Source organism: Nocardioides hwasunensis (assembly GCF_014779665.1).
GTDB classification, from domain to species: Bacteria; Actinomycetota; Actinomycetes; order Propionibacteriales; family Nocardioidaceae; genus Nocardioides; species Nocardioides hwasunensis.
The window spans coordinates 1-113855 of record NZ_JACXYY010000010.1 but is presented as its reverse complement, the minus strand read 5'-3'; the positions used below and the strand labels follow the sequence as shown (position 1 = coordinate 113855).

The following is a 113855-nucleotide window of genomic DNA, read 5'->3' as shown; positions in this document are numbered from 1 at the left end:
CCTCGCGTGGTTCGGCTCCTCGTTGGCGGGCATCGCCGAGGTGCCGATCAACACCGCGTACCGCGGCTCCTTCCTGGAGCACCAGGTCCGTACGGCGTCCCCGACAGCCGCGGTCATCACACCCGAGTTCGCCGAGCGGTTCGTCGAGAGTGCGGCCGAGTGCGGTGCCATCCGCCGCTTCTACCTCGTCGGTTCGCTCGACGAGGTCGCCGGCGCGATCGCCGTCCTCGAGCAGGCCGGCTTCGCGGCCGAGCCCTTCGAGGCGCTCCGGGCGACCGAGGACCTCGTCGAGCTGCCGACCGCCGACTACCGCGAGCTGGCCGGGATCTTCTTCACCTCGGGCACCACCGGGTTGTCCAAGGGCGTCGCGATGTCCCACTCCCAGCTCTACTTCTTCGCCGACCAGGGGGCCTCCCTCGTCCGGCTGACCGAGGACGACGTCTACCTCTCGGTGGGGCCGCTCTTCCACGGCAACGCGCAGTTCCTGGCGGCGTACCCCGCCCTCATCAAGGGTTCGCGGTTCGTGCTGCACGAGAAGTTCAGCGCCACCCGGTGGACGTCGTGGATCCGCGACAGCGGTGCCACGGTGACCAACCTCGTCGGCGTCATGTCGGACTTCCTCTGGAAGCAGCCGGTCGGTGCGAACGACGGCGACAACGTGCTGCGCTGCGTGTGGGCCGTGCCGAACCCGTCGCGGATCGCCGACGAGTTCAAGGCGCGCTTCGGCATCGCCGAGCTCGTCGAGAACTTCGGACTGACCGAGGTCTCGATGCCCATCCTGACGCCCTACGGTGTCCCGCGCCCGCCGGGTGCGGCCGGCCTCGAGGTGTCGGACTGGTTCGAGGTGCGGCTGGTGGATCCGTTCACCGACGTGGAGGTCCCGGTGGGCGAGGTCGGGGAGCTCGTCGTGCGGCCCAAGGTGCCGTGGACGATCTGCAGCGGCTACTACAACATGCCTGAGAAGTCGTTCGAGGCGCTGCGCAACGGCTGGTTCCACACCGGCGACGGCCTGCGCAAGGACGAGGACGGCTGGTACTACTTCGTCGACCGGCTCAAGGACGCGATCCGCCGGCGCGGCGAGAACATCAGCTCCTACGAGGTGGAGCAGGCGATCCTGGGCCACCCCGACGTCGCCGAGTGCGCGGTGATCGCGGTGCCCGCGGACGGCATGGGCGCAGAGGACGAGGTGATGGCCGTCGTCGTCGCGGCCGAGGGTGCCGCGGTCGTCGTGGAGGACCTGTGGTCGTTCTGCGACCAGCGGATCCCCGCGTTCGCCGTGCCGCGCTTCCTGAAGGTCGTCGACCGGCTGCCGGTCACCCCGTCCGGGAAGCTCCAGAAGGCGCCCCTGCGCGAGGCCGGCCGCGACGGCTCCGTCGACCGCACCGCGCTCCAGCCGACCACATGACCACACCTGTGACCCAGGAGGACTGACATGGACTTCTCGTTCTCCCCCGAGGAGCTGAAGATCCGCGAACGCGCGGCCGAGGTGGCGCGCCAGGTGAGGCCATACGCCCACCAGTGGGACGAGCAGAACCGACTCACCGACGAGCTGCGTGCCATCATGCGTGACAGCGGGCTGGCCCGCCTCATGGTGCCGGCCGCGTACGGCGGCGAGACCGAGCGGCTCGATCCGCTCGCGATCTCGCTGGTCCGCGAGCAGCTGATGTCGGCCAGCTCGGCCGCCGACGCGCTCTTCGCGCTGCAAGGCATCGGCAGCAACGCGATCACCACCGTCGGCACTGAGGCGCAGAAGGCCGAGTGGCTCCCGCGCATCGCCAGCATGCAGGCGCTGTCGGCGGTCGCGCTCACCGAGCCGCAGACCGGTAGCGACCTGCGCAGCATCACCACGACGATGACGCGCGACGGTGACGGCTACGTCATCAACGGCGCCAAGTCCTTCATCTCCAACGCGCCCTACGCCGACGTCTACGCCGTCCTCGTCCGCGAGGACGACGCGCTCTCGCTGGTGCTGGTGCCGAAGGCCACTCCGGGCGTCAGCTTCGGCGAGACGCCCGACCTGGTCGCGCCGCACGTGATCGGCGAGGTGTTCTTCGACGGCGTGCGGGTCACCGACGCCGACCGGCTCGGCGAGCCCGGCAAGGGGCTCGAGGCCGCGCTCGGCACGCTGGCGATCTTCCGCGTCTCCGTCGGCGCCGCTGCCGTCGGGCTCGCCGAGGGCGCCCTCGCACTCGCGGTGAGGCACACGCAGGAGCGCCAGAACAAGGGCAAGCCACTGGCGCGCGTGCCCGCCGTCGGGGCGCTGCTCGCCGACGCGAAGATCGACCTCGAGCAGGCCCGCTGGGTCACCTACTACGCCGCGTGGTCGGCACGGCAGGACCCGCTGAAGGCGATCTCGCTGACCTCGCTGGCGAAGGTCGCTGCGACGGAGGCGGCCGACCGGGTGACCGACCGCTGCGTGCAGGCGATGGGTCGCTTCGGCCTCATCGCCGGCTCCGACATCGAGAGGTACGCCCGTGAGGCGCGCCCCATGCGGATCTATGAGGGCGCCAACGAGGTGCTCCGGCTGACCATCGCGCGCGACCTGCCGGGGGAGTACCTCCCGTGATCATCGACGCCCACACCCACGTCTGGCCCGACAAAGTCGCGCACCGCGCGCTGTCCGGCAACGGCACGGGCTTCGACCACGTCGGCGACGGCACCCTCGCGGGACTTCGCGCGAGCATGGCCGCGTCGGGTGTCGACCGGTCGATCGTGCTGGGCGTGGCCAACACCGCCGATGCGGTCGAGAAGGTCTGCCGCTTCAGCGCCTCCGTCGCGGCGGCGGACGTGGTGCCGCTCGGCGCCGTCCACGTCGACCTGTCCGTCGAGGACAACCTGAGGCACCTGCGCGAGCACCGACTCGTCGGCATCAAGGTGCACCCTCTCTACCAGGGGTTCGGCCTCGACGACCCGCGCCTCGTGGAGCGGATGGACGCCCTCGACCCCGGGATGCTCGCAGTGGTGCACGTCGGCACCGGCGGCGACGGAAAGCCCGTTGCAGGGAGCACCCCTGCACTGCTGCGCGACCTCGCTCGGGCGGTGCCGCACGTCCACGTGATCGCCTGCCACTTCGGTGGCTACCACCACCTCGACGACGCGTTCGACGTCATCTGCGGATCGGGCATCCTCGTCGACACCTCGTGGCCGCCGACCCTGGGACGTGTGGACCCAGACCGGGTGCGCGACTTCGTGCGCCGCCACGGCGCGGACAAGGTGGTCTTCGCCTCGGACTGGCCCACGGCCGACCCCGCCCGCGAGATCGAGGTCATGCACGACCTCGGCCTCGGGACGGACGAGACCGAGCGCGTGCTCGGCCTGAACATGCACGAGCTGCTGGCACCGGTCGAGGCGCGCGTCTCCGCGCAGCCCGGCTGATCGTCGTCCGCACACGGATCACAGGAGGAACGGATGGAGAACGCCGTCATCGTCGAGGCGGTGCGCACCGGGACCGGCAAGGGCAAGCCCGGCGGCGGGCTGTCGGGCGTGCACGCGGTCGAGCTGCTGCGGCAGACGATCCAGGGACTCGTCGAGCGCTCGGGCATCGACCCGGGTCGCGTCGAGGACGTGATGATCGGCTGCGTCAGCCAAGGTGGCGAGCAGGCGGCCTGCCCCGGCCGGATCGCCTGGCTGGGCGCGGGCTACCCCGCGCACGTGCCGGCGACGACCATCGACCGCAGGTGCGGCTCGAGCCAGCAAGCGGTCCACTTCGCCGCGCAGTCGATCATGTCGGGCTGCCACGACGTCGTGCTCGCAGGTGGCGTGGAGAGCATGAGCCGGGTGCCGATGGGCTCCGCGCGCGGTGACGCCGACGTCTTCGGCCCGTCCGTCCAGGAGCGCTACGCACCGGGACTGACCTCGCAGGGCATCGCGGCCGAGCTGGTCGCGGCCCGGTGGGGGATCTCCCGCGACGAGATGGACGCCTACGCCGTGGAGTCCCACGCGCGCGCCGCCGCGGCCCGCGCCGACGGGCACTTCGCCGCCGAGATCGTGCCGATCGACGTGATGGACGGCACGGGCGCCACGTTCGCGACCGACGAGACCATCCGCGAGGGCACCGACGCCGAGCGGCTGGCCGGTCTGGCCACGATCTTCCGCAACGAGGCCGACGGCTCCCGGTTCCCCGAGATCACCTGGGGTGTCACCGCGGGCAACTCCTCGCAGCTGGCGGACGGCTCGTCCGCAGTGCTCGTCACCAGCGAGAGGGCGGCAGCCGAGCTCGGTCTGCGTCCCAGGGCGCGGATCGTCTCGATGACGGTCGTGGGCGACGATCCGGTCCTGATGCTGTCCGGACCGATCGCGGCGGCCCGGGCGGCGCTGGAGCGGGCGGGGCTGACCATCGACGACATCGACGCCGCCGAGGTCAACGAGGCGTTCGCCTCGGTGCCGCTGGCGTGGCAGCGCGAGCTCGGGATGCCGGGCGAGAAGCTCAACCCCCGCGGCGGGGCGATCGCCCTCGGTCACCCACTAGGCGCGTCCGGCACGCGCCTCCTCACGACACTGCTCCACCACCTCGAGGCGACGGGCGGCCGCTTCGGCCTCCAGGCCATGTGCGAGGGGTCGGGCATGGCCAACGCGACGATCATCGAAAGGCTCTGAACATGACCGACCTGCAGAGGGTCGCCGTCATCGGCGGCGGCGTGATGGGCAACGGCATCGCCCAGCTGAGCGCCATGAAGGGCCACGACGTCCGTCTCGTCGACGTCTCGCAGGAGCGCCTCGACAGCGCGCTGGCCTCGATCGGCACGAGCCTGGACCGCTTCGTGAAGTCCGGCAAGCTCGACGCCGGCGACCGCGCCGACGTGCTCGACCGTCTCCGTACGACGACCTCGGTCGCAGACGCGGTGTCCGACGTCGACCTGGTGGTCGAGGCCGTCCTGGAGCGTCTCGACGTCAAGCAGGCCGTCCTCGCCGAGGTCGTTGCGCATGCGCCCGTCGCTGCCGTGCTCGGCACCAACACCTCGCAGCTCTCCATCACCGCGATCGCGTCCGCGCTGGGCGACGAGGCCCACCGTGTGGTCGGCATGCACTTCTTCAACCCGGCGGTCCTGATGCGGCTCGTCGAGCTGGTCGTCGGGCTGGAGACCTCACCCGAGACCCTCGCCCGCGCCGAGGCGTACGCCGCCTCCCTGGGCAAGGAGACGGTGGTCTGCCGCAAGGACAGCCCCGGGTTCCTGACCTCCCGCTTCTCGGCGATCCTGCGCATGGAGGCACTCCACATGCTCGAGGAGGGGCTGGCGACGCCGGAAGACATCGACAAGGCCGTGAAGCTCGCGTTCAACCACCCGATGGGCCCGCTCGAGCTCGGCGACTTCAACGGCCTCGACACCTACCTCGACGCGCTGACCGGCCTCCACGCCGCTCACGGCGAGCGCTTCCGCCCGCCGGTCGAGCTGAAGAACATGGTGGCGGCCGGCCGCCTCGGCCGGAAGAGCGGTCGGGGGTTCTACGACCACTCGGGCTCGTAGGGACCGGGCCACCTGGGATTGCCGCAGTGGGCCCGGCGGGCGGTCGTGGCGCGCCTGCATCGCCGAAGGGCGCCCATCCGTGCCCATGATTGATAGGTTTGCCCCACTCTCGGAGCATGAAGAGGAGAACGGCGATGAGCGTGAGTTCGAGGCCCCAGAAGACTGCGCTGATCGTGGCCAAGCGCGTCGTCGACGACATCTATCGCGGCGGACAGACGGCCGGTGACCGACTGCCGCCTGAGCGGGTGATGCTCGAGCACTACGGCGTCGGGCGCGGCACCCTGCGCGAGGCGCTGCGCTTCCTGGAGCTCCAGGGCGTGCTCACCCTCAAGCCCGGTCCGGGCGGCGGTCCCGTCATCCAGAAGCCCGACGCGACCTACCTCGCCAACGGCCTGGTCCTGCTGCTGCAGTTCAGCGAGTCGCCGTTCTCGATGATCGTCGAGGCGCGCCGCGACCTCGAGCCGGTCATGGCGCGCCACGCGGCCAGCCGCATGAAGAAGGACTCGCTCGACCAGCTCGGCAACTCGGTCGAGCAGATGCGCGACAACCTCGAGAGCCGTGACATCTTCCTGGCCACCAACCGTGAGTTCCACGAGCTCATCGCGTGGGGCTCGGGCAACGCGATGTACGGCTTCCTGATCGACGCGCTCGTCGACATCGTCGACGGCACCCACATGGGCGTCGACTACCCCGAGCAGCGACGCAAGGCCATTCTCGGTGCCCACGAGCGGATCCTCTCCGCGCTGCAGACCCATGACGGCGACAGCTCATTCGCGGCGATGGAGGAACACATGGGTGAGTTCGTCCGCTACATGCAACGACGCTACTCCGAGGTGCTCCACCAGACCGTCACCTGGGACATCCTCTGACTCTCGCCTGACCGGCGCGGCAGGACGACCACCGTCCACCCGCCTTCGTACTTGTCGTCTAAATCCATTATCATCATTGCTATGGACGATGAACGAGGGATCCGGGACCTGGAGAAGGTCGGAGTGGTCGGGTGCGGGCTCATGGGGGCCGGTATCGCGGAGGTCAGTGCCCGTGCGGGCGCCGAGGTCGTGGTCGTGGAGTCCGACGCAGCCGCCGTCGAGGCCGGACGCGCGCGGCTGCGTCGCTCGCTCGCCCGTGCGGAGGCGAAGGGCAAGATCGACTCGGCCGACGACGCCATGGCGCGGATCCGGCTGGTGACCTCGCTCGACGAGCTCGCCGACCGCGAGCTGGTCATCGAGGCGATCGTCGAGGACGAGGCGGTCAAGGCCGACCTGTTCCAGATGCTCGACAAGGTCGTGGAGTCGCCCGACGCGATCCTGGCATCGAACACCTCCTCGATCCCGATCATGAAGCTCGGCGTGGTCACCTCGCGTCCGCAGCAGGTGGTGGGGATGCACTTCTTCAACCCGGTGCCGGTGCTCCAGCTGGTCGAGATCGCCCCCAGCCTGCTGACCTCGTCGGAGACCACGAGGCGCGCACGCGAGTTCGTCGAGGGCCTGCTCGGCAAACAGGCGATCGACTGCCAGGACCGGGCCGGCTTCGTCGTCAATGCGCTGCTCGTGCCCTTCATCCTCTCCGCGATCCGGATGCTCGAGTCGGGATTCGCGACCGCCGAGGACATCGACCGTGGCCTGGTCCTCGGTGCTGCGCACCCACAGGGCCCGCTCGCGCTCGCCGACCTGATCGGCCTCGACACCACCGCGGCCGTGGCCGACTCGCTCTACGCGGAGTTCAAGGAGCCGTTGTTCGCCGCCCCGCCGCTGCTGGCGCGGATGGTGGACGCCGGCCTGCTGGGCCGCAAGTCCGGTCGAGGCTTCTACACCTACGAGTGAGCGCCTCTCCAGAAGACGTCCGACGACCTGCTTCCAGACCCACCGAGGAGAACGCATGAACAACGACCGGATCGTCGTGCTCGACGGGGCCCGCACCCCCATCGGCAGCTTCGGCGGCGCCTTCAAGGACGTGCCGGGTTTCGAGCTCGGCGCGACCGCCGTCAGAGCCGCGCTCGAGCGCTCCGGCGTCAGCGGTGACGACGTCGAGGAGGTCGTGATGGGGTGCATCGGCCAGGTCGGGCCCGACGCCTACAACGCCCGCCGTGTCGCGGTCGCCGCCGGGCTTCCCGCCAACGTGCCGGCCTACACCGTCAACCGGTTGTGCGGATCGGGTCTCCAGGCCGTCTGGTCGGCCGCGATGGAGATGCGGTGGAACGACCTCGACCTCACCGTCGCAGGGGGCGACGAGTCGATGACGCGGATGCCGTTCTACGACTTCGGCGCCCGCACCGGCTACCGCCTCGGGGACCGCACGCTCGTCGACGGCACCGTGATGATGCTGACCGACCCCTTCCACGGCATCCACATGGGGGTGACCGCGGAGAACGTCGCCGAGAAGTACGGCGTCTCGCGCGCCGAGCAGGACGAGTTCGCCGTCGAGTCGCAGCGCAGGGCTGCGACGCCGGAGGCGAAGGCTGCCTTCGCCGAGGAGATCGTCGAGGTGACCGTCGGTGGCGGCACGCCCGTCGTCGTCACCGAGGACGAGCACCCCAAGCCCGGCACGACGCTGGAGAGGCTCAGCAGCCTCCGCCCGGCGTTCGCGGACGGCGGCACCGTCACCGCGGGCAACGCCTCGGGGATCAACGACGGCGCTGCGGCGCTGGTGCTTGCGCGTGAGACCGCGGTGGCCGAGCGCGGCCTGCAGGCACTGGTGTCGCTCGAGGCCGTGACGACCGCCGCGATGGAGCCGGAGCTGATGGGCTACGCGCCGACCCTCGCACTGCGCGCTCTCTTCGAGCGAACCGGCACCGCGCCGTCTGACATCGGCATCATCGAGCTCAACGAGGCGTTCGCGTCGCAGGCCGTGGCCGTGGTCCGAGACGCCGGGCTCGACCTGGAGAAGGTCAACCCCTACGGCGGTGCGATCGCGCTCGGGCACCCCGTCGGCGCGACCGGCGCCAACCTGACCTTGAGGGTCGCACGCGACATGGTCCGCCGCGACCTCGAGCTCGGGATCGTGACGATGTGCATCGGTGGCGGCCAGGCGCTGGCCGCCCTGTTCCGGAGGGCCTGAGGTGTCGGCGCCGCTCACCTGCTCCGTCGACGCGGGCGTCGCGCACATCGAGCTCAGTCGGCCGCAGGCGGCCAACGCGCTCGACCTGCCCCTCGCCCGTGCGCTGCGTGCGGCGGTGGCCCGGGTCGAGACAGACGACGCGGTGCGTGCCGTGCTGCTGACCGGCGCGGGCAAACGGTTCTGCGCCGGTGGTGACGTCGGATCCTTCGTCGCGGCGACCGACCCGGCGGCGTACCTCCACGAGCTCGCCTCCGAGGCCGACGCGGCCGTGCGGGCCCTCGAGGCCTTGGAGAAGCCCGTCGTCGCGGCCGTGCACGGCGCGGTCGCGGGCGCAGGGCTCGGGGTCATGCTGGCCTGCGACCTGGTGGTCGCCGCCGACGGGACGAAGCTCGCCTTCGCCTATCCCGGCGTCGGGCTCACCCCCGACTGCGGGGTGTCCTACCTCCTGCCGCGAGCGATCGGGTCGCACCGTGCGCTCGCGTTCGCGCTCGGTGGCCGGCCGATCGACGCGACGACCGCGTGTGAGTGGGGGATGGTCACCGAGGTCTCGGACGACGCGCCCGCGCGCGGGCTCGAGCTGGCGCGCGCGCTGGCCGCGGGACCAGCCCTCGCCCTCGGGCGCACGCGCCGTCTCCTACGCACGAGCTGGGACTTCGACCGCGCCACCGTCGGCGCGACCGAGGCCGACACGATCTCCGAGCTGGTCGCCGGACCGGAGGCCCGGACGCTGGTCGAGCGCTTCCTCGGCAGCTAGCAGGAGGCCCGTCGCGGTCAGCCGATCATGCCGGTGTTGTCCTTGGCGAGCGAGCGTGAGATCACCATCCGCTGGATCTGGTTGGTGCCCTCGAAGATCTGCATCACCTTGGCCTCGCGCATGTAGCGCTCGACGGGGAAGTCGCGGGTGTAGCCGTAGCCACCGAGGACCTGGACGGCGTCGGTGGTGACCTTCATGGCGTTGTCGGTGGCGACGAGCTTGGCGACCGACGCCTCGCGCGAGAACGGCAGTCCGGCGTCACGCAGGCGCGCGGCGTGGAGCATGGTCGCGCGGGCAGAGACGATGGCGGCCTCCATGTCGGCGAGCACGAACGCCAGGCCCTGGTGGTCGATGATCTTGGTCCCGAACGTCTCCCGCTCCCGGGCGTAGGCCACCGCCGCGTCGAGGGCGCCCTGGGCGAGCCCGGTCGCGACGGCCGCGATGCCGAGTCGGCCGGAGTCGAGCCCGGCGAGGGCGATCTTGAGGCCCTCGCCCTCGGCGCCGAGACGTCGCTCGACGGGCACCCGGACGTCGTCGAAGCGCATCGTCGCGGTCGCCGAGCCGGTGAGGCCCATCTTGCGCTCGGGCGGGTCGGCGGACAGGCCCTCGGTGTCGGCGGGCACCAGGAAGCAGGAGATGCCTGCCCCACGAGAAGCACCAGCGTCGTCGGAGGTCCGCGCCATCACCTTGTAGAAGTCGGCGTGGCCGCCGTGGGTGGTCCAGGCCTTCGCGCCGTTGATGACGTAGGAGTCGCCGTCGCGGCGCGCGGTCGTACGCATCGCGGCCGGGTCGGAGCCCGCGTGGGCCTCGGAGAGGCAGTAGGCGCCGAGGAGGTCGCCGGAGAGCATGTCGGGCAGCCACTCGGCGCGCTGCTCGTCGGTGCCGTAGGAGGCGAGGCCGAAGCAGGACAAGGCGTGCACGGAGACCCCGACCCCGACCGAGGACCACACGGCGCCGATCTCCTCGAGCACCTGGAGGTAGACCTCGTAGGGCTGCTCGCCGCCGCCGTGCTCCTCGGGATAGGGCAGCGACATCAGGCCGGCCTGGCCGAGCATCGCGAAGACCTCACGCGGGAAGGTCTCCGTCGACTCCGCCTCGGCCGCTCGCGGCGCGAGCTCCTTCGCGCAGATCTCGCGGGTGAGGGCCAGCAGGTCGCGGGCCTCGTCGGTGGGGAGCTGGCGGCGCGCAGTCATGTCGCGCACGTTACCCGCGGGCGCGACGGCCGCTGCCGCGGGGCGAGGTGGCGTCAGGCCGGGGGCCGGACCATCCCCGCCTCGTCCATCACGGCCAGGGCATCGGCGACCAACGTCGCGGCATCGGGGTGGGCGCCCCACAGGGCCTCGACCTCGGCGACCAGGTCCTCGAGTCCGGCGGGCGTGTCGAGCGCCAGCCACAGCACGACACCGAGCCCGGCGAGCACGTGCACGCGGTCGCCGATCATCAGCACCAGCTCGTCGTCGTACTCGACGGCGTCGTGCCAGGGGGCACGGCCCCAGGTGCCCGGGGCCGGGGCGACGACGTTCGCGACGCCGGGATGGTGGAGGCGGGCCGGCGGTGGCTGCCCCTCCTGGTCGAGCAGGTCGAGCAGCGTGGCCAGCCAGTCCTCGAACTCGCGGTAGCGCAGGCTCCAGACACCACCGCACGCGTCGATCGCGTCGGCCAGCCGCCGGATCGGGTGCTCGAGCTGCACCAGCGAGGAGGTCTGCTCCACGATCTCGGCGATCGCGTGGGCGGGCGCCAGCGGCACCAGTCCGTCGTCGTCCTCGCCGCGGTGGAGCATCACGATCCGGTGCAGGTAGGCCTCCTCGGGAGGCACGGCCAGGCCGAGGTCGTCGGGGGAGAGTGACGTCTTCGTGAGCGGCACCAGCGGGTCGGTGATGACCGACAGCGGCTTGGCGTGCGCGTGGACGCCGAGGCGCTCGTCGACCGAGGTCGTCTCGTCGGAGAGGTAGCCGAGCCGGGAGGCGAGCATCTTGATCGCGGTGGTCTTCCCCGAACCGGACGGCCCGATCACCGACAGCGTGCGTCCCTGGTCGTCTGCCACGGCACCGGCGTGCAGGTTGATCCGCCGGCCTGCGGTCGCGTCCAGCGCGGCCATCGTGACCCGCGTGGTGATCGCGTAGTCGCGCGCGACGTCGTCCGCGTCCTGCAGCTCGGCGAGGTCGAGGACGGTGACGGGCTTCTCGTCCGTGAGGGCGCGGCTCCACTGGCGTCGCAGCCGTGCCGCATCGCCCGCGGTGGCCGGGATGCCGACGGCCACGCCGAGGACTCTCACCACGACCTCGGTGGGCTCGTCCTCGTCAGTCACGCACCCACCCTATGGTGGCGGCGTGGGCTGGTGGCGCGATCGACGAGGTGTGGTCGCCCTCGCAGCGGCGTACGTCGTCGCGCTGGTCGTGCTCGTCGTCGGTCCGTGGGGCTGGGCGCTGAACCGGATGACGGTGTGGTTCTACGTGCAGCTGCGCTACCGGTGGCCGATCGCGCCGGACTGGGCGCTGCCCGAGCACTACGGCGTGCTGCTCAACGTGGTGCTCTTCGTGCCGATGGGCGCGCTGCTCGTGCTCGTGCTGCGCCGGCCGTGGTGGTGGGTGAGCGCCCTCGCCGCCTCGGCGTCCGCGGCCATCGAGCTGGTCCAGGGCATGTGGCTCGCGCGAGAGGGGACCTGGCTCGACGTCGTCGCCAACACCCTGGGCGCGCTGGTGGGCTCGGTGGGTGCGGCCGCGGTCAGCGGTCTTCTTCGTCGGCGAGCCGGATCACCACCAGCTGGTCCACCAGGTCGGCCACGTCGTCCCTGATCAGGTCCGCGTCGGTGTCGGACAGCTCCGCCGCCCGCACGGTGATGTCCTCCAGCGTCCCGCCCTCGGCCAGCGCCAGCCAGACGATGCACCCCGACCCCTCCAGCAGGATCGGCGGGCCGCCGGGCACCCGGGTCATGTAGGCCACGGGCACGTCGCCGCCGTCGAGGTCGTCCTGACTGACCCAGGCGACGTCGTCGGCGATGCGGAAGTGCATGGTCATGACCGCCTCACCCGTGCCTCCACCTCGCCGGCCGCCTTGCGCCAGCGCTCGCGCTGCTTGGCGCGGACCTCCTCGCGGGTGGGGGGACGCCCGAGCTCCATGCGGAGATGGTCCTGGTTGACCCGCATCGCGGCGGTGAGCAGGTGGGTCTTCGCTCGTGCGCCCCGCGCCGCGGCCCAGCGCGCGCGCCACTCGTCCATGCGGCTCCCGCCCTCGACGAAGTGTCGCCACAGGAGGTACGTCGGGTGGCCGCGGTGCTGCTCGAGCTCTCCGATGCCGGCGGCGAGCGCCACCTCGGCGCCGAGCTCTGCGGCCAAGGCCCGCACGTCGTCCTGCTCGGCGGTGTCGGCGGCACCCCACGCATGCTCGACGTCGGTCGTGCCGCCCGAGCGCGCGGAGTGCAGCACGAGGATCAGCCGCTGTGCGGTGGCGTTGGGCACCGGGCAGGGCCGATGGGCGATGTCGCGCTGGACGAGGTCGCGCGAGAACACCTCGAAGGCCAGCTCCGGCTCGATGGTGACACCGGGCCAGTGCAGGTGCACGTCCACCCAGCCCCAGTCGTCGTGCCACCAGTTGGCCGCGTGCGCGAACACCGAGCCCGTGGCGAAGGTCGTGCGCTGCTCCCACCCGATCGACTCGAGCGCGGTGACCAGCAGCGGCAGGTGGCTGGGTCGCACGAGCACGTCGACGTCGCTGGAGTGACGGCCGGGCTCACGGAGGCCGGGCAGCACGGCGGGGCCCTTCAGGTGCAGCACATCGATGCCGCCTCGGTCGGCGAGCTGCTGCACGACGGCGTGGGAGAGGTGGACGCGCGCGGCGACTGGGATGTGGCCGAGCTCGTCCTCGGCCAGCTCCTCGCTCGTCGGGTCCACGCCCACCTCCTCACCACGGTGCTGTGCTGCCACCATCGTGCCAGCAGGCGTGTCGTTCATTCCGCTGGCGGGCCGTCGCGGACGCCCTAGACTCGGGCGCATGACTTTCGGGGACTTCGTCCGGCTGAGCCGTGCCTACGTGTGGGTGCTGATCGGCTGCACGATCCTCGGTGCGTTGCTGATGATGGCCAAGACCACCCGCGAGCCGGTGCTCTACTCGGCGACGTCGTCGGGGCTGGTGCGGGTCGGCAACGCGACCACGGCGGGCGAGGAGCAGGGCAACGCCCAGCTCGCGGAGGACAAGGCCAACCTCTACGCCTTCCTCGTCTCGACGACTCCCGTCGCGCAGGAGGTCGTCGACGAGCTCAGCCTCGACGTCCCCCCCGAGGCGATCGCCGGCCGGTTCTCCGCGTCGGTCGACGCCAGCGTCAACGCGCTGACCGTCAGCGCCATCGGCAGCACGCCCGTCGAGGCTCGCGACCTGGCCAATGCGGTGGTCGACGCCGTGGTGGTCGTCGCCCAGCAGATCGAGACCGGCGAGGACAACCCCAAGACGCCCGCCCTGACCCGGATCGTCCCGCTCTCGCAGGCCCAGCTGCCGGGAGCGCCGTTCACCCCGGACTACCGCAGCGCGGCGATGAAGGGGGCCGCCGGCGGCCTGGGCCTGTGCTACGCGTTCCTCGTCGCACGCCGCCTCATCGACCGCCGGATCCGCTCGGCCAAGCACGTCGAGGAGGCCACCGGCGCCGCGGTGCTCGGCATCATCCCCAAGGAGGACGCCCTCGGGCGTGCCCACCGCGGGGTGCGCGGAGACCTGGGTCGCGCGGCGGAGTCCTTCCGTCAGCTGCGCACCAACCTGCGCTTCGTCGACGTCGACAACGAGCCACGTCGCATCGTGGTGACCTCCGCCCTCGCCGGCGAGGGCAAGTCGACCGTCTCGGCCAACGTCGCGCGCCTCATGGCCCAGGCCGGCACGCCGGTGCTGCTCGTCGACGCCGACCTGCGTCGACCGCAGATCGCCTCGACCTTCGAGATCGACGGCGCGCTCGGGCTCACCCAGGCGCTCGCAGGTGACGTCGACATCCGCGAGGTCATCCTCGAGTCCGGCATGGACAACCTGAGCCTGTTGCCGGCGGGCCGGATCCCGCCCAACCCGAGCGAGCTCCTCGGCTCCCTGCGGATGAAGCAGTTCGTCGAGGACCTGTCGCACGACTACTTCGTCATCCTCGATGCGCCGCCGCTGCTGCCGGTCACCGACGCCGGCCTGCTGTCGGCCTTCTGCGACGGTGCCCTGCTCGTGCAGGCGGCCGGCAAGACCCAGATCGAGCAGAGCGAGCACTGTCGCCGGATCCTCGACCAGGTCGGCAGCCGGCTGCTCGGCGTCGTGCTCAACAAGGCGCCCGTGAAGGGCGCGGCCGCCATCGCCTACGGCGGCGGTGGCTACGGCGGCTACGGCTACGGCGGCTACAAGTCGGAGTACACCTCCCGCGAGGCCTACTCGACGGCCGGCAAGGGCCGCCGTCGGCTGGCCAAGCTCGGCCGGTCCTGAGCGGCTCCCGAGGCTGCCGGTGGCCTCGGTCGCGACACGCTCGTTCCTCGCTGCTCGACCAGCGGCAGTCCGCTCGTTGCTCGACCAGCGGTGGGCGTGATCAGTAGGCGCCGCGGCTGGCCAGCACGGCGGTGACGGTGCGCGCCAGGATCAGCAGGTCCTGCACCATCGACCAGTTGTCGACGTAGTAGAGGTCCAGCCGGACGGTGTCCTCCCACGAGAGGTCGGAGCGGCCCGAGACCTGCCAGAGGCCGGTCATCCCGGGCAGGACGTTGAGCCGGCGCAGCATGTCGTCCTCGTACTGCTCGACCTCCGAGGCCAGCGGCGGGCGCGGACCGACGAGGCTCATCTCGCCGCGTACGACGTTCCAGAGCTGGGGCAGCTCGTCGAGCGAGAAGCGCCTGATGAACTTGCCCGGCTTGGTCACGCGAGGGTCGTCGGCAGCCTTGAAGAGCACGTGGTCGCGAGCCTCCAGCTCGGCGAGGCGCGCCTCGGCGTCGACGTGCATCGAGCGGAGCTTGAGGCAGGTGAACTCGACCCCCTCGCGGCCGACGCGGGTCTGCCGGAAGAGCGCGGGACCACCGTCGTACCTCTTGACCCACAGCATCACGGCGAGCAGGAGCGGCCAGACCAGGGCGAGGATCACCAGCGCGCCGACGAGGTCGAAGGCGCGCTTCGCGTCGTTGGTGGCCAGCTGGGAGCGCGAGCGACCCAGGTGCATCAGCGGCAGACCGGCGACCGGCCGGATCCGGACCCGCTCGCTGGACACGTCGGTGACGTTCGGCGCCACGATGATCTGCACGTGCTGGTGGTCCTCGAGGTCCCAGGCGAGCCGCCGCAGCTGGGTCGAGGAGCTCACTGCCCCGGCGGTGAAGAAGACGATGTCGGGGGCGTGCTCGTCGACGGCGGCCCGGACGTCGTCGATGACGCCGAGCACCGGGATGCCCGCAGACGTGCGCTCCAGGCCGGCGTAGTCGCTCGGCACCAGGCAGCCGATGACGGAGTAGCCGAGCCACGACTCGCGGGCGAGGACGGTGTGGATCTCGCCGATGTAGCCGGGTGTGCCGACGAGCAGCACCTTCTCGTTGAAGTGCCCGGCGCTGCGCAGTCGCTGGATGATCCGCCGCGAGACCAGCCTGCCGACCAGCAGGAGCAGCACGCCGATCGGGAAGTAGAGGATGAAGAAGCCGCGCGAGAGCGGGTACTGCATGAGGTAGGCCATGGTCGCGACGAGTGCGCCGGTGAAGAAGGAGGCGTTGACGACGAGCTTGAACTCCTCGGTGCCCGCGCCGAAGACGTGGCGCTCGTAGGTGCCGAAGAAGGCGAGCAGCACCAGCCAGGTCGCACCGAAGAAGACGCTCGCCAGCGCGGTGTTGTCGAGGACGTCGGTCGCGGTGTCGAAGACGGCGAGGGTCAGGCGGAAGTTGATCGCGAGCACCGTCGTGAGTGCGATCATCACGAGGTCGCCGGCGCCGATCAGCCACGGCAGCAGCCGGATGCCCTCGGGACGCACCTCAGCCCACCGTCCCTTCCTCGAACGCGATCGTGCGGATCCTGTCGATGAAGCGGGCCTCGCCGAACTCGTCGGCCCGCGCCAGCAGTCTGTCAGCGTCCCAGTCGTGCTGGTCGGAAATCGCCAGCGCGCTCGCGATCTGGTCAGGATCGGGACGGTCGAAGAAGACCCCGGTCTCGCCCTCGAGGACGGTCTCCAGGAAGCCGCCGCCGCGCAACGCGACCACCGGGACGGCGAAGGCGGCGGCCTCGAGAGGCGTCAGCCCGAAGTCCTCGTGGCTGGCGGCCACCAGCACGCCGGCATCGGCGTACGCCGCGCGGAGCTGGGCGTCGCTGAGGCCGCCCAGGAGCCGGACGTTGTCGGGCAGGGTGGCGCGCAACCGCGCCTCCTCCGGCCCGCGGCCGATCACGACGAGGCGGCGGTCGGTGCCGCGCACGGCCTCGATCACGGCGTCGACGTTCTTGTAGGGGAGCAGGCGCGAGACGACGAGGGCGTAGCCCGGCTCCCAGTCGGCGAGCTCGGGGACGGGCTCGCGCGGCGCTGATGCGTCCATGCCGTGCGGAGGCGGCAGCAGCTCGGCGTCGCGGGCGTAGGTCGACCTGATGCGCTGCTGCACGACGCGGCTGTTGGCGAGGTAGACGTCGACCCGGTCGGCGCGGCTGCGGTCCCACTTCTTGAGGAAGGGCCGCAGGGCCAGGAGCGGCGGCCCGATCGGCGAGCGCCAGGCGGTGCCGCCGAGGTACTCGTCCGTCTGGTAGAGCCAGCGGGCGGGGTTGTGGCAGTAGACGACCGTCCGGGTCCCCTCGCTGGTGTCGAAGCCGTGCGCCCAGCCGCTGCTCGAGGCGACCACGACGTCGGCGTCGATGCGCATCCGCGACGCGGCGGGTGCGAGCAGCGGCAGCGCCAGTCGGTGGTCGCGCCGGAGCGGCCCGATGTGGTTGAGCGGCGAGGTGTGGATGTCGGCGTCGCGGAACTCCGGGTAGGTGCCGTCGGCGTCGTACAGCGTGGTGTGGACACGCGCCTCGGGGAACGCCTTCATCAACGTCAGCACGACACGCTCGGCACCACCGCGCTGGGTGAGGTAGTCGTGCGCGATCGCCACCCTCGGCTGGGCGTCCAGTGGGGTGCTCATGTCACCCCCAGCTCGTCGAGGAGCCGCGCCACCCGCTGTCGCCCGGCCTCGGGGGAGTACATCGACTCCCACCGCCGGCGTGCCCGGTCGGTCGCGGCGCGCACGTCGTCCGCCGGCGTGGCGAGCGCCTCGGCGATCACCCGGGCGAGGTCGTCGACGTCACCGCTCCGGGCGACCCACGGGTGGTCGGGACCAGCGACCTCGGGCAGGGCGCCCGCGTCGGAGACGACGAAGGGAACGCCCGCGGCCATGGCCTCGGCGACGACGAGGCCGAAGGACTCCGCGACCCGGCTCGGGAACACCGCGAGGTCGACCTGCGCGAAGAATTCGTCAGGGACCACCCGGCCCAGCCGACGCACGCGGTCGCCGAGCGACTCCAGTGCCTCCGTCACGGGGACTCGCTGCTCGTCGAGCACCCACCGGTCGTCGCCAGCGACGACCAGCTCCAGGTCGGCGTGCGTCACGCTCGACGCGAGGGCGTGAGCGACCAGGTCGGTCCCCTTGTCCGTGGACAGCCGGCCGAGGAAGCCGACGCGGCCCCGGCGCTCGGGTCGGTTCGCGATGTCCACCGCGCCGGTCCAGTTGGCGAAGACCTCGGACCGGCGCACCTGCGAGGAGAGGTACGCCGACGGAGTGAGGACGCGCCCGGACCCCCGTCGAGCGACGGCGAGGGCGGCCCACTGGGATCGGCTGCGGGGCAGCTGGTGCAGGTGCACGATGCGCCGTGCGTGTCCGGACGTCGCGAGCGCCGGAACCAACCCGTGGCACCACAGCACGCCGGTGCGTTCGGCGCGATCCCATGCGCGGAGCCGCTGCAGGTAGTCGCGTCGACCGTCGGCGCGGATCGCGACGACATCGGCACCGATCGTCGTCGCCGCGTCGAGAACGTCGGAGGGGACGTCGGGAGCGACCACGGTCACCGGCCGCCCCCGCGCGACGATGGCCTCGGCGGTCCGGACGAGCATCTGCTCGCCGCCGCCGAGGTCGGGGTTGTTGGCGGCGAGGTACACGCGCTCAGCCATCGGGGGAGCTCTCGTTGCGATGCAGTCGCTGGCCCAGGGCGAAGCCGACCACGATCGCCATCGGGACATCGAGCAGGACCTCGCCGAGCGTGGTGGCCATGACGGCCACGGCGATGATCGAGGCCTGCACCCCTGCGGCCTTGATGTCACCGTTGCGAGCTTGCTTGGAGAGCAGCAGGAAGGCCACCACCATGAGCCCGAGCACCAGGAGGAGCGCTCCCCAGCCGCCCTCCTGCCGGGTCGCGAGGTAGCTGTTGTGGAAGAAGAACTCGAGGTCGCGGATGTTGACCTTCGCGGTGCCCGGACCGTGGCCGTACCACGGCATGTCGGAGATCTGGACCCGCTCCTGGGCGATGATCCGGTTGCGCAGGGCGTCGCTGCCCGATCGGTCGGAGAACGGACCGAAGGTGGTCAGGCTCTTGGGGATGTTGTCGACGATCCAGACCAGCCCGAAGGCCATGGCGGCACCCCCAGCGATACCGAGCCTGCGGCCCAGCAGCACCCAGACCACGGCGAACGCGCCGGCCAGGAGACCCGTCCGCGAGTAGGTGAGCACCAGACCGCCGAGGATGGGTGCGGCGACGGCGAGCCGCACCTTCCATCGGTCGTCGCAGAAGAAGACCGCGAGGATTCCGAGCACGGCGATGAAGTAGGCACCCGCGTTGGGGTCGCCGAGGAAGCCCGTCAGTCGTCCTGGGTAGTAGTCGCCGCCGATGCCGACAGTCGCCAACCCCATGACCACGACGAGGCTGGCAGCGAGGCCGAGACCGGCTGAGCGCAGCGAGATCCGGCCGGTGCCGAAGACCCAGATCAGGCCCGCCATGATCACCAGGTGCCCTATCCGGCGGGACCAGTCGACCTGGTTCGCAAGGCCGGAGTAGAGCAGGAGTGCCAGCAGGGCGCCGACGAACACCACGACGAGCGTCGGCAGCTTCGCGCCGCCACGGGCCGGGCGCATCGCAGCCAGCGCGACGAGCAGGCCCATGCAGACCTCGTTGAGCGGAAACGGCCCGGCCGTCTCGGTGCGGAGCACCAGAGTGGCCATCAGGACGAAGTCGGTGATCCGGATCTCCCGGTCCGCCTCGTCGGCGCGGTCGACCGTCTTGTCAGGGAGGTTCCACGGTGAGTCGATGCGCCGGCTCACGAGCGACCTCCGCTCTGGTCGTAGACGGCGGCGATCCGGTCGCACATGTCGGCCACGCTCGGCCAGGCATCGAGCCCGGGCCGGGCGTCGAGATCGAGCCCCTGCGTCTCCAAGGCCCTCGCCACGGCTGTCGCGTCGTCGGCCTCGACGAGCGCTGCCGGCGGCAGGATCTCCGGGTTGCCGCCGACGTCGCTGGCGACGACGCCCATCCCCCGGGAGGCGGCGTCCAGCAGGGCGTAGGAGCAGTTCTCCCAGACCGAGAGCATCGCCAGCACGTCGTGCTCGGCCATCGCTGCGTCGGGGTCGACGAAGCCGGGCAACCGGACCACCTCGTCGAGCCCCAGCCGGGCGACCTGCGACCGGAGCGCGGCCTCCTCCGGCCCGACCCCGGCCAGCGTCAGTCGCGCCCCCGGGTGGCTGCGGTGCAGCTCGGCGAAGCCGTCGAGGAGCAGTGGGAGACGCTTCTCCGGCGAGAGTCGGGCCAGCGACAGGATCCGCAGCCCGGTCGTGCACCCGTTCGCCGGTTGAGGCGCGAGCGGAGCGAGCCTGGAAACCCGGTCGACGCCGTTGTGGATCACGGCGACCGACATCGGGGGACGCCACTTCTCCACCATCGCCTCGGCCGTGGCCCGGCTGACGGCGATCGCAGCGTCGAAGCGCCGCAGTCGAGCGGTGTGGGCGGCAGCCATCACGCGGGTCTTGGCGCCGGAGCGGTGGTAGACGACGTCGTCGCGGGCGATGCCGTGCTCGGTCGTCGCGAGCCGCGGCTGCCGACCGGCGGCGAGCGCCACGACGATGTCGGCGTAGGCCAGGTGGCTGTGCACGACCGCGGGCCGCTCACGTCGTACGACGTCGCGCAGCGCCGCGGACGAGGCCCGCAGGCCGTGGTCCGGGCCGAACGGCGCCACGTGCACGAACGCACCGAGCCCACGCAGCCGGGTGGGCAGCGCCCCGGGCGGGGTCAGGAAGACGAGCCGCCAGCCGGGGATCCCGTTGCGAGCGACGTCGAGCACGTGGCGGGCGACCCCGGCCAGGTCGCTGACCGGCACCACCCACAACGCCGTCCGTGGAGAGCTGGGCTGGGTCAGAACCATTGCTCCAACCGCTCGAGGGCGATCCAGAAGCCCTCGCCGTCGTTGACGTGGCCCTGCCAGATCTCCGGGATGAAGCTGACGCCGGGCGACATCGCGTCCAGCTGCTGGGCCAGGACCGCCCAGTCGATCTCGCCGTCGCCGACCTGGACGCCCTCGCCGTCGACGCCGGTCGCGTCGACGAGGTGGAGGTGCTCGGTGTGCGGCGCGAGGAGGTCGGTCGCGTCGGCGAACGTCATGCCGAGGTAGTTGGCCGACAGCTTGGAGTGCGAGACGTCGAAGCAGAGCCGGCGGTCGTAGCGCGCGGCGAACTCGGCGGTGTCGCGCGGGTCGACGAAGAGGTTGCAGTAGAGCTGGCCGCCCATGTACCAGGGATACGGCGGCAGCGTCTGCGCGCAGAGTCGCACACCGGAGTCGTCGACCCGGGCGAGACCGTCGGCGACGCGGGCGTACATCGCCTCACGTTCGGCGGGGGTGACGAAGGCGTCGGTGGTGAAGCCGCCGAGGCTGGCCACGATCACCGGGCCCGCGGACTCACCCTTGGCATCGGCGTGCCGGGTGAAGTGCTGCTGCATCTCCCGTGTGGTGTCGACGACCCGCTGGAGCTCGGCGATCGAGCGCTCCCAGTGCGCGTCGTCGGTGGAGGCGAGGTTGAGCAGAAAGTCGCCCGCGAACAGGTCGGGGGAGTGGGTGGTGAAGCCCATCGGCAGCCCACCGTCGTACGTCGCGAAGACGTCGGCGACCGGCAGGTCGAGGTCCTTGTAGGAGAAGTGGAACTCGAGGAAGTCCGGGGTGGTGTCCTTCGTCATCGCGTCGATGTCGTGGTAGCGCACGGCCAGGCCCCACGGGCGTCGGAAGTCGTAGGCGCGACCCTTCGGCGCGGCGTCGCCGAGGTCGGTGGCGTAGAAGAAGTCGCCCGCGTCGAGCGCGCGGGTGGTCGTGCGCCCGACGAGCTTGTCGTACGCATTGGGCTGGAGGCCGCGGCCGGGGCTCTTGATGTCGATGTCGGCATCGGCGAGCACCTCGCCGACCTCGATGCGTCGTGCGGCGACGAGCGACTTGGCGAGGTTGACGCGGTTCATCATCTCGCCGGTGGACACCGCGCGCGGTGCGTTGGTGCCGAGCGCCTCCTCGACCTCGCGGACGCGCTGAACCATCTCCTTGAACTCGCCGGGCAGCAGGCTGACCTTGTGGTCGTTGCCCTCGAGGCCGCGGTCGACGGTGAAGTGCTTCTCGATGATGCGCGCGCCGAGGGCCACGGCGGCGACCGGCACGTGGAAGCCGCGCTCGTGCCCGGAGTAGCCGACCGGTGCCTGCGTGAGCTCGGCAAGCCGGGTCAGGTAGGCGAGGTTGATGTCCTTGAAGGGAGCCGGGTAGGTCGACTGGCAGTGCAGGAACGCGTGGGCGACCCCGGTGCTGCGGACGACCTCGACGGTCTCGCGGATCTCGCCCTCGGTGGACATCCCCGTCGAGATCACCATCGGCGTGCCGCTGGCCGCCATGTGGCGCAGCAGCGCGTGGTTGGTCATGTCGGCCGAGGCGACCTTGAGCGAGGTGATGCCGTAGTCGACGAGCCGGTCCACGCTGACCGGGTCCCACGCCGTGCACATCACGTCGATGCCGACGTCGCTGCAGTGGTCGAAGACCTCGAAGAGCCCGTCGGCGTCGAGGTTGTACTTGGCGAGCAGGTCGAGGGTGTACTGCGGGCCGAGGTCCTCCCCGCCCGATCCTGACGAGCCCTGGCGGTAGAGCGAGTCCATGTCGCGCAGCTGGAACTTCACGATGTCCGCGCCGGCCTCGACAGACAGGTCGACCAGCTGCTTGGCGAGCGAGACGTCGCCCTGGTGGTTGATGCCGATCTCGGAGATCAGGAGCGCAGGTGCGTCCGGCGCGACGACGTGGTTGCCGATGCGGAGCTCGTCGGCGCGGTTGATCGCGATCGCGACGAGGTGACCGCGCTCGTCGACCAGCGCGACGTGGTCGATCCCCGAGCCGAAGGCGTGGGCGATCTCGGCCGGGCTGCTGCCGATGGGCAGGCTGCGCGGCGAGGTGTTGGCGGCGTCGAGCGCGGGGACGTCGGTCGTGAGGCTCGCCGCGCTGCTGACCCAGCGCCGGAAGTCACCGTCGGACAGCACGCCGTCGAGGTGGCCGTGGGAGTCGACGAGGAAGATCACCCGGGCCTTGTTGGCGGTGATCTTCTCCAGGGCGCGCAGGACCGGGTCGCCCGAGTAGACGACGTACGGCGTGAGGTCACGCTCGATGATCAAGGCACGTGCCTTCCGTCAAGAAAACGTATGGCCCCACCGTAGCCAGCCGCGGTCCCGGATGTGGTCAGACGGCTCGATGAGCTGCCATCAACCGCAGGGCGAGCGCCACGTCGAGCTCGGTGTCGATGTCGATGCCCTCGTCCTCGTGCATGACGAAGAGCCCGACGCGACCCCCGAGCCGGTTGTCGTGCTCCTCGTAGACCTCCGTGCGGGTGACGTAGAGCGAGCCGGTCTCGCGGTAGCGCCGCGCCTCCGGGGTGAGGTCCTGCCGGCGCGGCCGGGCTGCGACGTCGTACGCCGCGGTGGGCGGGTCGCCGGCCTGCCAGATGAACGGGGGCTGCTCGACGACGCCGACCATCGAGTCCACGCCGGTGGTGGCGAACTCCGCCAGGGCCCGGCCGAGGGTGTCGTCATGGCGCACGGGCGAGGTGGCTTGCAGGAGCATCACGGAGTCCGGTCGACCGCGCTCGGCGGTGACCTGCTCGATCGCGTGCCGGACGACGGGCTCGGTGGGCGTGGTGTCCTGGGCGAGCTCGTCGGGCCGCAGCCAGGGCACCCGGGCGCCGGCGTCACGTGCCACCTCGGCGATCTCCTCGTCGTCGGTGGAGACGACCACGTCGAGCTCGGGCACCGCCAGCGCGTGCTCGATCGTCCACACGATGAGCGGCTTGCCGCCGACGTCGAGGAGGTTCTTGCGCGGCACGCCCTTGGAGCCGCCGCGCGCGGGGATCACGCAGAGCGTCACGAGGCCGCCTCCGTCACGAGCTCGGCGATCCGCCGGGCGGGCTCGTGCTCGGGCCGGTCCGGCGGCGGCGTGGGGAGGGTCCCGAGACGGTGCATGGCATAACGCTCCCAGAACTCGCCGAGCCATGCGGGCGGATGGGGGAAGTCGACCCAGGCGTCGCGCCCTCGCGCGGCCGCCTCCAGGACGCCGGTCGAGAAGACGCTGACGACGGGCGCCTCGAGGTCGACCAGCGGCACACCGCTCGTGTCGATCGTGATGCCGGCCCGGGCGTAGGCCGCCAGCACCGCGCGCGAGGTCACGTCGCCCTCGGAGGGGTGCGGCCGGTAGACCGCGCCGTGCTCGCGGCAGGTGGTCAGCGCGGCACGGGCCAGCCGGGCGCGTGAGATCTCGGCCGCGTGCCCCTGTCCGAGGTAGGTGAGTGGCCGGGTCGCCGGTTGAGCAGGGCGCCCAGCGGAGGTCGCCGGTCGAGCAGGGCGCCCAGCGGAGGTCGCCGGTTGAGCAGGCCGTCCCGCGCCCGTGTCGAAACCAAGACCCGCCCCCCACAGCAGCTGGCTCCCGGTGACGCTCACCCGGACGTCCTGCCTCCCGGCCGTCCAGAACCCCCCGTCGTGCTCGCTCCACGCGAGCAGGTGCGCCGCACGCGGCAGCGGGGGTGCGAACGGCGTCAGTGCCCCGTGCTGCGACACGAAGAACGTCGACCGGTGTTCCTCGGCCAGCGCGAAGGCCGTTGCACCGATCTCGGTGTAGTGCCCCGCGGCGAGGACCGTCCGGATGCCGCGCAGCCCGAGCAGCCCACGCAGGTCGATCGTGCGCCGTCGGTGCCGGGCGTATGCCGCGGGCGGCTGCCATGCCACTGGTGCGACGATCGCCGTCCGCTCGGGCGAGAGGTGGGTCAGTGGCGCGACGACCGCGTTCGCCACGCTGGCGTGCGTCGCCTCGACAGCGACGAGGACGTCAGCGTCGGAGAGCGGCGTGAGGAGGTCGACGTACGCCTGAGCGGGTGGTCGCATCCGCGCCCTCGCCGCCCGGGCCGCGAAGCGCACCGGGTGCCGCGACTCGTGCCAGCGACGCCACGCCACGAGGTCGCCGGGATGCTTCAGGCCGTGTCCCATGACGCCTCCAGGACGGCGACGCGGTGGTCGAAGGTGTGCTCGGCCAGCGTCCGTGCCCGTGCCGCGGCGCGGATGGTGTCGGTCCAGCCCGGGTCCGCCAGCGACCGCCGGCACAGGTCGGTGAGCTCCTCCGGCGTGGTCCAGGTGAGCACCTCCGTCCCGGGGTCGTAGAGACCCTCGACATCGAGGCGGTCGAGCAGCTCGACACCCCCGATGCCTGCTGCCTCGAACGTACGCATCGTGAAGCCGTCCTGGTCCCCGTGCAGGTTGAGCGTGGCGGCCGACGCGGCCATCACGTCGTACGCCGCCGCGCGCCCGACGTCGCGGCCCGCGGGAAGGGCGGGGGTGCCGACTCGCCAGGTGCGCAGCCGGTCGATCGGGTGGCTCGACCAGTCGCGTCCATGGGCGCGGACCGGGATGCCTTCGTCACGGAGGACGGTGAGCACCCGCTCTCGGGTGGGGTAGCGGGCGCCGATGAACGAGATGTCGTGGGTCCGGCGCGTGGTGGGCGTGGGGACGAGCCGGTGGTCGAAGGCCAGGGGCAGGTGGCGGGTGGCGAGCGCGGCCGCCTCGAAGTCGACGTCGTCGAGCGCGGAGTAGGTGGCGATCGGACCGATGCCGCCGAGGCGCTCGATCGTCCAGCGCGTGCGGCGGACCTCGTCGTAGAGCCAGGTGACGCGCGGCAGCCCGGCGATCGACTCCCAGAACCCCGATCCGAGGGTGTCGCCCTTGACCACGACGACCGCCTCCGGGCGGGCTGCAGAGACGGCGGCAGCGGCGCGCTCGGTGGCCTCACGCGCGAGCCCGCGATGCGATCCGGCGCCGATCTTGTGGGGGAGCTGGTGCCTGACCTGGTGCCACGTCCGTCCCACGACCCCGCCGTTGTCGTCGTAGACGTGTGTGGTGACCTCGTGTCCGCGCGTGCCGAGGGATGCGGCGATGGCGGCGTGGTAGCCGTGGAAGGCCGGGCTGACGAGCAGCACCCTCATGCGCTCATGCTCCGACGGGCCTCGCGGGTATGCCGACGACGGTCTGACCGGGTGCGACGTCGCGCGTGACGACGGCGTGGGCGCCGACAGTCGCTCCGTCGCCGATGCTCACCCCGCCGAGCACGACACTGCGCTGGCCGAGGAAGACGCGGTCGCCGATGGAGATGGGTCCGGTGCCGTGCACCCGGTGCCGGTCGTCGCGGTCGTGGTCGGAGGACCCCACGAAGACGCCGTCCGCGATCACGCAGCCGGAGCCGATGGTCACGGAGTCGTACGCGTGGAGGTGGACGTCATGCCCGAGGTAGGTGTGGTCGCCGATCCTCAGCTCGCCTCCGTCTGGCTCGCTCGCCAGCCAGGCTCCCTCGAACACCGAGCAGCCGGCACCGAGGTGGATGCGCTCGACGCCCTGCAGCTTGTGGGGTCGCACAATCACGGTTCCGGCGCCGATGCTGCCGAAGGCGCTTCGGTAGAGCAGCTCCGTGACGACCCGCCCCACGCGCCAGCGCAGGCCCGGCCGGGCCTCGATGAGTCGCCGCTGGAGGGTCACAGCGGTCACTCTAGTGACCGACCGGCTCAGGGAGCGGGGGAATCGAGCCGACGTGCCTCGACGAGCTTGCCCGCCTCGAACGCCATCAGCGTGAGCCACATCCTGCGGGCGTCCCCGCTGCCGCGCCACGGGAACTGCTTGAGCAGCAGCAGCTCGTGATGGACGCGCCGCGGGAGGGACTTGGGGACGACCTCGGCGGGGCGGAACTTGTTGTAGAGGGTGGCGGTGCCGCGGCCGGAGTTGTACTGCTGGCGCAGCACGCCCTTCAGGTCCGTGCGGATCCGGTAGTGGAGCAGCGCCTCAGGTACGTAGGTGAAGCGATAGCCGAGATCCCACGCGCGCCACGCGAAGTCGATCTCCTCCGCGCCCGCCGGGAACGTCTCGTCGTAGCCCCCGACCGCCTCCCACACCTCGCGGCGCATCGCCGTGTTGCCGCCGAGCCCGTACGTCCGCCCGCCCCACGTCTGGTAGAGACCGGTGCTCTCCTGCTCGATCGGCACCCACCCTGCGGACGGTCCCGAGAGGGAGACGGTCTCCGCCGGACCGCTGACCAGCGTGTGATCGTCCAGCGACTGGTGGAAGGCCCGGACCCATGCGGGAGCGACCACGTCGTCCGCGTCGCAGATCAGGATGCGATCGGTCGAAGCGTGCTCGATCCCGACGTTGCGGGCGACGGACACACCCTGTCCGCGTGACGCGTCCACGACTCGGAGGTGGGGCAACCTGTCCTGCCACGACTCGATGACTGCGGCGAGGTCGTCGGTCGACTTGTTGTCGGCCACGACCACCTCGAAGGACGGCGCACCTTCCTGGACGGTCAAGGCCTCGAGCTGCTGGCCGATCAGGTGGGCGGCGTTGTAGGTCGGGATCACCACGGAGCAGACGACACCGTCGAGCGACATGCCGTCACTGTATTGAATCCGACAGGATGGGTTCATGGGGTTGCTGCAGACCGCACGTCAAGCCAAGCATCTTGCTTTCGTCGCGGACAAACGATTACGCAGAGCACTGAAGAAGGCCAAGTTCGATGCTGCCACCCGGGTGTTCCGCAACGTCGAGACGGTGCGGCCCTTCTTCTACGACCCCAAGCGGTACCGAAAGACCTTCTTGGCGTCGGATGCTGAAGGTGGAGGCACGACCGAGTTCCCTCGTCGTGTGTTCGCCGTCTGGGCGGGCGAGAACGAGCTCACTGACAACCGGAAGCGCAACCTCGAGCTGCTGCGAGGAAGCATCGGCCTGCCGGTGGTGTTGGTCTCGCCCCTGAACCTCGGCGAGTGGTTGGTCGAGGGTGCGCCCTTGCATCCCGCCTATGAACACCTCTCGATGATCCACCGTTCTGACTATCTGCGCGGCTACCTGATGCACCATCACGGTGGTGGGTACGTCGACATCAAGAAGCCCCTGGCATCCTGGGCTCCTTCGTTCGACGCCATGGCGGCCGACACCGACGCGTGGGTGACGAGCTACTCCGCCCAGCACGCCAACTGGATCGGAAAGCTCCCGGGACGGATGGGCCGCGACATCCTGGTCCGCTATCGGCTCAGCTTCGGTAAGAGCGGATTTATGATGCGCTCGCACACGCCGCTGACCGCCGAGTGGCTGGCCGAGATGGATCAACGACTCGACCGGGCACAATCAGTACTGGCCCAACATCCGGGCGGAATCTTCGGCGATGACGCCAACTATCCGCTGTCGTGGACCGACTTGCTGGGCCGGGTGCTGGACCCGCTGACGTTGAAGTACCTGACGCACGTTCGGCTCGACGACCGCATGATGCTCGACTTCGAGGATTACCGCTGACCCGTGGTCAGCGGCGGGTCAGGGCAGCCAGCCGTGCTCGTGCCTTCTTGGCTCCGGGGACCGCGGCCGGCGGCAGGTACTTGATCCAGCGGTAGGTCTCGTGCGCCCTCGGAGACAGGATCAGCAGTCGTCCGCCCGAGACGTCCTGCACCTCCGACGTCCACCAGGGCGACGTGGTCGCGACACCGTCGATGTAGGGCGCGGGTTCGCCCCACGTTGCGTAGAGTTTGTTGGGGCTCACCACGATGGGCCTCAGGCCTTCCGTTGCCACAGCTGACCAGACGGCGGCAGCGACGCCGGGCGTGTGACCCGAGCGGAAGTCGTCGAACACCACCACGCCATCGGTGGCGAGGAGCCGCTTGGCGGCGGCGATGTCGAGAACGACGTGTTCATAGAGGTGGGATGCATCGACGTGCATGAAGCGAGTACTCGCTGCCTCGACGTGGTCGACGATCCGTTCGCTGAAGTCCTGGACCACGGTGGGAAGGGCAGGATGCACCCCGCGGTAGTACCTTTCGAAGGCCTGACGACTCAGCCCGGCGTACGACTCGCTGTTCTCCTGAGAGTTGGCCTCATCATCAGCCGGCGCCTCGAACAGGTCGATGATCGTGAACGTCTCGCCGTCCTGCAGGTGGTCGCCGATCAGCACGGCGGACTGGCCCATGTAGGAACCGAGCTCGACCAGGTGTCCGGGCCCCGAGATTTCTCTCCCGCTACCGAGGAACCAACGGAACAGCTCCCGATCGATCGCGTCGAACCAACCCGGGATTGCGTCGAGGTCCTCGTCACTCACGGCCATCGCGGCAGTCTCGCACACGGCTGACGGGACTCGCGGCTACGCTCGGGCCGTGCCCAAGACTTTCGTGCGAGTAGCCCGGGGGGCCAAGCACCGGTCGTTACTGGCCGCCAAGGACGTTCGAGCTACCCGTCATGCAGCGACCCAGCTGTGGGGTCCGGCCGGGCGAGACGTGCGTCGGCGCGTGGCCGACGCGATGGACCTGCCCGACATCCCCGCACGGCGTCGGATCACCGGCTCGGTGTGGGCAGTGGCGATGGTCAAGAATGAGGTCGACATGATCGAGCAGACCATCGACCACCTGCGTCATCAGGGAGTCGACGGTGTCCTGGTGGCCGACAATGGCTCGACCGATGGCACTCGGGAGCTGCTAAGAGATCGCGCCGGCGACGGCCTCCTCCACGTTGGTGACGACAACGAACCTGCTTATTTCCAAGCCCCCAAGATGCGCTACCTGGCGGCATGGGCAGGGCGCGCAGGTGCAGATTGGGTCGTCCCATTCGATGCTGACGAATGGTGGTACGGCGCTCACGAGTCGCTTGCCGAGACTCTGCGGGCGTCGTCGACGCCGATCGCATCAGCGGTGATCCACAACGCCTTTCCGGCGCCCGACGAGGCCGGTGCGCACACGTCGGGGTGGCAGGTGGACCGTGCATCCGCGCGGCTCGAGAAGGTCGCCTACCGCTCTCACCGATTCGCAGCCTTGCACCACGGGAATCACGGCGTCTCTCGCCCCGGGAGAGTCGAGCAGTCCCTCCGCATCCTGCACTTCCCCTGGCGGAGCGAGGCACAGTTCCTGAGCAAGGTGGCGACCGGGGCTGCGGCGCTACGACTGACCGGACCCCGTGTTGCCGGAGAAGGCGGAGACCACTGGCGTGACCTCGACGACGCTGCTGACGAGCTGGGCGACATCTGGCGGCGCATGCTGTTGGGCGAGGGACACCCCAAGCTCGAGTGGTCGCCTTCGGGTGAGCTCGTGCCGATCGCGATCGACGGTTGGGCTCGGCAATGGGATCCCGCGGGTGTGCTCGCACCATAGGCGCGCCGGTTCCCGAGGTTCATGAGCGTATGGCTTGGCGCTGACTCAGAGCACTGGTTCCTTGGGGTCCAATGAACCGAGTGCGACCAACCGGGCGAATGTCGGGCTGGCTTGGCGAACCTCGTCGAACGTTCCGGAAGCCGTCACACGGCCCTCTTCCATAAAGATGAGCCGGTCGCAGTGGCGGACGGTGGACAACCGGTGCGCGACCACGACGACGGTCACGGAACCATGCAGGCTCTCGATGGTGTCGGTCAGGCGGCGCTCGGTTTCGTTGTCGAGCGCGGACGTCGCCTCATCGAGCACGAGCAACGACGGATTGCGGTAAAGGGCTCGTGCGATCCCGATGCGCTGGCGTTGGCCTCCGGACAGCCGCGAGCCACGCTCGCCGGCCATGGTGTCGAGACCGTCAGGGAGACCGCGCACGAGGTCGACGAGCTGTGCGCGCTCCACCGCCGCCTCGAGGCGGTCGACGTCCACGTCCTCGTCGAAGGCGATGTTCTCACCGATCGAAGCGTCCAGGAGCGTGACTTCCTGCGGGACCACGGCGACCCGCCGCTGCCACGCCGGCAGGTTGTCGAAGATCGAGATGCCACCTGCCTCCACCGTCCCTCCGGTGGGCGTTTGGAGCCCGAGGATGATGTCCACGAGCGTGCTCTTGCCGGCTCCACTCGACCCGACCACGGCCAGCGACGATCCGGTCGGGACGTCGATGTCCACGCCGCGAAGGACCTCGACCTCCTCTTGGTCGCTGTAGGCGAACCGGAGGTCGCGGATCTGGACATCTCCTCCGGGCACGGCTTCAGTGACGACACGAGAGATCTCCTCGTGCGTGTTCTGCCGCATGAGTCGATGCACCGTCACAAGGTGCTGCAGGGGTGAGCGGGCGAACCGCACCGCAGCGAAGGCGTTGATGAGCCTCACCGAACTCGGCAGGATCCGGCTGCCGGCCGCCACGAAGAGGCCGAGAAGCACCAGACCCTCCACCGCGGATGCCCCGGTCGTCGCGACCACCGCGAGCGTGCCGACGCCCAGGACGAAGACGATCTCGAGGAAGTACTTCGGCAGGTCGCCCAGCAGGTTGGTCGTGACGCCCGCTTCAGCACCCCGGATGCTCGCGTCACGGAAGTCCTCGACGAAGCGCGCGTGGGCGCGACGCAGCTTGATCTCCTTCACCGCGGTCAGCGGCTGTAGCGACGATCGGGAGACGTCCTCGGCTGCGAGTCGCGCCTTGTCACCCGCTGCGGCAACGCGGGGACGGATGAACCGCTGAACGACGAACGCAGCAGCACCGAAGTACGCGGCGGCCGCGAGCGCGACCCACGGTGCGAGGACGAGCAAGGACCCGAATATGAAGACGATCGTGAGGATCTCCGCAAACGCGGCCAGCGCTCCGGCCAAGCCCCCCGCGAAGCCCATTCCGACGGCCCCGTGGACCGTCCAGAGCTTGTCCGAGGTGTTCTGCCGGAGGTGCCACGAATAGGGGCTGGTGAGGTAGCCCTCCAAGAGCTCTGTCGAGAGCTCGACCTGTTCGCGCGCCATGAAGTTCAGCTGCCAGCGGCGTACGAACAACGAGGCGATGTCCTTGATGATGAACGCGCCGAAGATGATGAGCCCCAAGCTGGCCACGAGCACGCGGAGCTCCGGCTCACCGAGAGCCCGATTGACGTACCCGAGAGCGCCGGAATCAACGGACTGCCCTGTCACGTACTGCATCATCGGCAGCATTGCCACGACGCCGGCCATGTCGATGAGGGCAAGCGCCGCCGAAAGGATCATCGAGATGAGCAGCTTCAGACGAGTCGGTTGGTCGAGGAGCTCACCGGTACCAGGCGGGAAACCGACGAACGTCGCCGCTCTGCGAAACACGGATCCTCTCAGGTTCGCCACGTGGTCAGTCTGCCTTCCTGCCGGGCGGGGAAACGCGCTCCAAGCTCGCTCACCGCAGTGCTCGATCGCGAAGTGACTTGACGCCGGTCATCGCGTGGTGGCGTGTCCGTCCGTACCAAGCTGCGCCACGGTCGCGACCATCCCGCCACACGCGCTCGATCTTGCCGAGGGGTCGGATCTCTTCGGGCCATCGCGAGCGCAGGGTCGCAGCACCGCTGTCGAAGGCATCGCTGTCGCCGACGCTGCCCTTGTCCCGGTGGACGTAGTCGACGTGCACGACTCTGACGCGGTATCCGGCTCGGCGGACGAGCAGGCAGTAGTCGGTGTCGTACCCGTGGAACGCCGGCAGGGCGTCAGCGTCGAAGTCGATCGAGTGGAACGCCGAGGGGGACAGCGCGAGCAGCAGTCCGTCGACCACGTCGACGTCTGCTTCCGCCGGGCCGAAACGTCGCCATCCGTAGAAGTCGTCCGCGTAGCCCGCGCGCGTGCGGGCGTCGACCCACTGTGGGCCGTAAAGGCCGCGCCCTCCGACGGCGCCGACCACTCCGATACCGCGTCCCCGCAGGCCGTCGAGAAGCTGCCCTCGAGCTGCTGGGCCAAGAGCGACGTCGTCGTGGATCAGCACAACGCCCTCGCAGTCGTCCATCTGGCGAGCGCGAGCGAGGATTCGGTTGTAAGCGGCGCAGATGCCGTCGCTGCCCTGCTCGCGGAGGAGGACGTCCTCAGGCGCCATCACCTTGCTCAGGGAGGGCTCGGCGACGGTCGCGAACTTGCCACTCGGCCCGATGCAGCACCCGAAAACCAGCACCGACCGAGTCTTGCACGATTCGCGAGGGCTCCGAGGCCACTTCCACCTAGGCTCGTTGTGTGGATGCGATTCGTGAGCACGTTCGTGCTCGACTTCGTAGGACGTCGGTCTGGCAGCCCTACCAGCGGTGGCGCCATCGTCGCTTGCTTCGATCGACCCTCGGGCCCGATCACGACGCCGGGACCCACGCGATCTTGGTGAGGTGGCAGCAGGAGCGTGAGCGCGCCGCGGTCGTCGAGTCAGACCACGGTGGGGGCGTGTCTCCGGAGGAGCTTGCGGCCTTCTTCGCAGGTTTCCGGGTGGTGGATGCGGGCGTGCCACTGGTGCGTGTCGGACCAATCGGCGACGGGGGCTATCTGCTGCCTGATGACCTTGAAGGTATCGTTGCCTGCTTTTCTCCGGGGGTAGCGGGCGAGATCGGCTTCGACGTCGAGCTGGCCAACCGCGGCATCCCGGTGCACATGATCGACAAGTCCGTCACGGGCTTGCCCGAACCCCACGAGCGAATCGACTTCGAGCCGCTCTTTCTGGGGACCCGCACGGAACCGGGATGGACGACGTTGACTGATTGGGTCGAGCGTCGCGCGCCAGGCTCAGGCGATCTCGTGCTGGAGATGGACATCGAGGGTGCTGAGTGGGCCGTGCTGCTGACAGCGCCCGCAGACACCCTCAGACGGTTCAGGGTCATGGTCCTCGAGCTTCACGACCTGCACATGCTGGCGAAGCGCAGCACTCTTCAGGTCGTGAGCGCCGTCTTCGACAAGCTCCTGGATGACTTCGAGCTCGTCCACGTGCACCAGAACAACCACGAGTATCCGGTCCCCTATGCGGGCTTCGATCTCTATCCGGTGGTCGAGGCGACCTTCCTGCGCAAGGACCGGGTCGAGCACGCTTCGCACCGGGCCGAGCTGCAACATCCATTGGACAGTGCGAACGCGGCGGTGGTGGTCGACTATCCCCTCGACCGCCGCTGGCTCTGAGGCTCCAGCACGCCCTTGACCGCGACTGCCGCCCGGTGCCGAAGCACCCCGAGCCTCAGGCGGCCGTGGGGCCTCGCGAGCCGCTTGAGGGCGGATTGATCGCGGTGCGTCCACACGACGTCGCTGCGAAGCGCGCGTTTGATCCCTTCCACCACGTCGCCCCCCATCACGCTTTCGCGAAGAGTCTCCATGTCTGCGCGACCCGCGTCGCCCAGGCGTGCCCTGAGATCGGGCTCGTCCGCTAGCCGACGGAGCCACCTCACGGCGTCCTCGTGCGAGGGCTCCGCCCACACGTCGCGGTCGACGAGGTACTGGTACGCGGGATACGGAGTACGCACGGGCACGAGCTCGCACTCGACGAGCGCGGAGTTCTCGGCGGTCATGAAGTCGAGGTTGCCCGAGAAGCGCGTCGCCACCGTGGCGGTGCCTACGCTCATCGCTTCCATGAGCGTGAGGCCCAGTCCCTCGCTCCTGTGCAGGCTCACCACGACGTCAGCGGACGCGAACAGGCCGAGGACCTCGGAGTACTCGAGGCTCTCCTGCACCACCCGGACGCGCGGATCTGCCGCGGCCTCGGCCACAGCCGTCACAGCTTGCCCGCCCAGATCGGCGTCGTCCCCGAGGTGTCCGATTTTCATCAAGAGTGCGACGTCGTCCCTGTCCGGAAACGCCTCGGCGAAGGCACGGACGAGTGCGAGCGGGTTCTTGCGGCACGAGTCGCTGAGGGTGTCGAACGCGTTCACGAACAGAACGTCGCGGTCCTGCACTCCCCATCGCGATCGTTCGACCTTCTCCACGTCGCGTGACGGGATGGCCTGCCGGAACGGCACACATGTCGAACCAGGAACCCCGGCAGACACGGCGTCGGTGATGAAGTCGCTCAGGGTCAGCACCAGGTCCACGGCCTCGAGCGCCGGAAGGAACTCGGGCCTGAGCACGTGATGCTCCAGAGCCACCACGACGGCGGTGATGCGATCGCGATCAGCGAGACGTGGGTTGCGCTCGAGAAACGTCTCGGTGTCAGTCGGCGTGAAGCAGAACACTGAGATCGGGTGCGGCTGGGAACTCGCCTCGTCGGTGCCCGTGAGGCACACGCTCTGGTCTTGTCCCGTACCTCCGAAGTCGGGCGCGACGTCCGTGATGGCTACCGGTACCCCTTGCTCCCGAAGGACCTGCACGAGGGTGCGGGCTAGGACGCCTTGGCTCTGGATGCTCGTGAGGTAGCCGAAGACGTTGATACCGAATGAGGTCTCGCACATCTCCCGCAGTCGCGGCATCAGGTCTCCTTGTGTCGGCTTGGCGGCGCCACCCTATCTACGCCGAAGGCTGGTTGAATGCCCACATGATCAGGTTCATGGCACCCGATCTCCCGAGCCCCAGCGGCGGCATCAAGGTGATCTACCGCTACGTGGAGCACCTCTGCGCGCTCGGCTACGACGCCCGCGTCTGGCACGGCACCCCAGGCTTCGCCTACAAGTCGTGGGGCTCCACGGCGCCCGTGGACACCGGGGTCGAGCTCGACTTCGCTGCAGGCGACGTCCTGGTCATGCCTGAGACGGGCGGCTCCAAGTGGAGCTTCCTGTCGGATGGCCAGCCGGTCGTGATGCTCTGCCAGGGGATGGACTTCGTCTTCGCCAACTCCGACTTCCTCACCGACGAGCCGGGCGCGTACCCGGGCTGGCCGCAGGCCACAGCGGCCATCACGATCTCCGATGCGATCCACACCTTCCTCGACCGCGCCTGCCGTGACGGCTTTCCGTTGCACAACGTGCCCGTTCAGATCGAGGACTGGTTCCAGCCCGGCGTGAAGGAGAAGCGCATCGCACTGATGCCGCGTCGCCGGCGCGAGGACCTGTTGGGTGCGGTCCAGCTCGTACGACGCTCCGGGCGGCTAGGTGACTGGCAGATCGTGCTCATCGACGGCATGACGCAGCACCAAGTCGCCGAGGAGCTGGGGCGGGCTGCGATCTTCCTGTTCGGAGCCGAGCGCGAGGGCGTCGGCCTGCCGGGAGCCGAGGCGATGGCCTCAGGTTGTTACGTGGTCGGATTCACCGGCGACGGGGCCAAGGAGTACATGCTCGCCGAGCACTCGTCGGTCATCGCCGACTCCGACGTGGTCGACATGTGCGACCGCACCCTCGAGGCGATGGACTGGTTCGAGAACGACCGGGTGGTCATCGACGACCGAGCGCGCCGCGGCCACGACTGGGTCCGCTCGCGTCACAGCGGCGAGCTCGTCCGCGAGCGGCTCGGCTCCGCCTTCGCCACCATCACTGCGCCGGGTTCGCCGTCGTTGCTCCCGGGAGCCGTGACGCTCAAGCACTACCAGTCGCACGCTCCAGCGAACGATCCCTACAACAGGGCGAGGAGCGCCGTACGAGGCGCGGGTCGCCGGGTGCTGGACCGGATCGAGGGCCTCCGCGGATGAGCGCTGTGTCACGCGCGCGCTCGTTGGCCGCGGGAGCAGTGAGTCCGGCCATCACCGGTCTTCGCAACCGGCTCGGATCGCAGGTCGTCAACTGGACGCCCGAGTTCATGGGCTTCGGGAACCAGCTCTACCTCTGGGCTTGGGCTCACGCACGTCGAGACGAGGCGGTTCCCCATCGTGTGCTGATCGTGGAGCGGAGCCGCTACTGGCTTCCGTTCTTCCCGGCCGTTCGCCCCTACCTCGTTGAGAGGTCGGACGTGGGCTTCTGGGACACGCGCGACCACTTCTACGCCTACAAGGAGGAGCACTCGGGAGACGTCCGCGGCTACACCGACGAGTCCCGTGCGGCGTTCGTCCGCGACTGGATCCTGTCGAGCCCGGCACTGGTCGGGGCCGACGGTGGAGAGCTCGCCGATGACGGGGTGCTCACGCTCAACCTCCGGCGCGGCGACTTCTACAGCAATCCGTGGTTCCGGTCCGAGTACGCCTTCGACGTTGCCGCCTATGTTCGTCTAGCAGTTCCTCGCGCGATCGAGCAGGACGGTCCCGTCCGCCGTATCCACGTCGTCTCCGACGACATCGAGTGGTGCCGGACCCACCTCGGGTTCCTGTCGTCGTACGCCGCCGAGGTGACCGAGCCGCACCCGTCGAGCAAGCCGATCGACCACCTCCGCGACGTGTCTTCCTCACGCCGCCTCGTGATCGCCAACGGGACCTTCTCGTTGTGGGCGGCAGCGATGTCACGGGTCCTCCTCGATGCGCCGCCGCGGACCGTGTGGGTGCCGGCGTTCTTTCAGCGTCGCTACGGCCCCGGGCGATGCGAGGAGTACGACCAGGACTGGAGCTTCGTCGACGACCTACCTGGCGGATGGCAGCCGGACTGGGTTGTCGAAGGTCTCGATCACGACCCGGCGCAGGATGCGAGCAGATAACGTACGGGCAATGGATTCCACGCCTTCCCCGAAGCCCACCGGTGCCGCCGCCCGCGCGACGGGCCTCGCTCGGCACGGGGTCCGTCTCGCGTACGGAGCCGCGAAGACAGCCGTCGACTCGGCTCGCAGCCGCCAGCTGGTGTCGACCCGTTGGGTGCCGTCCGAGGATCGCTGGCACTACCACTGGCCGGAGGGCAGGGTCGCGGACGAGGGCCGCTGGAAGGACGCGCAGGGCTGGGCGACCCGAGGCTTCTACTACGGCATGGACGACCTTCTCTTCCGCCGCTACCGTCCACGACAGGGAGACGTCGTCTTCGATGTCGGCGCAGGTGACGGCGGCGAGACCTTCTACCTCGCAAGCATGGTCGGAAGCTCTGGCCGGGTGGTGTCGATCGAGGCCGCGCCGAGCCCCTTTCGTCGACTTCAGGACCTCGTCTCCCGCAACGCCTGGCTGCAGGTGACGCCTCTCAACGTCGCGCTCGCCTCCGAGCCGGGGACCGTCTCGATCAGCGACGACCCCCAGCAGTGGGTGGCAGGGAACATCTTCGAGGCGGACGGCTCGGTCGACGTCGAGGCCGAGACCTTCGACGACCTGTGCGAGCGGCTCGGGATCGACGAGGTGCACTGGGTGAAGATGAACATCGAGGGCGCCGAGAAGGACGCCCTGCGAGGCATGGAGCGAATGGCGCCGCACATCCAGAACTTCACCATCTCCTGCCACGACTTCCTCGGCACCGACTGGGGCCGCTCGAAGGACGAGGTGCTCGCCTGGTTGGACGCCCACGGCTTCGCGGCCGAGATGCGCGGAGAAGGCGACTTCGTGCAACAGCTGTACGTCTACGCCTGGCGCTAGCCGTGCACTGGAGAGCACGGAGGGCCCTGGACGGCTTCCAGGACCGGTGGGTCCGGCGCGGGCCACGTACCGTCCTGTGGACGCAGCCGACGGCACACCTCGGCAACTTCCTCTACGACTGGATGCACGCGTTCGACCAGCGCAGCCGGGGCGTCGACATGGTGTGCCTGCGCACGCCGCCGATGGACCGGTGGCTACCGATCTTCGGCGCATCGGCTCGTGACCTGCTCGTCGAGCCTGACGCCGTACGCCTCACGGACCGGCGGGAGAAGGGCCTGCACAACGAGTTCGGGCCGCACTTCGACGATTCCGACCTCGCCCGCTTCCTCGAGGGGTTCCTCGAGCCGAGCGGCATCCTCGATCCCGAGCGGGTGCCGGCCGACCTGCGGGTCACCGAGCGCGACGTGGTGGTCAACGTCCGTCGTGGTGACTACGTCACCAACGAGTCCAACTGGCGCAACTACGGCTTCGACGTCGACGACTACCTCCGGGTGGCCCTCGCCCGCAGCGTCGAGGTGGGCGGACCGATCCGCCGCATCCTGGTCGTCTCCGACGGGATCGGCTGGTGCCGCGACCACCTCGGCTGGCTCGGCGAGCACTGCGACGTGCTGGACTTCGAGGACACCGGGCAGCCCCCGGAGGTACACCTCGGCCTGCTGGCCAACGCTCCGCGGCTGGTGCTTGCCAACTCGACGTTCTCCTACTGGGGTGGATACGCCAGCGCCTGGCGCTTCGGGACGCCCGAGCAGGTCCTCGCTCCGTGGTTCCACATCCGCTCCGCCCTCGGTGGGGCCGCCTGGCAGCTCGACCCGCGCTGGAGCATCGTCGAGGACATCCCCAGCGGGTGGGCCCTTCCCCCGAGGGAGCACTCGTGACCCGATCCAACCTCGTGCGTGCGGGACTGCTCGCCCTGGCTGTGCTTGTCGCGTTGAGGCACGTCGTCAGCGACTGGCGGCTCGGTGCGTCGCGCGACCTCGGTGTCGAGGGCGACATCGGCATCTACATCGGTGCCATCAACCACCTGAGGTCGGGCGGTGCTCTCTACGACTTCCCGCTCGACGGTGGCCGCTACGGGTTCACCTACCCGCCGTTCTCCGCGATCGTGCTTCGCCCGCTGACATGGCTCGACCCGATCACGACTGGCCGGGTCTGGCTCACGGTCTGCGTGCTGGTCGCGGTCGCCGTCGTCGGTCTCGCGGTCGTGTCGCGATCGTGGCCGACGTCGGTGGCGGGACGGCTGGTCGTGGTCGGCCTGGCGATCGGGGCCTTCCTCGGATCGGTCCAGGTGCAGAGCGACCTGATCACCGGTCAGGTCAACCTCGTTCTCGCTCTCCTGATCATCCTCGACGTGGGGCGGTTCGCCCCCGAGAGGTTCCGAGGCGCATTGGTGGGCCTCGCCGCGGCCATCAAGCTGACGCCGTTGGTGGTCTGGGGCTGGTACGCCGCCACCCGTCAGTGGCGTGCACTGGCGATGTCGGTGGGCGTGTTCGCCGGATGCGTTCTCCTGGCGTGGGTCGTCATGCCGGGTGACTCGCGACGCTTCTGGACGGATGCGATCTTCGAGACCGAGCGTGTCGGCGACGCCGACCTGCGCTTCAACAACAGCGTGATGGGCGCCCTGACCCGCATCGGTGTCGACGGGTCCGCCAAGACGGTGCTGTGGTTGCTGCTCGGCGGGGCTCTGGTCCTGCTCGCCTTCTGGAACGCGCAGCGATCTCGCCGGGCCGGCGACCACTTCGCGTCTGCGGTCCTGCTCGGCTGTGCCGCCGTCGTCGCGACACCCGTCGCCTGGCCGCACCACCAGATCTGGCTGCCGCTGGCAGGAATCGTGCTGATCCTCCGCGAGCGGTGGATGCCCCGCCTCGCCGGCGCGGGGATCGTCGTCTTCGCCTACGTCCACGTCCCGCTCACGCGGTGGTGGGACGCGCACGACCTCGGGTGGTTCTTCAACCACGTCGACTTCGCGATGTTCGTCGGCGTGTGCGTCCTGGGGCTGGCTGCGGGTCCTGCGGTCCGTCAGGACGGCAGTGAGGAGGACGGGGCTGAGGTCAGCGCGGCGCGGCCGCCTTCGACACGATCTCCATCGGGTCGTCGTAGTCCATCAGCACGGTGACGATCGAGTCCCCGGTCGTCTTCTGGTGGTCGGAGAACTCCAGACCGATCCCGAGCTCGCGGAACCTCAGCTGCGCCTCGTCGCCGAGATAGTCCCGCGCCCCGGTCCCGGAGAGGTACGACGTCGCGCCGACCATCTGGAGCTGTTCGAGCACGCGGTCGGCAGCCTTCTCCCGCGGCGGCTCGGTGACGACTACCTCGGTCGTGATTCCGAGGTAGTCGCGCACGGCGATGATCAGCTGGTGGTTGATGTCGGCGAGGTTGTGGGACTCAACGGCGTGGATCATCTCCAGCACGTCGCCGCTGCGGTCCGTCCAGTGACGCGAGCCGCGGTAGCGGCCGGTGATGGAGCTCTCGAGGTGGTCCTGCCACCCCGGCTTCACGATCGTCTCGTTGATCGGGATGAGGTGCGGCTTCGTCTCCAGCGGCAGCGTCACCCACGACTCGCGCATCATCACGCGGCGCTGCACCCAGTGCTTCTGCAGCTGGTCGTGGACCGCGAGGACGAAGCGGTCGCTGTTGAGCATCTTGAACCAGAAGCCCGGCCACGGCAGGAGGTCCGGCTGGTGGATCGCGACCTTCACCGGCGCACCGTCCGGACGAGGGCGTACTGCTCGGCGTACGGCACCAGGCGCACCTGCCCGAGGGCTCCCGCGATCTGGCGGACGCTGTTGATCGGGTGCACGTCGGTGGGGATCTCGGACTGGTAGGCCTGGCAGGCGGCCTCCTTGGCGGTGATCTGCTCCTCGGTCAGCGCCTCGAAGACGTTCCAGCGGAGATCGGTGGGGTAGAGGTTCACGTCGTAGACCGCGATGTCGTAGACGTAGACGCTCGGCGGGAACCAGTGGTCGAGCGACATCGAGACGCGGCACGACCGCATCCCGGCCTCGTAGACGGCGATGTGGTCCTGGTGGAGCGAGGGGTAGGGGAGGTAGAGCTCGTCGGGCTTGAGCTCGGCCATGATCGCGTCGATCGCCCCGACCATCTCGGTCATGTGCTGGGGCGTCTGCCCGTCGGGGAAGGCGAGCTGGCGCGACTCGGCGACGCCCAGGATCCTCATCGCCTCGGCGTGCTCCTGTGCGCGCACCTCGCCGCTGTCGGTCATCACGACGACCACGCACTCGTCGGGATGCTTGGCCATCAGGCCGCCGCACCCCATGGCCTCGTCGTCCATGTGGGGGGCGAGGATCAGCCGCAACATCTGAGCTCCTTCGTCATCGACGGTCGTGAGTCTAGGTGGACACAGGTCTGCGAGGATGCCGAACGTGACTCGACCGCGCGTGGTGCTGATCAGCATGTACGTCGGTCACAAGGGCGTCCCGCACGCCGGCGGCCGATACCTGCTGGAGCTGCAGCGGCTGCTCGAGCGCGAGACGGACCTGACGATGCTCACCGTCGGCAACCGGCTCAACCACGAGTCGGCCACCAAGCCAGGTGTGCCGCGACGCCTCCTGCTCCTCGGCCACGAGACCGGCCTGGGTGTCGTCGGCAAGGCGCAGAACCGGCTCGCGGCGATCGTGGAGACCCGCTGGCGACACCGCCGCGACCCCGGGATGCCGTTCATCCCCTTCGTCGTCGGCCTGCTCCGCTCGTCGGAGGCCCGGGCAGCGGTGCGTGAGGCCGACGTCATCGACCTCCAGTACTCCGAGTCGATCCGATTGGTCCGCCTGCTGCGCCGGCTCAATCCGACCGCGCGGATCACCGGCACCTTCCACGACGTGATGAGCCAGTCGTTCTCCCGCGAGCCGCAGGACTCCCCCGGAGAGCGTCGCTACTGGCAGGGGGTGGCCCAGCGCTCGCGCGGCCACGAGAAGGCGATGGTCGCCCGGCTCGACGAGGTGCTGGTGTTCAGCGACAAGGACGCCGAGCTGCTCGGCGACCCGCCACACACGGTCGTACATCCGCCCCTCTCGGCAGGTGACGAGCCGCCGCACCCACCCGCCGCCGAGCCGGTCGTGCTCGTCGTGTCCTACCTCGCCCGCGACGAGAACAACAAGGCCGCGCTCTGGGCCATCGACCACGTCTGGCCGCTCGTCCGCGAGCAGCGGCCCGACGCCGTGCTCCGCTTCGTCGGCGGGGGCGTGAGCGACCAGCTGCGCGAGCGCGTCGCCGCGCTTCCGGACGGCAGCGGGGTGGTGCTCGCCGGCTTCGTCGACGACCTCGGTGCGGAGTACGACGCCGCAGCCGCCGCGCTGGTGCCGGTGCTCCAGGGCGCGGGCGTGAAGTTCAAGACGGTCGAGGCGCTCTGCCACGGCGTGCCGGTCGTGACGACCACCGTGGGCGCCGAGGGCATCGAGGGGGACGACCTCTACGCCGGCCTGGCCGATGATCCGATGGCGCTCGCGTCGGCGCTGGTCGCGGTCCTGGCGGACACGCAGCGCGCGCAGGAGCGGTCGGACCGCGTGCAGGACTGGGCCCAGGAGGCCTACGGCCGGGCGCGCTTCGAGGAGACGATCCGCGGCACCTGGCAGGTCTGAGGTCAGATGATCCCGCGCTCGGTCATCACGCCAGCGAGCTCGGTCCACATGTGCCGTGCGTTGAACCGGGCCTCGACGCTCTTCCGGGCCGCAGCGCCCAGCCGCTCGCGCTGCTCCGCGTCGCTGCGCAGCTCCGCGAGCAGCGCTCGCCACCCCTCCACGTCACCCTCGCCGACCAGGCGGGAGTCGACCGTGTCGATGAAGTAGTCCCGCATCGCCCGCGTGCCCGTCACCGCCACGCACGCGCCGGAGGATGCCGACTCCAGCGCCACGCTCGATCCCGTCGGGTAGGCCAGGTCGCGGGTCGGTACGACGACCACCTGAGCACGCTGCAGCAGTGCGCGGTACTCCGTCAGCGGCACGACGCCGTGGAGGCGGACGTTGTCGGGAACATCGAGGTCGGTGAGGTTCTCGGGCTTGCAGACCACGTCCAGGACGAGATCGGTCCCGCGCACGGCGGCGAAGAGGGTGCGGTAGTCGCGGCCGCGGTCCTGTCCGACGGCCAGCAGCTCGATGTCGCGCGGACCGTCGCCAGGGACGTAGTAGTCGTGGCTCACGCCGTACGTCACCGGGAAGAGCCGGTCCTCGCTGATGCCGAGGTCGGTGAAGACCTCGGTCTCGTGGCGCGACAGGTGAGTGATGAGGTCGGCGCCGTCGAAGCGGCGCTTGAGCCGCTGCCGGTGGTCGGGGTCCGCCGAGCGGAGGTCGTCGGCGAGCCAGCACGACCACACCACGAGGGGGGTCGAGCGGTAGGGCGGGACCCGGCGCTGCCGCAGGGTCGACGCCGCTGCGCCCTGCCGCTCGAGCAGGGCGAGCACCACGTCGCTACGCCGGACGTCACCGGCGCCACGGAGGGTCTGCTCGACGGGGAAGCCCGCGCGGTGCTCGACGACGTCGCGCAGCCGGCTCCACCGCGGGTCGACGGCGCGCCGCGATCCGGTGAGGGTCCAGCCGAGCTCGTCGGCCAGTGCGTTGACGCCGTACGGCAGCGGCGCAGGCACCTCGCCGCGCGTGTAGCGCTCGCCCCACGCATCGGGATCGTGCTCGGAGAGGATCAGTGCGCGCGTCATCTCCGACCTCGGATCATCGACATCTCGGTGCGGGCCACCTCGAGCGGGCGCAGGTCACGACCCGCCGCCCGCCGAGCGGCGTTGACCAGGAGGTTCGCGCCGGTGGCGAGGGTGAGTGCGGCCTGGAGCCCACGCCGCGACCCCCACTTGTCGGCGTAGAGCAGCTGGCCCTCGACGAGCCAGCGGCGCCGCGACTCCGACGGGGACGACCCGCCGCCGGCGTGGACCACGGTCGGCGAGCGGAGTGCGACGACGGACAGCCCGCGCTGGCGGAGCCGCCGCTGGAGGTCGACCTCCTCCGAGTTCATGAAGAAGCGCTCGTCGAACCCACCCACGGCCCGGAAGTCGGCCAGTGGGATCCACATCGCCGCGCCCACCACCCAGTCCACCTCCGCCTCGGCGCCGTGGGCGCGCACGTTGTGGCCGACCGCACGGTGCCACGCCGACGTGCCGCGGAAGCGCGCCAGCGGCGTCAGCCACGCAGCGACGTGGTGGCGCACGCGGGGGAAGTCGCGGCCCACCCACGCCTCGGTGCCGTGCTCGTCGATCATCCGCGGAGCCAGCACGGCGTGCGGGTGGGTGCGCGCCGCGGCGACCATGTCGGCGATGAAGGTCGGCTCGAGGGTGAGGTCGCTGTTGAGCACGAGCATCGCGTCGCCGGTGGCGGTCGCCGCGCCCGAGTTCACGTTGGCGCCGAACCCGCCGTTGGCCTCGCGGCGGACGACCTCGACACCGTCGACGCCGGGGAACGGCGCGGGCGAGCAGTCGTCGGCCACGACCACCTGCACCGGGTGGGTCTGCGCGGCGAGCTGCGCGAGGAGGGCGAGGGTCGGAGTGGGATCGCCGTAGTGGGGCACGACGACGCTGACGGAGTCGACGCCCGGCTGGTCGCGCACCCACGTGGAGTCGCCCACGCGGCGACCGGACGCGGCGGCGGACTCGACCGCCCACGCGATTGCCTTCGCTCGCCCCTTCCGCGGGAGCCGGGGGAGCAGCGCGTCGACGCGCGCACCGAGCGCGGCGGCGTCCTTACGGCTGTCGATTCGTGTCGAGGCCATCGCAACCGCTCGACCCCACGCGCCTGCCGGTGGCGGCGTGGCGGCGTGGATGCCCGGGTGTCGCTCGTCGAAGGCGACCGTCGAGGCACCGGACGTGAAGGCGCGCGCCGCACGGGTCGCGGTGTCCACCGCCGGCTCGCGGTGCTCGACCTCGAGTGCCGGATCGATCACGATCTCGACACCCGAACGGGCCAGGCGGAGGCCGAGCTCGGAGTCCTCGCGATAGCTCATCGTCGGGTCGAATCCGCCGGCGGCCACGTAGGCCGACCGCGGGACCGAGTTGCACGCCGCCCAGTGCTGCCAGCGCTCGTCGGCGGGGCGGGCGTAGGCCTGGGCGAGCAGGCGGGCGTTGGCCGGACGCCCGTACGCGGCGGCGTACGCGGTGTCGGCGAAGACGTCGCGCGTCATCGAGACGACGCCCAGGGGACGTGCGTCGGGCGGCCGAGCCCGGTGCCGGGCGAGGTGTCCGGCGAGGAAGCCCGGTGGGGGTGTCAGGTCGTCGTCGCAGCGCACGACGATCTCGCCGTCTGCTGAGTCGTAGCCCGCGGCGAGGGCGGCGGCGACTCCGGTGCCTCCGGCCCGCTCGACGATCCGCAGCGGCACGCGGTCGGCGTACGCCTCGATGACCGCGCGGCTGCCGTCGAGGTCGCCGTCGAGGACGAGGACGACCTCCCAGGGCTCGTCGAGCGACTGGGCAGCCAGTGCGTCGAGGAGGACCGGGAGCCGGCTCGCGCCACCGCGGGTGGGCACGACGACGGAGACGGCGAGGTCGGTCACCCGACGATCCTATGAGCGATCCTCAGCCGGGCGTGGCTGGTTGCTCCGCAACGGCATCGAGCACCTCGTCGAAGAACTCCGCGACGTGCCTCTCGCCAGCGACGGGTCCGCCGGCGAGGAAGCCGTCCGCGCCGAGCAGGATCGCCGCTGGCGTGCCGACAGAGAAGCCGCGGCGGACGTTGTCGTCGGGGTCCCACGACGACAGCGCGGGCGCGTGCTCGGTCGCGCCGGCGGCCGCTGCCTCGTCGGGGTAGACCGCCACGACTCCGACGGCGGGCGCGAGCCGGGCGGCGAGGTCGTCGAGCTTCTCGGCGGTGCGGACGCAGGGGCCGCACCCGGCCTTCAGCACCACGAGCAGCCGCGCCTGGGTGGAGGTGAGCTCCCAGAGGTTCGCGGACCGGCCGTCGGACAGGTGCAGGACGCCGTAGGGGATGCGGTCGCGCTCGTAGTCCTCGAGCACGTCGTCGGCCACCTCTGAGGCGCCACCGAGCACGAGTGTCGCGACCGCGGCGGCCGCAGCGGCAGCCACCAATGTCCACCAGCCCGCCGCATCGAGATCGGTCGCGGCCGAGGCGACCGACCCTCCGTCGAGGGCGAACCACACGACGACGGCTGCGAGCAGCGTCAGGAGCGCGTTGCGACCGAGCGTCGTCCGGTCGACGTCGTGGCGGCCGATGCTGCCGAAGCACGAGCAGGTCACCGGCTCGTCGAAGCCGAGAGCCCGGGCGATCAGAGCGGTGTAGGCGAGCATCAGGGCCAGTGCGACCACGGCGACCGGCACCAGCCACCTGCTCGGGGCGGCGAGGAGCAGCACGGCGAGGACGAGCTCGACCCACGGCAGGGCCGCGGCCGCGGTGTCCGCCGGCACCACCCCCGGCACCCGCAGCGCGTCGAACGCGTCGCGCGTGGCCTGGCGGTCGCGCAGCTTCGCGACGCCGCTCGTGGCGAGCACCGCGACGAGGGTCAGCACCACGACGAGTGCAGCGACCGGTGCCGACGACATGGCCTGCATCGTAGGCGTCCGTGCCCCATAGTGGTGCCCCGTGGAGTCCAGGAGCCCAGACGCGCGCGACCAGTCCGTCGACTGTGCGCGTGGCCTCGCGATCGTCGCGATCGTGCTGGGGCACGTGGAGCGGGGACTGGCCTCGGCCTCCCTCATGCCGTACGACACCGCGCTCACGATCGACCGGCTGCTCTACCTCTTCCACCTCGCGACGTTCGCCTACCTGTCCGGGCTCTTCGTCCGTCGCACCGTCGAGCGGGACGGCGCGCTGCCGACGCTGCGACGCCGCGCGACGCTCTTCGTCTGGCTCTACCTGCTGTGGACCGTCATCCAGGGCAGCGTGCGGATCGCCGCGTCGTCCGTCGCCAACACTCCTGTCACTGTCGGCGACATCGCGAAGGTCTGGATCCCCGAGGGCCAGCTCTGGTTCCTTCCGTGGCTGATCGCGGTGACGGCCGTGGCGGCACTGACGCAGCTGTGGCGCTCGCAGGCCCGCGCCGCTGTCGTCCTGGTGCTCGCGGGCGTGCTCGCGATGGCCGTCTGGGGCTTTGACCCTCTGTACGCCTTCACGCGGGGGTGGGCGTTGCTGTTCCCGTTCCTCGTGGGCTGCGTGGTGACCCAGCAGCGCCATGCCGCGATGGCCCGGCACCTCGGTGTGGTCGTCCCTGCCGCCGTGGTCGGAACGGTCGTGTGGCTCGGGATCGGACTGGCGACCGGTGCCGCCACCCCGACGACCGGCGGCGGGGGACGCACCCTGACCGCGGTCGCGCTCGGCATCCTGGGATGCGCCGCCGGAGTCATGGCCACCCTCGCCGTCGCCGCTCTGATCGCTCGTTCACCGCTGGCCGGAGTGGTGGCGCTGGTCGGACGGCGCTCGCTCGAGATCTTCCTGGCGCACATCGTGGTCGCCTCCGGCGCCCGCATCGTGCTCGAGCAGGCAGGGGTGAGCGACACCTGGGTGCACCTCGTGGCTGCGACGGCGCTGGGGGTCGTCGTACCGATCGTGATCGCGGTCGCTGCGGACCGGCTGCGGTGGTCGTGGGTGTTCGGGCTGCCGGCTCCGTTGGAACGGCTCGCCGGCCATGCCCAAGCGGCCTCGCGACGCCCTGGCGCCTGAGTCGCCGCAGCTGCCGGTCTAGACATAACCGGCTTGTTACCGTCCCGTAGATCCTCGCTTCGTAGGTTCTGCTCACCGGTCACCGTGGGGGTGTGCCGAGGCTAGCGGGGGAGCTACGAGGGGCATGTCCATCAACACGTCAGAGCAGGATGCCGGCCTACGGCCGTCGCGTCGCGCCATCGTCCGAAGCGGCGCGTGGACCGTGCCGGTCATCGCCATCGCCACAACTGCACCGGCCTATGCGGCCAGCTTCACCTTCACCCGAGGCACGGCCGACACCTACACAGTTCAGATCCCGGCCGGGTTCCGCGAGATCGCGTACGACCTCGCGGGCGCCGGTGGTGGCGGCAGCAGCTCCTACTCGGGCGGTGACGGCGGCCGCGTGACCGGCACGATCACCCTCACTTCGAACCCCAACGGTGTCGCACTCACGGTCATCGTCGGCGCTGGCGGCACGAACGGGCTCGGTACCGCCAACGGTGACGGCCGAGGAGGTAGCGGTTTCGGCGCCGGTGGGGACGGAGGTCGCGGCGATAGCATCGTCGGCGGAGGCGGTGGCGGAGGAAGCGCCATCCTCTTGAACGGTGTCCCGGTCATCGTTGCCGGCGGCGGTGGAGGCAAGGGCTCGACCAGCTCCACTGTCAACATCGTGTCGACTGGAAACGGCGGCAGTTCGCTCGCCGTGGCTCAAGCCGGCGGGAACGCCCAGACCAACGGCGGCGTCTCGGTGACAGCAGGTGGCGGAGGGGGAGCGGTGGGCAGTCCAGCAGGACCAACCACCGGAGGCCAGGCAGGCGGGGTGGGCAGCGGATCCGGAACCGGAACCGCTGGCACTGCCGGTGGCAATCTCGGATCCGGTGCCAACGGAGGCGGCGACGGTGGAACGGGCCGCCGAGTCCGGGAGGCCGGCTCGGGCGGTGGAGGCGGTGGATACGCCGGCGGAGGCTCTGGTGGCGTTCGCACGGCTGGCAGCAACAATGGTTTCAGCAACTATTCGGATGCAGGAGCTGCTGGCGGCGCCGGCTCGAGCTTTATCGGTGGCATCGCCGGCGTGGCTTCAGTGTCCGGCTCCGTCGGACCGGTCAGCGCCGGAAATGGCGGCATCGGCACGACGGCAGCTGCTCAGCGCGGCCGCGACGGGTCAGTCACACTCAAGTACTGAGTTTCGTCGTTCCCCTGGCGTCAGCAGGGGTGGCCAGTTGGGGTGTCGAGCGGTTCGACCCCGAGGCTGGGAACAATCCGGCGATCTTCGAGGTTGTCGCTGCTCGATGACCGCCGCAGGCACCACTCGCAGCCCTGCCGAGCCAGTCGACGACTCACGCCGGGTCTCGGTGCTGCTCGGGCTGCTGTTCGGCCTCGGCGGACTGGGCTCCTCCAGCGCGGCGGTGACGCTCGCGCTCATGTCCGAGGAGTTCGACATCAGCTCCGGGCTGGCGGCGTGGGCCATCAGCCTCTACGTCCTGATGCTCGCGGTGACGACCGCGCTCTACGGTCGGATCTCCGACCTCGTCGGCGTACGCGGGCCGCTCCTCGCGGGACTCGTGCTGATGTCCACCGGCGCGCTCATCGCCGCCGCTGCTCCGACGTTCGAGGTCCTGCTCGGCGCCCGCATGCTCCAGGGCGCCGGTGCCGCCGCGGTGCCCACGCTCGGGGTCGCGACGCTCTCGTCCAGGTACGCCGGTGAGATCCGCGGCCTGGCCTTCGGCCGCATGGCCGGCATCTCGGCCGCCCTCAGCTGCCTCGGCCCGCTGGCGGGCGGTCTGCTCGAGGCGGTGGCGGGATGGCGTGCAGTGATGGCGCTGCCCATCCTCGGCGCGCTCGTCGTGCCCTTCCTGTGGCGCGCGCTTCCGACCGGAGGCAGCGGGGCTCGTCTCGACGTCGTCGGCGCGGTCCTCGTCTGCCTCACCGCCGCCGGCCTGGTGCTGCTCGTGCAGTCGCCCTCGGCCGGGCTCGTCGTGGCTGCGATCGGTGCGGTCCTGCTGGTGGTCGGCGTGCCCGCGGTCCGCGTCACGGTTCGCCGGCGCCCGGACGGGTTCCTGCCCGTCGAGGTGATCCGCAACTCCACCGTCGTCCGAAGTGCGGTCTCCGCCTCGTCCGTGCCGGCCGCGTGGTTCGCTCTGCTCATCGCCACGCCGGCCGTCCTGCTGGCCGAGGGTTGGCGGGCCTGGCAGGTCGGGCTCGCCCTGGTCCCGAGTGCCCTCGTCGCACTCGTCGTCCCGCGCGTCACCGGTCCGCTCATGAGCAGGATCGGACCGGGCCGGGCGCTCGCGATCGCGTCGGTGGTCGCGTCGGGCGCGCTCCTGCTCGCCACCGCCGGCGCCGAGTGGTCCAGTGCCGTCCTGCTCGTCATCGGGATCGTCTTGGTCACCGTCGCCTTCGGGGTCGGCCAGCCGGCGCTCAGCGCCGTGGTCGGCGACGCGGTCCACGAAGACGTACGCGGTGTCGCCCTCGGCGTCTCGACCTTGCTGTTCCTCATCGGCGGCAGCGTCGGCTCGGCCGTGGTCGCCGGACTCGGCGGCGCGCTGGGCATGCCGGTGGCCCTGCTCGTGCTGGCAGCGATGCCCCTGATCGGCCTCCTGGTGCTCGCGCCGACCCTGCGGCCGGCGGTCGTCGATCCTGCGCAGTGACCGGACCGTCGAGGTCACCCCGGTGGCCCTGGTGGTTGTCGGCGGCGGACCCTAGGCTGCGTCGAACCGTCGACCGAGGGGAACCACGTTGTCCAGATCCGGAGCACGCAGACTCGCATCACTCGTAGCCGTCGTCGTGGGTCTGGGGGTGCTGCCTGCGTGGACCGGCGCCACGACCTCGGCCGCTCCCGACGACCGCACCTTCACCGCGATCCGCGGCTTCGAGGCGACCGGCCCCAAGGTCCGGGTCGAGCCGAAGGACTACTCCGCGAGCCGGGTCGACCTCGACTCGCTCCGCGCATCGCTGCCGAGCGGTGGCGGGTCCGCGGTGGTCGAGATCCCGGGACCGGACGGCACACTGCAGTCCTTCCGCGTCGAGCGGACCCAGACCATGGAGTCCGAGCTGGCCGCCGCGCATCCCGAGATCGGCACCTGGGCCGGGCGCGGCGTCGATGACGCGCGCGATTCCATCGCGCTCGACATCACCCCGATGGGCTTCCACGCGTTCGTGCGCACCCCGGGTGGTCGCAGCGACTGGTACGTCGATCCCGCCTACAACCAGCGCGGCACCACGGCGCACCTGAGCTATCGATCCGCGGACCTCCCCGCGCCAGAGAAGCGACGGGAGGAGGGCGAGGTGCAGGCGTTGCGCGAGACGGTCGTCGCAGCCGACGCGGACCGCTCGACCGCCCCCGGGCAGCCCGTCCAGCGACACTTCTACCGACTCGCCCTGACGTCGGATCCGTCGTACGCCGCCTACTTCGGCACCGACAACGTGCTGGCCGAGAAGGTGACCCTGATCAACCGGGTCAACCAGATCTACAACAACGACCTCGCCACCGAGCTGCGCCTGGTCAACGGCACCGAGAGGCTGAACCTGGACACCGAGGCCAAGGCCACCGGTGCCGACGGCCCGTGCGGCGTGGCGCCGTGCTTCGAGCCCTACGACGACAACGGCACCCCCGGCGACACCAGCGACGACGTCGACGGCGAGCTCGACTTCTGCGACGTGCCGACCCTCGGCAAGAACCGCACCGTCCTGGGGCAGCTCATCGGCGCCTCGAACTACGACGTGGGACACATCGCGCTCGGTGTGAACGGTGGCGGGATCGCCTACCTCGGTGTGATGGGTGGCGACTACAAGGGTGGCGGCTGCACCGGCCTTCCCCAGCCCAGGGGTGACTTCTTCGCCATCGACTACGTCGCGCACGAGATCGGCCACCAGTTCGGTGGCAACCACACCTTCAACGGTGCGCTCGGTTCGTGCGGGGGCAACATCTCCGCGGCGTCCGTGGAGCCCGGCTCGGGCTCGTCGGTGATGGCCTACGCCGGCATCTGCCGACAGGACGACCTGCAGCCGCACACCGACCCCTACTTCTCGTTCCGCACCATCGAGGAGGTGGACGCCACCCGCGCCGAGACCTACGACAACGTCGAGGTCCAGACGGTCTCGCTCACCGACGAGTTCGGCACCGGCGACACGCTCGAGCTCGGCTTCGGCGGTGACACGGTGCTGGTCCCGTTCGCCTCCTACACCACCGCCGGCCTCGAGACGGCCATCGCCGGCCTCACCGGTCTCGACGTCTCGGTCGCGCAGTGGGGCTACGACGAGTTCGGCTACGACGACACGGTGACGGCGCCCGACGAGCGTGGCTTCCAGGTCATCTTCAACGACGAGCCGTCGGTGAGCTTCGATCCTGACGTGTTCACGCCGGTGGACGTCCCTGAGCTCACCGTCGAGCCCGGTGGTGTCGCCGGCTTCGTGGGGGAGACCTCACGCGGCGGTCCGGCGCAGAACGACGGCGTGTCGGTGTCCCCGACCCCCGACGTCGCCGACAACGCAGCGCCCGTCGTGAAGGCCCCGGGCGACAAGACCATCCCGGTCCGTACGCCGTTCGCGCTCACCGCCACCGGCTCGGACCCCGATGGTGACGCCCTCGTCTACCTGTGGGAGCAGACCAACTTCGGGGGCAACCTCGTCGAGCGTCCCGGGCGTCCGCCGATCGGCCAGACCCGACTGGCGGACAACACCAAGACCTACGGGCCGCTGTTCCGGGTGTTCGGCGACGACGCTGTGGTCAGCAGCGAGGACACGCTCACGTCACCCTCGCCGGGGCAGAACATCGCGGACGGGAACCCCACCCGGATCTTCCCCGACATGACCCAGGTGCTGGCAGGCAACACGAACGCCGCCACGGGCACGTGCCCCACGCCCACGACGCCGCAGACCGAGAAGCTGCCCGCCGGGTTGCTCGACTGCTACTCGGAGTTCCTGCCCACGGCCGACTACCTCGGCAGCTTCGGACTGACCGACCGGGCCATGAACTTCCGGGTGACCGGGCGCGACCTGTTCCCCAACGGCGGCGGCGTGGCGCACGACGACGTGACCTTGACGGTCGACCCGTCCGCCGGGCCGTTCCTGGTGACCTCCCAGGCGACCGCCGGGGCGACGGTCCCGGGTGGTGCGTCGGTCCCAGTGACCTGGGCCGTCAACGGCACCCAGCGCCTGGCGTCGACCGTGAGGATCTCGCTGTCGACCGACGGTGGGGCGACCTTCGGCACCGTGCTGGCTACGGCCACGCCGAACGACGGGTCCGAGACGGTGACCCTGCCCAACATCACCGCGGGCGACGTCCGCATCAAGATCGAGGCGGTGGACAACTACTTCTTCGACGTCAACGACGCCTCGTTCAAGCTGGCCGCCAGCCCGGCTCCCGGCACGTCGATCAAGGCAGGCCCCGCCAAGGGGGCCGTCGTGCTGAAGAAGCGCCAGACGTTCAGCTTCACCTCGACCGTGAGCCCGGCCGTCTTCCAGTGCACGCTCGACGGCAAGGCGATCGACTGCGCCACGGGGTCCGTCACGGTCAAGGTCAAGCCCGGCACGCACGAGTTCAGCGTCGCCGCGGTCAACGCCGCCGGCATCGCCGACGCGACCCCGGCGACCCGGACCTTCACGCTGCCCCGCAAGAGCACGGCGCTGAAGCGCTCCGGTGGCTGGCAGCGGGTGAAGAACAAGAGGGCCTACGGCAACCGGTTCCTCACTTCGCGCGGCAAGGGTGCTGCGCTGTCGATGAAGGTGAAGAAGGCCAGGCGGGTGGGCCTGGTCGTGGCCACCTCACCGAAGGCCGGACGCGTCCACGTCTTCATCGGTAAGAAGAGGATCAAGACGGTGCAGCTGAAGGGCAAGAACCGCTTCAGCGTCATCAAGGTCGTCAAGCTGGGCAAGAAGGCCCGCACCGGCAAGCTGCGGATCGTCGCAGCAGACAGGAAGCCGGTCCGGATCGAGGGCGTCGCGGTCATCACCGACTGACCGTCCTTCCCGCACCCACTGACCCGCGTCAGCCGCCCTCATGGGCGGTGACGCCGGTCAGCGGGTGCGGGTGCGCTCGGCCAGCGCCACGGCTGCGCGTTGCACGACGGGCTGCTCCTCGGGGTTCCGAGCGACCTCGTGCGGGACCGCACCCCCCAGCAGCGCGACCGGGGTGGTCAGCCAGATCCAGGCTCGCCAGGCGTCCATGCGCGAGGCGAGCAGCGGCTCGAGGACGGCCAGCAGCTCCTCGCGCACGTCGCCGGCGGCGTCGAGCTGGAAGATCGGCACGAGCGTGGCCCCGTCGTTCTGCACGAGCAGCACCGCGCGCCGGTCGGCGGCCTTGTGCAGCGCGAACCTGGCGGCGTTCTCCGAGACACCGCGCAGTGCGGCGACACCGGCGTAGTCGAGCCAGCCGCCGTCGAGCAGATCGCTGCGCACCCGTGCGTCGCGCCGCAGCCGGACCAGCGCGATCGGCACGCCGTGGGCGGGGTCGTCGCCCGTCGCGCGCAGCTGCCGGTCGAGCTCGACCAGCCGATCGGCGTCCAGTGGCTCGAGCGTCCCGGGCTCGCGCCATCGCACTGCGCCGTGCGCACGGTCGTACGTCGGGAGCCCTGCTCCGGCCAGCTGGTCGGCGAGACCGAGCCCCTCGAGCCACGTCGCCAGCCGCTCGCCCAGCTCGTCGGGCCCGCCGTCGGCGGGCTCGACACGAGCAGGAGAGCAGGGCGCCACAGGGCCAGGACCTACTTGTTGGCCTTGCGCGCCTGCGAGGCGGTCTTCGCGCGCGCGTTGGCGTCGAGCACCACCTTGCGGATGCGCACCGAGTCGGGGGTGACCTCGACGCACTCGTCCTCGCGGCAGAACTCGAGGCACTGCTCGAGCGAGAGCTTCTTCGGCGGGATGAGCTTCTCGAAGTTGTCGGAGGTGGCCGAGCGGATGTTGGTCTGCTGCTTCTCCTTGGTGATGTTGACGTCCATGTCGTCGGCACGGGAGTTCTCGCCGATGATCATGCCCTCGTAGACCTCGGTGGTCGGCTCCACGAACATCGTGCCGCGCTCCTGCAGCGACGTCATGGCGTACGCCGTCGCGGCACCGCTGCGGTCGGCCACCAGCGAGCCGGAGTTGCGCGAGCGGATCTCGCCGGCCCACGGGAAGTAGCCCTCGGAGATGTGGTGCGCGATCCCGGTGCCGCGGGTCTCGGTGAGGAAGTCGGTGCGGAAGCCGATGAGGCCACGCGACGGGACGACGAAGTCCATCCGGACCCAGCCGGTGCCGTGGTTGGTCATGCCCTCCATGCGTCCCTTGCGCGCGGCGAGGAGCTCGGTGATCGTGCCGAGGTACTCCTCGGGCGCGTCGATGGTCAGGCGCTCGAAGGGCTCGTGCACCTTGCCGTTGACCTCGCGGGTGACGACCTGCGGCTTGCCGACGGTGAGCTCGAAGCCCTCGCGGCGCATCTGCTCGACGAGGATCGCCAGCGCCAGCTCGCCACGGCCCTGCACCTCCCAGGCGTCGGGACGCTCGGTCGGCAGCACGCGCAGCGACACGTTGCCGACGAGCTCGGCGTCGAGGCGGTCCTTGACCAGGCGGGCGGTGACCTTCCCACCCTTGACCTTGCCCACGAGCGGCGAGGTGTTCGTGCCGATGGTCATCGAGATGGCCGGCTCGTCGACGTGGATGAGCGGGAGGGCGATCGGGTTCTCGGCGTCCGCGAGGGTCTCGCCGATGGTGATGTCCGCGATGCCGGCGATGGCGACGATGTCGCCGGGGCCGGCGGACTCGCCGGGGACGCGCTCAAGGCCCTCGGTGATGAGGAGCTCGGTGATCCGGACGTTCTTGACCGTGCCGTCACGCTTCATCCAGGCGACGGTCTGGCCCTTCTTCAGCTGGCCCTGGTGGATGCGCAGCAGCGCGAGGCGACCGAGGAACGGCGAGGAGTCGAGGTTGGTCACGTGGGCCTGCAGCGGCGCGCCCTCGTCGTACTGCGGGGCCGGGATGGTCTCGAGGATGGTCTTGAAGAGCGGCTCGAGGTCCGAGCCCTCCGGCATGGTGCCGTTGGCCGGCTGCTCGAGGGAGGCGATGCCGGCCTTGCCCGAGGCGTAGACGACGGGGAAGTCCAGCGCGTCCTGGCTGTGGGAGTCGTCGAGCAGGTCCATGAACAGCTCGTAGGACTCGTCGACGACCTCGGAGATCCGGGCGTCGCCGCGGTCGGTCTTGTTGACGACCAGGATCACCGGCATGTCGGCGTTGAGCGCCTTGCGCAGCACGAAGCGGGTCTGGGGCAGCGGACCCTCGGACGCGTCGACGAGCAGCACGATGCCGTCGACCATCGACAGGCCGCGCTCGACCTCGCCGCCGAAGTCGGCGTGGCCCGGGGTGTCGATGATGTTGATGACCATCGGCTCGCCGCCGCCGGCGGGGCCGGCGTAGTGCACCGCGGTGTTCTTGGCGAGGATCGTGATGCCCTTCTCGCGCTCGAGGTCACCGGAGTCCATGACGCGGTCGGCGACGCTCTCGGCCTGGTGGGCGGTGAACGCACCGGCCTGGCGGAGCATGGCGTCCACCAGCGTGGTCTTGCCGTGGTCGACGTGGGCGACGATCGCGACGTTGCGCAGGTCGGAACGGGACTGGGTGGGCATGCACGAGCCTTCCGGGCTGAGACGAGGTGGCCGGGAGCGGCCGGGGCGCGGCCAGCACGGCCGCAGCGCGGCAAGTCTAGTGCGACCAGGCGTCCAACCAGCATTCGAGCATGCCCTCGCGGCCGGGCGAGCCACCACGATGTGGCCCACGACACGACACGATCGGGTGGGATCGGAAACGTTCCAAAGTTGAAGACTGAACTTTACTTGTCTTTACCGAGCGGTGGAGAGCGCCGACCTACTTTTGAGTAGTCAGCGGGTCCGTGGGGGATCGGCGCCAACCGAGGTAGCAGCCATGAAGTACGACATCACCAGCCTGACCGAGGCCCGTCCGTCGCGCCGCAGCGTGACCCGCGCCGCCGCGTGGAGCGTCCCGGTCATCGCGGTGGCCACGAGCGCCCCGGCCTTCGCCGCCTCGTGCCAGCCGATCACCGGCGCCACGATGCCGATCCCGGCCAGCGGCACCATCAGCAACGGTGGTCGCGACTACGCCCTCACCTACAACCCCCCGGCCAACCAGTACTCCGACCCGGTCACGATGACGATCAAGGCTGCCTACACCGGACGCATGGCGCCCGGCAGCGAGTCGCAGGGCGTGGACCTCTACACCACCTTCAACCCGGTGGGGGGACTGCGCACGCGTGGTCTGGGTCTCGTTCAGACCGTGACCGGGAGCTACGCCGCTCCCGGGCGAAGCGCTCGGGGGGTCTACACCTTCTCGTTCACCAAGCCGGTCACCAACCTCCGCTTCACGCTCACCGACATCGACGTCCTCGACGGGGACTACGACGACCGCATCGAGATCTCGAACAGCGGGTGGACCGAGGTCAGGGCGTCGCGCGGTGCCGGAGTGTCGGGCACTGGAGTGCAGGGCGATCCCTGGCGCGGCGCAGGGACCTACAACGACAACACCAGCAGCGCCGGGAACGTGACGATCGCGTTCGCGGGACCGGTCTCGACCTTCGACCTGACCTACTGGAACGCGATGACGTCGTTCAGTGGGGTCGACCGCAACCAGGGCGTGTTCCTCACCAACATCTCGTTCGACTACCAGCCCTGCTGATCCGGCGCTCACCCCAGACTCAGGTCTACCCCGCTGTCCCCCGCGCGGGGTAGACCTGACCCCATGACTCCTCGGACCCCGCACCAGCGCTGCACGTTCATCCCGCCCTGGCTCGCTGATCGGGTCGACGGCCCGGGTGCGGCCGCGCGCGACGAGGAGCTGCGTGCTCGCCGCGGCGCGACCGCGCGCCCCGCGCAGGCGGTCGCGCCGGGTGGACCCGCCTGGACCGTCCACGACGCCGGGTCGTCCACGACTCTCCCCGGCTCCGCGGTCCGCGCAGCGGGTGAGCCGGCGACCGGTGACGTGGCCGTCGACGAGGCCGCCAGCGGCATCGAGGCCACCCTCGCGATGTACGCCGACGCGCTCGGGCGCAGCTCCTACGACGGAGCGGGCGCCCCCGTCAGCCTGACCGTCCACTACGGCCAGGGCTACGACAACGCGTTCTGGGACGGCACCCAGCTGGTGTTCGGCGATGGGGACGGACGCGTCTTCGAACGCTTCACCAAGCCCGTCGACGTCCTGGCCCACGAGTTCACCCACGCCGTCATCGAGAGCACCGCCGGCCTCGTCTACGAGGGCCAGTCCGGCGCGCTCAACGAGTCGGTCGCCGACGTCTTCGCCGCGTGCCTGAAGCAGCGGCTGCTCGGTCAGGAGGCGGGGGAGGGCGACTGGCTCATCGGCGCGGGCATCTTCAAGCCGTCGGTCCGGGCGCGGGCGCTGCGCGACATGGCCGCACCCGGGACGGCGTACGACGATCCCGAGCTCGGCGCCGACCCCCAGGTCGGTCACATGGACGACTACATCGAGACCACCGAGGACAACGGAGGCGTGCACCTCAACTCCGGCATCCCCAACCGGGCGTTCCAGCTCGCTGCCGTCGCGGTCGGTGGCGCGTCCATCGAGGGTGCGGGCCGGATCTGGTACGACGCACTGGTCGGCGGCGGCGTCCCGGCGAGCGCCGACTTCGCGACGTTCGCGGCCGCCACCGTCGCCGCGGCCGGCGAGCACGCCGACGCGGTGCGCGAGGCGTGGGCCCAGGTCGGGGTCGGGCCCGGCTCGCGGGCGCAGGTTCCCGAGCCCCCGGCGCAGCAGCCCACCGGACGGCTGCGGGTCGAGCGCAGTGGTGGCTTCGCCGGACGCACCGAGACCGCCGAGCTCGACATCGACGAGGTCGACGACGACGAGCTGCGCGGCCTGGCCCGCGACGCCCTCGCGGTCGCGTCGAGGAGCGAGCTCCCCAAGCCCGACATGTTCGTCTACACCTTCACCCTCGAGGGCCACGACCCGGTCCGGGTGCCCGAGCAGCTGCTGTCCGCCAGCCAGTCCGAGCTCGCGCGCCGCATCCTGCAGTCCGGTCGGTTCGACGCATGAGGCTCACGCTCGTCGAGGGCGACATCGCGACCCAGGACGTCGACGCCGTCGTCAACGCCGCGAACCGCGCGATGCGTGGTGGCCTCGGCGTGGACGGCGCCATCCACGCCGCGGGAGGGCCCGAGGTGCTCGCCGACTGCGTGCGACGGTTCCCCGACGGCCTCGCGACCGGCTCGGCCGGCTGGACGACGGCTGGGCGAATGCCCGCGCGCTGGGTGATCCACGTCGTCGGGCCCAACCACGCGGCCGGCGAGCGCGACCGCGGCCTGCTCACCTCCTGCTACTCAGGTGCCCTCGCCGTCGCCGACGAGCTCGGTGCCAGGTCGGTGGCCTTCCCGCTCGTCAGCGCAGGTGTCTATGCCTGGCCGCGCGACGACGCGATCAGGGCGGCCATCGACACCCTCCGCGCCACAGCGACCGACGTCGACGAGGTCCGGCTGGTGGCGTTCGGTTCGACGGCGTACGACGAGATCGCGACCGCCCTGCAGGTCTGAGCCCCTCCCCTCGGGTGTCTCGACCGCGCCCGCGCGGCCAGTAGGTTCGGGCGCATGCCGCGACTGAGGCGCACGTCCCCCGACCAACCAGGCTGGACGCGCCGCCGCGCCGGCAAGGGCTTCACCTACCTCGACGGGGACGGCAACCGCCTCGACGCCGAGCAGGTCCAGCGGATCAAGGACCTGGTGATCCCGCCGGCCTGGCGCGACGTCTGGATCACGCCGTACGCCAACGGGCACCTCCAGGCGGTGGGCACCGACGATGCCGGGCGGCGGCAGTACCTCTACCACCCGCAGTGGCGCACCAGCCGCGACGCGGCGAAGTTCGACCGGATCCTCGGCTTCGGCAAGGCGCTGTCGAGGGCGCGGGAGCGGGTGCTCGCCGACATCGGCTCCGAGGGGATGTCGCTCGAGCGCTCGTGCGCGGTCGCGGTGCGCCTGCTCGACCTCGGCTACTTTCGGATCGGCAACGACGTCTACACCGACACCAACGGCTCGTTCGGCCTGACCACGCTGCGCAAGGACCACGTCTCCCGCCACGGCAAGGGGCTGCGGTTCTGCTTCGTCGGCAAGTCCGGAGTCGAGCACTGCATCGACATCGACGATCCCTCCGCGCTGGAGGCGCTCGACGTGATGCGTCGCCGCCGGGGCGGTGGCGACGAGCTGCTGGCCTGGAAGGACGGCAAGACCTGGAAGGACCTGGGCTCGAGCGACGTCAACGACTACATCCGCACCTGCTTCGGCATCGAGGCCACCGCCAAGGACTTCCGCACCTGGCACGCCACGGTGATCGCCTCCGCCGCGCTCGCGGACAGTGACGAGCCCGGCGAGACCAAGGCCTCGCGCAAGCGGGCTGTCTCGACCGCGATGAAGGAGGTCTCCGACTTCTTGGGCAACACCCCGACCCTCGCGCGGTCGTCGTACGTCGACCCGCGGGTCATCGAGGCCTACGAGCGCGGTCGGACGATCAAGGTCCGCTCGACCTACGAGTCCTCGGACGCGCGGCAGGCTGCCCTCGAGCGCGCCGTGCTCAAGCTGCTCGCGGCCTGATACGTCGGCGCGGCTTCGGCTCGACGACTGGAGGAGCCCCTCACCAGCACGGCCCCCATCGCGACGATGGGGGCCGTGCTGTGTTGCTGCCGGTGTCGTGCCTGTCAGCTGTTGGCGACGACGTAGTCGATCGCCGCGGTGAGCTTCTCGACGTCGGACGGGTCGATCGCGGGGTACATCGCGATGCGCAGCTGGTTGCGACCCAGCTTGCGGTAGGGCTCGGTGTCGACGATGCCGTTGGCCCGCAGGGTCGCGGCGATCGCGGCGGCGTCGATGCTGTCGTCGAAGTCGATGGTGCCGATCACGAGCGAGCGGTCGGCCGCCTCGGCGACGTACGGGGTCGTGTACGCCGTGCGCTCGGCCCAGCCGTAGAGCGCGTCCGAGGACGCGGTGGTGCGCTCGACCATCGCCTTGAGGCCACCCTGGGCGTTCATCCAGTCGAGCTGCTCGGCCATCAGGAAGAGCGTGGCGACCGACGGGGTGTTGTAGGTCTGGTTCTTCGAGGAGTTGTCGATCGCGGTCGGCAGGTCGAAGAACGGCGGGATGTAGCGATCGCTCGCGGCGATCTCCTCGGCCCGGGCCAGCGCGCGCGGCGACATGATCGCGATCCACAGGCCGCCGTCTGAGGCGAAGCACTTCTGCGGGGCGAAGTAGTAGGCGTCGACCTGGTCCAGGTCGACCGGCAGGCCGCCTGCCCCGGAGGTCGCGTCGACCAGCACCAGCGCGTCGTCGGCCACGTCGGCCGGTCGGCGTACGGGCGCCATCACCGCGGTCGAGGTCTCGTTGTGGGCCCAGGCGTAGGCGTCGACGCCGTCCTCGGCGACCGCCTCCGGGCGCGAGCCCGGGTCGCTCGAGATGACGGTCGGGTCGGCCAGCCACGGCGCCTTCTTGGCCGACGTGGAGAACTTCGAGGAGAACTCGCCGAAGGTCAGGTGCTGGCTCTTCTCGCGGATCAGGCCGAAGCAGGCGATGTCCCAGAAGGCGGTCGCGCCTCCGTTGCCGAGGACGACCTCGTGGCCCTCGGGCACGTCGAAGAGGGCGGTCAACCCCTCCCGCACGCGGCCCACAGTGTTCTTCACCGGCGCCTGGCGGTGGGAGGTGCCCATCAGCTCCGAGCCGGTCGCGGCAAGCGCGTCGAGGTGGTTGGTCTGGATCTTGGAGGGGCCGGCGCCGAAGCGGCCATCGGCCGGGATCAGGTCGGCGGGGATCTGGAGGGCGTCGGTCATCGGAGAACCTCACGTCGATACGGAACGGTCGTCCTGACCACGCTGTCAGAGGCGTCTATTGTGGCACCCCGCCCGAGGGCGTCTCACGATGGGGGAGCGACGATGACCGACCACCACGTCCCACCGCCCGGCCTGCTGGGCCAGGCTCGTGTCCGCACCACGGCGCGCGCGATCGCACTCGTCCTGCTCGTCGTGGGCGTCGTCCTCCTCGTCCGCGGGATCAGCGACGTCGTCTCCGAGCTCGGCGACCCGATGATGGACGCGGGTCCGGGCTCGATCCTCACCGTGGCCGGTGGCGGCTTCTGCGTCGTCCTCGGTCTCGTCGCTGCCCAGATCGGCTGGATGCGAGCACGCGTGAGATACGTCGCCGGCGAGACGATGCCGGTCCTGAAGGACTCCGCCGGCTACCTCAGCGACGGTCAGGGCCTCGGCGCGATCGGCCGCACCGCGCAGCCGACATCCTCGGCCGCCACCGGCCCCTACTGCCGCCGGTGCGGTACCCGCAACGACGCCGAGGCGCAGTTCTGCGACAGCTGCCGTCACTCGCTCGCCTGACCATCCCTCGGTCGAGTCCGCAGCGAGCGATGGATACCCTCCCACCGTGAGTGGTGACGACCTGCAGATCCAGCGGGTGCCGATCACCCATCCGGACGCCCGGCTGCTCGTCGAGGCGGTCCAGGAGGAGTACGTCGTCCGCTACGGAGGCCGCGACGACTCGCCCATCGATCCGATGGACTTCGAGGATCCGCTCGGCAGGTTCTTCGTCGGCTACCTCGACGGAACCCCGGTCGCCACCGGCGCCTGGCGGCGCAGCACGGTCAGGGCTCTCGGCGCCGACGTCACCGCCGAGGTGAAGCGGATGTACGTCGTCCCTGCCGCCCAGCGCCGCGGCATCGCCCGGCGGATGCTCGCCCACCTCGAGGTCACCGCCGCCGAGGCCGGCTACGGCGCCCTCGTCCTCGAGACGGGGATGCGGCAGCCGGAGGCGATCTCGCTCTACCTCTCGTCGGGCTACGAGCCGATCGAGGGGTTCGGCCACTACGCCGGGTCGGACCTGAGCCGGTGCTTCGGGCGCCGCATCGACACCGCCGCCACCGGCTCCGCCGGTTGAGCAGGCGGCTCCGCCGGTTGAGCAGGCGGCTCCGCCGGTTGAGCAGGGCGCTCTGGCGCCCGTGTCGAAACGAGGACTCGTGGCACCCGGGTCTCGACACGCTCCGTGCCCGACCGGCGGTCTCGTACGAACTACAGATCTGTAGTTCGCACGAACCCCTGACGGTGCCTCGCGGGCCCACCTACGGTCGCTGGGTTACGTGTGATCACAGGGAAGGGTGGGGCATCTCGTGCAAGCGTCGAAGCGCATCTCCGCACTCATCTCGGGGACCGTCGTCCTGGTGCTGGGCCTCGTGCTCGGGGGAGCCGGCGTCGTGGCGGCCGACCCCCCGGACGCCCGTCGCGGGATCGTCACGTCGTCCGCGCCGTACCTGATGCCGATCGAGTCCTACGCCCGCTACCAGCCGCAGAAGAAGTGCAACCAGACTCCGGGCGCGGGCATCCTGGCGTTCGCCGACTGGCTGGTCGCGCGAGGCGGCGGCTACGGCCCGATCAGCCGCTCGTGTGCGGGCACCAGCACCAGCGAGCACAAGGAGTCACGCGCCTTCGACTGGCTGCTCGACGCGAGCGACCCGGCCGACAAGGCGCTCGCCGACGCCCTGCTCGCAGAGCTGTTCGCGCCCGACGACACCGGCCAGCCGCACGCGCTGGCCCGGCGGATGGGCGTCATGTACGTCATCTGGAACGACACGATGTACGCCTCCTACGACAGCTTCGTCGCCAAGAAGTACCTCAGCTCGGGCTGCCGCACGAAGAAGACGTGCTCCCCGACGCTGCGCCACCGTGACCACGTGCACGTCTCGCTGTCTCGCAAGGGCGCCAAGGGACTCACGTCCTGGTACTTCGCGCAGCCTCCCGCTGCCTGAGTCCTCAGTAGGCTGGCGGCATGCAGCGAGGCGTGATGCTCAACGACGGGGACTGCGGCTTCTGCATGAAGACCGCGGCACTCGTGCCACGCCTCGGCGTCGACGTCGACGCGGTCGCCCTGCAGACCGTCGACCTCTCCCAGTGGGGCGTCGACGAGGATCGCGCGCTCGTGGAGATGGCGTACGTCGCGCCCGACGGCGCCGTCGCCTACGGCCACGCCGCGTGGGCCGGCATCCTCGGGACCGGTCCGTTGCCGTGGCGCCTCGTGGGGCGATGCATGACGTCGCGCATCGGGTCGCCGATCGCCCGCCGGGTCTATCGCTGGGTCGCCGACAACCGCTCACGCCTGCCCGGCGGCACGCCGGCGTGCTCCCTGGAGAACCGCCCCTCCGCCGGTTGAGCAGGGCGCCCTGGCGCCCGTGTCGAAACCCAGGACTCGTGGCACCTGGGTTTCGACACGCTCGCTGGCGCTCGCTGCTCAACCGGCGGTGGCTCGCTGCTCAACCGGCGGTGGGTCGCTGCGCTCGCTGCTCAACCGGCGGTGGGTCGCTGGCGCTCGCTGCTCAACCGGCGGTGGGTCGCTGCGCTCGCTGCTCAACCGGCGGTGGGTCGCTGCGCTCGCTGCTCAACCGGCGGTGTGAGGGTCAGCTGCCCCAGGCCTGGTCCCAGCCCGCGACGTGGCTGGCCGGGCGGGTGCTCGGGCCGGCGTAGACGGCCGACGGCCGGATCAGGCGACCGGTGGTCTTCTGCTCGAGGATGTGCGCGGACCAGCCGCCGGTGCGGGCGCAGGTGAACATCGAGGTGAACATGTGGGCCGGCACCTCGGCGAAGTCGAGGACGATCGCCGCCCAGAACTCGACGTTGGTCTCGAGCACCCGGTCGGGGCGACGCTCGCGGAGCTCGGCGAGGGCGGCCCTCTCCAGCGCCTCGGCGACCTCGTAGCGAGGTGCGTCGAGCTCCTTGGCGGTGCGGCGCAGCACGCGGGCGCGCGGGTCCTCGGCACGGTAGACGCGGTGCCCGAAGCCCATCAGCCGCTCGCCTGCGTCGAGCAGCTCCTTGACGTAGGACGCCGCGTCGCCGTCGCGCTTCTCGACCTCCTGGATCATGCCGAGCACGCGCGAGGGGGCGCCGCCGTGCAACGGGCCGGACATCGCACCGATCGCGCCCGAGAAGGCGGCGGCGACGTCGGCGCCGGTCGAGGTGATGACGCGGGCCGTGAAGGTGGAGGCGTTCATGCCGTGCTCGGCGGCCGAGGACCAGTAGGCGTCGATGGCGTGGGCGTGCTTCGGGTCGGCCTCGCCGCGCCAGCGGATCAGGAACCGCTCGGCGAGCGTCGTGCCCTGGTCGACCTCGGCCTGCGTGACGACCGGCTTGCCGAGGCCGCGCGCGGACTGGGCGGCGTACGACAGCACCATCACCGCCACGCGCGACAGGTCGAGCCGGGCCTGCTCGTCGGAGATGTCGTAGGTCTGGCCCATGCCGAGCATCGGCGCGAGCATCGCGACGGCGGCCTGCACGTCGGCACGCACGTCACCGGTGTGGATCGAGATGTTGTAGGGCTCGGCCGGCGGCAGGCCGGGGGTGTAGGAGCCGTCGACGAGGAGGCCCCAGACGTTCTCGAACGGCACCCGTCCGACGAGGTCCTCGATGTCGACGCCGCGGTAGCGCAGGGCCGAGCCTTCCTTGTCGGGCTCGGCGATCTGCGTCTCGAACGCGACCACGCCCTCGAGGCCGTGCTGGATCTCGGTCATGCCACTCCTTCGTAGGGACCGGCTCATTCTGCACCCGGCGTCTACGCTCGGCGCCATGGACCTGAGCGGACTGCGTGAGGAGTACGGCCGGGGCGGGCTCGACCTGCCCGACCTGGCCGCCGACCCGATCGAGATGTTCGAGCGCTGGCTCGAGCAGGCGGTGGCCGCCGGGGTCCACGAGCCCAACGCGATGGTGCTCGCGACCGCCACCTCCGACGCGCGGCCGTCGAGCCGGATGGTCCTGCTCAAGGGCGTCGGTGCGGAGGGCTTCGTGTTCTTCACCAACCGCGCCTCGCGCAAGGGTGAGGAGCTCGCCGCCAACCCCCACTGCGCGCTGCTCTTCCCCTGGCACCCGCTCGAGCGCCAGGTGCGAGTCGAGGGCGTCGCCGCCGTGCTCGGCGACGACGAGGTCGCCACCTACTTCCACTCGCGGCCACGCGGCGCACAGCTCGGTGCCTGGGCCTCCGCCCAGTCGCGACCGGTCGCCTCGCGCGCGGAGCTCGCGGCGGCGTACGCCGACACCGAGGAGCGCTTCGGGGCCGTGGGTGACGAGGTGCCCGTGCCGCCGACCTGGGGCGGCTACCGCGTCGCGCCCGAGACCGTGGAGTTCTGGCAGGGCCGTCCCAGCCGGATGCACGACCGGCTGGTCTACCGCCGCGACGGCGACGGCTGGGTCACCGAGCGGCTGGCACCGTAGGACCGACCTCAGCGCCGGTGACTGCCCGCCTTCGCTTCGGGAGTCCGAGCGCGATCGCAGCCAGGACCAGCGCACCGCCGGACGCGAGCACGAAGGTCGGCAGGGTCGTCGGGATGCCGAGGAACGTGGTGATCCCGAGGATCCGGGCCATGCCCCAGGGCAGCAGCGCCATCTGGTCGTTCCACACGGTGAGCGCGTCCTCGAGGCCGACGGACGCGAGCATGCCGCCGAGGAGCAGGAGCACCGAGCCGATCGTGCCGACCGTCGCAGCGGTCGCCCGCCGCGCCCCGAGGTGGGCCGCCAGCGACCAGAGCAGCGCCGCCAGCACCCAGCCGGCGAGCACGAAGGACCCGACGACGTACGCCGACCGCACGCCGGGCTCGGTCCAGAAGGCGAACCAGTAGCCGCCGGGACCGCGCACGGACAGCACGACGAGCAGGAGCAGCGACCGGACGGTCACCGCCCCGCCGACCGCGGTGGCGACGTGCCACGACCGCGTCAGGGCCGTCGTGGCCAGCACGCCGACGGCCAGCACGACCCAGCCGGTGCCGACGAGCAGCAGGTGGCTCGGAGCCAGGAACCACGTGAGCACCAGCCGGCTCCACGCCACCGCGACGAGCGGGATCGCCACGACCAGCACCCGCGACACGGGACCCGGCGAGCGCCACGGCGTCGCGGTCGTGCGGATCATCGTGCGGCCGGTGCGGGTCAGGCCGAGCGCCAGCAGCAGGGCGAGCAGACCGCCACGGGCGAGCCACGCCATGGCCGGGTCCCGCACGGCGCGCTGCTCGCCGATCCTCGCGGCGGTGAGGTTGTAGGCCGGCAGCTCCAGCTCCTCGCCGTACGTCGCCTCGTGCGGCGCGGCGGCCGCGTCGAACCGCTCCCGCGCGGTCTGCCAGACCTCGCGGCCCTCGCCGGTGTCGAGCCACAGCGCGTGGCGCAGCATCATCTCGCGATAGGCGCCGAGGACGGCGTAGAGGTCGACCTGGTAGTCGAGGGAGGCCAGGAGCTGCTCGCGCATCGCCGGGTCGCCGAACGTTGTGGGGTCCGTGCTCCTCACCAGCTCGCGCATCGAGGTGGCGACGTCGACCGCGTGCTGGCCGTCGTCGATCGCTGCCGTCACACCGTCCACTGCGCCGTCTTCAGGGGCAGAGTCGCGCGCGATCGCGTAGAGGACGTCGAGCACGGCGGTGTCGCCGGTGAGGATGTCCCACTCGAAGAGCAGCATCTGCGGTGGCGGCTCGAGACCGAGCGCGAAGGCGCGCACCTCGGCGAACTGCGGGACGTACTGCCCGTGGGGCACGGCCTCGCGCGACATCGCCATCGCCTCGGTGACCTTGGCGACGGTGTCGGGGTCGGTGCTGAGCCAGCGGCGCACCCAGTCGGCGGTGACCTCTGCCGGGTCGGTGTCCGGGTCGCGGGCGAGCCGGGCGGCGACGTCGGTGTTGAGGTCGTAGAGCTGCCAGAAGCCGCTCGTCAGCAGCAGCGACATCGGACCGGCGCGCCACGGCCCGCCGTCCTGCGTCCACGTCCAGATCCCCTCGACGCGCGGGTTGGCCGCGATGAACCTCCTCAGGGCCAGCTGGTGCAGCACCCCGAGGTCGTTGGGCACCGCGCCGAACGCCTCGAACTCGCGGCGGCTCTGCAGCTCGACGATCCGGCGCTGGTCGCCCTGCTCGAGGGTGTCGTTGAGCGGGAGCCACGAGTAGAAGTCACCGAGGCTGTACTTCGTGGACACGACGAGCCGCGGCGAGTCGATGCCCGAGAGCACCTCGTCGTAGGACGCGGGGTCGGTGTGCATGTCGCCGACCGCTCCGACCCCGACGCTCCAGGTGCGGAAGACGACGTCCTTGTCCGCCCGCTCGGCCTGGTCGGTGAGGGCCCCGAGCATCGCCCGGACGGCGGGGGCGGTGGTCACCGAGATCTCGGAGTAGAAGTCGATGCCGGGGGAGTTGTAGATGCTGCCACCCTCGCCGATGCGCAGCACGACGCCGGACAGCTGCGGCAGCTCGGCGTAGATCTCGTCGAGCGCCGTCTCGTAGACCTGCCAGAGGTCCGGGTCGCCTGCGTCGAGGTCGTAGCGCTCGGTGAGGTGGCGCTCCAGCGGCGCGCTCAGGGTGAGCATGTCGGTGCGGAGGTAGACGTCGAGGCCGAGGCCGTCGAGCTCGGCCCAGATCGGGCCGAAGGCCTCGCGCATCGCCCGCGCACGAGCGGCGTACTCCGGATCGTCGGCGTAGACCTCCGGGATCGCGTCGAAGGTGACGTACTCGAGGAACCCTGGGACAGCGACCGCGTTGTAGCCCTGCGCGAGCACGTGGTGGGCGAAGTCGAGCACGCTCCCGCGGGCCGTCGCCAGGGCGGTCTGGTCGATGTAGGGCGCGTCGTCGAGGAAGACGTCCTCGAAGGCGCGGGAGTAGTGGGAGTAGTCGGTGCCGCCGCGCCACTGGGCCGGGTCGGGGTCGACGCCGGCCGCGCCGAGGTCGACCATCCGGAACGGCAGCTCGGAGGTCACCGTCGTCCCGACCGCCTCGGTCAGGTCGCGGTGCGCGCGGGCCGCCGCGGCGAGGTCGTAGACGCCGCGGACGGCTCCGGTCTCGCTGCTCGCGTCGATCCGCAGGCGACGCGCGTCGCCCGAGAGCCGGTACGAGTCGTCGTCACGCGGACCCTCGTCGTGCCGTACGACGAGGGTGGTCCGACCGCGCGTCTCGCCCGAGGTGGCGTCGGCCAGCTCGTCGAGCGCGACGGCCATCCGCTCGGAGTCGGGGGCGTCGACCTCGGTGATGCGCGGAGGAGCCACGGCGTCGCGCGGTGCAGCGGCGTGGAGGCGCTCGACGGGCACCTCCTTCGGCTCCACCCGGATGCCGAGCGCGCTGGAGACGCCCGCAGCGAGTCCGGCGCCGAGCGCGAGGAGGACGAGCAGGACCACGACGACCTGGAGCCCCCGCGGTGCGCGCACGCCGAGACTCTACAAACGGGGCACCGTCAGACGGCGGCCTTGATCTGGTCGGCGAGCTTCTGGGCCATCTTCTTGTTCTTCTTGCCGTCGAGCAGGGCCTTCGGGCGCCCGGGCATGTTCTGCATGAAGACCGCGACGTGCGAGCCCTGCGGGGTCGGCGTGATGACGATCCCGGTCGCGTTCTCCCAGCTCATCAACGTCTTCTTGGTGATCACCGCGATCTCGAGCTGGTCCTCGCTCGTCCCGGCCACGGCGTGACCGAGGTCGGCACAGAGCTTCTGGACCGCGGAGCTCACCGACTGCGGGTCGCGGGGCACGTCGATCTCCGCGCCGGCGCTGGTGTCGACGAAGTCGAAGGACGGTGCCAGCGCGGCGCCGTACTGGTCGATGAACGTCGAGTTGAGGAACTTGTCGAGACGGCTCATGGCACGAGTCGAGCACGACGGCACGGTCGAGGAACATCCCCGGAAATGGAAGAGGGCTTGCTGAGTGAGCGCTCACTCACTAACCTCGAGGCGTGAGTCCCCGAGCCCGTCCGATGGCCCCCGACGATCGCCGGGCAGCCCTCGTCACCGCCACAGTCCCGCTGCTCGTCGAGCACGGTCGCACCGTGACGACGAAGCAGATCGCCGACGCGGCGGGCGTCGCCGAGGGCACGATCTTCCGGGTCTTCGACTCCAAGGACGACCTCGTCACCACGGCGCTCGAGCAGGCTCTGGACCTCGAGCCGTTCATCGCCCAGCTCCAGCAGGTCGACCCCGACCAGCCGCTGGCAGCCCTCCTGCTCGAGGTGGTCGAGCTCTTCCAGCACCGCTTCGAACGTGTCTTCACGCTGATGTCGCGGATGGGCCTGGTCGGCCCGCCCAAGGCCAGGCGTCACATGGAGGCCGAGCGCGAGCGGGTGGCGCTGATCCTCGAGGCCCTCGCCGAGCCGCACCGCGCCGAGCTGCGCGTGCCGCCCGGCCACCTGATGCACATGGTGCGGTTGCTGACCTTCTCCGGCACCCACCCCCACATCTCCGACGGCCACCCGCTGACCGCCGAGGAGATCGTCGACACCGTGCTCCACGGCGTGCTCGTGCCCGCCTCCACCACCCAGGAACCCTGATGCTGCTCCGACTCGTCCGCACCTACCTCCGGCCGTACGCCGCACCGCTCGCCGCCGTCGTCGCGCTGCAGTTCGTCGGCACCATGGCCGCCCTCTACCTGCCGAGCCTCAACGCCGACATCATCGACAGGGGCGTGGTCACCGGCGACACCGGCTACATCGTGCGCCACGGCGGCTTCATGCTCGCCGTCTCGCTGGTCCAGGTCGTCTGCTCGATCACCGCGGTGTGGTTCTCCGCGCGCAACGCGATGGGCTTCGGCCGCGACCTGCGCGCCGCGATCTTCCACCGGGTCGGGTCCTTCTCGGCCCGCGAGGTGCAGCAGTTCGGCGCGCCGTCGCTCATCACCCGCGAGACCAACGACGTCCAGCAGGTGCAGATGCTCGTGCTGATGGGCGGCACGCTGATGGTGTCCGCGCCGATCATGATGGTCGGCGGCATCATCATGGCGGCGCGCGAGGACATCGGCCTCTCGTGGCTGGTTCTCGCGGTCGTGCCCGTCCTCGGCGCCTCGATCGGTCTGATCGTGCGCCAGATGGTGCCGAGCTTCCGGCTCATGCAGGAGCGCATCGACGAGGTCAACCGGCTGCTGCGCGAGCAGATCACCGGCGTACGAGTGGTGCGGGCGTTCGTCCGCGAGGAGCACGAGACCGAGCGCTTCGGCGGGGCCAACCAGCAGCTCACCGACGTGGCGGTCCGCACCGGAAGGCTTCAGGCGCTGATGTTCCCCACCGTGATGATCGTGGCCAACGTCGCGACCGTCGGAGTGCTGTGGTTCGGCGGGCACCGGGTCGAGGGCGGGCACATGGAGGTCGGCGCGATCACCGCCTACATCTCCTACCTGATGCAGATCGTGATGTCGGTGATGATGGCGATGTTCATGCTGATGATGGTGCCCCGCGCCTCGGTCTGCGCCGAGCGCATCTCCGAGGTCCTCGACACCGACTCCTCGGTGGTCCCGCCGGCCGACCCGGTCGCGCGACTTCCCGAGCGGCTCACCCTCGAGCTCGACGGCGTCACCTTCGCCTACCCCGGTGCCGACGAGCCCGTGCTGCGGTCGGTGGCGCTGGCCGCCGGACCAGGCGAGACGGTGGCCATCGTCGGCTCGACCGGCGCCGGCAAGTCGACGCTGGTCAACCTGGTGCCGCGCCTGTTCGACGCGACCGGCGGGAGCGTGCGGGTCGGTGGCATCGACGTGCGCGACCTGGAGCCGGAGACGCTCTGGTCGCGGCTCGGGCTGGTGCCGCAGAAGGCCTTCCTCTTCCGCGGGACCATCGCCGACAACCTGCGCTACGGCAAGCCCGACGCCACCGAGGAGGAGATGTGGCAGGCGCTGGAGATCGCGCAGGCCCGTGACTTCGTCGAGGCGATGCCCGACGGCCTCGACGCCGAGGTCGCCCAGGGTGGCTCCAGCCTCAGCGGCGGGCAACGCCAGCGGATGGCGATCGCGCGAGCCGTCATCCGCCGACCCGCCATCTATCTCTTCGACGACTCCTTCTCCGCGCTCGACCTCACGACCGACGCCCGGCTGCGGGCCGCGCTCAGACCGGTGACCCGCGACTCGACGGTGGTGATCGTGGCGCAACGCGTCGCGACCATCCGTCACGCCGACCGGATCGTCGTGATGGAGGACGGCGAGGTCGTCGGCACCGGCACCCACGACGAGCTCCTCGAGACCTGCTCGACCTACCAGGAGATCGTCCAGTCCCAGCTCACCGCCGAGGAGGTGGCATGACCGAGTCCAAGCCCGCCGCCGGCGGGCAGATGAAGGAGACCGAGCGGGTCCAGCAGGGTCCCGGCGGTCCGGGGCGTGGTCCGATGGGCGGCGGGATGATCGGCCAGAAGGCCGACACCTTCTGGCCCTCGCTCAAGCGGCTCCTCGCGCGGCTGCACCCCGCGCGCCACAAGGCGTACGCCGTCCTCGCGCTGACCGTGCTGAGCGTGGTCGCGACCGCCGTCGGGCCGAGGATCCTGGGGCGGGCGACCGACCTGATCTTCGCCGGGCTGATCGGCCGGGACGTGCTCTCCTCCGGTGCCACGCAGCAGCAGGCCATCGAGGCGCTGCGGGCGCAGGGCGAGACCAAGCGGGCCGACATGCTCGCCTCGATGAAGCTGACCGACGGAGTCGACTTCTCGGCCGTCGCCGACGTGCTGCTCCTGGTGCTCATCGTCTACGTCGCCGCGTCGGTGCTGGCGTGGCTCGGCGGCTACCTGCTCAACGACGTCGTGCAGGGCACCGTCCTGCGGATGCGCTCCGAGGTCGAGGACAAGGTCCACCGGCTCCCGCTGGGCTACTTCGACAAGCAGCCGCGCGGCGAGCTGCTGAGCCGGGTCACCAACGACATCGACAACATCAGCCAGACGCTCCAGCAGACGATGAGCCAGATGCTCAACTCGCTGCTCACCGTCGTCGCGGTGCTCGCGATGATGTTCTGGATCTCTCCGCTGCTGGCGATGGTCGCGCTCGTCTCGGTGCCGATCTCGATGCTCGTCACCGGGGCGGTGATGAAGCGCTCGCAGGGCATGTTCGTCCAGCAGTGGCGCCGCACCGGCACCCTCAACGCGCACATCGAGGAGACCTTCAGCGGACACTCGATCGTCAAGGTCTTCGGCCGCCAGGCCGAGGCCGAGCGGGTCTTCGCCGAGCAGAACGACGAGCTCTACGAGGCGTCGTACTCCGCCCAGTTCGTGAGCGGGCTGATCATGCCGATCATGATGTTCGTCGGCAACCTCAACTACGTCGTCATCGCCGTCCTCGGCGGCCTCCGGGTCGCGAGCGGGACGATGTCGCTCGGCGACGTGCAGGCGTTCATCCAGTACTCCCGCCAGTTCACCCAGCCGCTGACGCAGGTCGCCTCGATGCTCAACCTGCTCCAGTCGGGCGTCGCCTCGGCCGAGCGGGTCTTCGAGCTGCTCGACGCCGACGAGGAGCTGGTCGAGGAGACCGGTCGCGCCGCGGCGGCGGCCGACGCCCACGGGGAGGTGCGCTTCGAGGACGTGTCGTTCTCCTACGAGCCCGAGCGCCCGCTGATCGAGCACCTCGACCTGACCGCGCAGCCGGGGAGCACCGTCGCGATCGTCGGCCCGACCGGCGCCGGCAAGACGACGATGGTCAACCTGGTGATGCGGTTCTACGACCCGCAGTCCGGCCGGATCCTCATCGACGGCGTCGACATCACCTCGATCCCGCGGGGGGTCCTGCGCAGCCGGATCGGGATGGTGCTGCAGGACACCTGGCTCTTCGCCGGATCGATCCGCGACAACATCGCCTACGGCCGACCCGACGCGACGGAGGAGCAGATCCTCGAGGCGGCGCGGGCGACCTTCGTCGACCGCTTCGTGCACTCGCTGCCCGACGGCTACGACACGGTCATCGACGAGGACGGTTCCAACCTGTCGGCCGGCGAGCGCCAGCTCGTCACGATCGCCCGCGCCTTCTTGTCCGACCCGGCGCTGCTGATCCTCGACGAGGCGACGTCGTCGGTCGACACCCGCACCGAGCTGCTGCTCCAGCAGGCGATGGCGGCGCTCCGCTCGGACCGGACGTCCTTCGTGATCGCACACCGGCTCTCCACGATCCGCGACGCCGACCTGATCCTGGTGATGGAGGACGGCTCCATCGTGGAGCAGGGCTCGCACGAGGAGCTGCTGGAGGCCGGCGGCGCCTACGCGCGGCTCTACCGCTCGCAGTTCGAGTCGGCCGTCGGCGAGGTGGTCGGCTGACCGCTCCCGCGAGCCGGGACTAGACGGCGGGCGTGCCCGGGGCGGCGAGCTTCTCCGCCACGAGCTCGATGCACCGCAGGCGGGCAGGGGAGAAGTCGTAGGGCATCTTCTCGATCGCCTCGGAGGCGCTCATCGACCCGCGGTCGGACGCGGAGGCAGGCTCGGCGCCGTCAGCGTCGTCGGGCTGCGAGGCCTCCCAGGAGTCGAAGAACCGTTCCTCCTCCTCCGCCTGGCCCGACGTCTCGATGACGACGTTCAACGCCAGCTCGAAGGCGTGCCGTCGGGCAGCGACCTGCTCCACGCGAGGATCGTCGACGGCGACCGTGTCGTCGAGCGCCTCTTCGGCGGCGTCCACGCGGTCGGACTCCTCCTGCAGGTCCGGGTGGGCGGCCAGCGCGACGAACCGGCCGGCCTGGATGGCTGCTCCGAGCGGACCGAAGATCCGCTCGGTGACGAGGAGGGTGTCGAGGTCCGCCTGGCGCAGCGCCTCCTCTGGCACGCTCGTGAGGCGAGCGATCACCAGGTCGGAGAGCAGCCCTCTCCTGCTGCCCGCGGTCCGCATGCGCTGCACGGCGCTCCGCTGCTGCTGCAGCTCGACCTCCCGCGCGGCGAGGGTCCGCTCCAGCCGCTCCAGGATCGCCGCGACGTCGTGGTCGTCGGTGCCGTCGGCGTCAGCGGGAGACGGTTCGGCGAAGGCGGTACGCATGTCGTCGAGGGCGATCCCCGCGTCGGCCATGCGGCGGATCCACAGCAGGCTGATCATGTCGTCGTAGCCGTAGCGGCGGCGGTCGTCGGCACCCCGTTCGGGCTCGGGGAGCAGGCCGATCTCGTGGTAGTGGCGGATCGCTCGGGGTGTGGTGCCGACGAACGCGGCCGCGTCTCCGATCTTGACCTGGCGCGGGATGGCGAACGGCAAGCTCATGGGTGGTCCTTCTTCTCAGGGGTGGGACGTGGGTCAACCGGACCACATGACGCCACGGCAGGTGCAAGTCCAGGTGCCGGCCCTGCTCGCCTTAACCCGTTGAGCGCCCCCGCGTGCCGACGTACGGTGGACGCACACAGAAGGGAGGTGATCCGAAGAATGAGTTCTTTTCGGATGAGTGAGGTGGCTGCCCGCTAGGCAGCCCGGTCCGCCGACAGCTGCCGGCGAATCCACTGCAGCCACCCGACCCGCAGGCGCCCGGTGTCATCCGCCGGGGCCCCTCTCCGAGGAGCAGCACGCCTGCGGGTCGCTGCATTTCCCGGAGCCTCGGTCGAGGGTCGTACGTCCTCCCGCCCGCGGTAGTCCAGCGGCAGGTGGCATCGGATGTGGGGCAGGTCTCGTCGTCCCCGGGTGGTACTACGGTCGGTCGAGGCGTATCGTTGTGGTCAGCAACTATTGCACACGGCAACCAAGAATCGTAGGCACGCACGTGACACAGGCTCCCCCCGTCCCGGTCGTCGAGCAGGACGCCCAGATGACCCACCGCGAGGTGCTCGAGGCCCTCAGCGGACTCCTTCTCGCGATGTTCGTCGCGATGCTCTCCAGCACGATCGTCAGCAACGCGCTCCCGACGATCGTGGACGACCTCAAGGGCAGCCAGACCGGCTACACCTGGGTCGTCGTCGCGACGATGCTCGCCATGACCGCCACCACCCCCATCTGGGGCAAGTTCGCCGACCTCTTCGACAAGAAGCTGCTGGTGCAGTCGGCGCTCGTCATCTTCTCCGTCGGCTCGCTCATCGCCGGCTTCGCGCCGTCGATGGAGGTCCTCATCGGCGCCCGCGTCGTGCAGGGTCTCGGCGTCGGTGGCCTCACCGCGCTGGTGCAGGTCGTCATCGCCTCGATGGTCTCTCCGCGCGAGCGCGGTCGCTACAGCGGCTACATCGGCGCGGTCTTCGCCCTCGCCACGGTGAGCGGCCCCCTCGTCGGTGGCGTCCTGGTGGACACCGTCGGCTGGCGCTGGTGCTTCTTCGCCGGCCTCCCGGTTGCGCTCCTCGCCTTCGTCGTGCTGCAGAAGACGCTGCGGCTTCCGGTCGTCAAGCGGGAGGTGACCATCGACTACCTCGGTGCCTTCCTCCTCGTCGGTGGCGTGTCGATCCTGCTCGTCTGGGTCTCCCTCGGTGGCCAGAACTTCGACTGGATCTCGTGGACCAGCGGCCTGATGGTGGTCGGCGCGATCGCCGTGATCGCCGCGGCCGTGCACGTCGAGGCCAACGTCGCCAAGGACCCGGTCATCCCGCTGCACCTGTTCAAGGACCGCACGCTGACCCTCGCCACCATCGCCTCGGTGCTGATCGGCGTCGCCATGTTCGGCTCGACGGTCTACCTCAGCCTCTACTTCCAGCGGGCCAAGGACATGAGCCCGACCGAGGCCGGTCTGATGTCGATCTGCATGGTCGGCGGGCTGCTCGTCTCCAGCATCACCAGCGGCCGGATCATCTCCGCGACCGGGATCTGGAAGCGCTGGCTCGTCGGCGGCATGGTCGCCGTCATCATCGGCATCGGCCTGCTCTCGACCATCGACGCCAGCACCCCGCTGTGGCACACCGGCATCTTCATGGCGATCCTCGGCCTCGGTCTCGGCGCGACCATGCAGAACCTCGTGCTCGCCGTGCAGAACACCATCGCCCTGTCCGACATGGGTGCCGGCTCGTCCGTCGTCGCCTTCTTCCGGTCCCTCGGCGGGTCGGTCGGGATCGCCGCCCTCGGCGCGGTGCTGGCCCACCAGGTCTCCGACACCGTGCAAGCCGGCCTCACCAAGCTGGTCGCCGACCACCCCGAGCTCGCCTCGCAGGTCGGCCATGACACCGGAAGCATCCCAGACGTGTCGACGCTCCCGGCGCCGCTGCGGGCGATCTTCGAGAGCGCCTTCGGCGACGCGACCGGCCACATCTTCCTGGTGGCCCTGCCGTTCGCGATCGGCGCGCTCATCGCCGTGCTCTTCATCAAGGAGGTGCCCCTGCGCACCTCGGTGAAGCGCGACGACGAGCTCCTGGCCGAGGTCTCGCCGGCCTCCCCGCAGGCGTGAGAGGGGCCTCGACCATGAGCCGCAGCGCCACCATGGACCACACTTCGCCCATGGACGACACCTCCGCCGCCGCCCGGTACGACGACCTCCGCAGCATCGAGGCCGAGGTCGGGACGCTGATCCGGCGGGTGAAGAGGGTGATCGGGGAGCGGGCCCGGGAAGTCCACCCCGACCTGCACCCGATGACGTTCTTCATCCTCACGCACCTCGCGAAGGAGGGCCCGTTGCGCGGCGCCGACCTGTCGGACGCGTTCGGGATGGACAAGGGCGGCGTCAGCCGCCAGGTGCAGACGCTCGTCGACCTCGGCCTCGTCGAGCGGATGCCCGACCCCGAGGACCGGCGCGCGATCCTGCTGGGTGCCAGCGACGAGGGGCGCACGCGCCTGGACTCGATGAGCCGTCGCCGCAGCGACCGGTTCGACGAGCGGCTGGCGAGCTGGAGCGATGCCGAGCTGGCGCACTTCTCCCGCCAGCTGGCGGCGTACAACTCCGCGCTGTCCGACGACTGACGTCCCCCCCGGGACTACCGGGCTTTGGCGGCTCGACCCGGTAGTCCCCTACGTTCTGGTCGTCCAGAACGTAGGGGACTACGTCGTGGTGGTGAGGGTCAGCGGAGCCAGGCGGCGGTGTCGGGCGGCAGCGTGCCGTCGACGGGACCGCTGGCCAGCAGCACCTCGCCGGCGGGCAGCTCGACCGGGGCCGTGCCGCAGTTGAGGAGCACGGTGATGGGTCCGCGCTCGAAGGCGACCACGTCGGCGCCGAGATCGAGCATCGACACCTCCTCGCCCGCGGTCCACGCGAAGCCGCGGCGTATCCGGAGGGCGTCGGTGTAGAACGCCAGCGTCGAGGTCGGGTCGGTCGCCTGGGCGCCCACGGTCAGCGCGGCCCAGTCGTCGGGCTGCGGGATCCAGGGCTGGCCCGCGCCCGGCCCGAAGGCGTACGGCGCCTCGGTGCCGGCCCAGGGGATCGGGACCCGGCAGCCGTCGCGGCCGACCTCGCCGGTGCGGAGGTACGACGGGTCCTGACGGTCCTCGGGGGCGACGTCGACCTGCTCGAGCCCGAGCTCCTCGCCCTGGTAGAGGTAGCTCGAGCCGGGCAGCGCGAGCATCGTCAGCGTGGCCGCGCGGGCCCGGGCCAGGCCCTGCTCGCCGCCGCCGTAGCGGGTCACGTGGCGTACGACGTCGTGGTTGCTGAGCACCCACGTCGGAGCCGCGCCCACCCCCTCGACCGCCGCGAGCGTGCTGGTGATGACGTCGGCGAAGGCCTCGGCGGACCAGTCGGCGAGCAGCCAGGCGAAGTTGAAGGTCTGGTCGAGCTCGTCGGGGCGGACGAACGCCGCCATCGACTCGGGCGTCTGGGTCCAGGCCTCGGCGACGGCCATCCGGTCGGCGCCGGCCTCGTCGAGGATCCGGTGCCAGGAGCGGTAGACGTCGTGGACCTCGGGCTGGTCCCACATCGGCTCGTCGCTGACGTTGCGCTCCACCATCTCGCCCGCGCCGCTGGCGGGCCGGCCGCCGGGCTCGACGACCTGGTCGCGCAGCGAGGCCTCCTTGAACAGGCCGTGGGCCACGTCGACCCGGAAGCCGTCGACGCCGCGGTCGAGCCAGAAGCGCAGCACGCCCTCGAACATCTCGGGGACCTCGGGGTTGCGCCAGTCGAGGTCGGGCTGGGTGGAGTCGAAGAGGTGGAGGTACCACTGGCCGTCGTCGACCTGGGTCCATGCCGGACCACCGAAGACGGACTCCCAGTTGTTCGGGGGAGTGCCGGGTCGGTCGGTCGGGTCGTCGCGGAAGAGGTAACGCGCGCGCTCGGGGCTGCCGGGTCCGGCGGCGAGTGCCGCCTGGAACCACGCGTGCTCGTCGGAGGTGTGGTTCGGCACCAGGTCGACCACCACGCGCAGGCCGAGCTCGTGGGCGCGCGCGACGAGGTCGTCGGCGTCGGAGAGCCGGCCGAAGAGCGGGTCGACGTCGGTGTAGTCGGCCACGTCGTAGCCGTGGTCGTGCTGCGGAGACGTGTAGAACGGCGTGATCCAGAGCGCGTCGACGCCGAGCTCGGCGAGGTGCGGGAGGCGCGAGGTGATGCCGGGCAGGTCGCCGATGCCGTCGCCGTCGCTGTCGGCGAAGCTGCGCACGTAGACCTGGTAGACGACGGCGTGGCGCCACCAGTCGTCGCGGCCGGCCGGGATTGGATCGTTCAAATCAGCCATGTCCCCATCCTCTCAAGCGCGGGGAAGGGTGTCGAACCCGCTCATCTCGACGGGACCTGACCGCCGAACATCGCCGGGTCGACCGCGATCCACGTGTGCTCGGCCGTGGCCACCACCCGACCGTCGGCGTCGTAGAGGGTGGACGCGGTGAAGGTCTTGCGGCCGTCGCGGCCGCGGTCCTCGCCGACCACGACGTGGGGCTCGCCGATGACGGGCAGGTCGTCGACTCGCGCGGTCATCCGCCCCAGCACCATCAGCCGCTCGCCCAGGTCGCCCGCCCAGCCACCGATGCAGTCCAGCGCCGCCCAGGTGACCGCGACGGACGCACGCGGGTGCTCGTCGACGTAGGTGTGCCAGTCCTCGTGCAGGCTCGGGTGCGGTGTCCACGGGGCGGCCACCAGCTCCTCGCCCGACGCTCGCTCGCCCGCGTCGACCGGGCCGGGGAAGATCCTCAGCCCGTCGCCCTCCTCCCGCGACGTGCCGCAGGCGAAGCACGTCGGGAACGGGTGGAACCCGAGCCCGGGGTACGACGCCGCGGCGGTCGCCGCCACCGCGGGGCCGACGGGATCCACCTCGGCGAGGCCACGCTCGGCGCGGTGCGCGGTCGCGATCGGCGTACCCCCGAACGACGCCGTGGTCACCCCGCCCTCTGCGGTCACCACGAGCGGGGTGTCGAGCGGCGGCGGCTGGCGCAACGTGACCTCGATCGCCGGCCAGCCGTCGGACCGGTCGTCGGGCGAGTCCGCGTCGTCGAGGGCGGCCAGCGCACCCGCCGTCCAGCCGCCGTTGCCGGAGTCGGGAGGTCCGCAGAAGCGTCGGGGCACGATCAGTTCGCTCACCCGTCTCACTGTGCCATGGGCGGGTGGGGTGCGGAGGTTGGCCGATGCGACACAATGAGCCTCGTGAGTGACCTGATCGACACCACCGAGATGTATCTCCGCACGATCTACGAGCTCGTGGAGGAGGACATCGTCCCGCTGCGCGCGCGGATCGCCGAGCGGCTCCACCAGAGCGGCCCGACCGTGTCCCAGACCGTGGCCCGCATGGAGCGCGACGGGCTGCTGACGGTGGAGGGCGACCGCCACCTCGAGCTCACCGAGGAGGGCCTGCTCCTCGCGACCCGGGTGATGCGCAAGCACCGGCTCGCCGAGCGGCTGCTCACCGACGTCATCGGGCTCGACTGGGAGCTCGTGCACGCCGAGGCGTGCCGGTGGGAGCACGTGATGTCGGAGACCGTCGAGCGTCGCCTGCTCGACCTGCTCGACCACCCCACCGAGTCGCCCTACGGCAACCCGATCCCGGGCCTCGACGAGCTCGGCGACGTGGTCGGCGAGGACTTCATGGACAACGTCGAGCCGCTGTCGGCGGCCGCCGGTTCCGAGGACCAGCGCGTGCACGTGAAGCGGATCTCGGAGGAGATGCAGAAGGACGAGGACCTGATGGGCCTGCTCCGTCGCGTCGGGGCCGTGCCCGGCCAGACCGTGACCATCGCGCGCACCGACGAGGGCATCCTGATCGGCTCCGGCGGCGAGACCGCCGAGCTGGTCTCCGAGGCGGCCGAGCACATCTTCGTCCGCCGCTGAGGGCGATTGACCGAACCCCTGTCACTCGAACCCCCGCCTCAGCGGGGGTTCACGAACTTCTTGGGGCGTACACACCCCCAGAAGTTCGTGGTGCACCGCTTAGGCGGGGGTTCTGGTGGCGGTCGCGAGGGCGGTCAGGAACTCGCTGCACCCCACCTCGAGCTTGTACGACGCCAGCGCGTCGCCGCGGGTCTGACCACGGTTGACGACGACGATCGGCGTGCCGCCGGCGGCCGCGCGCTTGACGAACCGCAGGCCGCTCATGACCGTCAGCGACGACCCGGCGACGAGGAGCGCGCCGGAGGTCCCGAGCTCCTCCACGGCGGCGTAGCACCGCGCGACGCGCTCGGGCGGGACGTTCTCGCCGAAGAAGACCACGTGGGGCTTGAGCGGTCCGCCGCACCCGCAGCGCGGCACCACGAAGTCGCGGGTGTCGTCGAGGTCCACGTCGCCGTCGGGGCGGGACTCGACCCAGCCGTGGCGCTCGAGCCAGCCGGGGTTGAGCGCGTCGAGCTCGCGCTCGAGGTCGGCGCGCGAGGAGGTCGTGCGGCACGACAGGCAGATCACGTCGGCCACCCGTCCGTGCAGGGCGACCACCTGCCGGGAGCCGGCCGCCTCGTGCAGGCCGTCGACGTTCTGGGTGATCAGCAGGTCCGGGTCGAGCGCGGCGAGGGCCCGGTGTCCGTCGTTGGGCAGGGCCCGTCCCATCCGCTGCCAGCCGAGGTGCGAGCGCGCCCAGTAGCGCTGCTGCGCCTCCTCGCTGCCGACGAACTCCTGATAGGTCATCGGCGCCCGCGCCGGCGAGCCCGGCCCGCGGTAGTCCGGGATCCCGGAGTCGGTCGAGAGCCCGGCGCCGGTCAGCACGACCAGCCGCCGGCCGGCCAGGAGGTCGAGGGCCTCGCCCTCGGGCGCGGCGACGCTCACGCGTAGCGCGCCTGCGCGCGGGCTCGTGCCTTGGCCGCCTCGACCTCGCGGTTCTTCGGCGGCGCGGTGGTCACCAGGTCGTCGAGGAGGTGCTCGGTGATGTGGGCGATCTCCTTGACGGCCGCGTAGAACGCCTCCTCGTTGGCCTGCGACGGCTTGGTCGTCCCGGCCACCTTGCGGACGTACTGCAGCGCGGCTGCCGTGACCTCGTCACGCGACGCCGGCGGCTCGAAGTTGTTGAGCGGGCGGATGTTGCGGCACATGTGTCGAGGGTACGACGGTGCGCGTGCGGCTCACAGGGCCAGGAACGAGACGTCGTCGCCGGTGACCAGCACGACCTTCCCGGAGGCGAGCGGCACCAGGCGCACGCCGTCGACGTCGGGGCCGACGTCGACCATCCGGTTGGTCATCGCCCCGTCGGCGAGCGAGAGGACCGAAACCCAGCCGGTCGTGCCGGCAGCCCCGAACCGGGAGACGACGGTGAGCGCGGTGCGCTGGTCGGGCAGCCAGGTGAACTGCCGCGGGTCGGCGCTCGCGCCGGCGAACGTGTCGCGGTCGTAGCGCACCACGTCGATCTGCCGCGGCGCGGTGAGGTCGGTGACGTCGAAGAGCGCGGCCTGCGCGCCCCGCAGGACGCCCTGCGCGTCGGCGTCCTGCCCGATGCCGATCAGCCGGTGCTCGCCGAGCGGGTGGAGGTAGTCGGAGTAGCCAGGGATCTTCAGCTCGCCGAGCAGGACGGGTGCGGCCGGGTCGGTGAGGTCGACGGCGTAGAGCGGGTCGGTCTGGCGGAAGGTGACCACGATCGCCAGGTCGTCAAACCACCGCACGGACGTGATCTCCTCACCGACCCCGAGGCCGTCGACGCGACCGTCCTCGACCAGCGACGAGCCCTCCTCGCGGAGGGTGACGACGGAGTTCGCGTCAGCGGTGCCGACGCCGGGACCGACAGCCACCCGCAGCGAGTCGCCGACGGCGTCCACCGACCAGCGGTCGGCGATCGTGCCGCGCACCTCGCCGGAGGCGACGTACGTCGCGTCGGTGCCGTCCAGCGCGAAGGCGAAGATCGGCGTGGTGTCGCGTGGGGCGCTCATCGGCCTCCGGCAGGTCAGGCACTCCGACCAGCCCCACGACGGGGCGCCGGCGGCGAGGTAGAACCGGTCGGCCGAGAAGTACGACGTGTCGGAGTCCGTCGCGACCGCGGTGGCGGTCCGCGCCGCGGGGTCGGCCGGGTCGAAGGCCACGACCGTGGTGGTGCCGAGCGCCAGGGTCTCGTCGTCGGGCACGGCGACGTCGTCGCAGTCCACGACGGGCCGCCCGTCGACCGTCGGGAGCCAGTCGGCCAGGGTCGTGGCGCGCACCAGCGCGCGGTTGCGCAGCCCGGCGCGGAGCTCGCCGAGGGCCCCGTCGGGGCTGGAGAAGTCGAGCGTGGGCAGGTCGGACCGGACCACGATGCGCACCACGTCGCCGTGCACCCGCACCGCAGACGCCCGGCCGGTGATCGTCGTGGTGTCGACGATGCTCGGCGAGGTCGGGTCGGACAGGTCGACGGTCGTGACCACGGTGCTGCCACCTGTCGAGCCGAGGACCACCGCTCGACCGTCGACGAGCACCAGCTCGCCGCTCGGGTCGCCGACCCGGCCCGCGCCATGCGCGTCGGGGATCCGGGTCGTCGACAGCAGGGCCGGGGTGCCGGCGGAGACGTCGTACGCCATGAGCGCGCCGTCGCGCATCCGCAGCAGGAGGGAGCCGGCGACCTTCACCACGTCGGACTCGTCGACGCCCGCCTCCTGGACGTTGGTGCCGGACTCCTCGCTGGTCGTGCGCGAGGTCGTCGGCATCGACCGCTCGACGCCACCCGCCGCGCTGGACGAGAGCGGCATGCTGACGTCGCCCTCCTGGAGGACGACGCCGCCTCCCCAGCCCCAGGCCCCGACCTGCTCCACCCCGCGGTCCACGTAGGACTCGAGCAGCGCGTCGCACGACGACGCGACGGCGAGGTCGGAGTTGGCGAGCGCGAGGCGGGGCGGCGGCGGGGTGCCGGCCGGCCCGTCCTCCTGGCCGATGCGGTAGCCCACCCCGCCGGCGACCGCGAGGCTGGCGAGGACGGTGACGCCGGTGAGGGTGGTGCGCAGGTGCATGGCGGTGGGACGGTGCCCGCGGCCGCCCGGTTCCGGACGACGCGGCGCGTGGCACGATGACGCGATGAGCGACGACCGGACCTTCGACATCGTGCTGTTCGGCGCCACCGGGTTCACCGGCGGGCTCACCGCCGACCACCTCGCGGCCCACGCGCCCGACGGCCTCCGCTGGGCGATCGCCGGCCGCAACGCCGACAAGCTCGAGGCCGTACGCCGACGACTGGCCGACCGCGGCGCGACGGGCGTCGAGGTGCTGGTCGCGGACTCCGCCGACGACGCCGCCCTCGCCGACGTGGCCCGGCAGACGCGCGTCGTGGTCACCACGATCGGGCCCTACCTCGAGCACGGAGGCCCCCTCGTCGCCGCGTGCGCCGAGGCCGGCACCGACTACCTCGACCTCACCGGCGAGCCCGAGTTCGTCGACCGCACCTACCTCCAGCACCACCGGACCGCGCTGCGCACCGGTGCCCGGCTCGTCCACGCGTGCGGCTTCGACTCGATCCCGCACGACCTCGGCGCCTACTACACCGTGCGGCAGCTGCCCTCGGACCGGCCGATCACGATGCGCGGCGTGGTGCGCTCGGCCGGCACGTTCTCCGGCGGCACCTTCCACTCCGCGCTCGACCAGTTCGCCCGGGCCAAGCAGATGAGGAAGACGTACGCCGAGCGCCGACGCGCCGAGGGCCGGCCGGCCGACGGACGCTCGTCACGCTCGGTCGGCGGCAAGCCGCACCGCGACCCGCTGCTCGGCTACTGGTTGCTGCCGCTCCCGACCATCGACCCGATCGTCGTCGCGCGCTCCGGCGCCGCGCTGGCGGCGTACGGCCCGAAGTTCCGCTACTCCCACTGGGCCGGCACCAAGACCCTGCGCTACGCCGCCGGTGGCGCGCTCGGCGTCGGCGCGCTGACCGTCGCCGCCCAGGTGCGACCGGTGCGCGACTTCCTCAAGGGCAAGGTGCCGCAGGGCTCCGGGCCGGACGAGTCGAAGCGGGACAGGTCGTGGTTCACCGTCGACTTCGTCGGCGAGGCGGGTGACCGGACCGTGCGCACCCGCGTCTCCGGCGGGGACCCGGGCTACACCGAGACCGCGAAGATGCTCTCGGAGGCCGCGCTGTGCCTGGCCCTCGACGACAACCCCGACACCGCGGGCCAGGTCACCCCCGCCGTCGCGATGGGCGACGCACTGCTGGCCCGGCTGCAGGCCGCGGGCATCAGGTTCGAGACGGTCTGAGCCGGAGGCGTCGCGCGACCGAGCAGTCAGGGCCGCATCGCGCGGTTGCACGACCCCGACCGTTCGGTAGCAGCAGCTACGACGTGAGTGCGAGCCGTGGCTCGGCGAGCACCGCGGCGACCGCGTCCGCCGCCAGTCGTACGACGTCGTCGGCGAGCCCGGCACGCGGGCAGACGTAGAGCATCAGCGGCTCCGGGGCCGGGAGGTCGTGCACCACGACGAGCCCCGGCGGCGGCTCCTCGAGCGCCATCAGGGCGACGCCCAGGCCGGCGCTGACGGCGGCCTGCACCCCGGCGAGCTGGGTGGCCTCGGCGCCGATCGTCGCGGGCAGGCCGTGGTCGGCCAGGGTCTGGAGGGCTCGCTTGCGCAGCTCGCAGGGGTTGTCGAAGGCGACCACGGGCACCGGATCGGGTGCGACGGGGAGCCGCCAGGACTCGGCGGCGTACCAGGAGAGCTCCAGCGCCCCGACCGGCACGGCGCCGGGCTGATCGGCGGCGTTGAGCAGGAGCGCGAGGTCGACCTGGCCGGAGGCGAGGCCCTCGCGCAGACGCGCACCGCGGTCGATGCGGTAGCGGAACGTCTCCGAGCCGGCGCCCTCGAGCGATGCCGACAGCGACGGGAGGAGTCGCGCCGCGGCGTGCTCGGTCGAGCCGAGAGTGATCTCGAGGTGCGCGCCGGCGAGGTCGCGCAGCGCCTCGTCGTGGGCGGACAGGATGCGGCGGGCGGAGGCGAGCAGGCGCTCGCCGTCGCCGGTGAACCGCGATCCGCGACCGTGTCGTTCGACGAGGCGGAGACCGGTCGCGGCCTCGAGGCGGCGCACGTGCTGGCTCACCCCGGCCTGGCTCAGGTGCAGCCTCGGCGGCGCGCTGGAAGCCGCCGCAGTCGGCCACGGCCACGAGGCTGCGGAGGGGGCCGATGTCGAGGATGCGTTCCATGTCGATCAGATTAGTCGACTATTGATCACGGGTCGCGATGACACGCATCACGGACCGGCGTTGGATCCTGCTGCAATAGTCCATTAAGTTAGTAGAGAAAGATGAACAAGCGCGAGAGGGAGTCGATGACCACGAGGCAGATGCACCTGGGAGCCGTGCCGTACGGCACCGGCGGGCCAGGCAGCCACACCCTGTGGCTCGACCCGGAGATCCCCGGCGACGCCAGCGTCAGCATCGACTGGTTCGTGGAGATGGCCCAGCTCGCCGAGCGCGGCAAGTTCGACCTGGTCTTCATCGTCGACAGCCAGTTCATCACCCCGTTCTCCCCGCCCCACTACCTCAACCGCCTCGAGCCCCTCACGCTGCTCAGCGCGCTCGCCACGCAGACGAGCCGCATCGGTCTCGTCGGCACGGCGACCACCAGCTTCAACAGCCCGTTCAACCTGGTGCGCCGGTTCGGCTCGCTCGACCTCATCAGCGGTGGCCGCGCGGGCTGGAACGTCGTCACGACCGGCGACGCGGGGACGGCCGGCAACTACGGTCTCGACGAGCACTACGACTACGACACCCGCTACGGCCGCGCACAGGAGTACGTCGAGCTCGCGCGGGCGCTCTGGGACTCCTACGAGGACGACGCCTTCGTCCGCGACCGCGAGACCGGGCAGTTCCTCGATCCCAGCAAGCAGCACGTCCTCGACCACGAGGGCACCTACTTCTCCGTGCGCGGGCCGCTCAACCTGGTCCGCTCCGCCCAGGGCCACCCGGTGATCTTCCAGGCCGGTGACTCCGACCAGGGCCGCGACCTCGGCGCCAGCGTGGGGGAGGGGATCTTCACCCATGCCGCCGACATCCCCAGTGGCCAGGCGTTCTACGACGACATCAAGACCCGGTCGCGGGACCGGTTCGGCCGCAACCCCGACCACGTCGTGGTCATGCCCGGCGTCAAGGTCGTCGTCGGCGACACCGACGAGGACGCCCGCGAGATCGAGGCGCTCAACAACGACCGCGACCACACCTTCGGCGCCGCGCTGCGTGAGTTCGGCCGGCCCTTCGGCTGGCACGACTTCACCCAGTACGACCTCGACGCGCCGTTCCCGGCCGAGGCGCTGGTGCACGGCGAGCGGTCCTTCTACACCCAGGCCAAGGCTGTCACCCAGCGTGCCACCGACAACGGCTGGACGCTGCGACAGGCCGTCGAGGCCACCCGGGCGTTCCGCAAGAGCGAGTTCGTCGGATCGGCCACCACCGTCGCCGACAAGCTCGTGGAGTGGTGGGAGGCCCGGGCCTGCGACGGCTTCAACATCGGCCTCGACCACCCGGCCAACTTCCGCCGGATCGTCGACGAGGTCGTCCCGATCCTCCAGGAGCGCGGTGTCTTCCGCGCCGACTACGACTCCACCCACCTGCGCGGGCATCTCGGGCTGCCCGTGCCGGTCAACCGCCACACGGCGGCCCGCCACGCCGGCTGACGCCGGCCGCGCCCACCCCCACCCACCGTCGTACGACTCGACCCAGATCGACGCCGACCTGACCCGAAAGGCACACGCTCACCATGACGCGCGCCAGCTCCCCGATCCTCACCCCGTCCCGCCGCGGATTCCTCGGCCTGAGCCTCGCCGCCGGCCTCGTGCTCGGCCTCGAGGCGTGCGGGGGCACGTCCACGGTCGGAGGCAGCAGCTCCGCCGGGGGCACCGGCACCATCAAGTGGGCCTGGCAGCTGCCGACCACGTGGGACCCGGTGACCTCCTCTGCCGGCTCGGACGTGCAGATGCTCGCCCTGACCTACGACGCGATCACGGCGCTCGACGACCAGGGCAACGCCACCCCGTGGCTGGCCGAGAAGTGGACCTACGACGACTCCGGCAAGGTCGTCACGTTCACCCTCCGGCCCGACCTGAAGTTCAGTGACGGCAGCCCGCTCGACGCCACCGCGGTCGCGAAGTCGATCGAGCGCGGTCGCACCCAGGACGGGTCGCTGATCGCTCCGCAGATGGCGACGATCAAGTCCGTCAAGGCCGACGGCGACCTCGACGTCGTCGTCGAGCTCACCGAGGTCGACTACCAGTACCCGCTCCTCTTCGCCGGCAAGACCGGCATGGTCGTCAACCCGGCCGTCTTCGAGAAGGACGCCGACTCGCTGGCGACGCAGCCCGCCGGGTCGGGTCCGTTCACCTTGACGTCGTACGTCCAGAACGACCACGCGACGCTGAAGAAGAACCCGAACTTCTCCGCCGCCGACGAGATCAAGGTGGAGAACTTCGAGCTCTACCCGCAGCCGGACCCGTCGACCGCCGTGGCCGCAGCCCGCTCGGGCCAGTTCAACCTGGTCCGCCTCGGCGGAGCTCAGCTCCAGCAGGCCAAGGACGCCGGTCTGGACGTCCAGGTGATCAACACGATGTTCGTCAGCGTCCTCGACGTGAACGTGACGATGGCGCCGTTCGACGAGCCGGCGGTCGTGGAGGCGATGAAGTACGCCATCGACCGCGAGAAGCTCAAGGAGGTGGCGGCCTTCGGCGTCGGCGACGTCAGCTACCAGCCGTTCCCGCCCGGCTACGTCGGCTACAACCCGGAGCTGGCGAGCATCTACGCCTACGACCCCGACAAGTCGCGCCAGGTCCTCGCGGACGCTGGTCTCAAGACCCCGATCAAGGCGGTCTTCACCAGCAGCGGGCAGAGCGACGCGGCGGTCGAGCTGACCCAGGCACAGCTCAAGGAGGTGGGCATCGAGGCGACGATCGACTCGATCCCTGCCACCCAGCACACGCAGCTGGTCTACCTCGAGCACTCGAAGGCGCTCGCCTACGACGGCTTCGCCGGGCGCGAGTCGCCCGTGCAGGCCTTCCAGGTGCTCTTCGGGGCCGAGGGCCTGATGAACCCGGGTCGCACGACCAACCCCGAGCTCGACGCGCAGCTGGAGAAGGTCAAGCGCACGCCGACCGACGACCCGACCTATCCCGCCCTCCTCCAGGAGGCGACGAAGATCGCGGTCACGTCCTTCCCGAACACCTTCCTCACGCTGGTGCCGGCCGTGATCGCCCGCAAGGGCGTGAGCGGGCTCCCGACGCGCCCGAGCCTGCGCCGCTTCGAAGGTGTGACCGCGTGAGCCTCACCGTCACCCCCGAGGCCGGTACGACGACGCCGAGCCGGCCGTCGCCGGCCGCCGTGCCCCCGACGGTCGAGGCGGTGCGGACACGTCGCGTCGTACCGCTCGTGCGCACCGCGGCAGGTGGCCTCGCGGTGGCGGTCACCGTGCTGCTGCTCGCCTCGGTGATCACCTTCGCGCTCGGAGCGCTGAGCGACAGCAACCCGGCCGCGGCCGTGCTCGGCGAGACCGCCACCGCCGACGACATCGCGCGGATGAACCACGAGTTCGGTCTCGACCGACCGCTGCACGTGCAGTACGCCTCCTGGCTCGGGCACGCCGTCCAGGGCGATCTCGGGCAATCGTGGTTCACCACGATCCCGGTCGCCGACAGCATCAAGCAGGCCCTGCCGGTCGACCTGTCGATCGCCGCGCTCGCGCTGCTGCTGGCCATCGTGATCGGCGGGAGCGCCGGGATCGGGGCGGCGCTCAGCAACGGCGGGCCCCTCGACCGACTGGTGACCCTGGTCTGCTCGGTGCTCGCGACGCTGCCGCCGTTCGTCATCGGCATGGCGCTGATCGTGGTCTTCTCGGTCAAACTGCAGCTGCTGCCCTCGGGCGGCTACGTGCCGATCGACCAGGATCCGGCGCAGTGGCTGCGCTTCGCGATCCTGCCCTCGCTCGCGCTGAGCCTCGACGTCGCGGCCTCGATCGCGCGCCAGCTGCGCACCTCGATGGTCACCGCGCTCGGTGAGAACTACGCGGTCGGCGCCGAGATGCGCGGCTACGGTCGCTCGCGCGTGCTCTTCGGCCACGTCCTGCGCAACGCCGCCGCCCCCACGCTGGCCGTGATCGGCCTCGCGATCCCGCTCATCGTCGGCGGAGCGGTGATCACCGAGCGGCTCTTCGGCCTGCCCGGCGTCGCCCAGCTCGCGCTCCAGTCCGCCGAGCGCGGCGACGTCCCCGTCGTCCTCGGAACCCTGCTCGTCACCGCCGTCGTGGTGGTCGTCGCGAGCTCGGTGGTCAACGCGCTGCAGAAGGTCCTCGACCCGGCGGCCCGTCGACAGGGGGTGCGGCGATGACCGCGCTGCGCAACCTCTGGCGGATCCCGACGGCCCGGTTCGCCCTCGTCGTGCTCGCGGGCATCGCGTTCCTCACCGTCTTCGGCGGCGCGCTCGCGCCTCACGACCCGCTGAAGCAGTACACCGACCACGTCCTCGAGGGACCGTCCGCGACGCACTGGCTCGGCACCGACTACGTCGGCCGCGACGTGCTCAGCCGGCTGATGTCCGGCACCCGTCTCTCGGTGGTCGGCGCCGCGGAGGCGGTGATCATCGGTGCCGCGCTCGGCGTGCCGTCCGGTCTCGCCTCGGCGTGGCTCGGCCCTCGCCTGGAGTGGCTGACGCTGCGGATCAGCGACACGCTGGTCATCTTGCCGTTCACCGTCTTCGCGATCGCCGTCGCCGGCACGCTCGGCAACGGCCTGCAGCAGGCGATGTTCGCGATCGGGGTGCTCATCAGCCCGATCTTCTTCCGCGTCACCCGGTCGGTCGCGATGGGCATGCGGCGCCAGCAGTACGTCGAGGCGGCCGAGCTGATGGGTGCCACCGAGTGGTGGACCCTCCGCACGCACATCTGGAGCAAGGTGCTGCCCAACGTCGCGGTCACCTTCGCCCAGGCCACCGGCGCCGCGCTGCTCGTCGTCGCGTCGCTGTCGTTCCTCGGCCTCGGCGTCTCTCCTCCGGCGCCGACCTGGGGCGGCATGCTCGCCTCCGACCTCGACTACCTCGCCCAGCAGCCGTGGGCCCCCGTCTTCCCGGGCCTGCTGATGATGGCGGCCGTCGGCTCCCTCAACCTGCTCGCGGACGCGGTCCGCGAGGCGACCGGGGACGCGCGCCGCCGCCGCCGGTCCACGCCCCGGACCGCTTCCCCTGCCCAGTCCCGTCACGAGGCGCAGCGCCAGACGAAGGAGACCGCCCGTGCCTGATCCGACCACCAGCCCGGTCCTGGAGGTGAGCGACCTCCAGGTCTCCGTCGGCGACCACCTCGTCGCCGTCCACGACGTGTCCTTCTCCATCGGACGCGGGGAGTCCGTCGGGCTCGTCGGCGAGTCCGGCAGCGGGAAGACCCTCACGTGCCGGGCCGCGCTCGGCCTGCTGCCGAAGACCGGCGAGGTCGACCACGGCCGCATCGTGCTCGGCGGCACGGAGCTCACCGGTGCCACCCGTCGCACGTGGAACGACGTGCGCGGCACCCGGCTCGGCGCGGTCTTCCAGGACTCCGCGTCCTACCTCAACCCCTCGCTCACCGTCGGCCACCAGCTCGCCGAGCAGCTGCGCGTCAAGCGCGGACTGTCCAGGACCGATGCCCACCGGCGAGCGGTGGAGCTCTTCGCCGAGGTCGGCCTGCACGACCCCGAGGGCGTCTTCCACCAGTACCCGCACGAGCTGTCCGGCGGGATGCAGCAGCGTGTGCTGATCGCGATCGCGGTGTCCTGCGAGCCCGAGCTGCTGATCGCCGACGAGGCGACGACGGCCCTCGACGTGGTGATCCAGGCCGAGATCCTCGACCTGCTCGACCGGCTGCGCGAGAGCCACGGCCTGTCGCTGCTCCTGGTCACCCACGACCTCGCCGTCGTCGCCGAGACGTGCGAGCGGATCCTGGTGATGTACGCCGGCGAGATCGTCGAGAGCGGCACCACCGAGGAGGTGCTCGCCCGGCCCAGGCACCCCTACACCCAGGCCCTCATGGGGGTTGCCACGATCGGCACCTGGGAGCGCCGCGCCCTCGAGATCATCCCCGGCCAGCCGCCGTCGGTCGGTGAGGACATGCCCGGCTGCCGCTTCGCGCCGCGGTGCCGCTTCGCGACCGAGGTCTGCACCTCGGGCCCGGTCGCGCTGGCTGACCTGGGCGAGGGCCGAGCCGCCCGCTGCGCACGCATCGACGACCTCGAGGGAGCCCCCGCATGACCACGACGCAGGAACGCCCCGACGTGGACGACGGACCGGAGGCTCGCGTGGCGCCGCTGCTGCGCGTCACCGACCTCTCCGTCTCCTACGTCCCGCCCAAGAAGGGCACCAGCCTCGGCACCGGCGCCGCGCTCACCGAGGCCAGCCTCGAGGTGCGGCCCGGGGAGATCGTCGGCATCGTCGGCGAGACCGGGTCGGGCAAGACGACGCTGGCCCGCGCCACCGTGGGGCTGGTGCGTCCCGTCGCCGGGCGGATCGAGTTCGCCGGCCAGGACATGGGTGCGCTGCGCGGGCGTGCGCTGCGCGAGTTCCGTCGTTCGGGCCAGGTCCAGCTCGTCTTCCAGGACCCACTGCGCTCGCTCGACCCGGACCTCACGGTGGCTGCCCTCGTGCGCGAGCCGCTGGACATCGCCGGCACCCTGTCGCGCGCCGAGCGTCACGAGCGGGTCGTGGAGTCGCTGCGCCTGGTCGGCCTCGATCCGGACGCGATGCTCGACCGGCGCCCGCGCCAGCTCTCGGGTGGTCAGCGCCAGCGCGTCTCGCTCGCCCGGGCGATCTCGACGCGACCGCAGCTGCTCTTCTGCGACGAGCCGGTCTCGGCGCTCGACGTCTCGAACCGCAACCTGGTGCTCAGCCTGCTCGACCGGTTGCGCCGCGACCTCGGCCTGGCGGTGGTCATCATCGCCCACGACCTGAGATCGCTGGCCGGCATCGCCGACCGGGTCGCCGTCTTCTATCGCAGCCGCGTCGTCGAGCAGGGCCCGATCCAGGCGGTGCTCGAGCGACCCGCGCATCCCTACACCGGGCTGCTCACGGCCTCCGCGCCGAGCGTCACCCACGTCGACCGGCTCCGGCCCGACCAGCTCCGCCCCGATCCCGAGGCGCGATCTTGGCCGGCCCACGGCGTCTGCGTCTTCGCCGCGCGCTGCCGCTTCGCCCACGACGCCTGCACCGACCAGCCGGCGCCCGTCCGGCTTGCCGACGACCGCGAGGCCGCATGCCACGTCGCCGGCGAGTGGCGCGCGCTCATCACCGACTCGAAGGAGGCCTCATGAGCATCGAGCTCATCGGCATCACCGCCACCCAGGAGACCAGCACCGTCTCGACGAGCGACGACCGGGTCGACGGGATCTCCGCCCAGACCGAGGCCGGTGTCCCCGTCGGGCCGACCGTCAACCCGGCCTACACCGCACGACTGGCGCAGGCCCACGAGGACGCGGGCTTCGACCGGGTGCTCATCGCCCACTCCTCGGCCACGCCCGACGGCTTCGTGGTCGCCTCCCACGTGCTCCAGTCGACGACGCGCCTCGGCGTCCTGCTGGCGCATCGGCCGGGCTTCCTGGCGCCGACGCTGGCCGCCCGCGCCTACGCCAGCCTGGACGCGTTCCACCCCGGGCGGGTCGCGATGCACGTCATCACCGGCGGCGACGACGTCGACCAGGCTCGGGACGGCGACTTCTCCGACAAGGTCACCCGCTACCGGCGCACGGACGACTTCCTCACCGTCCTGCGGCGCGAGTGGGAGTCGACCGAGCCGTTCGACCACGAGGGGGACTTCTACCGGGTCCGAGGAGCCTGGTCGTCGGTCCGGCCCGCGCCCGGTGGCATCCCGATCTACTTCGGAGGCGCCTCCGCGGACGCCATCCGGGTCGGTGGGAAGCACGCGGACGCCTACGCGTTCTGGGGTGAGCCGCTCGACGGCATCCGCGAGCGGATCGCCCAGGTGCGTGCCGCGGCGGCGCCGTACGGCCGCGACCCGCGCTTCAGCGTCAGCCTGCGCCCGATCGTGGCCGACACGGAGGAGGAGGCGTGGGCACGCGCCGAGGCGATCCTCGCCGCGACCCAGGAGCGCTGGGGGACCACCCGCCGCACCTTCGGGCTCGACGGCAGCAACGCCGTCGGCTCGCAGCGCCTGCTCGACGCCGCCGACAAGGGCGACGTGCACGACAAGCGGCTGTGGACCGCGCTCGCCAAGGTCACCGGCGCCACCGGCAACTCCACTGCACTGGTCGGCACCCCCGAGCAGGTCGCCGACGCGCTGCTCGACTACGTCGCCCTCGGCGTCACCACCCTGCTCATCCGCGGCTTCGACCCCTTGGCCGACGCCACGTCGTACGCCCCTGTCATCGACCTGGTCCGCAGTGGTGCTGACCGGCGTCTCGCCCTCGTCTGAACAGAAGAAGGACACACCATGACCGCCCAGACCCCGCGCTACGCCGACGTCGAGATCCTCGGCATGATCGGCACCGCCGACGCCTCCGAGATCCGGACCTCCTCCGGTCCGATCGTCGACCCCGACTACACCGCCCGCTTCGCGCAGGCCCACGAGGAGGGCGGCTTCGACCGCGTCCTCATCGGCTACGGCTCGAGCTGGTCCGAGGGCACCCAGGTCGCGGCGTACGCCGCCGCCCACACCGAGCGACTCGGCCTGCTCGTCGCCCACCGCCCGGGCGTCGTGCACCCCACGCTGGCCTCGCGCACCTTCAGCACGCTCGACCACTTCTCGAAGGGTCGCGTGGCCCTCAACATCGTCACGGGTGGCAACGACACCGAGCAGCGTCGCGAGGGCGACTACCTCCCCCACGACGAGCGCTACGCGCGCACCGACGAGTACCTGCAGGTGCTGCGCCAGTCGTGGGACACCACGGGACCGCGCGACTTCGAGGGCAGCTACTACCGCTTCGAGGGGTTCGATCCGCAGGTCCGCCCCTACGACGACCGCCACCTCGAGCTGTTCTTCGGCGGCAGCTCGTCGGCGGCCTACGCCGTGGGTGCGAAGCGGGCCGACACCTACATGCTGTGGGGCGAGCCGCTCGCCGAGACCGGTGAGCAGATCGCGACCGTCGGGCGCGAGGCCGCTGCCGCCGGACGTGCCACGCCGCCGCGGATCTCGGTGTCCTTCCGGCCCATCCTCGCTCGCACCGACGACGAGGCCTGGGAGCGCGCGCACGGCATCCTGGACACGATCAACGGCGCTGCCGGCCAGGCCTTCAAGGAGAAGGTCGGCCGGATCCACCCGCAGGGCAAGGGGCCCGAGAACGCCGGGTCGCAGCGGCTGCTCGCCGTCGCCGAGAAGGGCGAGCTGCACGACCGGTGCCTGTGGACGCCCACCACGAAGGCTGTCGGCGGCGGAGGCAACTCGACCGCGCTGGTCGGCTCGCCCGAGACGGTCGCGGCCGCGATCCTCGACTACGTCGAGATCGGCGTCGACACCGTCCTGATCCGCGGCTACGACCCGCTGCAGGACGCCATCGGCTACGGCCGTGACCTGCTGCCGCTGGTCCGCCAGGAGCTCGCCCACCGCGCCGGGACCGCCCGTGCCTCCTGAGGTCTCCCCGACGTCCGGCCGTCCCCTCGAGGGCGTCCGGGTCGTCGAGCTCGCGCACGTGGCGGCCGGCCCGTTCGCGGGCATGCTGCTGGCCGACCTCGGTGCCGACGTCGTGAAGGTCGAGCCGCCCACGGGCGACCAGATGCGGTCGTGGCCGCCGTTCGCCCGGGACGCCGACGGGACGTCGTTCAGCCACAACTTCGCCTCGGTCAACCGCAACAAGCGCAGCATCACCGCCGACCTCAAGGACCCCGACCAGCTGGCCGAGGTGCGCACGCTCGTGGCCGCCGCGGACGTCGTCGTCGAGAACTACCGCCCGGGGGTCCTGGACCGGCTCGGCCTCGGCTACGACGAGGTGGCCGCGGACCACCGCGGACTCGTCTACGCCTCGATCTCCGGATACGGGCTCACCAGCCCCTACGTCAACGACGGCGCCTACGACGTCGTCATCCAGGGGATGTCGGGCCTGATGAGCGTGACCGGCGAGCCGGACGGAGACCCCGTGAAGTCGGGGGTGCCGGTCGGCGACTTCACGGCCGGGCTGTACGCCGCCTACACGATCGCCGCGACCCTGCCGCAGGTCCGCGCCAGCGGAGCGTCGGTGCGCCTCGACGTGCCGATGCTCGACTGCCTGCTCGGCATCTCAGCGCTGCAGACCAGTGAGTACTGGGGCTCCGGGCGCGAGCCCGCGCGCCTCGGCACGGCCCACCCGCGCAACGCGCCCTACCAGGGCTTCTCCGCCGCGGACGGTGACCTCACCATCGCGGCAGGCAACGACAAGCTCTGGGCCGCCGTGGCCGAAGTCGTCGGGCTCCCGCACCTCGTCCACGACCCGCGCTTCGTCAGCCAGGGGGATCGCGTCGAGCACCAGCGCGAGCTCGCCGAGCTCCTCGGTGAGCAGCTCGCCCAGGAGAAGCGCTCCCACTGGCTCACCGAGCTCCGCGCCCGGGGCGTGCCCTGCGGACCGGTCAACACCTTCGGCGAGGCGCTCGCCGACCCGCACGTGGACGCGACGGGGCTCGTCGGCCGCGTCGACGTACCCATCGCGGGGGCGACGCCCACGGTCGTCTTCCCGGTGCGGATCTCCGGGCAGACGCCACGGCTCGACCGCGGGGCACCCGCGCTCGGCGCGCACCGCGAGGTCGTCGAGGAGTGGATCGCGTGAACGCCCACACGAACCTCGTCGTCGACCGGGGGCCGGTGTGGACGGTCACCCTCGACCGACCGGAGCGGGCCAACGCGCTCTCGTCCGCGCTCGTCGAGCAGCTGCACGCGATGCTCGACGAGGCCGAAGGCGCGCGGCCGCAGGCGCTCGTGCTCCGCGGCAACGCCCGCCACTTCGCCGCGGGCTTCGACCTCGGTGGCCTCGCGGACGAGACGGACGCGACCCTGGCCCTGCGCTTCCTGCGCGTCGGCACGCTGCTCGAGCGGCTGATCGCGGCGCCGTTCACCACGGTCGCCGTGGCCGAGGGGGCCGCGATCGGCGCCGGCGCAGACGTGGTGCTCGCGTGCGACCACCGACTCGTCGATCCCTCGGTCAAGCTCCGGTTCCCGGGATCGGCCTTCGGCGTCGCGCTCGGGACGGTCCGGCGAGCCGAGCTCGGCGACGCCTGGGCGACGGGCGCGCCGACCGACCTCGCCGACGCGCTTGCCGGCCCACGGCCCGCTCGCCGCCACCACGACACCGACGCCGAGGTGAGCGCGCTCGCCCGGTCGGTGGCCATCCCTGGCATCCACTCCCGCATCACGGCCTACGCACACGACATCAGCAAGGCCGCCCAGGCCAGGAAGAAGGAGATCGCATGACCGCCCAGCAGGAGATCGTCCCCGTCCAGAGCGAGGTGCCCGCCATCGCGCAGCTGGCCCGGACCGTCGAGGACCTCATCGGGCAGGGGCTCGACGAGCAGGCGCTCACCGCCGCCGTCCGCACCGAGCTCGAGCGCACCCTCGCCGAGGGCTTCGAGCTGCCCGCGGAGCAGGTGGCGCCCGACCCGGTGCGCTACGTGATGTATCCGCTCCACGTGGCAGCCGACGGCAGCTTCTCCATCGCGAGCGCGGTGTGGGACGTCGGCCAGGGCACTCCCGTGCACGGCCACGAGACCTGGGGAGTCGTCGGGATCTACTCCGGCGTCGAGGTCGAGACCCGCTACGAGAAGCCGACCACGCCCGACGTCCCGCTCGTGGGCCAAGGCACCGACGAGTGGGGTGCAGGCGAGGTCACGGTCTGCTGCACCACCGCCGACGACGTGCACCAGGTCCGCTGCGGCGGCGACCGGCCCGTCGTCGGCATCCACGTCTACGGCGCCGACATCGGCACCCTCCCGCGCCGCAGCTACGACCCCGAGACCGGTGCCGTGCACTGGTTCACCTCGCGCTGGGCCTGAGCCCGGCCGACCTGCCTGACCCGCCGATCCGAGAAGGAGATCGATCATGACCGTCACAGCCACCTGGGACGAGCCCGCCGGCGCGACGCCGCGCGGCACCCTCGTCGTGCTGCCCGGACGCGGCGAGACCGACGCGTCGTACCACCGCTTCGGCCGCCGGCTCTCCGCCGACGCCTACAAGGTCCGTCTGGTCGACGTCGACCTCGACGACCTCACCGCCACCCGCGAGCGCGTCGAGAAGGTGCTGGCCGACGAGTCGCTGCCCTCGCCCAAGGTCCTGGTCGGCGCCGACACCGGTGCCACGCTCGCCGCGACCCTGGTGGGCGAGGTGCCGGCCGACGCCGCCGTGCTCGCCGGCCTCACCCTGCCGGGCTCCGCCGTCGCCGACAGCTGGGAGGAGCAGGTCGAGGCCCGGACGGCGTGTCCGGTGCACCGTGCCGTCCTCGACGGCGATCTGAGGCTCGACCGCGAGGCCCGCGACCAGCCGCTGCCGTGGACCTCGGTCGAGCTCACCGCACCGGACAAGCCGGTGCTCGTCGTCCACGGATCGGCCGACCGGATCACGGCCGCCGCCGAGGCCACCGCGCCCTACGTCGACGCGCCCGGCGCGCGGGTGTGGCTGGTCGAGGGCGGTCGCCACGACATCCTCAACGACGTCTCGCACCGCTCGGTGGCCGCGACCGTCGTGCTCTTCCTCGAGTCGCTCAAGCTGGGCGCCGAGCTCCCCCCGGTGTTGGTGCCGGTGTCCGCGCCCGCAGGGGCCACCCGATGAGCACCACCGCCGTCGTGGTCGGCAACCCGAAGCCGGGTAGCCGCACGCTCGCAGCCGCCACGTACGTCGCCCGCGAGCTCAGCGGCGGCGACCCTGACCTGGTCGTCGACCTGGCGACCCTCGGTCCGGCCATCCTCGACTGGGCCGACGCGGGCGTCGCCGACCTCGTCGCGCAGGTCGGCGCGGCCGACCTCGTCGTGGTCGCGAGCCCGACCTACAAGGCCGCCTACACAGGGCTGCTGAAGCTGTTCCTCGACCGGTTCGCCGGCGGCACCGGTCTCCGGGGCCTGGCCGTGCCGCTCATGCTCGGCGGCAGCCCGGCCCACTCGCTCGCACCCGAGACCACGCTGCGCCCGGTGCTGACCGAGATCGGCGCGACGGTGCCCGGCCGGGCGCTCTACGTGGTCGACGCCCAGCACGACGACCCGGCGGCGTACGCCGACTGGCTCGCGGCCACCCGGCCGTGGGTCCGCACCTTCCTCGACACTCCGATCGGAGCCCGATGACCGTCTCGCCCAGCCCCACGACCACTCCCACGACCGGCCTCACCACCAACCAGGACCTCGACCCGCGGTTGCTGCGCGACGCCTTCGGCACCTTCCCGAGCGGCGTCGTGGCCATCGCCGCCGAGATCGACGGCCGCCCGGTCGGCCTGGCCGCGAGCTCGTTCACCTCGGTGAGCCTGGACCCGCCGCTGGTCTCGGTGAACCTGGCCGTCTCCTCGAAGACGTGGCCGGACCTGCGCCGCTCGTCGCACCTGGGCGTGACCGTCCTGGCCGACCACCACGCCGCGGTGTGCCGCGCGCTCGCTGGCCCGGTCGACCAGCGCTTCGACTCGATCGCGTGGACCGCCACGCCCGACGGAGCGATCACCCTCGACGACGGCCTCGCCAGCTTCGACTGCACGATCTATCGCGAGGTCGAGGCTGGCGACCACGTCCTGGTGCTGCTGCGCCTCCACGCCCTGCAGCAGGCCGAGGACGTGGCGAACCCGCTCGTCTTCCACAACAGCGGGTTCGGCACCCTGCGCACGCTGGCGTAGCGGGCTGCGTGGGGTGGTGCTGTGCCCCAGGCAAGAGTCGAACTTGCGACCTTTCGCTTAGGAGGCGGCTGCTCTATCCACTGAGCTACTGGGGCGTCGCCGTGCACGCACGGCGGGGAGCATCTTGCCACGCCGGCACGCGCCGGCGAACTCAGTGGGAGGCGAGCGAGCCGCTGAGTCGCTCGTGGCGTGCTGCGCTCGCGGCGTCGAGGCCGACGATCTCGACCGACGTGCCCCGGCGGGCGTACTTGGTGGTGATCGAGTCGAGCGTGGCCACCGTCGAGGCGTCCCAGACGTGCGAGGCGCTCAGGTCGATCACGACGCGTGCGGGATCCTCGGCGTAGGCGAACTGCGTGTAGAGGTCGTTGCTCGAGGCGAAGAAGAGCTCGCCGGTCACCGTGTAGACCGCGGCCGGACGGCCGTCGCGATCGTCGACGACCTCGCGGTGGAGCTCGGTGAGGTGGGCGACGCGACGGGCGAACAGCGTCATGGCGACGAGCACGCCCACCCCCACGCCGACGGCGAGGTTGTGGGTCGCGACGGTGACCACGACGGTGGCGGCCATCACGATCGTCTCCGACCTCGGCATCCGCCGCAGCGTGGCCGGCCGGACCGAGTGCCAGTCGAAGGTGCCGACCGACACCATGACCATCACCGCGACGAGTGCTGCCATCGGGATGAGGGCGACCGCGTCACCGAACCCGACGACCAGGACCAGGAGGAAGACGCCGGCCAGGAAGGTGGAGATCCTGGTGCGTGCGGCCGAGACCTTCACGTTGATCATCGTCTGGCCGATCATCGCGCAGCCGCCCATCCCGCCGAAGAGACCGGTGACGAGGTTGGCGACGCCCTGCCCGCACGCCTCGCGGGTCTTGTCGGAGGGGGTGTCGGTGATGTCGTCGACGAGCTTGGCCGTCAGCAGCGACTCGAGCAGCCCGACGAGCGCCATCGCGACGGCGTACGGCCCGATGATCCGCAGCGTCTCGAGCGTCCACGGGACGTCGGGGAGGAACAGTGACGGCAGGCTGTCAGGCAGCTGGCCCTCGTCGCCCACGTCGGGCACCGAGACGCCGGCGAGCAGGACGAAGCCCGTGAGGGCCACGATCGCGACCAGCGGCGCTGGTACGACGGTGGTGACGCGCGGCAGCCCGACGATGATCGCGATGCCGACGGCGACCATCGGGTAGACCGCCCAGGGCACGTCGACGAGGTGGGGGACCTGCGCCCAGAAGATGAGGATCGCCAGGGCGTTGACGAAACCGATCATCACCTGCCGTGGCACGAACCGCATGAGCCGGGCCACTCCGAGCAGCCCCAGCACGACCTGGATCACGCCGCCGAGCAGGACCGTGGCGATGAGGTGGTCCATGCCGTGCTCGCGCATCACCGGCGCGATGACCAGCGCGATCGCGCCGGTGGCGGCCGAGATCATCGCCGGACGGCCACCGAGGAAGGCGATCGAGACCGCCATGGTGAACGATGCGAACAGGCCCACCCGAGGATCGACCCCGGCGATGATCGAGAACGAGATCGCCTCCGGGATCAGCGCGAGGGCCACGACGAGGCCGGCGAGGACCTCGGTGCGCAGGAGCCGCGGCGAGCGGAGTGCGGAGCGGACCGAGGGCTCCGGGATGGTCGTAGGGTCGGCGGGGTCAGGCACGTGGAGAAACCCTACCCTTACGTAAGGGTAGGGTTTGTGATTCGGAGGAGCCCTGTGGGCGAGGTCATGCACATCGGTGAGGTGGCGACCCGCACCGAGCTCTCCCTGCGCAGCCTGCGGCACTGGGAGGAGGTCGGGCTGCTGCGGCCCTCGGGCCGCACCGACGGTGGGTTCCGGCTCTACACCGAGGCCGACGTCGACAAGATCCTGGTCATCCGGCGGATGAAGCCGTTGGGCTTCTCCCTCGACGAGATGAAGGCGGTGATGGCCGACCTCGACGTCCTGGAGGAGCCCGGTGGGGACGAGGACGGCAGGACGGCCGCCAAGGACCGCTTGGCCGACGTTCAGGACGAGGCGCGGGAGCGGCGCACGCGCCTGGTGCGACAGCTCGAGATGGCCGACGAGTTCATCGGCCTGCTCGACTCGCGGCGACTCTGACGGACACGTCGCGAGCGGCGGAATTCTTGCGCTCGTGAAGTAGGTTCAGTGCGGTCAGCACCGTCCGTCCCTGTCGAAGGTGAGCTCCTGTGTCCGATGAGTCGCGCCCTGAGGACGCCGTCGGCGCGCCCAAGCGCAAGGGCAAGGTGAAGCGGAAGCACACCGTCGGCCGGGTCATCTTGATCAGCGCTCTCGTGCTCGCACTGATCACCGGTCTCAGCACGATCTACTTCATCCGCCACCTGGACGGCAACATCGAGTCGATCTCGACCGAGGACATCGGCGAGCGGCCGCCGGAGGTCTACACCGGCAACGGCCAGCCCCTCGACATCTTGGTGATGGGCTCCGACAGCCGCGCCTGCGACGGCTGCGACATCGACCAGGAGGCCGGCGCCGGCGGCTCCGACACCACCATCCTCGTGCATCTCTCCGCCGATCGCAGCCGGGCGTACGCCGTCTCCATCCCGCGCGACTCGATCGTGGACCGCCCCGAGGACGGCTGCGGCTCGCCCGCGGCCTCCGACGTCATGTGGAACGCCGCCTACGAGATCGGCGGCCCCCTGTGCACGATGCGCCAGCTGGAGGAGAACACCGGCATCCGCGTCGAGCACTTCGTCGTCGTCGACTTCGGCAACTTCGGCAACATGGTCGACGCCGTCGGCGGTGTGCCCGTCTGCGTCCCCTACGACATCTCCGACCCGGCGCACGGCATCTTCGTGCCGAAGGGCGACCCGTCGGTGCTCACCGGTGACGAGGCCCTCGACTACGTGCGAGCGCGCTACGTCGGCGAGAAGATCGAGCAGAACGACATCTCCCGGATCCGACGCCAGCAGGAGTTCATCGGTGCGCTGGTGCGCGAGGTGCTCTCCGCCGGGACCCTCACCCGCCTGGACAAGGTCGTGAGGTTCCTCGACGCGGCCACGGAGTCGCTGACCACCGACGACGAGTTCGCCTCGGTCACCCGCATCGGCAAGGTGGCCATGCAGCTCCAGGGCATCGGGCTCGACAAGATCAAGTTCGTCACCCTGCCGACCGACTACTACCCGCTCGACTCCGAGTTCCGCGGCAAGGTCTTCTGGACCGAACAGGCCACCCAGATCTGGAAGCTCCTCAACGAGGACAAGGAGCTGCCCGCCAGGCTGATCGGCGGCACGTCGGTCAGCGCCGAGGGCCCGCCCGGATCATCGACCGCGTCCCCCAGCGGCTCCCCGAGCGCCGGCGGCAGCGAGTCGCCCTCCGGCACGCCCGAGAGCCCCACCGAGACGCCTACCGAGACGCCGACCGAGACACCCACCGAGACGCCCACCGAGACGCCCTCGACCGCGCCGAGCACGCCCGAGCAGCCGCCGATCTACGGCGTCTGCTCGTGAGCCGCGCGACCGGCGACTCCACGCCGGCCCCGGGGCAGGAGCCGGAGTGGCAGCGACGTCGACGCCTCGCCGCGGTCTTCGGCGACGACGGGCCGGAGCAGACCTCCGACGACCGAGACGACCGCGAGGACCGTCAGGGCAAGGGCGACGGCTGGTACCGCGACCAGGTCCCGCCGCACCACGGCTGACCGGCCCTCGAGCAGGCGAGACGCAGAACGGCCCGCCCCTCCCGGGACGGGCCGCTCGTGCGTGCGTGCGGCGTACGACGCCTCAGACGGCGCCGCCGCGCGCCTTGAGCAGGTCGCGGATCTCCTCCAGCAACGCCACGTCGGCGGGGGTGCCGGACTCCTCGGCGGGGAAGAACTTGTCCTTCGCGCGGGTGTAGGGCATCACCACGAAGAAGTAGATGACGGCCGCGAGGATGAGGAAGGCGATCAGCGCGGTGAGGAACGGGCCGATCAGGACGTCGCCCGGGGCGAACGCGTCGAAGTTGGGCTCGGTGCCTCCGGTGATCCGGCTCACCAGTGACAGCAGCATGCCGGTGAAGGCGGTGACGACGGCGGCGAACGACGTGCCCATGATGACGGCGACGGCGAGCTCGACGAGGTTGCCGCGCAGGATGAAGTTCTTGAAACCAGTCATGGGGTCTCCTTTGTGTGGCCCCGAGACGGGCCGGGATCGAGCGTGTGGTGCTCACGCTATCGCTCCCAGGACACGGTCAGGAACTGCCCGAGAGCCGCACTCGTGATCGCGACCGCCTCGCTCGCGGAGGCGCCGACGACGACGAGCGCGCCGCCCGAGCCACCGGCCGGGCCGTCCGGCACTCCGGTGGGGGTCGCGAGCACGGTCACCTCACGCGCCACCGCTCGTGAGGTGCCGGTGCCGGGGTCGGTGGCGAGCAGGTCGACGACGTCGCCGGGCTGCAGCAGCGTCGCCATGCCGGCGTCGGGCAGGCGCACCGGCACGACGGTGTCGCCGGGCTGGGCGCGGGCCAGCCCGGGACCGACGACCCGCAGGTCCGTGAGCACCTCGCCCTGCCCGATCGGGGCGGCCAGCACGCGGCCTGCCGCCGCATCGGCGGCTCCCGCCGGCGCGAGGTCGGCGGGATAGTCGCGCGCGACCAGGTCGGTATCGGTGAGCCGGGTGCCCGAGGGCAGGTCACGGGCGGCGACCAGCACCTCGACGGTCGCGGCCGGCGGTGGTGCGACCGCCCGGATCGCGGCCAGCACCGCGACGCCGGCCAGGGTCGCGGCGATCAGCCGACGTCGGCGCCGCAGCTGGTGGCGTACGGCGCGCAGCCGGCGTCGCGTCGGCGGGAGTCCCGGGAACATCCTCCGACGCTAGGTCGGATCACCCGTCGCGCGCTGACCCTCTCCACAGGGGCCTCGGTTTCGACACGGGCGCGGGGCGCCCTGCTCAACCAGCGGCGGGTGGGCGCGGGGCGCCCTGCTCAACCAGCGGCGCGATCCCCGTCGGTCGAGCAGCGAGCGCCAGCGAGCGTGTCGAGACCACGGGCGGCCCGCGGGCCGGACGTCAGTCCGAGGAGGAGCTGCTGCTGCTCGAGGAGGACGACGTGCCGGTGGAGGCGGGCTTCGCGTCCTTCGAGCCCGACCCGGAGCCCGACCCGGAGCCCGACCCGGAGTCGCTCGAGGAGCTCTCCTTCGATCCCGACGAGGACGAGGCCGTGTCGGAGGAGGACGTGGTGGAGCGGCTGTCGTTGCGGTAGAAGCCCGAGCCCTTGAAGACCACGCCCACGGCGTTGAACAGCTTGCGGAGCTTGCCGTCGCACACCGGGCACACGGTGAGCGCGTCGTCGCTGAAGCTCTGGAACTGCTCGAAGGTGTGGCCGCACTCGGTGCAGGCGTACTGGTAGGTGGGCATGTGGATCCTTCGAGGACGGTGGTGGAGAAGTCGATCGGCCGGGCCGCGCGACGCGCTGGCACTCAGCCTCTTCGACTGCCAATGGTACGGCACAATGGGCCGAGCAATGAGCGAGCCGTCACCCACACCCGCCCCGACCAGTGCCGCCGACCCCGCTCTGCCCCGCATCAACTGGTGGCAGACCTTCCGGCGTGCTCCGCGCGTGGTCCGGTGGACGGCCTGGGTCGCGGTCGGACTCGTCGTCGTGCTGGTCCTGCTCGCCGCCGCGGCCGCGGTCGTCGTACGCCGTCCGCTGCCGCAGACCGGTGGCGAGATCGAGGTGCCGGGCCTGACCGCGCCCGTCGAGGTGGTCCGAGACGGCAACGGCATCCCGCAGCTCTACGCCGACAGCGACGACGACCTGATGTTCGCCCAGGGGTTCGTGCAGGCGCAGGAGCGCTTCTTCGAGATGGACGTCCGCCGCCACATCACGGCGGGACGGCTCTCGGAGCTCTTCGGCGCGGACACGCTCGAGACCGACAAGTTCATCCGCACGATGGGCTGGCGCCGGGTGGCCGAGCAGGAGTGGGCCCTGCTGGCACCGGCCACCCGCGAGGCACTGACGTCGTACGCCGCCGGGGTCAACGCCTACCTCGACGAGCGCTCGCCGTCCCAGCTCGCCGCCGAGTACACCGTGCTGGGCCTCAGCGGCCTCGACTACACGCCCGCCGACTGGGACCCGATCGACTCGCTGGCCTGGCTCAAGGCGATGGCGTGGGACCTGCGCGGCAACATGGACGCCGAGGTCGACCGGGTGCTCCTCTCTCTCGACCACACCCCGGAGGAGATCGCCGAGCTGTGGCCGGCCTACCCCTTCGACCAGCACCCGCCGATCGTGTCCGGCGGTGGTGTCGTGGACGGCGTCTTCGAGCAGAACGCGACGGGCAACGGCACCCGCAACCCGCGCCGTCCGGCGTACCCCCCGGGCGTCGTCGACGCGCTCGAGCGGGTGCAGCAGCGCGTCGAGGCGATGCCCGACCTGGTCGGCAAGGGGCGTGGCATCGGCAGCAACTCGTGGGTCGTCGACGGCGCGCACAGCTCCACCGGCATGCCGCTCCTCGCCAACGACCCGCACCTCGGGATCAGCCAGCCGGGCATCTGGATGCAGATGGGCCTGCACTGCCGCGAGCGCACCGAGGCGTGCACGCTCGACACGGCGGGCTTCACGTTCTCCGGGGTGCCGGGCGTGATCATCGGCCACAACGCCGACATCGCATGGGGCTTCACCAACCTCGGTCCCGACGTCACCGACCTCTTCCTCGAGCAGACCGAGGGCGACGACCGCTACGTCCGCGACGACGACGCCGCCGCGATGTCCGTGCGCACCGAGACGATCAAGGTGCGGGGCGAGGACGACGTCGAGCTGCGGGTGCGCGAGACCGTCCACGGTCCGCTGATCAGCGACGTGTCGTCGGAGTTCGCGACCGTCGGCGCCAACGCCCCGACCGACGAGCCCGGCGACCGGGGGAGCGGGTACGCCGTCGCGCTGGCCTGGACCGCGCTCGACCCGGCGCCCACCGCCGACGCGATCCTCGCGCTCAACCGCGCGTCCGACTGGGACTCCTTCCGGGCAGCGGCCGCCGACTTCTCGGTCCCGGCGCAGAACCTCGTCTACGCCGACCGCGAGGGCCACATCGGCTACCAGGCGCCCGGCCGGGTGCCGATCCGCGGCGGCGGCAACGACGGCACCATGCCGGTCGAGGGCTGGGTCAGCGCCAACGACTGGACCGGCGACGACATCCCGTTCGACGGGCTGCCGAGCGTGCTCGACCCCGACGAGGGGTTCATCGTGACCGCCAACCAGGCCGTCATCGACCGCCGCTACCCCTACCTGCTGACCAAGGACTGGGACTACGGCTACCGCTCCACCCGGATCCGCGAGGCGCTGGTCGAGGAGGGCGAGCTGTCGGTGCAGGAGATGGCCGACCTCCAGCTCGACACCACCAATCCGATGGCCGAGGCCCTCGTGCCCTACCTGCTCGACCTCGACGTGCCGCGCGGCTACTACCGCAACGCGCAGGACCTGCTGCGCGGGTGGGACTTCACCCAGCCCGCGGACAGCGCGGCAGCGGCCTATTTCAACGTGGTGTGGCGCAACCTGCTCGAGCTGACCTTCCACGACGACCTGCGGCTGCGCACCTGGCCAGACGGTGGTGACCGCTGGTTCCTGGTGGTGAGCCGGATGCTGACCGAGCCGGCCGGACCGTGGTGGGACGACGCCGACACCCCCGAGGTCGAGACGCGCGACGACGTCCTGCGCCAGGCGATGCTCGACGCCCGCGACGAGCTGACCCGGCGCCAGGCACGCGACCCGCGCCTGTGGGAGTGGGGCCGGCTGCACCGGATGAACCTCCACAACGCCACGCTCGGCGAGTCCGGCATCGCCCCGATCGAGCGGCTGTTCAACCGCGACGGGTGGGAGGTCGGCGGGGGCTCCGCGATCGTCGACGCCACCTCGTGGACCGCGGTCGAGGGCTACGAGGTCACCGCCGCGCCGTCCATGCGGATGGTCGTCTCCCTCGCCGACTTCGACGACTCGCGCTGGATCAACCTCACCGGCGTCTCCGGCCACCCGGCCTCGTCGCACTACTCCGACCAGACCGAGCTGTGGGTCGACGGCGAGACCCTGCCCTGGGCCTTCAGCCGCGCCGCCGTCGAGGCAGCGGCGGAGGACACGCTGGTGCTGACGCCCCGCCCGCCCGGGGATTGAGCGGCAGCCACACGCGCCGCCCCTGGAGTCACCGGATATCCGGTGACCACCCCGCTTGTCACACCAGATCTCGGGTGCAAAGCGGGAGTCTCACCGGATATCCGGTGACTCCCGCATGGCCACCACGCCCGACGACGTCAGCGCGAAATCGACCGGACGGTCGTGCGGATCGGTCGGCACGGCGAGCCCGACCTCGTCGTCGTACAGCACCACGGCGACGGGGGTGCCCGGGGTGATCCGGGGGAGCGCGCGGTCGTAGCAGCCGCCGCCCTGGCCGAGGCGGTCACCGGCCGCGGAGACCGCGAGACCGGGCACGAGGACGACGTCGGCCTGCCCGATCGCCTCGCGACCGAGGCGGGGTCCGGTGGGTTCGAGCAGCCCGCGCACGGCGGGCCCGAGGCTGTCGCGACCGGCGTACTCCGCCCAGTCGAGGTCGAGCCCGGGCAGCACGACGGGCAGCAGCACCCGCTTGCCCGAGGCCACGAGGGCGTCGAGCAGGTGGCCGGTGCCGGGCTCGCTGCCGACCGAGACGTACGCCGTCACGGTGGCGGCGCGACGGATGACGTCCCACCCGGTCGCGACGTCGGCGACGGACACGGCGAAGTCCGCCGCAGCCCCGAGCGGGCGCCGCTTGCGGGCAGCACGGACCTGGTCGCGCAGGGCGGTCTTGGCTGCTGTGCTATCGGCCGGGTGTGGCGTGTCCACACGAGCAGCCTACGATCGAACCATGGCAAGCAAGGGCAACGCCCAGGGCCTCGCACTGGCGCGCGAGAAGATGCGCGGCGCCGGGGTGGACGAGGTCGCGATCGACACGTTCGCGCACTACTACCGCCTCCTCGAGCACGGCGAGACCGGCATGATCGCTGAGGACACCATCGAGCCGCTCGACATGGAGTCCCTCGCCGACGTCGAGGTGCCCGACGAGGTGGCGGCGGAGGCGGTCCGCAGGACCGCCGTCATCAAGCTCAACGGCGGCCTCGGCACGTCGATGGGCATGGACCGCGCCAAGTCGCTGCTGTGCGTGCGCCGGGGGTTGAACTTCCTCGACATCATCGCCCGCCAGGTGCTCCACCTGCGCCAGGAGTACGACGCCACGCTGCCGCTGCTGTTCATGAACTCCTTCCGCACCTCGACGGACACGATGGCCGCCCTCGAGCGCTACGACGCGCTGCCGGTCGACGGACTGCCGCTGGAGTTCCTGCAGAACAAGGAGCCCAAGCTCCTCGAGGCCGACCTGATGCCGGCCGCGCACCCGAAGGACCCCGACCTCGAGTGGTGCCCGCCCGGCCACGGCGATCTCTACACCGCGCTGCGCGGCACGGGCCTGCTGGCCCGGCTGGTCGACGCCGGCTACCGCTACGTCTTCGTCTCCAACTCCGACAACCTCGGCGCCGTTCCCGAGGCCCGCGTCGCGGGCTGGTTCGCCCAGAGCGGCGCGCCGTTCGCGATCGAGGCCGTGCGGCGCACTCCCTCGGACCGCAAGGGCGGCCACTTCGCCCGCCGCATCGCCGACGGCCGCATCGTGCTGCGCGAGTCCGCGCAGACGCTCGACGCCGACCGCGAGGCGCTGGCCGACCTCAGCCGTCACAAGTACTGCTCGACCAACAACCTCTGGTTCGACCTGCAGGCCATGAGCGAGGCGCTGGACGCGCGCGGCGGCATCCTGGGCCTTCCGCTCATCCGCAACGTCAAGCACCTCGACCCGTCCGACGCGTCCACCCCGAAGGTCGTGCAGATCGAGACTGCGATGGGCGCCGCGATCGAGGTGTTCGAGGGGGCCCGCACGATCGAGGTCGGTCGCGACCGCTTCGTGCCGGTCAAAACGACCGACGACCTGCTGGTGCTGCGCTCCGACGTCTACGACCTCGGCAAGGACTTCGTGCTCGACCAGTCCGGCGACGAGGTGCCCTACGTCTCGCTGGACGGGGACTTCTACAAGCTCGTCGGCGACTTCGACAAGCGGTTCCCCGACGGCGCCCCGTCGCTCCGCGACGCCGACTCGTTCACCGTCGAGGGCGACTGGACCTTCGGCCACGGCGTGAAGGTCGTCGGCGAGGTGGCCCTGAGCGCGAAGGCCGCCCAGCGCGTCGAGGGCGGCACCATCCTCGAGGAGCAGCATGGCTGAGCCGCGCCCGGGCCTGCTCCCGGTGCCTGACTACGTCGACCGCATCCTCGCCACCATCTCGCCGCTCCCGGCGTTCCCGCAGCCGCTGATGGAGGCCCTCGGCCTCGCGCTGGCCGAGGACGTGGTCGCACCGATCTCGCTGCCGAGCTTCGACAACTCCGCGATGGACGGCTACGCCGTGGTCGCCGAGGACGTCGCCGGCGCGAGCGAGGACGCCCCGGTCACGCTGCCCGTGGTCGGTGAGATCGGCGCCGGCACGTCGACGATCCTGGCGATCTCGCCGGGCACCGCGGTCAAGATCATGACCGGCGCTCCGGTGCCGGCCGGCGCGACCGCGGTCGTGCCCTACGAGTGGACCGACCGCGGTGTCGCCCAGGTGCGGATCGGCCGGGCCCCGTCGCTCGGACAGCACGTCCGACCGCTCGGCGACGACATCGCCGAGGGCGACATGCTGCTCGAGGAGGGCACCGTCCTCGGTCCTCGTCACCTCGGGATGCTGGCCGCCGTCGGCCGCGCGACCGTGCGCACCCGGCCGCGGCCGCGCGTGGTCGTCATCTCCACCGGGTCCGAGCTCCGCGACCCGGGCACGCCGCTGGGCCGCGACTCGATCTACGACGGCAACTCCTACCTCCTCGCCGCGGCCGCCCGCGCCGCCGGCGCCATCGCCTATCGCGTCGGCATCGTGCCCGACGAGGCTCACGCCTTCACCGAGGCGCTCAGCGACCAGCTCGTCCGCGCCGACCTCGTCGTCACCAGCGGTGGTGTGAGCGAGGGCGACTTCGACGTGGTCAAGGAGTCGCTGTCGCAGCACGGCACGATGTGGTTCGGCGGCGTCGGCATGCAGCCCGGCAAGCCGCAGGGCTTCGGCACCGTCGGGGAGGACGACACCCCGGTCTTCACGCTGCCGGGCAACCCGGTCTCCTCCTACGTCTCCTTCGAGATGTTCGTGCTGCCCGCGATCCGCCGGATGATGGGCAAGCTTCCTTACGCGCGCCCCACCAGCCGCGCACGGCTCACCCACGGGCTGTCGTCGCCCGACGGCCGGATGCAGCTGGTGCGCGCCCTCTACGACACCGACCGCGGGGGGACCTTCGTCTCCCCGGTCGGAGGACCCGGCTCGCACCTCCTCGGCGACCTGGCCTCCGCCAACTGCCTGATCGAGGTCCCGGCCGAGACGACCGCGATCCCCGCCGGCGAGATGGTCGCGATCCGCAAGCTCGACGAGGACTTCTGATGGCTTCTCCTCCCGACGGGCCGGGTGGCCTGACGCACGTCGACGAGACCGGTGCGGCACGGATGGTCGACGTGGGCGACAAGCCCGTCACCGCACGTACGGCGTCCGCGACCGGCCGCGTGCTCGTCAGCGCGGCTGTGGTCGATCTGCTCCGCGGTGAGGGCGTGCCCAAGGGCGACGCGCTCGCCGTCGCACGGATCGCGGGCATCATGGGGGCCAAGCAGACCCCGGCCCTGGTCCCGCTCTGCCACCCGCTGTCGATCTCCGGCGTGACCGTCGACCTCACGGTCACCGACGAGTCGGTCGACATCACCGCGACGGTTCGCACCACCGACCGCACCGGCGTCGAGATGGAGGCGCTCACCGCCGTGTCGGTCGCGGCGCTCACGGTCGTCGACATGGTCAAGGCCGTCGACAAGGGCGCCGTCATCACCGACATCCGGGTGGAGACCAAGACCGGCGGTCGGTCCGGCCCATGGGAACGGTGAGTCCAGTGGTCCCGGTGAGGCTGCCCGCTGCGGTCGTCGTCGCCTCCAACCGCGCCGCGGCCGGCGTCTACGCCGACGAGACCGGCCCGCTGATCGTCGCCTGGCTGAGCGCGCGGGGCTTCGACTGCGGCGAGCCGACCGTCGTGCCCGACGGCGACCCGGTCCGCGACGCCATCGCGGCCGCCGTCGCGGCGGGCGCCCGCGTCGTCCTCACCACCGGCGGCACCGGGCTGACGCCCACCGACCGCACGCCGGAGGCGACCCGCCCTCTCCTCGACCGCGAGGTGCCGGGCATCGCGGAGGCCGTCCGCGCCGCCGGTGTCGCCCAGGGCATCGCGACCGCGATGCTCTCGCGCGGCATCGCCGGCATCGTCGGAGACTGCCTCGTGGTCAACCTCCCCGGCTCGCGTGGTGGGGTCAAGGACGGCCTCGCCGTCCTCGAGCCGGTGATCACGCACGCGGTCGACCAGGTCGTCGGGAGCGATCACTGAACGCGTTGCCGGGCACCGCTCCGGGGTGGCCGGCCAAGCTGGTGTCCGAGGGTGTGGTCGTCCGCGCGCTGCGCAGGTCGGACGCCGACGAGTGGCAGGCGGTCCGCCAGCGCAACCACAGCTGGTTGCAGCCGTGGGACGCGACGGTCCCGCCGGGCTCCGTGCCGCGCGCGTCGTCGTACAAGCTGGTCGTGAAGTCGTTGCTGCACCAGGCCAAGCAGGGGCAGTGCCTGCCGTTCGTCATCGAGGTGGGCGGTCGGTTCGTCGGACAGGTGACGGTGAGCAACGTGGCGCGCGGCTCGGCCCAGTGGGCCTCGATCGGCTACTGGGTCTCTGCCGACGTCGCCGGCCGCGGGGTCGCGCCGCGTGCGGTGGCGCAGGTCATCGACCACTGCTTCGGCCCCGTCGGGCTGCACCGCATCGAGATCTGCGTGCGCCCGGAGAACACCAACTCCCTGCGCGTGGTGGAGAAGCTCGGCCTCGAGCAGGTCGGCTACGCGCCGAGATTTCTCCACATCGACGGCGACTGGCGCGACCACCGGATCTTCGCGCTGACCGCCGAGGAGGCGCCCGAGGGCGTCCTGGCTCGGCTCTCGACACACCAGTCACACCAGTAGTTCTGCGACACACCACTTGACATCCGCCCCGGTTGCGCTCCGCACTCCTACGCTCGGGGCGTGGACCTGAGCGCTCTCATCTTCGTCGCCCTTGCCGTGGCGTGGGCCGTCTACCTGATCCCCAAGGCCCTCAAGCACCACGACGAGGTCGTCCGCAGCCGCTCGGTCGAGAAGTTCTCCCACACCATGCGCGTGCTGGCCCGCCGCGAGCCGGTCGACCGCCGCAACGCCCGCCTGGTCGTCTCACCGATCCGCGCCTCGCTGCGCCCGCCGGTGGAGACCAAGGCGCGCGCCACCGTCGAGGTCGACGTCGAGGTCACGTCCGCCGCGGCTGCGCCCGCCCCCCGTCGTACGCCGTCCGCGCCGCCCGCCCCGGCCGAGATGCGTGCCTCGGCTCGTCGGGCCGCGAAGCGCCGCCGCAACGTGCTCGCTGCGGTCCTGCTCGTCAACGCCGTCGTGATCGCGCTGGCCGCCACCTCCGTCATCACCTGGCCCTGGGTCGGTGTCCCGGTCGGACTGCTGGTCGCCTGGCTGGTCGCGTGCCGCGTCTCGGTCCGCGCCGAGCGCCGCCTGCGTGCGGCCTCGTCCGCGATCGAGGTCGGGGTGCCGCCTCTGGTCGAGGAGGCAGTCGAGGAGCTCGACGACGTCGAGGTCACCGGCGAGATCCCGGCGACCCCTGTCGCCCCCGAGGAGCCGATGCGCGTCGAGGACGCTCCCGTCGTGGAGGCGCCCGCGCCGGTCGTCGGCGGCTGGGACATGGTGCCCACCACCCTGCCGACCTACGTCAGCAAGCCAGCCGCCCAGCGGCGTACGGTCTCCACGATCGATCTCGACTCCACCGGCGTCTGGTCCAGCGGACGCCACGACGGAGACTCCGCGATCGCCCGGTCAGCCGAGGAGTCGGCCAGGTCGGCCAAGGCCGCTCGCGAGGCCGACGAGGCCCGTCGCGCCAACGGCGCCTGAGCCCGTCCTCTTCCCGGACGTCCCCGTCGGGCCCTGGGATGTCGCGACCTGCGTGACGTCCCGGGCCGATTGGGTGGGCCCCCGGCGGCTCGTGTATCTTTGCGACGCGCCGTGAGGCGCATGGGGCTGTGGCGCAGTTGGTAGCGCGTCTCGTTCGCAATGAGAAGGTCAGGGGTTCGAATCCCCTCAGCTCCACCATGTGATCTCTCAGGAGGTACCGGACAGGCCGGACCCAGATTCTGGGTCCGGCCTTCTGTGTTGTCCGGGCTTGGGGCCGGGCGGTCGGCCTAGTGGCTGGTAGTTGCGGGTGGGGTCGATGGTGAGCTCACGGAGCAGTTCGCCGGTTGCGGCGTCGATGATGCGGACGTGGTGGCCGTCGACGAGCTTGAGGACTGGGGTTCGGCGGTGCTCGGCTCCGATGCCGATGTGGTGCAGTCGCCCGTTCATCCGCAGGCTGAGTTTGCCGTCCTTGTCGACGATGTCGTGCAGCACTCGGTAGTGGATGTCGGTCTGTCGGCTGGTGCCAGGGCTGGCTTTGGGTCGCGCGTGGTAGGCCGTGGCGGGTGTCGCCTGGTGCTGGAGCGAGCGATGTGGCCGTCGGTGGTTGTACTCGTCGACGAAGGTGTTGATGTGTGCTTGCAGCTGGGTCGAGGTGCTGGGCTGGGGGTCTTGGGTGCGCAGCCACTTCTTCATGGTTTGTTGGAATTGAACCGCCCCGGAATTTCCGGAGGCTGTGTTTGGTGGCTCAGCCGGTCGGCGTGAGCTGGTTTCTTGCAGCGTAGTGAAGTTCTTCGGCCTCGACTGGGGTCAGGTCGTCGATGGCCTCGTGGGGG

At 71.1% G+C, this 113855-nt stretch carries 107 protein-coding genes and 2 tRNA genes (1 of these 109 running past the window's edge); 65 read left to right on the top strand and 44 right to left on the bottom strand.

Annotated elements, in window-relative coordinates:
* The 9 genes from IEZ25_RS20665 to IEZ25_RS20625 form a co-directional block, all read left to right on the top strand.
* Positions 1-1405, top strand: partial view of an AMP-binding protein gene (locus tag IEZ25_RS20665; RefSeq protein ID WP_224749404.1) — the 3' portion only. 251 nt of this gene lie to the left of the window's left edge; the window shows 1405 of its 1656 coding nt (coding positions 252-1656); the start codon falls outside the window, past its left edge; the stop codon is at positions 1403-1405.
* Between the two features lie 27 nt (positions 1406-1432).
* The gene (locus tag IEZ25_RS20660) at positions 1433-2566 is read left to right on the top strand and encodes an acyl-CoA dehydrogenase family protein (RefSeq protein WP_191201367.1); all 1134 of its coding nucleotides are present in this window, start codon (positions 1433-1435) and stop codon (positions 2564-2566) included.
* Entirely contained in the window at positions 2563-3375 is an 813-nt protein-coding gene (locus IEZ25_RS20655; RefSeq protein ID WP_191201366.1) for an amidohydrolase family protein, read from the top strand. Before IEZ25_RS20660 ends, IEZ25_RS20655 begins: the two co-directional genes overlap by 4 nt.
* A gap of 33 nt (positions 3376-3408) precedes the next feature.
* The gene (locus tag IEZ25_RS20650; protein WP_191201365.1) at positions 3409-4596 is read left to right on the top strand and encodes a thiolase family protein; all 1188 of its coding nucleotides are present in this window, start codon (positions 3409-3411) and stop codon (positions 4594-4596) included.
* Positions 4597-4598: 2 nt separating this feature from the next.
* The gene (locus IEZ25_RS20645) at positions 4599-5465 is read left to right on the top strand and encodes a 3-hydroxyacyl-CoA dehydrogenase family protein (RefSeq protein WP_191201364.1); all 867 of its coding nucleotides are present in this window, start codon (positions 4599-4601) and stop codon (positions 5463-5465) included.
* 134 nt (positions 5466-5599) lie between these two features.
* A complete protein-coding gene (locus IEZ25_RS20640) occupies positions 5600-6334 on the top strand; it encodes a FadR/GntR family transcriptional regulator (RefSeq protein ID WP_191201363.1) in 735 nt (244 codons plus the stop codon).
* Positions 6335-6415: 81 nt separating this feature from the next.
* Positions 6416-7288, top strand: a complete 873-nt coding sequence (locus IEZ25_RS20635) for a 3-hydroxybutyryl-CoA dehydrogenase (protein ID WP_224749403.1) — start codon at positions 6416-6418, stop codon at positions 7286-7288.
* Between the two features lie 55 nt (positions 7289-7343).
* Positions 7344-8522: a thiolase family protein gene (locus IEZ25_RS20630; protein ID WP_191201362.1), complete on the top strand. Its 1179-nt coding sequence runs from the start codon at positions 7344-7346 to the stop codon at positions 8520-8522.
* A 1-nt stretch (position 8523) separates the two neighbouring features.
* Complete coding sequence (locus tag IEZ25_RS20625) at positions 8524-9276, top strand: enoyl-CoA hydratase/isomerase family protein (RefSeq protein WP_191201361.1); 753 nt, start codon at positions 8524-8526, stop codon at positions 9274-9276.
* Positions 9277-9293: 17 nt separating this feature from the next.
* Here IEZ25_RS20625 and IEZ25_RS20620 read toward each other — a convergent pair whose 3' ends face one another.
* Both IEZ25_RS20620 and IEZ25_RS20615 read right to left on the bottom strand, forming a co-directional pair.
* Positions 9294-10469 carry an acyl-CoA dehydrogenase family protein gene (locus IEZ25_RS20620; protein WP_191201360.1) on the bottom strand — a complete coding sequence of 392 codons (1176 nt, stop codon included), beginning with the start codon at positions 10467-10469 and terminating at the stop codon, positions 9294-9296.
* A gap of 53 nt (positions 10470-10522) precedes the next feature.
* A complete protein-coding gene (locus tag IEZ25_RS20615; protein WP_191201359.1) occupies positions 10523-11584 on the bottom strand; it encodes a hypothetical protein in 1062 nt (353 codons plus the stop codon).
* Positions 11585-11606: 22 nt separating this feature from the next.
* Here IEZ25_RS20615 and IEZ25_RS20610 point away from each other — a divergent pair, with 22 nt between their 5' ends.
* Positions 11607-12071 (top strand): VanZ family protein, encoded by a 465-nt coding sequence (locus IEZ25_RS20610; protein ID WP_191201358.1) that lies wholly within the window; start codon positions 11607-11609, stop codon positions 12069-12071.
* On the opposite strand, the gene IEZ25_RS20605 is transcribed toward IEZ25_RS20610, so the two are convergent.
* The gene (locus tag IEZ25_RS20605) at positions 12001-12294 is read right to left on the bottom strand and encodes a PqqD family protein (protein WP_191201357.1); all 294 of its coding nucleotides are present in this window, start codon (positions 12292-12294) and stop codon (positions 12001-12003) included. The two genes, IEZ25_RS20610 and IEZ25_RS20605, sit on opposite strands and share 71 nt — an antisense overlap.
* Positions 12291-13166, bottom strand: coding sequence for a nucleotidyltransferase family protein (locus IEZ25_RS20600; RefSeq protein WP_191201356.1), 876 nt, complete (start codon positions 13164-13166; stop codon positions 12291-12293). Before IEZ25_RS20600 ends, IEZ25_RS20605 begins: the two co-directional genes overlap by 4 nt.
* Positions 13167-13266: 100 nt before the next feature.
* On the opposite strand from IEZ25_RS20600, the gene IEZ25_RS20595 reads away from it, so the two are divergent.
* On the top strand, positions 13267-14715 hold the full coding sequence (locus IEZ25_RS20595) for a polysaccharide biosynthesis tyrosine autokinase (protein ID WP_191201355.1): 1449 nt from the start codon (positions 13267-13269) through the stop codon (positions 14713-14715).
* A gap of 100 nt (positions 14716-14815) precedes the next feature.
* Here IEZ25_RS20595 and IEZ25_RS20590 read toward each other — a convergent pair whose 3' ends face one another.
* From IEZ25_RS20590 to IEZ25_RS20545, 11 genes are all read right to left on the bottom strand, one after another.
* Positions 14816-16228, bottom strand: coding sequence for a sugar transferase (locus IEZ25_RS20590; protein ID WP_318152375.1), 1413 nt, complete (start codon positions 16226-16228; stop codon positions 14816-14818).
* Position 16229: 1 nt separating this feature from the next.
* Positions 16230-17360, bottom strand: a complete 1131-nt coding sequence (locus IEZ25_RS20585; RefSeq protein ID WP_191201354.1) for a glycosyltransferase — start codon at positions 17358-17360, stop codon at positions 16230-16232.
* On the bottom strand, positions 17357-18382 hold the full coding sequence (locus IEZ25_RS20580) for a glycosyltransferase family 4 protein (protein WP_191201353.1): 1026 nt from the start codon (positions 18380-18382) through the stop codon (positions 17357-17359). The genes IEZ25_RS20585 and IEZ25_RS20580 overlap by 4 nt, the downstream gene beginning before the upstream one ends.
* Entirely contained in the window at positions 18375-19526 is a 1152-nt protein-coding gene (locus IEZ25_RS20575) for an O-antigen ligase family protein (protein WP_191201352.1), read from the bottom strand. Before IEZ25_RS20575 ends, IEZ25_RS20580 begins: the two co-directional genes overlap by 8 nt.
* Positions 19523-20620: a glycosyltransferase gene (locus tag IEZ25_RS20570; RefSeq protein ID WP_191201351.1), complete on the bottom strand. Its 1098-nt coding sequence runs from the start codon at positions 20618-20620 to the stop codon at positions 19523-19525. The genes IEZ25_RS20575 and IEZ25_RS20570 overlap by 4 nt, the downstream gene beginning before the upstream one ends.
* Positions 20611-22884, bottom strand: coding sequence for an N-acetylneuraminate synthase family protein (locus IEZ25_RS20565; RefSeq protein ID WP_191201350.1), 2274 nt, complete (start codon positions 22882-22884; stop codon positions 20611-20613). The genes IEZ25_RS20570 and IEZ25_RS20565 overlap by 10 nt, the downstream gene beginning before the upstream one ends.
* A 64-nt stretch (positions 22885-22948) precedes the next feature.
* Positions 22949-23629, bottom strand: a complete 681-nt coding sequence (locus IEZ25_RS20560) for an acylneuraminate cytidylyltransferase family protein (protein ID WP_318152374.1) — start codon at positions 23627-23629, stop codon at positions 22949-22951.
* The gene (locus tag IEZ25_RS21705) at positions 23626-24741 is read right to left on the bottom strand and encodes a hypothetical protein (RefSeq protein ID WP_224749401.1); all 1116 of its coding nucleotides are present in this window, start codon (positions 24739-24741) and stop codon (positions 23626-23628) included. Before IEZ25_RS21705 ends, IEZ25_RS20560 begins: the two co-directional genes overlap by 4 nt.
* Positions 24726-25730, bottom strand: coding sequence for a glycosyltransferase family protein (locus IEZ25_RS20555; RefSeq protein WP_191201348.1), 1005 nt, complete (start codon positions 25728-25730; stop codon positions 24726-24728). The genes IEZ25_RS21705 and IEZ25_RS20555 overlap by 16 nt, the downstream gene beginning before the upstream one ends.
* A gap of 4 nt (positions 25731-25734) precedes the next feature.
* Positions 25735-26277, bottom strand: a complete 543-nt coding sequence (locus IEZ25_RS20550) for an acyltransferase (RefSeq protein ID WP_191201347.1) — start codon at positions 26275-26277, stop codon at positions 25735-25737.
* A gap of 26 nt (positions 26278-26303) precedes the next feature.
* The gene (locus IEZ25_RS20545) at positions 26304-27179 is read right to left on the bottom strand and encodes a glycosyltransferase family 2 protein (protein WP_191201346.1); all 876 of its coding nucleotides are present in this window, start codon (positions 27177-27179) and stop codon (positions 26304-26306) included.
* A 34-nt stretch (positions 27180-27213) separates the two neighbouring features.
* On the opposite strand from IEZ25_RS20545, the gene IEZ25_RS20540 reads away from it, so the two are divergent.
* Positions 27214-28077 (top strand): glycosyltransferase family 32 protein, encoded by an 864-nt coding sequence (locus IEZ25_RS20540; protein ID WP_191201345.1) that lies wholly within the window; start codon positions 27214-27216, stop codon positions 28075-28077.
* 7 nt (positions 28078-28084) lie between these two features.
* Here IEZ25_RS20540 and IEZ25_RS20535 read toward each other — a convergent pair whose 3' ends face one another.
* Positions 28085-28870: a class I SAM-dependent methyltransferase gene (locus tag IEZ25_RS20535; protein WP_191201344.1), complete on the bottom strand. Its 786-nt coding sequence runs from the start codon at positions 28868-28870 to the stop codon at positions 28085-28087.
* Positions 28871-28925: 55 nt separating this feature from the next.
* Between IEZ25_RS20535 and IEZ25_RS20530 the strand changes: the two genes are divergently transcribed.
* Positions 28926-29912: a glycosyltransferase family 2 protein gene (locus tag IEZ25_RS20530; protein WP_191201343.1), complete on the top strand. Its 987-nt coding sequence runs from the start codon at positions 28926-28928 to the stop codon at positions 29910-29912.
* Between the two features lie 45 nt (positions 29913-29957).
* On the opposite strand, the gene IEZ25_RS20525 is transcribed toward IEZ25_RS20530, so the two are convergent.
* Positions 29958-31802: an ABC transporter ATP-binding protein gene (locus tag IEZ25_RS20525; protein WP_191201342.1), complete on the bottom strand. Its 1845-nt coding sequence runs from the start codon at positions 31800-31802 to the stop codon at positions 29958-29960.
* A gap of 49 nt (positions 31803-31851) precedes the next feature.
* On the bottom strand, positions 31852-32535 hold the full coding sequence (locus tag IEZ25_RS20520) for a glycosyltransferase (RefSeq protein ID WP_191201341.1): 684 nt from the start codon (positions 32533-32535) through the stop codon (positions 31852-31854).
* Between the two features lie 332 nt (positions 32536-32867).
* On the opposite strand from IEZ25_RS20520, the gene IEZ25_RS20515 reads away from it, so the two are divergent.
* Positions 32868-33590, top strand: a complete 723-nt coding sequence (locus tag IEZ25_RS20515) for a class I SAM-dependent methyltransferase (protein WP_191201340.1) — start codon at positions 32868-32870, stop codon at positions 33588-33590.
* Here IEZ25_RS20515 and IEZ25_RS20510 read toward each other — a convergent pair.
* Positions 33563-34867: a glycosyltransferase gene (locus IEZ25_RS20510; RefSeq protein WP_191201339.1), complete on the bottom strand. Its 1305-nt coding sequence runs from the start codon at positions 34865-34867 to the stop codon at positions 33563-33565. The genes IEZ25_RS20515 and IEZ25_RS20510 overlap by 28 nt on opposite strands.
* A 65-nt stretch (positions 34868-34932) precedes the next feature.
* Here IEZ25_RS20510 and IEZ25_RS20505 point away from each other — a divergent pair, with 65 nt between their 5' ends.
* The 5 genes from IEZ25_RS20505 to IEZ25_RS20485 are packed head-to-tail and all read left to right on the top strand — an operon-like array spanning position 34933 to position 39916.
* Positions 34933-36018, top strand: coding sequence for a glycosyltransferase family protein (locus tag IEZ25_RS20505; RefSeq protein ID WP_191201338.1), 1086 nt, complete (start codon positions 34933-34935; stop codon positions 36016-36018).
* On the top strand, positions 36015-36950 hold the full coding sequence (locus tag IEZ25_RS20500) for an alpha-1,2-fucosyltransferase (protein WP_191201337.1): 936 nt from the start codon (positions 36015-36017) through the stop codon (positions 36948-36950). Before IEZ25_RS20505 ends, IEZ25_RS20500 begins: the two co-directional genes overlap by 4 nt.
* A 10-nt stretch (positions 36951-36960) precedes the next feature.
* Positions 36961-37803, top strand: coding sequence for an FkbM family methyltransferase (locus tag IEZ25_RS20495; protein ID WP_191201336.1), 843 nt, complete (start codon positions 36961-36963; stop codon positions 37801-37803).
* Between the two features lie 2 nt (positions 37804-37805).
* The gene (locus IEZ25_RS20490; RefSeq protein ID WP_191201335.1) at positions 37806-38678 is read left to right on the top strand and encodes an alpha-1,2-fucosyltransferase; all 873 of its coding nucleotides are present in this window, start codon (positions 37806-37808) and stop codon (positions 38676-38678) included.
* On the top strand, positions 38675-39916 hold the full coding sequence (locus tag IEZ25_RS20485; protein ID WP_191201334.1) for a glycosyltransferase 87 family protein: 1242 nt from the start codon (positions 38675-38677) through the stop codon (positions 39914-39916). Before IEZ25_RS20490 ends, IEZ25_RS20485 begins: the two co-directional genes overlap by 4 nt.
* Here the strand turns inward: IEZ25_RS20485 and IEZ25_RS20480 are convergent.
* Positions 39852-40499, bottom strand: a complete 648-nt coding sequence (locus IEZ25_RS20480) for a WbqC family protein (RefSeq protein WP_191201333.1) — start codon at positions 40497-40499, stop codon at positions 39852-39854. The genes IEZ25_RS20485 and IEZ25_RS20480 overlap by 65 nt on opposite strands.
* Positions 40496-41116: a PIG-L deacetylase family protein gene (locus IEZ25_RS20475; protein WP_191201332.1), complete on the bottom strand. Its 621-nt coding sequence runs from the start codon at positions 41114-41116 to the stop codon at positions 40496-40498. Before IEZ25_RS20475 ends, IEZ25_RS20480 begins: the two co-directional genes overlap by 4 nt.
* A 64-nt stretch (positions 41117-41180) precedes the next feature.
* On the opposite strand from IEZ25_RS20475, the gene IEZ25_RS22435 reads away from it, so the two are divergent.
* Positions 41181-42392 carry a glycosyltransferase gene (locus IEZ25_RS22435; protein WP_191201331.1) on the top strand — a complete coding sequence of 404 codons (1212 nt, stop codon included), beginning with the start codon at positions 41181-41183 and terminating at the stop codon, positions 42390-42392.
* Between the two features lie 2 nt (positions 42393-42394).
* Here IEZ25_RS22435 and IEZ25_RS20465 read toward each other — a convergent pair whose 3' ends face one another.
* From IEZ25_RS20465 to IEZ25_RS20455, 3 genes are read right to left on the bottom strand one after another with little or no spacing between them, the layout of a single operon-like run.
* On the bottom strand, positions 42395-43462 hold the full coding sequence (locus IEZ25_RS20465; RefSeq protein WP_191201330.1) for a glycosyltransferase: 1068 nt from the start codon (positions 43460-43462) through the stop codon (positions 42395-42397).
* The gene (locus IEZ25_RS22430) at positions 43459-45297 is read right to left on the bottom strand and encodes a glycosyltransferase family 2 protein (RefSeq protein WP_191201329.1); all 1839 of its coding nucleotides are present in this window, start codon (positions 45295-45297) and stop codon (positions 43459-43461) included. Before IEZ25_RS22430 ends, IEZ25_RS20465 begins: the two co-directional genes overlap by 4 nt.
* Before the next feature lie 22 nt (positions 45298-45319).
* Positions 45320-46300, bottom strand: a complete 981-nt coding sequence (locus IEZ25_RS20455) for a MauE/DoxX family redox-associated membrane protein (RefSeq protein ID WP_191201328.1) — start codon at positions 46298-46300, stop codon at positions 45320-45322.
* A 40-nt stretch (positions 46301-46340) separates the two neighbouring features.
* Here IEZ25_RS20455 and IEZ25_RS20450 point away from each other — a divergent pair, with 40 nt between their 5' ends.
* From IEZ25_RS20450 to IEZ25_RS20435, 4 genes are all read left to right on the top strand, one after another.
* Positions 46341-47417: an acyltransferase family protein gene (locus IEZ25_RS20450; RefSeq protein ID WP_191201327.1), complete on the top strand. Its 1077-nt coding sequence runs from the start codon at positions 46341-46343 to the stop codon at positions 47415-47417.
* A 124-nt stretch (positions 47418-47541) separates the two neighbouring features.
* Positions 47542-48579 (top strand): glycine-rich domain-containing protein, encoded by a 1038-nt coding sequence (locus tag IEZ25_RS20445; RefSeq protein ID WP_191201326.1) that lies wholly within the window; start codon positions 47542-47544, stop codon positions 48577-48579.
* Between the two features lie 106 nt (positions 48580-48685).
* Positions 48686-50044 carry an MFS transporter gene (locus IEZ25_RS20440; protein ID WP_191201325.1) on the top strand — a complete coding sequence of 453 codons (1359 nt, stop codon included), beginning with the start codon at positions 48686-48688 and terminating at the stop codon, positions 50042-50044.
* Positions 50045-50180: 136 nt separating this feature from the next.
* Positions 50181-53354: a reprolysin-like metallopeptidase gene (locus tag IEZ25_RS20435; RefSeq protein ID WP_318152373.1), complete on the top strand. Its 3174-nt coding sequence runs from the start codon at positions 50181-50183 to the stop codon at positions 53352-53354.
* A 57-nt stretch (positions 53355-53411) separates the two neighbouring features.
* Here IEZ25_RS20435 and IEZ25_RS20430 read toward each other — a convergent pair whose 3' ends face one another.
* On the bottom strand, positions 53412-54083 hold the full coding sequence (locus IEZ25_RS20430; protein ID WP_191201323.1) for a hypothetical protein: 672 nt from the start codon (positions 54081-54083) through the stop codon (positions 53412-53414).
* 11 nt (positions 54084-54094) lie between these two features.
* Positions 54095-55987 (bottom strand): translational GTPase TypA, encoded by a 1893-nt coding sequence (gene typA, locus IEZ25_RS20425; protein WP_191201322.1) that lies wholly within the window; start codon positions 55985-55987, stop codon positions 54095-54097.
* Between the two features lie 295 nt (positions 55988-56282).
* Here typA and IEZ25_RS20420 point away from each other — a divergent pair, with 295 nt between their 5' ends.
* The 4 genes from IEZ25_RS20420 (at position 56283) to IEZ25_RS20405 (ending at position 59965) form a co-directional block, all read left to right on the top strand.
* Entirely contained in the window at positions 56283-57050 is a 768-nt protein-coding gene (locus tag IEZ25_RS20420) for a hypothetical protein (protein WP_191201321.1), read from the top strand.
* A 63-nt stretch (positions 57051-57113) separates the two neighbouring features.
* Positions 57114-58421, top strand: coding sequence for a protealysin inhibitor emfourin (locus IEZ25_RS20415; RefSeq protein ID WP_191201320.1), 1308 nt, complete (start codon positions 57114-57116; stop codon positions 58419-58421).
* On the top strand, positions 58418-58915 hold the full coding sequence (locus IEZ25_RS20410) for a macro domain-containing protein (RefSeq protein WP_191201319.1): 498 nt from the start codon (positions 58418-58420) through the stop codon (positions 58913-58915). The genes IEZ25_RS20415 and IEZ25_RS20410 overlap by 4 nt, the downstream gene beginning before the upstream one ends.
* 54 nt (positions 58916-58969) lie before the next feature.
* On the top strand, positions 58970-59965 hold the full coding sequence (locus IEZ25_RS20405; protein WP_191201318.1) for a DNA topoisomerase IB: 996 nt from the start codon (positions 58970-58972) through the stop codon (positions 59963-59965).
* A gap of 104 nt (positions 59966-60069) precedes the next feature.
* Here IEZ25_RS20405 and serC read toward each other — a convergent pair whose 3' ends face one another.
* Positions 60070-61191, bottom strand: a complete 1122-nt coding sequence (gene serC / locus IEZ25_RS20400; protein ID WP_191201317.1) for a phosphoserine transaminase — start codon at positions 61189-61191, stop codon at positions 60070-60072.
* A gap of 102 nt (positions 61192-61293) precedes the next feature.
* On the opposite strand from serC, the gene IEZ25_RS20395 reads away from it, so the two are divergent.
* From IEZ25_RS20395 to IEZ25_RS20380, 4 genes are all read left to right on the top strand, one after another.
* Entirely contained in the window at positions 61294-61746 is a 453-nt protein-coding gene (locus IEZ25_RS20395; RefSeq protein WP_191201316.1) for a zinc ribbon domain-containing protein, read from the top strand.
* A 46-nt stretch (positions 61747-61792) separates the two neighbouring features.
* A complete protein-coding gene (locus IEZ25_RS20390; RefSeq protein ID WP_318152372.1) occupies positions 61793-62302 on the top strand; it encodes a GNAT family N-acetyltransferase in 510 nt (169 codons plus the stop codon).
* A gap of 229 nt (positions 62303-62531) precedes the next feature.
* Positions 62532-63167: a hypothetical protein gene (locus IEZ25_RS20385; protein ID WP_191201315.1), complete on the top strand. Its 636-nt coding sequence runs from the start codon at positions 62532-62534 to the stop codon at positions 63165-63167.
* Positions 63168-63187: 20 nt separating this feature from the next.
* On the top strand, positions 63188-63568 hold the full coding sequence (locus IEZ25_RS20380; RefSeq protein ID WP_191201314.1) for a thiol-disulfide oxidoreductase DCC family protein: 381 nt from the start codon (positions 63188-63190) through the stop codon (positions 63566-63568).
* A 244-nt stretch (positions 63569-63812) separates the two neighbouring features.
* On the opposite strand, the gene IEZ25_RS20375 is transcribed toward IEZ25_RS20380, so the two are convergent.
* Positions 63813-64919, bottom strand: a complete 1107-nt coding sequence (locus tag IEZ25_RS20375) for a citrate synthase 2 (RefSeq protein ID WP_191201313.1) — start codon at positions 64917-64919, stop codon at positions 63813-63815.
* Positions 64920-64974: 55 nt separating this feature from the next.
* Here IEZ25_RS20375 and pdxH point away from each other — a divergent pair, with 55 nt between their 5' ends.
* Entirely contained in the window at positions 64975-65616 is a 642-nt protein-coding gene (gene pdxH / locus IEZ25_RS20370) for a pyridoxamine 5'-phosphate oxidase (RefSeq protein WP_191201312.1), read from the top strand.
* Here pdxH and IEZ25_RS20365 read toward each other — a convergent pair.
* On the bottom strand, positions 65594-68572 hold the full coding sequence (locus IEZ25_RS20365; protein WP_191201311.1) for a hypothetical protein: 2979 nt from the start codon (positions 68570-68572) through the stop codon (positions 65594-65596). The genes pdxH and IEZ25_RS20365 overlap by 23 nt on opposite strands.
* Positions 68573-68598: 26 nt before the next feature.
* On the bottom strand, positions 68599-68997 hold the full coding sequence (locus tag IEZ25_RS20360; RefSeq protein ID WP_191201310.1) for a hypothetical protein: 399 nt from the start codon (positions 68995-68997) through the stop codon (positions 68599-68601).
* 92 nt (positions 68998-69089) lie between these two features.
* Here IEZ25_RS20360 and IEZ25_RS20355 point away from each other — a divergent pair, with 92 nt between their 5' ends.
* The 3 genes from IEZ25_RS20355 to IEZ25_RS20345 are packed head-to-tail and all read left to right on the top strand — an operon-like array spanning position 69090 to position 73401.
* Positions 69090-69680, top strand: coding sequence for a TetR/AcrR family transcriptional regulator (locus IEZ25_RS20355; RefSeq protein WP_318152371.1), 591 nt, complete (start codon positions 69090-69092; stop codon positions 69678-69680).
* Positions 69680-71413 carry an ABC transporter ATP-binding protein gene (locus tag IEZ25_RS20350; protein WP_191201309.1) on the top strand — a complete coding sequence of 578 codons (1734 nt, stop codon included), beginning with the start codon at positions 69680-69682 and terminating at the stop codon, positions 71411-71413. Before IEZ25_RS20355 ends, IEZ25_RS20350 begins: the two co-directional genes overlap by 1 nt.
* Positions 71410-73401, top strand: coding sequence for an ABC transporter ATP-binding protein (locus IEZ25_RS20345; RefSeq protein ID WP_318152370.1), 1992 nt, complete (start codon positions 71410-71412; stop codon positions 73399-73401). Before IEZ25_RS20350 ends, IEZ25_RS20345 begins: the two co-directional genes overlap by 4 nt.
* A 19-nt stretch (positions 73402-73420) precedes the next feature.
* Here the strand turns inward: IEZ25_RS20345 and IEZ25_RS20340 are convergent, their stop codons facing one another.
* Positions 73421-74323: a helix-turn-helix domain-containing protein gene (locus IEZ25_RS20340; protein WP_191201308.1), complete on the bottom strand. Its 903-nt coding sequence runs from the start codon at positions 74321-74323 to the stop codon at positions 73421-73423.
* A gap of 490 nt (positions 74324-74813) precedes the next feature.
* Between IEZ25_RS20340 and IEZ25_RS20335 the strand changes: the two genes are divergently transcribed.
* On the top strand, positions 74814-76412 hold the full coding sequence (locus IEZ25_RS20335) for an MDR family MFS transporter (protein ID WP_318152369.1): 1599 nt from the start codon (positions 74814-74816) through the stop codon (positions 76410-76412).
* A 50-nt stretch (positions 76413-76462) separates the two neighbouring features.
* Complete coding sequence (locus tag IEZ25_RS20330; RefSeq protein WP_191201307.1) at positions 76463-76921, top strand: MarR family winged helix-turn-helix transcriptional regulator; 459 nt, start codon at positions 76463-76465, stop codon at positions 76919-76921.
* 98 nt (positions 76922-77019) lie between these two features.
* Here the strand turns inward: IEZ25_RS20330 and IEZ25_RS20325 are convergent, their stop codons facing one another.
* Complete coding sequence (locus tag IEZ25_RS20325) at positions 77020-78618, bottom strand: glycoside hydrolase family 13 protein (RefSeq protein ID WP_191201306.1); 1599 nt, start codon at positions 78616-78618, stop codon at positions 77020-77022.
* Between the two features lie 41 nt (positions 78619-78659).
* Positions 78660-79457 carry a hotdog family protein gene (locus tag IEZ25_RS20320; RefSeq protein ID WP_224749399.1) on the bottom strand — a complete coding sequence of 266 codons (798 nt, stop codon included), beginning with the start codon at positions 79455-79457 and terminating at the stop codon, positions 78660-78662.
* A 63-nt stretch (positions 79458-79520) separates the two neighbouring features.
* Between IEZ25_RS20320 and IEZ25_RS20315 the strand changes: the two genes are divergently transcribed.
* Positions 79521-80201, top strand: a complete 681-nt coding sequence (locus IEZ25_RS20315) for a metal-dependent transcriptional regulator (RefSeq protein WP_191201304.1) — start codon at positions 79521-79523, stop codon at positions 80199-80201.
* Positions 80202-80300: 99 nt separating this feature from the next.
* On the opposite strand, the gene IEZ25_RS20310 is transcribed toward IEZ25_RS20315, so the two are convergent.
* Genes IEZ25_RS20310 through IEZ25_RS20300 form a run of 3 tightly spaced genes read right to left on the bottom strand, consistent with a single transcriptional unit; the run spans position 80301 to position 83263 of the window.
* A complete protein-coding gene (locus IEZ25_RS20310) occupies positions 80301-81125 on the bottom strand; it encodes a Sir2 family NAD-dependent protein deacetylase (RefSeq protein ID WP_191201303.1) in 825 nt (274 codons plus the stop codon).
* Positions 81122-81388, bottom strand: coding sequence for a DUF2277 domain-containing protein (locus IEZ25_RS20305; protein ID WP_191201302.1), 267 nt, complete (start codon positions 81386-81388; stop codon positions 81122-81124). Before IEZ25_RS20305 ends, IEZ25_RS20310 begins: the two co-directional genes overlap by 4 nt.
* Positions 81389-81418: 30 nt before the next feature.
* The gene (locus tag IEZ25_RS20300) at positions 81419-83263 is read right to left on the bottom strand and encodes a beta-propeller domain-containing protein (RefSeq protein WP_191201301.1); all 1845 of its coding nucleotides are present in this window, start codon (positions 83261-83263) and stop codon (positions 81419-81421) included.
* Positions 83264-83327: 64 nt separating this feature from the next.
* Between IEZ25_RS20300 and IEZ25_RS20295 the strand changes: the two genes are divergently transcribed.
* Positions 83328-84494, top strand: a complete 1167-nt coding sequence (locus IEZ25_RS20295) for a saccharopine dehydrogenase family protein (RefSeq protein ID WP_191201300.1) — start codon at positions 83328-83330, stop codon at positions 84492-84494.
* A 76-nt stretch (positions 84495-84570) separates the two neighbouring features.
* On the opposite strand, the gene IEZ25_RS20290 is transcribed toward IEZ25_RS20295, so the two are convergent.
* Entirely contained in the window at positions 84571-85341 is a 771-nt protein-coding gene (locus IEZ25_RS20290) for a LysR substrate-binding domain-containing protein (RefSeq protein WP_224749414.1), read from the bottom strand.
* Between the two features lie 189 nt (positions 85342-85530).
* Between IEZ25_RS20290 and IEZ25_RS20285 the strand changes: the two genes are divergently transcribed.
* From IEZ25_RS20285 to IEZ25_RS20220, 14 genes are all read left to right on the top strand, one after another.
* Positions 85531-86898, top strand: coding sequence for an NtaA/DmoA family FMN-dependent monooxygenase (locus IEZ25_RS20285; protein WP_224749397.1), 1368 nt, complete (start codon positions 85531-85533; stop codon positions 86896-86898).
* 83 nt (positions 86899-86981) lie between these two features.
* Entirely contained in the window at positions 86982-88532 is a 1551-nt protein-coding gene (locus IEZ25_RS20280; protein WP_191201299.1) for an ABC transporter substrate-binding protein, read from the top strand.
* Positions 88529-89593 carry an ABC transporter permease gene (locus tag IEZ25_RS22425; protein WP_318152368.1) on the top strand — a complete coding sequence of 355 codons (1065 nt, stop codon included), beginning with the start codon at positions 88529-88531 and terminating at the stop codon, positions 89591-89593. The genes IEZ25_RS20280 and IEZ25_RS22425 overlap by 4 nt, the downstream gene beginning before the upstream one ends.
* The gene (locus IEZ25_RS20270) at positions 89590-90498 is read left to right on the top strand and encodes an ABC transporter permease (protein ID WP_191201298.1); all 909 of its coding nucleotides are present in this window, start codon (positions 89590-89592) and stop codon (positions 90496-90498) included. The genes IEZ25_RS22425 and IEZ25_RS20270 overlap by 4 nt, the downstream gene beginning before the upstream one ends.
* On the top strand, positions 90491-91480 hold the full coding sequence (locus IEZ25_RS20265) for an ABC transporter ATP-binding protein (RefSeq protein WP_318152367.1): 990 nt from the start codon (positions 90491-90493) through the stop codon (positions 91478-91480). The genes IEZ25_RS20270 and IEZ25_RS20265 overlap by 8 nt, the downstream gene beginning before the upstream one ends.
* Positions 91477-92535: an ABC transporter ATP-binding protein gene (locus tag IEZ25_RS20260; protein ID WP_191201297.1), complete on the top strand. Its 1059-nt coding sequence runs from the start codon at positions 91477-91479 to the stop codon at positions 92533-92535. Before IEZ25_RS20265 ends, IEZ25_RS20260 begins: the two co-directional genes overlap by 4 nt.
* A complete protein-coding gene (locus tag IEZ25_RS20255) occupies positions 92532-93653 on the top strand; it encodes an LLM class flavin-dependent oxidoreductase (RefSeq protein ID WP_191201296.1) in 1122 nt (373 codons plus the stop codon). The genes IEZ25_RS20260 and IEZ25_RS20255 overlap by 4 nt, the downstream gene beginning before the upstream one ends.
* 18 nt (positions 93654-93671) lie before the next feature.
* Positions 93672-94808 carry an LLM class flavin-dependent oxidoreductase gene (locus IEZ25_RS20250; protein ID WP_191201295.1) on the top strand — a complete coding sequence of 379 codons (1137 nt, stop codon included), beginning with the start codon at positions 93672-93674 and terminating at the stop codon, positions 94806-94808.
* Entirely contained in the window at positions 94798-95973 is a 1176-nt protein-coding gene (locus tag IEZ25_RS20245) for a CaiB/BaiF CoA transferase family protein (protein WP_191201294.1), read from the top strand. Before IEZ25_RS20250 ends, IEZ25_RS20245 begins: the two co-directional genes overlap by 11 nt.
* Positions 95970-96614 (top strand): enoyl-CoA hydratase/isomerase family protein, encoded by a 645-nt coding sequence (locus IEZ25_RS20240; RefSeq protein WP_191201293.1) that lies wholly within the window; start codon positions 95970-95972, stop codon positions 96612-96614. Before IEZ25_RS20245 ends, IEZ25_RS20240 begins: the two co-directional genes overlap by 4 nt.
* The gene (locus IEZ25_RS20235; RefSeq protein WP_191201292.1) at positions 96611-97192 is read left to right on the top strand and encodes a cysteine dioxygenase family protein; all 582 of its coding nucleotides are present in this window, start codon (positions 96611-96613) and stop codon (positions 97190-97192) included. Before IEZ25_RS20240 ends, IEZ25_RS20235 begins: the two co-directional genes overlap by 4 nt.
* A gap of 46 nt (positions 97193-97238) precedes the next feature.
* The gene (locus tag IEZ25_RS20230) at positions 97239-97964 is read left to right on the top strand and encodes an alpha/beta hydrolase (RefSeq protein ID WP_191201291.1); all 726 of its coding nucleotides are present in this window, start codon (positions 97239-97241) and stop codon (positions 97962-97964) included.
* The gene (locus IEZ25_RS20225; protein ID WP_191201290.1) at positions 97961-98470 is read left to right on the top strand and encodes an NADPH-dependent FMN reductase; all 510 of its coding nucleotides are present in this window, start codon (positions 97961-97963) and stop codon (positions 98468-98470) included. The genes IEZ25_RS20230 and IEZ25_RS20225 overlap by 4 nt, the downstream gene beginning before the upstream one ends.
* Complete coding sequence (locus IEZ25_RS20220) at positions 98467-99006, top strand: flavin reductase family protein (protein ID WP_191201289.1); 540 nt, start codon at positions 98467-98469, stop codon at positions 99004-99006. Before IEZ25_RS20225 ends, IEZ25_RS20220 begins: the two co-directional genes overlap by 4 nt.
* A 22-nt stretch (positions 99007-99028) precedes the next feature.
* Here IEZ25_RS20220 and IEZ25_RS20215 read toward each other — a convergent pair.
* Positions 99029-99101 (bottom strand) — tRNA-Arg (locus IEZ25_RS20215).
* A gap of 56 nt (positions 99102-99157) precedes the next feature.
* Positions 99158-100666: a SulP family inorganic anion transporter gene (locus IEZ25_RS20210; RefSeq protein WP_191201288.1), complete on the bottom strand. Its 1509-nt coding sequence runs from the start codon at positions 100664-100666 to the stop codon at positions 99158-99160.
* A 54-nt stretch (positions 100667-100720) separates the two neighbouring features.
* On the opposite strand from IEZ25_RS20210, the gene IEZ25_RS20205 reads away from it, so the two are divergent.
* The 3 genes from IEZ25_RS20205 to IEZ25_RS20195 all read left to right on the top strand — a co-directional run bounded on the left by IEZ25_RS20205 (position 100721) and on the right by IEZ25_RS20195 (position 102662).
* A complete protein-coding gene (locus IEZ25_RS20205) occupies positions 100721-101104 on the top strand; it encodes a MerR family transcriptional regulator (RefSeq protein ID WP_318152366.1) in 384 nt (127 codons plus the stop codon).
* A gap of 89 nt (positions 101105-101193) precedes the next feature.
* Positions 101194-102474, top strand: a complete 1281-nt coding sequence (locus IEZ25_RS20200; RefSeq protein WP_191201287.1) for an LCP family protein — start codon at positions 101194-101196, stop codon at positions 102472-102474.
* Positions 102471-102662 carry a hypothetical protein gene (locus tag IEZ25_RS20195; RefSeq protein WP_191201286.1) on the top strand — a complete coding sequence of 64 codons (192 nt, stop codon included), beginning with the start codon at positions 102471-102473 and terminating at the stop codon, positions 102660-102662. Before IEZ25_RS20200 ends, IEZ25_RS20195 begins: the two co-directional genes overlap by 4 nt.
* 82 nt (positions 102663-102744) lie before the next feature.
* On the opposite strand, the gene IEZ25_RS20190 is transcribed toward IEZ25_RS20195, so the two are convergent.
* The 3 genes from IEZ25_RS20190 to IEZ25_RS20180 form a co-directional block, all read right to left on the bottom strand.
* Positions 102745-103116, bottom strand: a complete 372-nt coding sequence (locus tag IEZ25_RS20190) for an MscL family protein (protein WP_191201285.1) — start codon at positions 103114-103116, stop codon at positions 102745-102747.
* Between the two features lie 56 nt (positions 103117-103172).
* Entirely contained in the window at positions 103173-103805 is a 633-nt protein-coding gene (locus IEZ25_RS20185; protein ID WP_191201284.1) for an SAF domain-containing protein, read from the bottom strand.
* Positions 103806-104007: 202 nt separating this feature from the next.
* The gene (locus IEZ25_RS20180; protein WP_191201283.1) at positions 104008-104355 is read right to left on the bottom strand and encodes an FmdB family zinc ribbon protein; all 348 of its coding nucleotides are present in this window, start codon (positions 104353-104355) and stop codon (positions 104008-104010) included.
* Positions 104356-104461: 106 nt separating this feature from the next.
* On the opposite strand from IEZ25_RS20180, the gene IEZ25_RS20175 reads away from it, so the two are divergent.
* Positions 104462-107104, top strand: coding sequence for a penicillin acylase family protein (locus tag IEZ25_RS20175; RefSeq protein WP_191201282.1), 2643 nt, complete (start codon positions 104462-104464; stop codon positions 107102-107104).
* Positions 107105-107194: 90 nt separating this feature from the next.
* On the opposite strand, the gene IEZ25_RS20170 is transcribed toward IEZ25_RS20175, so the two are convergent.
* On the bottom strand, positions 107195-107809 hold the full coding sequence (locus IEZ25_RS20170; protein WP_191201281.1) for a 5-formyltetrahydrofolate cyclo-ligase: 615 nt from the start codon (positions 107807-107809) through the stop codon (positions 107195-107197).
* 22 nt (positions 107810-107831) lie between these two features.
* On the opposite strand from IEZ25_RS20170, the gene IEZ25_RS20165 reads away from it, so the two are divergent.
* The 7 genes from IEZ25_RS20165 (at position 107832) to IEZ25_RS20135 (ending at position 113220) form a co-directional block, all read left to right on the top strand.
* Entirely contained in the window at positions 107832-109229 is a 1398-nt protein-coding gene (locus tag IEZ25_RS20165) for a UTP--glucose-1-phosphate uridylyltransferase (RefSeq protein WP_191201280.1), read from the top strand.
* Positions 109222-110463: a molybdotransferase-like divisome protein Glp gene (gene glp / locus IEZ25_RS20160; protein ID WP_191201279.1), complete on the top strand. Its 1242-nt coding sequence runs from the start codon at positions 109222-109224 to the stop codon at positions 110461-110463. Before IEZ25_RS20165 ends, glp begins: the two co-directional genes overlap by 8 nt.
* Complete coding sequence (moaC, locus tag IEZ25_RS20155) at positions 110463-110951, top strand: cyclic pyranopterin monophosphate synthase MoaC (protein ID WP_191201278.1); 489 nt, start codon at positions 110463-110465, stop codon at positions 110949-110951. Before glp ends, moaC begins: the two co-directional genes overlap by 1 nt.
* A 14-nt stretch (positions 110952-110965) precedes the next feature.
* Entirely contained in the window at positions 110966-111442 is a 477-nt protein-coding gene (locus IEZ25_RS20150; RefSeq protein ID WP_318152365.1) for a MogA/MoaB family molybdenum cofactor biosynthesis protein, read from the top strand.
* A 5-nt stretch (positions 111443-111447) separates the two neighbouring features.
* Complete coding sequence (locus tag IEZ25_RS20145; protein ID WP_191201276.1) at positions 111448-112059, top strand: GNAT family N-acetyltransferase; 612 nt, start codon at positions 111448-111450, stop codon at positions 112057-112059.
* Positions 112060-112119: 60 nt separating this feature from the next.
* Positions 112120-113022 carry a divisome protein SepX/GlpR gene (sepX, locus tag IEZ25_RS20140; protein ID WP_191201275.1) on the top strand — a complete coding sequence of 301 codons (903 nt, stop codon included), beginning with the start codon at positions 112120-112122 and terminating at the stop codon, positions 113020-113022.
* A 122-nt stretch (positions 113023-113144) separates the two neighbouring features.
* Positions 113145-113220: transfer RNA gene (locus IEZ25_RS20135), tRNA-Ala, on the top strand.
* Between the two features lie 9 nt (positions 113221-113229).
* On the opposite strand, the gene IEZ25_RS20130 is transcribed toward IEZ25_RS20135, so the two are convergent.
* Complete coding sequence (locus IEZ25_RS20130) at positions 113230-113799, bottom strand: integrase core domain-containing protein (RefSeq protein ID WP_224749406.1); 570 nt, start codon at positions 113797-113799, stop codon at positions 113230-113232.
* Positions 113800-113855: the final 56 nt, after the last annotated feature.

Excerpts from the sequence above, each read along its gene's own strand:
- IEZ25_RS20660 (WP_191201367.1), top strand. The coding sequence starts at position 1,433 with ATGGACTTCTCGTTCTCCCCCGAGGAGCTGAAGATCCGCGAACGCGCG.
- IEZ25_RS20650 (WP_191201365.1), top strand. The coding sequence starts at position 3,409 with ATGGAGAACGCCGTCATCGTCGAGGCGGTGCGCACCGGGACCGGCAAG.
- IEZ25_RS20645 (WP_191201364.1), top strand. The coding sequence starts at position 4,599 with ATGACCGACCTGCAGAGGGTCGCCGTCATCGGCGGCGGCGTGATGGGC.
- IEZ25_RS20640 (WP_191201363.1), top strand. The coding sequence starts at position 5,600 with ATGAGCGTGAGTTCGAGGCCCCAGAAGACTGCGCTGATCGTGGCCAAG.
- IEZ25_RS20635 (WP_224749403.1), top strand. The coding sequence starts at position 6,416 with ATGGACGATGAACGAGGGATCCGGGACCTGGAGAAGGTCGGAGTGGTC.
- IEZ25_RS20630 (WP_191201362.1), top strand. The coding sequence starts at position 7,344 with ATGAACAACGACCGGATCGTCGTGCTCGACGGGGCCCGCACCCCCATC.
- IEZ25_RS20620 (WP_191201360.1), bottom strand. The coding sequence starts at position 10,469 with ATGACTGCGCGCCGCCAGCTCCCCACCGACGAGGCCCGCGACCTGCTG.
- IEZ25_RS20605 (WP_191201357.1), bottom strand. The coding sequence starts at position 12,294 with ATGACCATGCACTTCCGCATCGCCGACGACGTCGCCTGGGTCAGTCAG.
- IEZ25_RS20595 (WP_191201355.1), top strand. The coding sequence starts at position 13,267 with ATGACTTTCGGGGACTTCGTCCGGCTGAGCCGTGCCTACGTGTGGGTG.
- IEZ25_RS20585 (WP_191201354.1), bottom strand. The coding sequence starts at position 17,360 with ATGAGCACCCCACTGGACGCCCAGCCGAGGGTGGCGATCGCGCACGAC.
- IEZ25_RS20580 (WP_191201353.1), bottom strand. The coding sequence starts at position 18,382 with ATGGCTGAGCGCGTGTACCTCGCCGCCAACAACCCCGACCTCGGCGGC.
- IEZ25_RS20570 (WP_191201351.1), bottom strand. The coding sequence starts at position 20,620 with ATGGTTCTGACCCAGCCCAGCTCTCCACGGACGGCGTTGTGGGTGGTG.
- IEZ25_RS21705 (WP_224749401.1), bottom strand. The coding sequence starts at position 24,741 with ATGGGACACGGCCTGAAGCATCCCGGCGACCTCGTGGCGTGGCGTCGC.
- IEZ25_RS20555 (WP_191201348.1), bottom strand. The coding sequence starts at position 25,730 with ATGAGGGTGCTGCTCGTCAGCCCGGCCTTCCACGGCTACCACGCCGCC.
- IEZ25_RS20545 (WP_191201346.1), bottom strand. The coding sequence starts at position 27,179 with ATGTCGCTCGACGGTGTCGTCTGCTCCGTGGTGATCCCGACCTACAAC.
- IEZ25_RS20540 (WP_191201345.1), top strand. The coding sequence starts at position 27,214 with ATGGGGTTGCTGCAGACCGCACGTCAAGCCAAGCATCTTGCTTTCGTC.
- IEZ25_RS20520 (WP_191201341.1), bottom strand. The coding sequence starts at position 32,535 with ATGGCGCCTGAGGACGTCCTCCTCCGCGAGCAGGGCAGCGACGGCATC.
- IEZ25_RS20510 (WP_191201339.1), bottom strand. The coding sequence starts at position 34,867 with ATGCCGCGACTGCGGGAGATGTGCGAGACCTCATTCGGTATCAACGTC.
- IEZ25_RS20505 (WP_191201338.1), top strand. The coding sequence starts at position 34,933 with ATGATCAGGTTCATGGCACCCGATCTCCCGAGCCCCAGCGGCGGCATC.
- IEZ25_RS20500 (WP_191201337.1), top strand. The coding sequence starts at position 36,015 with ATGAGCGCTGTGTCACGCGCGCGCTCGTTGGCCGCGGGAGCAGTGAGT.
- IEZ25_RS20495 (WP_191201336.1), top strand. The coding sequence starts at position 36,961 with ATGGATTCCACGCCTTCCCCGAAGCCCACCGGTGCCGCCGCCCGCGCG.
- IEZ25_RS20475 (WP_191201332.1), bottom strand. The coding sequence starts at position 41,116 with ATGTTGCGGCTGATCCTCGCCCCCCACATGGACGACGAGGCCATGGGG.
- IEZ25_RS20465 (WP_191201330.1), bottom strand. The coding sequence starts at position 43,462 with ATGACGCGCGCACTGATCCTCTCCGAGCACGATCCCGATGCGTGGGGC.
- IEZ25_RS20455 (WP_191201328.1), bottom strand. The coding sequence starts at position 46,300 with ATGTCGTCGGCACCGGTCGCTGCACTCGTCGTGGTGCTGACCCTCGTC.
- IEZ25_RS20445 (WP_191201326.1), top strand. The coding sequence starts at position 47,542 with ATGTCCATCAACACGTCAGAGCAGGATGCCGGCCTACGGCCGTCGCGT.
- IEZ25_RS20440 (WP_191201325.1), top strand. The coding sequence starts at position 48,686 with ATGACCGCCGCAGGCACCACTCGCAGCCCTGCCGAGCCAGTCGACGAC.
- typA (WP_191201322.1), bottom strand. The coding sequence starts at position 55,987 with ATGCCCACCCAGTCCCGTTCCGACCTGCGCAACGTCGCGATCGTCGCC.
- IEZ25_RS20420 (WP_191201321.1), top strand. The coding sequence starts at position 56,283 with ATGAAGTACGACATCACCAGCCTGACCGAGGCCCGTCCGTCGCGCCGC.
- IEZ25_RS20415 (WP_191201320.1), top strand. The coding sequence starts at position 57,114 with ATGACTCCTCGGACCCCGCACCAGCGCTGCACGTTCATCCCGCCCTGG.
- IEZ25_RS20410 (WP_191201319.1), top strand. The coding sequence starts at position 58,418 with ATGAGGCTCACGCTCGTCGAGGGCGACATCGCGACCCAGGACGTCGAC.
- IEZ25_RS20405 (WP_191201318.1), top strand. The coding sequence starts at position 58,970 with ATGCCGCGACTGAGGCGCACGTCCCCCGACCAACCAGGCTGGACGCGC.
- serC (WP_191201317.1), bottom strand. The coding sequence starts at position 61,191 with ATGACCGACGCCCTCCAGATCCCCGCCGACCTGATCCCGGCCGATGGC.
- IEZ25_RS20395 (WP_191201316.1), top strand. The coding sequence starts at position 61,294 with ATGACCGACCACCACGTCCCACCGCCCGGCCTGCTGGGCCAGGCTCGT.
- IEZ25_RS20380 (WP_191201314.1), top strand. The coding sequence starts at position 63,188 with ATGCAGCGAGGCGTGATGCTCAACGACGGGGACTGCGGCTTCTGCATG.
- IEZ25_RS20375 (WP_191201313.1), bottom strand. The coding sequence starts at position 64,919 with ATGACCGAGATCCAGCACGGCCTCGAGGGCGTGGTCGCGTTCGAGACG.
- pdxH (WP_191201312.1), top strand. The coding sequence starts at position 64,975 with ATGGACCTGAGCGGACTGCGTGAGGAGTACGGCCGGGGCGGGCTCGAC.
- IEZ25_RS20360 (WP_191201310.1), bottom strand. The coding sequence starts at position 68,997 with ATGAGCCGTCTCGACAAGTTCCTCAACTCGACGTTCATCGACCAGTAC.
- IEZ25_RS20350 (WP_191201309.1), top strand. The coding sequence starts at position 69,680 with ATGCTGCTCCGACTCGTCCGCACCTACCTCCGGCCGTACGCCGCACCG.
- IEZ25_RS20345 (WP_318152370.1), top strand. The coding sequence starts at position 71,410 with ATGACCGAGTCCAAGCCCGCCGCCGGCGGGCAGATGAAGGAGACCGAG.
- IEZ25_RS20340 (WP_191201308.1), bottom strand. The coding sequence starts at position 74,323 with ATGAGCTTGCCGTTCGCCATCCCGCGCCAGGTCAAGATCGGAGACGCG.
- IEZ25_RS20330 (WP_191201307.1), top strand. The coding sequence starts at position 76,463 with ATGGACGACACCTCCGCCGCCGCCCGGTACGACGACCTCCGCAGCATC.
- IEZ25_RS20325 (WP_191201306.1), bottom strand. The coding sequence starts at position 78,618 with ATGGCTGATTTGAACGATCCAATCCCGGCCGGCCGCGACGACTGGTGG.
- IEZ25_RS20305 (WP_191201302.1), bottom strand. The coding sequence starts at position 81,388 with ATGTGCCGCAACATCCGCCCGCTCAACAACTTCGAGCCGCCGGCGTCG.
- IEZ25_RS20300 (WP_191201301.1), bottom strand. The coding sequence starts at position 83,263 with ATGCACCTGCGCACCACCCTCACCGGCGTCACCGTCCTCGCCAGCCTC.
- IEZ25_RS20295 (WP_191201300.1), top strand. The coding sequence starts at position 83,328 with ATGAGCGACGACCGGACCTTCGACATCGTGCTGTTCGGCGCCACCGGG.
- IEZ25_RS20285 (WP_224749397.1), top strand. The coding sequence starts at position 85,531 with ATGAACAAGCGCGAGAGGGAGTCGATGACCACGAGGCAGATGCACCTG.
- IEZ25_RS20280 (WP_191201299.1), top strand. The coding sequence starts at position 86,982 with ATGACGCGCGCCAGCTCCCCGATCCTCACCCCGTCCCGCCGCGGATTC.
- IEZ25_RS20270 (WP_191201298.1), top strand. The coding sequence starts at position 89,590 with ATGACCGCGCTGCGCAACCTCTGGCGGATCCCGACGGCCCGGTTCGCC.
- IEZ25_RS20260 (WP_191201297.1), top strand. The coding sequence starts at position 91,477 with ATGACCACGACGCAGGAACGCCCCGACGTGGACGACGGACCGGAGGCT.
- IEZ25_RS20255 (WP_191201296.1), top strand. The coding sequence starts at position 92,532 with ATGAGCATCGAGCTCATCGGCATCACCGCCACCCAGGAGACCAGCACC.
- IEZ25_RS20250 (WP_191201295.1), top strand. The coding sequence starts at position 93,672 with ATGACCGCCCAGACCCCGCGCTACGCCGACGTCGAGATCCTCGGCATG.
- IEZ25_RS20235 (WP_191201292.1), top strand. The coding sequence starts at position 96,611 with ATGACCGCCCAGCAGGAGATCGTCCCCGTCCAGAGCGAGGTGCCCGCC.
- IEZ25_RS20230 (WP_191201291.1), top strand. The coding sequence starts at position 97,239 with ATGACCGTCACAGCCACCTGGGACGAGCCCGCCGGCGCGACGCCGCGC.
- IEZ25_RS20225 (WP_191201290.1), top strand. The coding sequence starts at position 97,961 with ATGAGCACCACCGCCGTCGTGGTCGGCAACCCGAAGCCGGGTAGCCGC.
- IEZ25_RS20220 (WP_191201289.1), top strand. The coding sequence starts at position 98,467 with ATGACCGTCTCGCCCAGCCCCACGACCACTCCCACGACCGGCCTCACC.
- IEZ25_RS20190 (WP_191201285.1), bottom strand. The coding sequence starts at position 103,116 with ATGACTGGTTTCAAGAACTTCATCCTGCGCGGCAACCTCGTCGAGCTC.
- IEZ25_RS20185 (WP_191201284.1), bottom strand. The coding sequence starts at position 103,805 with ATGTTCCCGGGACTCCCGCCGACGCGACGCCGGCTGCGCGCCGTACGC.
- IEZ25_RS20180 (WP_191201283.1), bottom strand. The coding sequence starts at position 104,355 with ATGCCCACCTACCAGTACGCCTGCACCGAGTGCGGCCACACCTTCGAG.
- IEZ25_RS20175 (WP_191201282.1), top strand. The coding sequence starts at position 104,462 with ATGAGCGAGCCGTCACCCACACCCGCCCCGACCAGTGCCGCCGACCCC.
- IEZ25_RS20165 (WP_191201280.1), top strand. The coding sequence starts at position 107,832 with ATGGCAAGCAAGGGCAACGCCCAGGGCCTCGCACTGGCGCGCGAGAAG.
- glp (WP_191201279.1), top strand. The coding sequence starts at position 109,222 with ATGGCTGAGCCGCGCCCGGGCCTGCTCCCGGTGCCTGACTACGTCGAC.
- moaC (WP_191201278.1), top strand. The coding sequence starts at position 110,463 with ATGGCTTCTCCTCCCGACGGGCCGGGTGGCCTGACGCACGTCGACGAG.